Source organism: Serinicoccus sp. CNJ-927, from assembly GCF_001942435.1.
Lineage (GTDB): Bacteria > Actinomycetota > Actinomycetes > Actinomycetales > Dermatophilaceae > Ornithinicoccus > Ornithinicoccus marinus.
The window spans coordinates 1-113,902 of the sequence record NZ_MKKF01000033.1 but is presented as its reverse complement, the minus strand read 5'-3'; the positions used below and the strand labels follow the sequence as shown (position 1 = coordinate 113,902).

104 protein-coding genes, 3 tRNA genes, 1 other RNA gene and 7 pseudogenes are annotated in these 113,902 nt (G+C 72.9%); 70 read left to right on the top strand and 45 right to left on the bottom strand.

The genetic code is table 11. From position 1 onward, the window contains the following. Window positions 1-57 precede the first annotated feature (57 nt). The 5 genes from BJF86_RS10160 to trmB all read left to right on the top strand — a co-directional run bounded on the left by BJF86_RS10160 (window position 58) and on the right by trmB (window position 5,748). Window positions 58-501 carry a GNAT family N-acetyltransferase gene (locus BJF86_RS10160; RefSeq protein ID WP_022925643.1) on the top strand — a complete coding sequence of 148 codons (444 nt, stop codon included), beginning with the start codon at window positions 58-60 and terminating at the stop codon, window positions 499-501. Between the two features lie 40 nt (window positions 502-541). After that, on the top strand, window positions 542-2,065 hold the full coding sequence (locus tag BJF86_RS10155) for a molybdopterin-dependent oxidoreductase (RefSeq protein WP_075818688.1): 1,524 nt from the start codon (window positions 542-544) through the stop codon (window positions 2,063-2,065). A gap of 25 nt (window positions 2,066-2,090) precedes the next feature. After that, entirely contained in the window at window positions 2,091-2,813 is a 723-nt protein-coding gene (locus BJF86_RS10150; protein WP_414819943.1) for a fasciclin domain-containing protein, read from the top strand. A 203-nt stretch (window positions 2,814-3,016) separates the two neighbouring features. Continuing rightward, a complete protein-coding gene (gene lepA, locus BJF86_RS10145) occupies window positions 3,017-4,966 on the top strand; it encodes a translation elongation factor 4 (protein WP_075818902.1) in 1,950 nt (649 codons plus the stop codon). Then, entirely contained in the window at window positions 4,963-5,748 is a 786-nt protein-coding gene (gene trmB / locus BJF86_RS10140; protein ID WP_083652932.1) for a tRNA (guanosine(46)-N7)-methyltransferase TrmB, read from the top strand. The genes lepA and trmB overlap by 4 nt, the downstream gene beginning before the upstream one ends. A 94-nt stretch (window positions 5,749-5,842) precedes the next feature. Here the strand turns inward: trmB and ppk2 are convergent, their stop codons facing one another. Then, a complete protein-coding gene (ppk2, locus tag BJF86_RS10135; RefSeq protein ID WP_022925637.1) occupies window positions 5,843-6,733 on the bottom strand; it encodes a polyphosphate kinase 2 in 891 nt (296 codons plus the stop codon). Window positions 6,734-6,820: 87 nt separating this feature from the next. On the opposite strand from ppk2, the gene hemW reads away from it, so the two are divergent. Together hemW and BJF86_RS10125 are read left to right on the top strand one after the other, a co-directional pair. Next, entirely contained in the window at window positions 6,821-8,089 is a 1,269-nt protein-coding gene (gene hemW, locus BJF86_RS10130) for a radical SAM family heme chaperone HemW (RefSeq protein ID WP_075818684.1), read from the top strand. Between the two features lie 85 nt (window positions 8,090-8,174). Beyond that, the gene (locus tag BJF86_RS10125) at window positions 8,175-8,747 is read left to right on the top strand and encodes a hypothetical protein (protein ID WP_158068407.1); all 573 of its coding nucleotides are present in this window, start codon (window positions 8,175-8,177) and stop codon (window positions 8,745-8,747) included. Window positions 8,748-9,168: 421 nt separating this feature from the next. Here BJF86_RS10125 and BJF86_RS18935 read toward each other — a convergent pair whose 3' ends face one another. From BJF86_RS18935 to fumC, 3 genes and pseudogenes are all read right to left on the bottom strand, one after another. Further along, the gene (locus BJF86_RS18935) at window positions 9,169-9,696 is read right to left on the bottom strand and encodes a DUF4870 domain-containing protein (RefSeq protein ID WP_237768165.1); all 528 of its coding nucleotides are present in this window, start codon (window positions 9,694-9,696) and stop codon (window positions 9,169-9,171) included. 5 nt (window positions 9,697-9,701) lie between these two features. Beyond that, window positions 9,702-10,582, bottom strand: a pseudogene (locus BJF86_RS10115) (DUF3097 domain-containing protein). 79 nt (window positions 10,583-10,661) lie between these two features. Continuing rightward, window positions 10,662-12,068 carry a class II fumarate hydratase gene (gene fumC, locus BJF86_RS10110; RefSeq protein WP_075818680.1) on the bottom strand — a complete coding sequence of 469 codons (1,407 nt, stop codon included), beginning with the start codon at window positions 12,066-12,068 and terminating at the stop codon, window positions 10,662-10,664. 91 nt (window positions 12,069-12,159) lie between these two features. On the opposite strand from fumC, the gene hrcA reads away from it, so the two are divergent. From hrcA to era, 8 genes are all read left to right on the top strand, one after another. After that, window positions 12,160-13,179: a heat-inducible transcriptional repressor HrcA gene (gene hrcA, locus BJF86_RS10105; protein ID WP_075815167.1), complete on the top strand. Its 1,020-nt coding sequence runs from the start codon at window positions 12,160-12,162 to the stop codon at window positions 13,177-13,179. Window positions 13,180-13,263: 84 nt separating this feature from the next. Beyond that, on the top strand, window positions 13,264-14,391 hold the full coding sequence (gene dnaJ / locus BJF86_RS10100; protein ID WP_022925630.1) for a molecular chaperone DnaJ: 1,128 nt from the start codon (window positions 13,264-13,266) through the stop codon (window positions 14,389-14,391). Window positions 14,392-14,394: 3 nt separating this feature from the next. Continuing rightward, window positions 14,395-15,126, top strand: coding sequence for a 16S rRNA (uracil(1498)-N(3))-methyltransferase (locus tag BJF86_RS10095; RefSeq protein WP_075818678.1), 732 nt, complete (start codon window positions 14,395-14,397; stop codon window positions 15,124-15,126). Continuing rightward, window positions 15,123-16,523: an MFS transporter gene (locus tag BJF86_RS10090; protein ID WP_022925628.1), complete on the top strand. Its 1,401-nt coding sequence runs from the start codon at window positions 15,123-15,125 to the stop codon at window positions 16,521-16,523. The genes BJF86_RS10095 and BJF86_RS10090 overlap by 4 nt, the downstream gene beginning before the upstream one ends. A 13-nt stretch (window positions 16,524-16,536) precedes the next feature. Then, window positions 16,537-17,595, top strand: coding sequence for a PhoH family protein (locus BJF86_RS10085; RefSeq protein WP_075818676.1), 1,059 nt, complete (start codon window positions 16,537-16,539; stop codon window positions 17,593-17,595). Continuing rightward, on the top strand, window positions 17,592-18,113 hold the full coding sequence (gene ybeY / locus BJF86_RS10080) for an rRNA maturation RNase YbeY (protein ID WP_075818674.1): 522 nt from the start codon (window positions 17,592-17,594) through the stop codon (window positions 18,111-18,113). Before BJF86_RS10085 ends, ybeY begins: the two co-directional genes overlap by 4 nt. Then, entirely contained in the window at window positions 18,110-19,546 is a 1,437-nt protein-coding gene (locus tag BJF86_RS10075) for a hemolysin family protein (protein WP_237768164.1), read from the top strand. The genes ybeY and BJF86_RS10075 overlap by 4 nt, the downstream gene beginning before the upstream one ends. Further along, window positions 19,536-20,459, top strand: coding sequence for a GTPase Era (era, locus tag BJF86_RS10070; protein WP_075818673.1), 924 nt, complete (start codon window positions 19,536-19,538; stop codon window positions 20,457-20,459). The genes BJF86_RS10075 and era overlap by 11 nt, the downstream gene beginning before the upstream one ends. A 35-nt stretch (window positions 20,460-20,494) precedes the next feature. On the opposite strand, the gene BJF86_RS10065 is transcribed toward era, so the two are convergent. After that, a complete protein-coding gene (locus tag BJF86_RS10065) occupies window positions 20,495-20,698 on the bottom strand; it encodes a hypothetical protein (protein ID WP_075818671.1) in 204 nt (67 codons plus the stop codon). Window positions 20,699-20,914: 216 nt separating this feature from the next. On the opposite strand from BJF86_RS10065, the gene dhaK reads away from it, so the two are divergent. From dhaK to ptsP, 3 genes are read left to right on the top strand one after another with little or no spacing between them, the layout of a single operon-like run. After that, complete coding sequence (dhaK, locus tag BJF86_RS10060) at window positions 20,915-21,916, top strand: dihydroxyacetone kinase subunit DhaK (protein WP_075818669.1); 1,002 nt, start codon at window positions 20,915-20,917, stop codon at window positions 21,914-21,916. A 4-nt stretch (window positions 21,917-21,920) separates the two neighbouring features. Continuing rightward, a complete protein-coding gene (gene dhaL / locus BJF86_RS10055; RefSeq protein ID WP_075818667.1) occupies window positions 21,921-22,547 on the top strand; it encodes a dihydroxyacetone kinase subunit DhaL in 627 nt (208 codons plus the stop codon). 10 nt (window positions 22,548-22,557) lie between these two features. Beyond that, entirely contained in the window at window positions 22,558-25,047 is a 2,490-nt protein-coding gene (ptsP, locus tag BJF86_RS10050) for a phosphoenolpyruvate--protein phosphotransferase (RefSeq protein ID WP_075818665.1), read from the top strand. 6 nt (window positions 25,048-25,053) lie between these two features. On the opposite strand, the gene BJF86_RS10045 is transcribed toward ptsP, so the two are convergent. Beyond that, window positions 25,054-25,686 carry an alpha-ketoglutarate-dependent dioxygenase AlkB gene (locus tag BJF86_RS10045; protein ID WP_075818663.1) on the bottom strand — a complete coding sequence of 211 codons (633 nt, stop codon included), beginning with the start codon at window positions 25,684-25,686 and terminating at the stop codon, window positions 25,054-25,056. Window positions 25,687-25,778: 92 nt separating this feature from the next. On the opposite strand from BJF86_RS10045, the gene recO reads away from it, so the two are divergent. Together recO and BJF86_RS10035 are read left to right on the top strand one after the other, a co-directional pair. Then, window positions 25,779-26,510, top strand: a complete 732-nt coding sequence (gene recO, locus BJF86_RS10040) for a DNA repair protein RecO (RefSeq protein WP_022925618.1) — start codon at window positions 25,779-25,781, stop codon at window positions 26,508-26,510. Beyond that, a complete protein-coding gene (locus tag BJF86_RS10035) occupies window positions 26,507-27,301 on the top strand; it encodes an isoprenyl transferase (protein ID WP_075818661.1) in 795 nt (264 codons plus the stop codon). Before recO ends, BJF86_RS10035 begins: the two co-directional genes overlap by 4 nt. 75 nt (window positions 27,302-27,376) lie before the next feature. On the opposite strand, the gene BJF86_RS18355 is transcribed toward BJF86_RS10035, so the two are convergent. From BJF86_RS18355 to BJF86_RS10000, 6 genes are all read right to left on the bottom strand, one after another. Then, the gene (locus BJF86_RS18355) at window positions 27,377-28,756 is read right to left on the bottom strand and encodes a GNAT family N-acetyltransferase (RefSeq protein ID WP_202817335.1); all 1,380 of its coding nucleotides are present in this window, start codon (window positions 28,754-28,756) and stop codon (window positions 27,377-27,379) included. A 167-nt stretch (window positions 28,757-28,923) separates the two neighbouring features. Then, complete coding sequence (locus BJF86_RS10020; RefSeq protein WP_022925615.1) at window positions 28,924-29,310, bottom strand: Fur family transcriptional regulator; 387 nt, start codon at window positions 29,308-29,310, stop codon at window positions 28,924-28,926. After that, window positions 29,307-30,311 (bottom strand): metal ABC transporter permease, encoded by a 1,005-nt coding sequence (locus tag BJF86_RS10015; RefSeq protein ID WP_075818659.1) that lies wholly within the window; start codon window positions 30,309-30,311, stop codon window positions 29,307-29,309. Before BJF86_RS10015 ends, BJF86_RS10020 begins: the two co-directional genes overlap by 4 nt. Then, window positions 30,308-31,048, bottom strand: a complete 741-nt coding sequence (locus tag BJF86_RS10010; protein ID WP_075818657.1) for a metal ABC transporter ATP-binding protein — start codon at window positions 31,046-31,048, stop codon at window positions 30,308-30,310. Before BJF86_RS10010 ends, BJF86_RS10015 begins: the two co-directional genes overlap by 4 nt. Continuing rightward, window positions 31,045-32,064 (bottom strand): metal ABC transporter substrate-binding protein, encoded by a 1,020-nt coding sequence (locus BJF86_RS10005; RefSeq protein ID WP_075818656.1) that lies wholly within the window; start codon window positions 32,062-32,064, stop codon window positions 31,045-31,047. Before BJF86_RS10005 ends, BJF86_RS10010 begins: the two co-directional genes overlap by 4 nt. 107 nt (window positions 32,065-32,171) lie before the next feature. Beyond that, complete coding sequence (locus BJF86_RS10000; protein ID WP_083652930.1) at window positions 32,172-32,549, bottom strand: DUF6703 family protein; 378 nt, start codon at window positions 32,547-32,549, stop codon at window positions 32,172-32,174. 89 nt (window positions 32,550-32,638) lie between these two features. Between BJF86_RS10000 and BJF86_RS09995 the strand changes: the two genes are divergently transcribed. The 3 genes from BJF86_RS09995 (at window position 32,639) to BJF86_RS09985 (ending at window position 35,401) form a co-directional block, all read left to right on the top strand. Continuing rightward, complete coding sequence (locus BJF86_RS09995; RefSeq protein ID WP_075815199.1) at window positions 32,639-34,036, top strand: glycine--tRNA ligase; 1,398 nt, start codon at window positions 32,639-32,641, stop codon at window positions 34,034-34,036. 79 nt (window positions 34,037-34,115) lie between these two features. After that, window positions 34,116-34,664, top strand: a complete 549-nt coding sequence (locus tag BJF86_RS09990) for a SigE family RNA polymerase sigma factor (protein ID WP_075818654.1) — start codon at window positions 34,116-34,118, stop codon at window positions 34,662-34,664. Continuing rightward, window positions 34,664-35,401 (top strand): hypothetical protein, encoded by a 738-nt coding sequence (locus tag BJF86_RS09985; protein ID WP_075818652.1) that lies wholly within the window; start codon window positions 34,664-34,666, stop codon window positions 35,399-35,401. The genes BJF86_RS09990 and BJF86_RS09985 overlap by 1 nt, the downstream gene beginning before the upstream one ends. Before the next feature lie 24 nt (window positions 35,402-35,425). On the opposite strand, the gene BJF86_RS09980 is transcribed toward BJF86_RS09985, so the two are convergent. Continuing rightward, on the bottom strand, window positions 35,426-36,037 hold the full coding sequence (locus BJF86_RS09980; RefSeq protein WP_075818650.1) for a LysE/ArgO family amino acid transporter: 612 nt from the start codon (window positions 36,035-36,037) through the stop codon (window positions 35,426-35,428). 82 nt (window positions 36,038-36,119) lie between these two features. Between BJF86_RS09980 and BJF86_RS09975 the strand changes: the two genes are divergently transcribed. Beyond that, a complete protein-coding gene (locus BJF86_RS09975) occupies window positions 36,120-37,016 on the top strand; it encodes a LysR family transcriptional regulator ArgP (RefSeq protein WP_075818648.1) in 897 nt (298 codons plus the stop codon). Window positions 37,017-37,057: 41 nt separating this feature from the next. On the opposite strand, the gene BJF86_RS09970 is transcribed toward BJF86_RS09975, so the two are convergent. Continuing rightward, window positions 37,058-37,579 carry a Rieske (2Fe-2S) protein gene (locus tag BJF86_RS09970; protein ID WP_075818646.1) on the bottom strand — a complete coding sequence of 174 codons (522 nt, stop codon included), beginning with the start codon at window positions 37,577-37,579 and terminating at the stop codon, window positions 37,058-37,060. Between the two features lie 125 nt (window positions 37,580-37,704). Between BJF86_RS09970 and dusB the strand changes: the two genes are divergently transcribed. Together dusB and BJF86_RS09960 are read left to right on the top strand one after the other, a co-directional pair. Beyond that, window positions 37,705-38,919 carry a tRNA dihydrouridine synthase DusB gene (gene dusB, locus BJF86_RS09965; RefSeq protein WP_075818644.1) on the top strand — a complete coding sequence of 405 codons (1,215 nt, stop codon included), beginning with the start codon at window positions 37,705-37,707 and terminating at the stop codon, window positions 38,917-38,919. Between the two features lie 47 nt (window positions 38,920-38,966). After that, window positions 38,967-39,491 carry a type 1 glutamine amidotransferase domain-containing protein gene (locus tag BJF86_RS09960; protein WP_075818642.1) on the top strand — a complete coding sequence of 175 codons (525 nt, stop codon included), beginning with the start codon at window positions 38,967-38,969 and terminating at the stop codon, window positions 39,489-39,491. On the opposite strand, the gene BJF86_RS09955 is transcribed toward BJF86_RS09960, so the two are convergent. Both BJF86_RS09955 and BJF86_RS09950 read right to left on the bottom strand, forming a co-directional pair. After that, window positions 39,492-40,343 (bottom strand): sulfurtransferase, encoded by an 852-nt coding sequence (locus BJF86_RS09955; RefSeq protein ID WP_075818640.1) that lies wholly within the window; start codon window positions 40,341-40,343, stop codon window positions 39,492-39,494. Next, entirely contained in the window at window positions 40,340-41,587 is a 1,248-nt protein-coding gene (locus tag BJF86_RS09950) for an aspartate aminotransferase family protein (protein WP_075818638.1), read from the bottom strand. The genes BJF86_RS09955 and BJF86_RS09950 overlap by 4 nt, the downstream gene beginning before the upstream one ends. 60 nt (window positions 41,588-41,647) lie before the next feature. Here BJF86_RS09950 and BJF86_RS09945 point away from each other — a divergent pair, with 60 nt between their 5' ends. From BJF86_RS09945 to BJF86_RS09915, 7 genes are read left to right on the top strand one after another with little or no spacing between them, the layout of a single operon-like run. Further along, on the top strand, window positions 41,648-41,920 hold the full coding sequence (locus BJF86_RS09945; RefSeq protein WP_075818896.1) for a DUF2277 domain-containing protein: 273 nt from the start codon (window positions 41,648-41,650) through the stop codon (window positions 41,918-41,920). Then, the gene (locus tag BJF86_RS09940; RefSeq protein WP_075818637.1) at window positions 41,920-42,453 is read left to right on the top strand and encodes a hypothetical protein; all 534 of its coding nucleotides are present in this window, start codon (window positions 41,920-41,922) and stop codon (window positions 42,451-42,453) included. The genes BJF86_RS09945 and BJF86_RS09940 overlap by 1 nt, the downstream gene beginning before the upstream one ends. A gap of 23 nt (window positions 42,454-42,476) precedes the next feature. Further along, complete coding sequence (locus tag BJF86_RS09935; RefSeq protein WP_075818635.1) at window positions 42,477-43,754, top strand: deoxyguanosinetriphosphate triphosphohydrolase; 1,278 nt, start codon at window positions 42,477-42,479, stop codon at window positions 43,752-43,754. Continuing rightward, a complete protein-coding gene (locus BJF86_RS09930) occupies window positions 43,751-44,545 on the top strand; it encodes a nitronate monooxygenase (protein WP_075818633.1) in 795 nt (264 codons plus the stop codon). Before BJF86_RS09935 ends, BJF86_RS09930 begins: the two co-directional genes overlap by 4 nt. Then, a complete protein-coding gene (locus tag BJF86_RS09925) occupies window positions 44,542-45,672 on the top strand; it encodes a hypothetical protein (protein ID WP_075818631.1) in 1,131 nt (376 codons plus the stop codon). The genes BJF86_RS09930 and BJF86_RS09925 overlap by 4 nt, the downstream gene beginning before the upstream one ends. Window positions 45,673-45,726: 54 nt before the next feature. Next, window positions 45,727-46,236, top strand: a complete 510-nt coding sequence (locus BJF86_RS09920; RefSeq protein ID WP_022925598.1) for a SigE family RNA polymerase sigma factor — start codon at window positions 45,727-45,729, stop codon at window positions 46,234-46,236. Next, window positions 46,233-47,723 carry a hypothetical protein gene (locus BJF86_RS09915; protein WP_075818630.1) on the top strand — a complete coding sequence of 497 codons (1,491 nt, stop codon included), beginning with the start codon at window positions 46,233-46,235 and terminating at the stop codon, window positions 47,721-47,723. The genes BJF86_RS09920 and BJF86_RS09915 overlap by 4 nt, the downstream gene beginning before the upstream one ends. 49 nt (window positions 47,724-47,772) lie before the next feature. Here the strand turns inward: BJF86_RS09915 and ligD are convergent, their stop codons facing one another. Both ligD and BJF86_RS09905 read right to left on the bottom strand, forming a co-directional pair. Then, entirely contained in the window at window positions 47,773-48,735 is a 963-nt protein-coding gene (gene ligD, locus BJF86_RS09910) for a non-homologous end-joining DNA ligase (protein WP_075815217.1), read from the bottom strand. 4 nt (window positions 48,736-48,739) lie between these two features. After that, on the bottom strand, window positions 48,740-50,263 hold the full coding sequence (locus BJF86_RS09905) for an MDR family MFS transporter (RefSeq protein WP_143553794.1): 1,524 nt from the start codon (window positions 50,261-50,263) through the stop codon (window positions 48,740-48,742). A gap of 184 nt (window positions 50,264-50,447) precedes the next feature. Between BJF86_RS09905 and dnaG the strand changes: the two genes are divergently transcribed. The 3 genes from dnaG (at window position 50,448) to BJF86_RS09890 (ending at window position 53,068) form a co-directional block, all read left to right on the top strand. Continuing rightward, window positions 50,448-52,496, top strand: coding sequence for a DNA primase (dnaG, locus tag BJF86_RS09900; RefSeq protein ID WP_237768163.1), 2,049 nt, complete (start codon window positions 50,448-50,450; stop codon window positions 52,494-52,496). Beyond that, window positions 52,385-52,948, top strand: a complete 564-nt coding sequence (locus BJF86_RS09895; RefSeq protein WP_083652927.1) for a hypothetical protein — start codon at window positions 52,385-52,387, stop codon at window positions 52,946-52,948. The genes dnaG and BJF86_RS09895 overlap by 112 nt, the downstream gene beginning before the upstream one ends. Before the next feature lie 47 nt (window positions 52,949-52,995). Further along, window positions 52,996-53,068 (top strand) — tRNA-Asn (locus BJF86_RS09890). A 596-nt stretch (window positions 53,069-53,664) separates the two neighbouring features. On the opposite strand, the gene BJF86_RS09880 is transcribed toward BJF86_RS09890, so the two are convergent. The 11 genes and pseudogenes from BJF86_RS09880 to BJF86_RS09835 form a co-directional block, all read right to left on the bottom strand. Continuing rightward, window positions 53,665-54,789, bottom strand: coding sequence for an NAD(P)/FAD-dependent oxidoreductase (locus BJF86_RS09880; RefSeq protein ID WP_187345613.1), 1,125 nt, complete (start codon window positions 54,787-54,789; stop codon window positions 53,665-53,667). A gap of 141 nt (window positions 54,790-54,930) precedes the next feature. Further along, window positions 54,931-55,233, bottom strand: coding sequence for a putative quinol monooxygenase (locus tag BJF86_RS09875; protein WP_075818624.1), 303 nt, complete (start codon window positions 55,231-55,233; stop codon window positions 54,931-54,933). Continuing rightward, window positions 55,230-55,798 (bottom strand): annotated as a pseudogene (locus BJF86_RS09870) (type 1 glutamine amidotransferase domain-containing protein). The gene BJF86_RS09875 and the pseudogene BJF86_RS09870 overlap by 4 nt, the downstream one beginning before the upstream one ends. Before the next feature lies 1 nt (window position 55,799). After that, a complete protein-coding gene (locus BJF86_RS18930) occupies window positions 55,800-56,393 on the bottom strand; it encodes a zinc-binding dehydrogenase (RefSeq protein ID WP_237768180.1) in 594 nt (197 codons plus the stop codon). Beyond that, entirely contained in the window at window positions 56,393-56,965 is a 573-nt protein-coding gene (locus BJF86_RS18925) for an alcohol dehydrogenase catalytic domain-containing protein (protein WP_237768162.1), read from the bottom strand. The genes BJF86_RS18930 and BJF86_RS18925 overlap by 1 nt, the downstream gene beginning before the upstream one ends. Window positions 56,966-57,642: 677 nt before the next feature. Beyond that, window positions 57,643-58,584 (bottom strand): amino acid ABC transporter permease, encoded by a 942-nt coding sequence (locus BJF86_RS09860; RefSeq protein ID WP_075818622.1) that lies wholly within the window; start codon window positions 58,582-58,584, stop codon window positions 57,643-57,645. Beyond that, window positions 58,581-59,264 carry an amino acid ABC transporter permease gene (locus BJF86_RS09855; protein WP_075818620.1) on the bottom strand — a complete coding sequence of 228 codons (684 nt, stop codon included), beginning with the start codon at window positions 59,262-59,264 and terminating at the stop codon, window positions 58,581-58,583. The genes BJF86_RS09860 and BJF86_RS09855 overlap by 4 nt, the downstream gene beginning before the upstream one ends. 81 nt (window positions 59,265-59,345) lie before the next feature. After that, entirely contained in the window at window positions 59,346-60,230 is an 885-nt protein-coding gene (locus BJF86_RS09850; RefSeq protein WP_075818618.1) for a transporter substrate-binding domain-containing protein, read from the bottom strand. 25 nt (window positions 60,231-60,255) lie between these two features. After that, window positions 60,256-61,029, bottom strand: coding sequence for an amino acid ABC transporter ATP-binding protein (locus BJF86_RS09845; protein WP_075818616.1), 774 nt, complete (start codon window positions 61,027-61,029; stop codon window positions 60,256-60,258). A 162-nt stretch (window positions 61,030-61,191) separates the two neighbouring features. Continuing rightward, window positions 61,192-61,265, bottom strand: a tRNA-Ile gene (locus BJF86_RS09840). Between the two features lie 67 nt (window positions 61,266-61,332). Then, window positions 61,333-61,752, bottom strand: a complete 420-nt coding sequence (locus BJF86_RS09835) for a CBS domain-containing protein (RefSeq protein WP_075818614.1) — start codon at window positions 61,750-61,752, stop codon at window positions 61,333-61,335. Between the two features lie 227 nt (window positions 61,753-61,979). Here BJF86_RS09835 and BJF86_RS09830 point away from each other — a divergent pair, with 227 nt between their 5' ends. Further along, on the top strand, window positions 61,980-62,483 hold the full coding sequence (locus BJF86_RS09830) for a DUF3145 domain-containing protein (protein WP_028131125.1): 504 nt from the start codon (window positions 61,980-61,982) through the stop codon (window positions 62,481-62,483). A 41-nt stretch (window positions 62,484-62,524) separates the two neighbouring features. On the opposite strand, the gene BJF86_RS09825 is transcribed toward BJF86_RS09830, so the two are convergent. The 6 genes from BJF86_RS09825 to BJF86_RS09800 all read right to left on the bottom strand — a co-directional run bounded on the left by BJF86_RS09825 (window position 62,525) and on the right by BJF86_RS09800 (window position 68,696). Further along, on the bottom strand, window positions 62,525-63,646 hold the full coding sequence (locus BJF86_RS09825) for a glycosyltransferase (RefSeq protein WP_075818612.1): 1,122 nt from the start codon (window positions 63,644-63,646) through the stop codon (window positions 62,525-62,527). A gap of 29 nt (window positions 63,647-63,675) precedes the next feature. Then, window positions 63,676-64,935 (bottom strand): beta-ketoacyl-ACP synthase II, encoded by a 1,260-nt coding sequence (gene fabF / locus BJF86_RS09820; protein ID WP_075818610.1) that lies wholly within the window; start codon window positions 64,933-64,935, stop codon window positions 63,676-63,678. 127 nt (window positions 64,936-65,062) lie between these two features. Continuing rightward, on the bottom strand, window positions 65,063-65,311 hold the full coding sequence (locus BJF86_RS09815; protein ID WP_022925579.1) for an acyl carrier protein: 249 nt from the start codon (window positions 65,309-65,311) through the stop codon (window positions 65,063-65,065). Between the two features lie 80 nt (window positions 65,312-65,391). Next, on the bottom strand, window positions 65,392-66,420 hold the full coding sequence (locus BJF86_RS09810; protein WP_075818608.1) for a beta-ketoacyl-ACP synthase III: 1,029 nt from the start codon (window positions 66,418-66,420) through the stop codon (window positions 65,392-65,394). A 47-nt stretch (window positions 66,421-66,467) separates the two neighbouring features. Further along, entirely contained in the window at window positions 66,468-67,397 is a 930-nt protein-coding gene (locus BJF86_RS09805; protein ID WP_075818606.1) for an ACP S-malonyltransferase, read from the bottom strand. Window positions 67,398-67,532: 135 nt separating this feature from the next. Further along, window positions 67,533-68,696, bottom strand: a complete 1,164-nt coding sequence (locus BJF86_RS09800; protein ID WP_075818604.1) for a PucR family transcriptional regulator — start codon at window positions 68,694-68,696, stop codon at window positions 67,533-67,535. A 48-nt stretch (window positions 68,697-68,744) separates the two neighbouring features. Here BJF86_RS09800 and BJF86_RS09795 point away from each other — a divergent pair, with 48 nt between their 5' ends. Next, window positions 68,745-69,791 (top strand): glycerophosphodiester phosphodiesterase family protein, encoded by a 1,047-nt coding sequence (locus BJF86_RS09795; protein WP_075818602.1) that lies wholly within the window; start codon window positions 68,745-68,747, stop codon window positions 69,789-69,791. 8 nt (window positions 69,792-69,799) lie between these two features. Here the strand turns inward: BJF86_RS09795 and aceE are convergent, their stop codons facing one another. Further along, window positions 69,800-72,553: a pyruvate dehydrogenase (acetyl-transferring), homodimeric type gene (gene aceE / locus BJF86_RS09790; protein ID WP_075818599.1), complete on the bottom strand. Its 2,754-nt coding sequence runs from the start codon at window positions 72,551-72,553 to the stop codon at window positions 69,800-69,802. 123 nt (window positions 72,554-72,676) lie between these two features. Here aceE and BJF86_RS18920 point away from each other — a divergent pair. The 6 genes and pseudogenes from BJF86_RS18920 to BJF86_RS09760 form a co-directional block, all read left to right on the top strand. After that, a pseudogene (locus BJF86_RS18920) lies at window positions 72,677-72,958 on the top strand (DUF3052 family protein); the annotation flags it as partial. 166 nt (window positions 72,959-73,124) lie between these two features. Continuing rightward, on the top strand, window positions 73,125-73,601 hold the full coding sequence (locus BJF86_RS09780; RefSeq protein WP_414819942.1) for a peroxiredoxin: 477 nt from the start codon (window positions 73,125-73,127) through the stop codon (window positions 73,599-73,601). Window positions 73,602-73,627: 26 nt separating this feature from the next. Then, window positions 73,628-73,700 (top strand) — tRNA-Val (locus BJF86_RS09775). A 1-nt stretch (window position 73,701) separates the two neighbouring features. Continuing rightward, the gene (locus BJF86_RS09770) at window positions 73,702-74,607 is read left to right on the top strand and encodes a Nif3-like dinuclear metal center hexameric protein (RefSeq protein WP_075818597.1); all 906 of its coding nucleotides are present in this window, start codon (window positions 73,702-73,704) and stop codon (window positions 74,605-74,607) included. Then, a complete protein-coding gene (locus BJF86_RS09765; protein WP_075818594.1) occupies window positions 74,604-75,341 on the top strand; it encodes a zinc ribbon domain-containing protein in 738 nt (245 codons plus the stop codon). The genes BJF86_RS09770 and BJF86_RS09765 overlap by 4 nt, the downstream gene beginning before the upstream one ends. Beyond that, window positions 75,338-76,084 (top strand): histidine phosphatase family protein, encoded by a 747-nt coding sequence (locus BJF86_RS09760; protein ID WP_075818592.1) that lies wholly within the window; start codon window positions 75,338-75,340, stop codon window positions 76,082-76,084. The genes BJF86_RS09765 and BJF86_RS09760 overlap by 4 nt, the downstream gene beginning before the upstream one ends. Window positions 76,085-76,545: 461 nt before the next feature. Here BJF86_RS09760 and BJF86_RS09755 read toward each other — a convergent pair whose 3' ends face one another. Then, window positions 76,546-77,292, bottom strand: a complete 747-nt coding sequence (locus tag BJF86_RS09755) for a YaaA family protein (protein ID WP_075818590.1) — start codon at window positions 77,290-77,292, stop codon at window positions 76,546-76,548. Between the two features lie 48 nt (window positions 77,293-77,340). On the opposite strand from BJF86_RS09755, the gene BJF86_RS09750 reads away from it, so the two are divergent. Together BJF86_RS09750 and BJF86_RS09745 are read left to right on the top strand one after the other, a co-directional pair. Beyond that, the gene (locus BJF86_RS09750) at window positions 77,341-78,801 is read left to right on the top strand and encodes an RNB domain-containing ribonuclease (protein ID WP_075818588.1); all 1,461 of its coding nucleotides are present in this window, start codon (window positions 77,341-77,343) and stop codon (window positions 78,799-78,801) included. A 5-nt stretch (window positions 78,802-78,806) separates the two neighbouring features. After that, the gene (locus BJF86_RS09745; protein WP_075818890.1) at window positions 78,807-79,613 is read left to right on the top strand and encodes an HAD family hydrolase; all 807 of its coding nucleotides are present in this window, start codon (window positions 78,807-78,809) and stop codon (window positions 79,611-79,613) included. Here the strand turns inward: BJF86_RS09745 and rnpB are convergent. Then, an RNA gene (gene rnpB, locus BJF86_RS09740) (RNase P RNA component class A) lies at window positions 79,607-79,989 on the bottom strand. The two genes, BJF86_RS09745 and rnpB, sit on opposite strands and share 7 nt — an antisense overlap. A 70-nt stretch (window positions 79,990-80,059) precedes the next feature. On the opposite strand from rnpB, the gene BJF86_RS09735 reads away from it, so the two are divergent. Then, on the top strand, window positions 80,060-81,154 hold the full coding sequence (locus tag BJF86_RS09735) for a VIT1/CCC1 transporter family protein (RefSeq protein WP_083652965.1): 1,095 nt from the start codon (window positions 80,060-80,062) through the stop codon (window positions 81,152-81,154). 92 nt (window positions 81,155-81,246) lie between these two features. Here the strand turns inward: BJF86_RS09735 and BJF86_RS09730 are convergent, their stop codons facing one another. Then, window positions 81,247-81,912 (bottom strand): MBL fold metallo-hydrolase, encoded by a 666-nt coding sequence (locus tag BJF86_RS09730; RefSeq protein ID WP_075818583.1) that lies wholly within the window; start codon window positions 81,910-81,912, stop codon window positions 81,247-81,249. A gap of 38 nt (window positions 81,913-81,950) precedes the next feature. On the opposite strand from BJF86_RS09730, the gene BJF86_RS09725 reads away from it, so the two are divergent. Further along, entirely contained in the window at window positions 81,951-83,408 is a 1,458-nt protein-coding gene (locus tag BJF86_RS09725; protein WP_075818581.1) for a GuaB1 family IMP dehydrogenase-related protein, read from the top strand. A gap of 50 nt (window positions 83,409-83,458) precedes the next feature. Here BJF86_RS09725 and BJF86_RS18915 read toward each other — a convergent pair whose 3' ends face one another. The 3 genes and pseudogenes from BJF86_RS18915 to map form a co-directional block, all read right to left on the bottom strand. Beyond that, entirely contained in the window at window positions 83,459-83,881 is a 423-nt protein-coding gene (locus tag BJF86_RS18915) for a type IV toxin-antitoxin system AbiEi family antitoxin domain-containing protein (RefSeq protein ID WP_237768179.1), read from the bottom strand. Window positions 83,882-83,944: 63 nt separating this feature from the next. Further along, window positions 83,945-84,697: pseudogene (gene ppgK / locus BJF86_RS18910) on the bottom strand (polyphosphate--glucose phosphotransferase); the annotation flags it as partial. A gap of 70 nt (window positions 84,698-84,767) precedes the next feature. Further along, window positions 84,768-85,628: a type I methionyl aminopeptidase gene (gene map / locus BJF86_RS09710; protein WP_075818579.1), complete on the bottom strand. Its 861-nt coding sequence runs from the start codon at window positions 85,626-85,628 to the stop codon at window positions 84,768-84,770. Window positions 85,629-85,642: 14 nt separating this feature from the next. Between map and BJF86_RS09705 the strand changes: the two genes are divergently transcribed. Beyond that, window positions 85,643-85,906, top strand: a complete 264-nt coding sequence (locus BJF86_RS09705; RefSeq protein ID WP_237767675.1) for a hypothetical protein — start codon at window positions 85,643-85,645, stop codon at window positions 85,904-85,906. Between the two features lie 22 nt (window positions 85,907-85,928). Here the strand turns inward: BJF86_RS09705 and BJF86_RS09700 are convergent. Next, window positions 85,929-86,929 (bottom strand): annotated as a pseudogene (locus tag BJF86_RS09700) (TIGR03557 family F420-dependent LLM class oxidoreductase). A 62-nt stretch (window positions 86,930-86,991) separates the two neighbouring features. Here BJF86_RS09700 and BJF86_RS09695 point away from each other — a divergent pair. The 6 genes from BJF86_RS09695 (at window position 86,992) to BJF86_RS09670 (ending at window position 94,081) form a co-directional block, all read left to right on the top strand. Beyond that, window positions 86,992-87,339, top strand: a complete 348-nt coding sequence (locus BJF86_RS09695) for an MGMT family protein (protein WP_075815331.1) — start codon at window positions 86,992-86,994, stop codon at window positions 87,337-87,339. A 4-nt stretch (window positions 87,340-87,343) separates the two neighbouring features. Then, window positions 87,344-88,672, top strand: coding sequence for a glutamine synthetase family protein (locus tag BJF86_RS09690; RefSeq protein ID WP_075815333.1), 1,329 nt, complete (start codon window positions 87,344-87,346; stop codon window positions 88,670-88,672). An 80-nt stretch (window positions 88,673-88,752) separates the two neighbouring features. Continuing rightward, the gene (locus BJF86_RS09685; RefSeq protein WP_143553806.1) at window positions 88,753-91,959 is read left to right on the top strand and encodes a bifunctional [glutamine synthetase] adenylyltransferase/[glutamine synthetase]-adenylyl-L-tyrosine phosphorylase; all 3,207 of its coding nucleotides are present in this window, start codon (window positions 88,753-88,755) and stop codon (window positions 91,957-91,959) included. Between the two features lie 9 nt (window positions 91,960-91,968). Beyond that, entirely contained in the window at window positions 91,969-92,616 is a 648-nt protein-coding gene (locus BJF86_RS17960; RefSeq protein ID WP_075818577.1) for a hypothetical protein, read from the top strand. Further along, on the top strand, window positions 92,613-93,320 hold the full coding sequence (locus BJF86_RS09675; RefSeq protein WP_075818575.1) for a HisA/HisF-related TIM barrel protein: 708 nt from the start codon (window positions 92,613-92,615) through the stop codon (window positions 93,318-93,320). Before BJF86_RS17960 ends, BJF86_RS09675 begins: the two co-directional genes overlap by 4 nt. Then, window positions 93,317-94,081: an SseB family protein gene (locus BJF86_RS09670; protein WP_075818573.1), complete on the top strand. Its 765-nt coding sequence runs from the start codon at window positions 93,317-93,319 to the stop codon at window positions 94,079-94,081. The genes BJF86_RS09675 and BJF86_RS09670 overlap by 4 nt, the downstream gene beginning before the upstream one ends. Before the next feature lie 114 nt (window positions 94,082-94,195). On the opposite strand, the gene BJF86_RS09665 is transcribed toward BJF86_RS09670, so the two are convergent. After that, window positions 94,196-95,764, bottom strand: coding sequence for a catalase (locus BJF86_RS09665; RefSeq protein ID WP_083652915.1), 1,569 nt, complete (start codon window positions 95,762-95,764; stop codon window positions 94,196-94,198). A gap of 172 nt (window positions 95,765-95,936) precedes the next feature. Continuing rightward, window positions 95,937-96,227: pseudogene (locus BJF86_RS09660) on the bottom strand (Fur family transcriptional regulator); the annotation flags it as partial. 208 nt (window positions 96,228-96,435) lie between these two features. On the opposite strand from BJF86_RS09660, the gene BJF86_RS09655 reads away from it, so the two are divergent. From BJF86_RS09655 to tyrS, 15 genes and pseudogenes are all read left to right on the top strand, one after another. Beyond that, a complete protein-coding gene (locus BJF86_RS09655; RefSeq protein WP_143553792.1) occupies window positions 96,436-96,978 on the top strand; it encodes a winged helix-turn-helix domain-containing protein in 543 nt (180 codons plus the stop codon). A gap of 281 nt (window positions 96,979-97,259) precedes the next feature. Continuing rightward, window positions 97,260-101,549 (top strand): S8 family serine peptidase, encoded by a 4,290-nt coding sequence (locus BJF86_RS09650; protein WP_237768161.1) that lies wholly within the window; start codon window positions 97,260-97,262, stop codon window positions 101,547-101,549. Between the two features lie 263 nt (window positions 101,550-101,812). Further along, window positions 101,813-102,469 (top strand): translation initiation factor IF-3, encoded by a 657-nt coding sequence (infC, locus tag BJF86_RS09645; protein ID WP_075818567.1) that lies wholly within the window; start codon window positions 101,813-101,815, stop codon window positions 102,467-102,469. Between the two features lie 87 nt (window positions 102,470-102,556). After that, window positions 102,557-102,751, top strand: a complete 195-nt coding sequence (rpmI, locus tag BJF86_RS09640; RefSeq protein ID WP_022925542.1) for a 50S ribosomal protein L35 — start codon at window positions 102,557-102,559, stop codon at window positions 102,749-102,751. A 51-nt stretch (window positions 102,752-102,802) separates the two neighbouring features. Continuing rightward, window positions 102,803-103,189, top strand: a complete 387-nt coding sequence (gene rplT / locus BJF86_RS09635; RefSeq protein WP_022925541.1) for a 50S ribosomal protein L20 — start codon at window positions 102,803-102,805, stop codon at window positions 103,187-103,189. Between the two features lie 47 nt (window positions 103,190-103,236). Continuing rightward, on the top strand, window positions 103,237-104,058 hold the full coding sequence (locus tag BJF86_RS09630; protein ID WP_075818565.1) for a TrmH family RNA methyltransferase: 822 nt from the start codon (window positions 103,237-103,239) through the stop codon (window positions 104,056-104,058). 120 nt (window positions 104,059-104,178) lie between these two features. Beyond that, window positions 104,179-105,251 (top strand): annotated as a pseudogene (pheS, locus tag BJF86_RS09625) (phenylalanine--tRNA ligase subunit alpha). Next, entirely contained in the window at window positions 105,251-107,788 is a 2,538-nt protein-coding gene (gene pheT / locus BJF86_RS09620; RefSeq protein ID WP_075818563.1) for a phenylalanine--tRNA ligase subunit beta, read from the top strand. Before pheS ends, pheT begins: the two are co-directional and overlap by 1 nt. Continuing rightward, window positions 107,785-108,564: an SDR family oxidoreductase gene (locus BJF86_RS09615; protein WP_075818561.1), complete on the top strand. Its 780-nt coding sequence runs from the start codon at window positions 107,785-107,787 to the stop codon at window positions 108,562-108,564. The genes pheT and BJF86_RS09615 overlap by 4 nt, the downstream gene beginning before the upstream one ends. Further along, on the top strand, window positions 108,561-109,076 hold the full coding sequence (locus BJF86_RS18350; protein ID WP_202817334.1) for a phosphotransferase: 516 nt from the start codon (window positions 108,561-108,563) through the stop codon (window positions 109,074-109,076). The genes BJF86_RS09615 and BJF86_RS18350 overlap by 4 nt, the downstream gene beginning before the upstream one ends. Next, window positions 109,007-109,489 carry a phosphotransferase family protein gene (locus BJF86_RS18345; protein WP_202817340.1) on the top strand — a complete coding sequence of 161 codons (483 nt, stop codon included), beginning with the start codon at window positions 109,007-109,009 and terminating at the stop codon, window positions 109,487-109,489. Before BJF86_RS18350 ends, BJF86_RS18345 begins: the two co-directional genes overlap by 70 nt. 152 nt (window positions 109,490-109,641) lie before the next feature. Then, complete coding sequence (gene argR, locus BJF86_RS09605; protein ID WP_028131116.1) at window positions 109,642-110,133, top strand: arginine repressor; 492 nt, start codon at window positions 109,642-109,644, stop codon at window positions 110,131-110,133. Window positions 110,134-110,155: 22 nt separating this feature from the next. Beyond that, a complete protein-coding gene (gene argH, locus BJF86_RS09600; protein ID WP_075818559.1) occupies window positions 110,156-111,586 on the top strand; it encodes an argininosuccinate lyase in 1,431 nt (476 codons plus the stop codon). Window positions 111,587-111,590: 4 nt separating this feature from the next. Beyond that, complete coding sequence (locus tag BJF86_RS09595) at window positions 111,591-112,226, top strand: DNA-3-methyladenine glycosylase (protein ID WP_075818557.1); 636 nt, start codon at window positions 111,591-111,593, stop codon at window positions 112,224-112,226. A gap of 57 nt (window positions 112,227-112,283) precedes the next feature. Further along, window positions 112,284-113,543: a tyrosine--tRNA ligase gene (tyrS, locus tag BJF86_RS09590; protein WP_075818555.1), complete on the top strand. Its 1,260-nt coding sequence runs from the start codon at window positions 112,284-112,286 to the stop codon at window positions 113,541-113,543. Window positions 113,544-113,902: the final 359 nt, after the last annotated feature.

Here is a 113,902-nt window from a genome sequence, read left to right as displayed (position 1 = left end):
GACCGGTGGTGCCGCGCCCTGTGGCAGGCCCGCGCGTGCTCACCTAGTCTCGGTGCCGTGACCGGACACGAGATCGTCATCACCGCTGACGACCGACCGGCGCGAGAGGAGCTGCTGGGCCTCTACGACGCCGTCGGCTGGTCCGCCTACACGACCGACCCCGACGCCCTGGAGGCGGCCGTGGCCGGGTCCACCCGGGTCGTCACCGCCCGCTACGGCGGGGAGCTCCTGGGGCTGGCCCGGGTGATCTCCGACGGGGCCAGCATCGCCTACCTGCAGGACGTGCTGGTGCGCCCCGAGCTGCAGCGCGAGGGCGTGGGCCGGGCCCTCGTGGTCGCGGCGCTGGAGCCCTTCGAAGGGTGCCGGCAGAAGGTGCTCCTGACCGAGGACGAGCCGCGGCAGCGCGCGTTCTACGAGGCGCTGGGCTGGACTGAGATCCGTGACCACGCGGAGGGGCGGCTGCGGGCCTTCGTGCAGCTCAGCCAGCCCGGTGTGAGCTAGGTCACACATCCGGAGGAGTGCCCGGGGCCGAACCCTGGGCATGACGACGACACCCACCCGCCGGGCGGCCCGCGTGGCCGGAGCCGGCTCCGGCCTGCTCGCCGGCGCCGCGGGTGTCCTCGCCGGCGAGGGTCTCGCCGCGGTGACCGGCGTGACCGGACCCGTCGTGGCCGTCGGCAACCGGGTCGTCGACCTCACCCCGCGCCCCGTCAAGGAGTGGGCGATCGAGACCTTCGGCAGTGCCGACAAGGTCGTGCTGCTCTCCGGGGTGCTCGTCGTCCTCGCGGTCGCGCTCGCCGTCCTCGGCATGGTCGGGGTGCGCCGCCGCGCGGCGGCGCTCACCGGGCTGGCCGTCCTCATCGCGCTCGCCGCCGCCGCGATGCTCCTCGACCCGGCGCAGGGGGCCGGGTCGCTGGAGATCCTCGCGTGCGTCGCCGTGATGCTGGCGGTCGGCCTGGGGGGCCTGGCGTGGATGCTGTCCTCGCTCGATGCCCCGGCACGCGAGGACGGTCCACGCCGGCGCAGCGTGCTGGCCGCGGCCTCGGGGGTGGCCGCCGTCGGTGCGGTCGGCGCCGCCGCGCGGACGGCGGGGAGCCGCTCTGCCGGCCCGGCGGCGCTGGACCTGCCGCAACCGGCGACGGCGGCCGAGCCGGTGCCCTCCGGGGTGAGCTTCGACGTGGCGGGCCTCACCCCGCACGTCACGCCGACCGAGGACTTCTACCGTGTCGACACGGCGCTGCAGGTGCCGCAGGTCGAGGCCCGCGACCACGTCCTGCGCATCACCGGCATGGTCGACCGCCCGCTGGAGCTCACCGTCGGCGAGCTGCTGCAGCGTGACCTCGTCGAGCGACGCATCACCGTGACCTGCGTGAGCAACCCCGTCGGCGGCGAGCTGCTCGGCACGGCGACCTGGGTCGGCATACCGACGCGTGAGCTGCTCGCCGAGGCCGGGGTGCAGGACGGCGCCGACGCGGTGCGCTCGGTCAGCACCGATGGCTTCACGGCGGGGACGCCGCTGGACGTGCTCACCGACGACCGCGGGTCGATGATCGCGCTCGGGATGAACGGCGGGCCGCTGCCCGCCGAGCACGGCTACCCCGTCCGCATGGTCACGCCGGGCCTCTACGGCTACGTGTCGGCCACCAAGTGGCTGACCGAGCTCGAGGTGACCCGGTTCGCCGACTTCACGGCCTACTGGACCGACCGCGGGTATGCCGCGGAGGCGCCCATCAAGATGTCGTCCCGGATCGACGTCCCTGGGTCCTTCGCCCAGCTCGACGCGGGCGAGGTGACGGTCGCCGGGGTGGCGTGGGCGCAGACGGTGGGCGTCGAGCGCGTGCAGGTGCGTGTCGACGAGGGGGAGTGGCAGGACGCCGAGCTGGGCGTCGAGGACTCCGACCAGACCTGGCGCGCCTGGCGCTGGGGCTGGCCGGCCGAGCCGGGCTCGCACCGGCTCGAGGTGCGCGCGACCGATCGCGCGGGCCAGGTACAGACCTCCCGGCGGGAGCCCATCGCTCCTGACGGGTCGACCGGGTGGCACAGCGTGACGGTCTCCGTCGCCTGACCACCGACCCCTCAGAAAGGAATGCATGATGCGTATCTCCCAGGGAATGCTCGCGCTGTCGATGGCCTCCATGGTGGCGCTGTCCGCCTGCGCCACCGAGAGCGGCGAGGACATGGCCGACGAGGCCGGCAGCGCCGCCGAGAGTGCCAGCGAGGACATGGGCTCGGAGGAGGAGAGCTCTGAGGACATGGAGTCCGAGGAGGACATGGCCGACGACGAGATGGCCACCGGGGACGACATGGCCATGGACCCGGCCGCGGGCCTGGTCGGTCCCGGCTGCGAGGACTACGCCGCGCAGGTGCCGGACGGCGCCGGCTCGGTCGAGGGCATGGCCCAGGACCCGGTCGCCGTGGCCGCCTCCAACAACCCGCTGCTGACCCAGCTGACCGCTGCCGTCTCCGGCGAGGTCAACCCGGACGTCAACCTGGTCGACACCCTCAACGGCGACGAGTTCACCGTCTTCGCCCCGGTCGACGAGGCCTTCGAGGCCATCGACGACGAGACGATGGCGACCCTCGGCGAGGACGCGGAGCTGCTCCAGTCGATCCTCACCTACCACGTCGTCCCCGGTCAGATGACCCCGGACGAGGTCGCCGGCGAGCAGACCACCGCCCAGGGCGAGACCCTGGAGGTGACCGGCTCCGGCGACGAGCTCATGGTCAACGACGCCTCCGTCATCTGCGGTGGCGTCCAGACCGCCAACGCCACCGTCTACCTCATCGACGGTGTGCTGATGCCGCAGGGCTGACCACCCCCAGGCCGGCACCGCCGCGGGCCCGAGACCTCCTGCGGCGGTGCCCTCACCGGGCGCGCAGCCGGGTCGTCCCCGTTCTTCCGTGGGGGCGGCCCGGCTGCGCGTCGTTCCCGTGCGTGACCGGACCCGACCGGGTCTCGTGGGAGACTGGAGGCCACGCCCTGTCCGTGCGACCGCATACCTGTGAGGTGCCCGCCCTGTCTCCGCTCGCCCGCCCCGAGACCGTCCCGCAGCCGGCGGCCACCCCGCCGGAGGTGATCCGCAACTTCTGCATCATCGCGCACATCGACCACGGCAAGTCGACCCTGGCCGACCGGATGCTGCAGGTCACCGGTGTGGTGGACCAACGGCAGATGCGCGCGCAGTACCTCGACCGCATGGACATCGAGCGCGAGCGTGGCATCACCATCAAGAGCCAAGCCGTGCGGATGCCGTGGACCGCGACGCAGGAGCCTGGTCCACGGAGCAGCGAGGACGAGCGAGCGCAGCGAGCACCAGGCGGTGGGGGGCCTGCGGGGGGCGCAGCCCCCCGCACTTATGTGCTGAACATGATCGACACCCCGGGTCACGTCGACTTCACCTACGAGGTGAGCCGCAGCCTCGCGGCCTGCGAGGGGGCGGTGCTGCTCGTCGACGCGGCGCAGGGGATCGAGGCGCAGACGCTGGCGAACCTCTACCTCGCGATGGAGAACGACCTCGCCATCATCCCGGTGCTCAACAAGATCGACCTGCCCTCGGCCCAGCCGGAGAAGTATGCCGAGGAGATCGCCGGCCTCATCGGCTGCGACCCGCAGGACGTGCTCAAGGTGTCCGGCAAGACCGGCGAGGGCGTCCCGGAGCTGCTGGACCGCATCGTCGCCGAGATCCCGCCGCCGGTGGGTGACGCGGACGCCCCGGCGCGCGCCATGATCTTCGACTCGGTCTACGACACCTACCGCGGCGTCGTCACCTACGTGCGGGTCGTGGACGGCAGCCTGTCCCCGCGCGAGCGGATCGCGATGATGTCGACCAAGGCCACCCACGAGCTGCTGGAGATCGGGGCGATCAGCCCGGAGCCGGCGCCGACGAAGGGCCTGGGCGTGGGTGAGGTGGGCTACCTCATCACCGGGGTCAAGGACGTGCGCCAGTCCAAGGTCGGCGACACGGTGACGGGGGAGCGGCGGCAGGCCGACCAGCCGCTCGGCGGCTACAAGGACCCCAAGCCGATGGTCTTCTCGGGGCTCTACCCGATCGACGGCTCGGACTACCCGATCCTGCGCGACGCGCTGGACAAGCTGAAGCTCAACGACGCGGCGCTGGTCTACGAGCCGGAGACGTCCGGCGCCCTCGGCTTCGGCTTCCGCGTCGGCTTCCTCGGGATGCTGCACCTCGAGATCGTCCGGGAGCGGTTGGAGCGGGAGTTCAACCTCGACCTCATCTCGACCCTGCCCAACGTCTCCTACGACGTGCGGCTCGACGACGGCACTGAGCTCGAGGTGACCAACCCCAGCGAGTTCCCGGCCGGCAAGATCGCCTCCATCACCGAGCCGGTGGTCCGCGGGACCGTGCTCGCCCCGAGCGAGTTCATCGGGGCGATCATGGAGCTGTGCCAGGCGCGCCGCGGCACCTTGCTCGGGATGGACTACCTCTCGCCGGAGCGGGTCGAGCTGCGCTACACGTTGCCGCTGGCGGAGATCGTCTTCGACTTCTTCGACGCGCTGAAGTCCAGGACCCGGGGGTATGCCTCGCTCGACTACGAGCCCTCCGGCGACCAGGAGGCGGACCTGGTCAAGGTGGACATCCTGCTGCAGGGCGACACCGTCGACGCCTTCAGCGCCATCGTGCACCGGGACAAGGCCTACGCCTACGGCGTGCAGATGGCCGGCAAGCTCAAGGAGCTCATCCCTCGGCAGCAGTTCGAGGTGCCGGTGCAGGCGGCGATCGGCTCGCGCGTCATCGCCCGCGAGACCATCCGCGCCATCCGCAAGGACGTCCTGGCCAAGTGCTACGGCGGTGACATCAGCCGCAAGCGCAAGCTGCTGGAGAAGCAGAAGGAGGGCAAGAAGCGGATGAAGATGGTCGGCTCCGTCGAGGTGCCGCAGGAGGCCTTCATCGCCGCGCTCTCCCAGGACGGCAGCGGCGCCGAGCCCGCGAAGAGCAAGAAGTGACCCGACCGGACACCCCGTCCGTCCGCCCCGAGGCCCCGACGGGTCACCAGGCGCACGGCCACCCGGCCGTGGGGCCGCGCCCGTTGGCACGCACCCGGTCCTTCACCCGGCGCGGTGGCCGGATGCTCAAGGACTCCCACCAGGCCGCCTGGGACCGGTATGCCGACGCCCTCGTCCTCGACGTCCCCCGCCCGCACGGCGCGGACGGCTCGACCGGGGTGGACCCGGCCTACCGGATCGACCCGGAGGAAGTCTTCGGGCGGACGGCGCCGCTGGTGGTGGAGATCGGCTCCGGCTCGGGCGACGCCCTGGTGAACGCCGCGACCGAGCAGCCGGGCTGGGACTTCCTGGCCCTGGAGGTGTGGCGCCCGGGCATCGGGCACGCGATGGCCAAGATGGACAAGGGGGAGCCGCTCACCAACGTCCGCTTCATCGAGGCCGACGCCGCGCTGGCGCTGCAGACGCTGCTGCCGCCGGGCTGCGCCCACGAGGTGTGGACCTTCTTCCCCGACCCGTGGCCCAAGAACAAGCACCACAAGCGGCGGCTCGTCTCCGCGGAGTTCGCCTCGACCGTGGCCGACCTCGTGCGCCCCGGCAGCCTGTGGCGGCTCGCGACCGACTGGGCCGACTACGCCGACGCGATGCGCACGGTGCTGGACCGGCATACCGCCTGGGAGCTGGAGTCCACCGAGCGCGCCCCGCTGCGGCCGATGACCCGCTTCGAGCGGCGCGGGCTCGAGGCTGGCCGGGACATCACCGACCTGGCGTACCGGCGCGGCTGAGGCGCCCGTCGGTCGGGCGGCGCATCGCCCACCCCGGGTCGCCGGGCGGACGGCACTCACCCTATGACGGTCCCGCCGTCAGCTCAGCCGATGATCAGTCGCCGGCGCTGTCCCGGGCCCGCTTGACCAGCCGCGGGTCGGGCCGGAGGACGACGTCGTGGTCCTTGCCCTCGTATTCGAACTGGGACAGGAAGTGACGCATGGCGTTGATGCGGGCGCGCTTCTTGTCGTTGCTCTTGATCGTCACCCAGGGCGCCCAGTCGGTGTCCGTGCGCCGGAACATCTCCTCCTTGGCCTCGGTGTAGGCCTCCCACCGGTCCAGGCTCTCCAGGTCCATGGGCGACAGCTTCCACTGCCGCACCGGGTCCAGCTGCCGGATCGCGAAGCGGGTGCGCTGCTCGGTCTGGGTGACCGAGAACCAGAACTTCGTGATCGACACCCCGGCCTCGACGAGCATCTGCTCGAAGAGCGGAGCCTGGATCATGAACCGGTCGTACTCCGCGCTCGAGCAGAAGCCCATGACCCGCTCGACCCCGGCGCGGTTGTACCAGGACCGGTCGAAGAGCACCATCTCACCGGCGGTCGGCAGGTGCTGGATGTAGCGCTGGAAGTACCACTGCCCGGCTTCGACCTCGGTCGGCTTGTTGAGCGCGACCACCCGGGCGCCGCGCGGGTTGAGGTGCTCGGTGAAGCGCTTGATCGAGCCGCCCTTCCCGGCGGCGTCGCGTCCCTCGAAGATCAGGACGTGCCGGCTGCCGTGGTCCTTGGCCCAGTACTGGAACTTCAGCAGTTCCACCTGCAGCAGCCACTTCTCGACCTCGTAGTAGTCCCGGGTCATCCGCTCGCTGTAGGGGTAGTCCTCGCGCCAGGTGTCGACCGCACTGCCGTCGGGCGTGATGAGGTCCGGGTCCGACCCCTGGTCGTCCCGGACGGTGTACCCCTGCACCCGCAGGGTGTCGATGTACTCGCGGAGGCGCTGCTGCACCCTCTGACCCTAGCGCGCGCCGGTGACGTGCAGGTGGACGACCCGGGACCGGCGTCGACGAAGTTCACGGGTGGGAGAATCGCCGGTATGCCCTCCACCTTCCCCCCGGGCGAGACCGCGCCCGAGGACGGCTCGCTGCCGCCGTCCGCGCTGGAGGGTATGCCCGGCCGTCCCTTCTCGGTCTACCTGCACGTGCCGTTCTGCCGGGTCCGCTGCGGCTACTGCGACTTCAACACCTACACGCTTCCCGAGCTCGACGACGGTGCGGCGCCGGAGGGCTACCTGGCGGCGGCGCACGGCGAGCTCGACGTGGCGGCCCGGGTGCTGGCACCCGGTGGCCCCGGGCCGGTGCAGACGGTCTTCGTCGGGGGCGGCACGCCGACCATGCTGTCCCCGGTCGCCCTGGGCTCGCTGGTCACGGGGGTCCGGGACCGGTGGGGGTTGGCGCCCGACGCCGAGGTGACCACGGAGGCCAACCCGGACACGATCACCCCGCAGGTCGCCGAGCAGCTCGCGGCGCACGGCTACACACGGGTCAGCCTGGGGATGCAGTCGGCCGTCCCGCACGTGCTGCAGACCCTCGACCGGACCCACGACCCGGCCGGTGTGGCGCGGGCGGTCACCGCCGTCCGCGGGGCCGGGCTCCAGGTCAGCCTCGACCTCATCTACGGCACCCCGGGCGAGTCGCTCGGGGACTGGCGCACGAGCCTGGAGGAGGCGGTGGCCCTGGAGCCGGACCACGTCTCGGCCTACGCCCTGGTCGTGGAGCCGGGCACCCGGCTGCACGGACAGGTGCGTCGCGGCGAGGTCCCGGCGCCGGAGGACGACGACGAGGCGGACAAGTACGAGCTGGCCGACGAGCTGCTCGCGGCCGCGGGCTACGGGTGGTACGAGATCTCCAACTGGGCGCGCTCGCCCGAGCACCGGTGCCGGCACAACGTGGCCTACTGGAACGGCGCGGACTGGTGGGGGGTCGGGCCCGGTGCGCACAGCCATGTCGGCGGGGTCCGCTGGTGGAACGTCAAGCACCCGCGCGCCTACGCCGACCGGCTGGGTCGGGGTCTCAGCCCGGTGCACGAGCGCGAGGTCCTCGACGACGAGCAGCGGTATGCCGAGCGCGTCCTGCTGGGGGTCCGGCTGGCCGACGGGCTGCCGCTGGGCGCCCTCGAGCAGTCGGGTCGTGCCGCGGTGGCCGGGCTGGTCGCCGACGCGCTGGTCGACGGTCGGGCGGCGGTGCAGGGGAGGGTCGTGCTGACCCTGCGGGGGCGGCTGCTGGCCGACACCGTGGTCCACCGCCTCCTCCCGACGCCGCAGCCCAGCCCGTCGTCGTCCTCCCTGGGCAGCGCCGGTGAGTGAGTGCCCCGGCCCGCTGCGCGGGACGGACATGGGTCGGGTGCTGCGGACCTTCCGCTGCTGGCCCGGACCGATCTCGTCGGCAGTGATGACCCTGATCACGGTCGGGGTGGTGGCCTGGCAGTGGTGGGCCGTCCCGGACGACCCGCTCTGGTTCCGGTTCTTCGTGCTGTTCCTCATGCTGCTGCTCTGCTCAGCGCTGGCGCTGCCGGGGATCCTCGAACGGCACCGGGTGTGCGAGCACGGTCTGGTGCTGGGCTACGGTCCCACGCGCAGCGCGAGGTATGTCGTCCCCTGGTCGAGCGTCGACCCGGGGCGCGTGCGCCTGCTGCGCCGAGGGCAGCTGATCTCGCGGCACCGGGGGATGCCGCAGGTCAGCCCGCACTACCGGATCGGCACCGGCCCCTTGGCCTACCGCTCGCTGGCTGTGAACGGCCTGGATACGGCGAGCAACCCGTCGCCGCACGGCCGACGCGGTTCCGGCTACGCGTGGTGGCTCCTGGGCAGTCCCCAGCCGGAGAAGGTGGCGAGGGCCATCGAGGACGCGATGGTGGCGGACGGGCATACCCGGGCCAGGGGGCTGGCCGTCCGCGCCGTCGAGCAGGAGATCGTCGTGCCCTGGACCCCGGGGCCGCCCCCGCTCCGGCCACGCGCGAGATAGACCTCGCCCGTCCGGCGCAGTTCACCGACACGCCAACGGTGGTCCCCTGTCACGACACCTGCTGCCCCGACACTGGGGGCAGACCCTGCCGGGTATGAGCCTGCAGGGCCTGAACACCCCGGACGAGGTGTGGCCCGGTTCGCGAAGTATGAGTTCGCGAACCGGGCCACGGCCAGCCGTGATGCTGCTGGCGGTGCGCAAGGGGCCAGAGGCTCTGCTCCCGCATCACCGGGAGGTCCGCCCCGAGGGGCGGTCGAATCCTCGGCCGTCTCGCGACCCGCACTCCCCGAGGGGAGTGCGTGCAGACATGTCTACGCCTGGAGGCCCGCCCGCGCAAGAGGTCGCGACGGAGAATTCGTCGCCCCTCGGCGTGTCGCGGTGGACACGCCGAGCAGCGGTGAGGGGTGTGGCTGGTGGGGCCTCAGCTCAGCAGGCGCAGCTGGAACGGGTAGTCGTAGACCCGCCCGTCCGCGGCGCGCAACGCGCCCTTGATGTGGCACCAGAGCTGGATGACGACGAGGGCGATCCAGCCGGGGATCGCCCAGACGAGCCCGATGAAGAGCGTCAGGAAGACGCTGATCCACAGCCCGACGCTGATGATCGCCAGCGTGAGGTTGAAGTTGAAGGCACCGGCAGAGGCGGTCCGCACCGCAGCCGACTTGTCCTTGTAGAACAGCCAGATGAGCAACGGCCCGAGGAAGGGCACCCAGCCGACGCTGAGCAGCATCGACAGCGGGGCCGACAGGTGGGCGAGCAGCATCATGGTGCGCTCGTCGCCCTCGAGGGCGGGGCCTCGTGCTTCCCTGCCGTACCCGGTCGATCCGCCGTAGCTCTGCGGGCCCGGTGGCGGCCCCGAGGGTGTGCCCGGCTGCGGCTGGCTCTGCTGCCCGTCGCCCTGTCTGGGGTCCTGCCAAGGTTGGCTGCTCGGGGGAGGTGGTGTCTGGGTCATGCTGCTCACTCCTCGTGAGGTGGTGGAACCGTGACGAAGTCGATCAACTCTTCGACGCTGGCGAGCAGCGTCGGTTCCAGGTCGCGGTAGGAACGCACGGTGCCCAGGATCTTCTTCCACCCCTGGGCGACGTCCGCCTGCGACGCGTGCGGCCAGCCGAGCTCGGCGAGGATGCCGTGCTTCCACGAGCGACCACGCTCGATGACCGGCCAGGCGTCCAGCCCGAGCCGGGCCGGCTTCACCGACTGCCAGACGTCGACGTAGGGGTGACCGAGGATCCGCACCCAGGGGCTGACCCGTTGCGCCTCCTGGACGATGCGGGTCTCCTTGGTGCCGGGCACGAGGTGGTCGACGAGTATGCCGAGCCGGTGGTCCCGGGTCGGACCGAAGCCACGGATCTCCGCCGCCAGGTCGTCGACGCCGTTCAGCATCTCGACGACCACGCCCTCCACCCGCAGGTCGTCACCCCAGACCTTCTCCACCAGCTCGGCGTCGTGCCGTCCCTCGACCCAGAGACGCGAACCGGTGGCGACCCGGGCGGCTGGTCGGAGACGCGCACCGATCCGCTCGCGGTGCGGCGCGCGGTCTCACGACGGGCGGCCAGGTGGTCGTTCGCCCGCTGGTCGACGGGCGCGGTGAGCACGACGGGGCTGCCGTCGAGGAGGAAGCCTGGTCCGAGCGGGAAGCCCTTGCGCCGCCCGCGCCGGTCCTCCAGGTGGACCACCTGCATACCCCCGGCCTTCTCGACCCCGACGACGGCGCCGCACCATCCGGTGTCGACGTCCTCGACGACGAGGCCCGGATCGGCGCTCACCTCCTGGGCGCGGCCGCGCCGGGGGGCACGCCAGTCGGTCGACAGGACATCGGTGCCATAGCGGTCGTTCACAACGGACGACCGTAACGCGTGTGACTGATGAGGTCGGTGAGGCGCGCCCTCGACGCGGTCGGTCGCGGCGTCGGACGGGTCAGACCTGCCGAGGTCGGGTCATGTCCAGCGGCACGACCCAGGCGTCGAACTCCTCGGCGGTGAGGTGGCCGCTCTCCAGGGCCGCCTCGCGCAGCGTCTGCCCGGACTTGTGGGCCGACTTGGCGATCGCGGCCGCCTTGTCGTAGCCGATGTGCGGGTTGAGCGCCGTGACCTGCATGAGGTTGCTGGCCAGGTTGGCCTCGATCCGCTCGGTGTGCGGCTCGATGCCCTGGGCGCAGCCGGCGTCGAAGGCGAGGCAGGCGTCCGCGATGAGCCGGATGCTCTCGAGCACCGCGTGCACCATGACCGGCTTGAAGACGTTGAGCTGGAAGTTGCCCTGGCTGCCGGCGAAGCCGACGGTCGCGTCGTTGCCGAAGACCCGCGTCGCGACCATCGTCATGGCCTCGGACTGGGTGGGGTTCACCTTGCCCGGCATGATCGAGCTGCCCGGCTCGTTCTCCGGGATGAGCAGCTCGCCGATGCCGTTGCGCGGCCCGGAGGCCAGCCACCGCACGTCGTTGGCCATCTTCATGAGGGCCCCCGCGAGGGTCCGCAGCGAGGACGAGGTCTGCACCAGCGCGTCGTGCGCGGAGAGCGCCGCGAACTTGTCGTCCGCGCTGCGCAGCTCCAGGCCCGCCTCCTCGCCCATCTTCCGCGCGGCGAGCGCGCCGAAGTCGGGGTGGGCGTTGAGCCCGGTGCCGACCGCCGTGCCGCCGATCGCCAGCTCGCGCAGCCCCTCCCCGGCGTGCCGGACCTCGCCCAGGGCGTAGTCCAGCTGGGCGACCCAGCCGCCGATCTCCTGGCCGAGCGTGATGGGAGTGGCGTCCTGCAGGTGGGTGCGGCCGACCTTGACGACGTCGGCATACCGCTCCGCCTTGGCCGCCAGCGTGTCGCGCAGCGTCGTGACCCCCGGCTCGAGCCGGTCCCGCAGCTCCAGCAGCACCGCGATGTGCATGGCGGTGGGGAAGGTGTCGTTGCTGCTCTGCCCGCGGTTGACGTGATCGTTGGGGTGCACCGGGGTCTTGCTGCCCATCTCGCCGCCGGCCAGCTCGATGGCGCGGTTGGAGATGACCTCGTTGCTGTTCATGTTGCTCTGCGTGCCCGACCCTGTCTGGAAGACCACGAGCGGGAAGTGATCGTCCAGGTCCCCGGCGATGACCTCGTCGGCCGCCCGGACGACGAGGTCGGCGACGTCCTGCGGCAGCTCACCCAGCTCGGCGTTGGCCTGGGCGGCGCCCTTCTTGAGGATCCCCAGCGCCTGGATGATCGGCCGCCCCCAGACGAAGGTGTCCTGGCCGATGGGGAAGTTGCGGATGCTGCGCTGCGTCTGCGCCCCCCAGTAACGGTCGTTGGCGACCTCGACCTCGCCCATGCTGTCCGTCTCGATGCGCACTCCGCTGTCCATGGCGGACATGGTATGCCTCCCCTCGCCGCTCCCGTAGACTGGCACTCCTGTCCGACGAGTGCCAACGAGTGCCCAGGGAGGAGGCAGACCGGTGAGCGACGACCGACGGCTGGACGTGCTGCGCGCGATCGTGCAGGACTACGTGCGGACCTCGGAGCCGGTCGGCTCCAAGTCCCTGCTGGAGCGGCACCAGCTGGGCGTCTCGGCCGCCACGGTGCGCAACGACATGGCCGTGCTGGAGGAGGAGGGGCTCATCACCGCCCCGCACACCAGCGCGGGCCGGGTGCCCACCGATGCCGGCTACCGCCTCTTCGTCGACCGGCTGCAGCAGATCAAGCCGATGACCCGGGCCGAGCGCACCGCGATAGCCCGTTTCCTCGACGGCGCCGTCGACCTCGACGACGTCGTCTCCCGCACCACGCGCCTGCTCTCCAGCCTCACCCAGCAGGTCGCGGTGATGCAGTACCCCAGCCTGTCCCGCTCCACCGTCCGGCACGTCGAGCTGGTCCCGGTGGGTGGCACCCGCCTCATGATCGTCCTCATCGTCAACACCGGGCGGGTGGAGCAGCGGGTGGTCGACGTCGGGCGTGACCTCACCCTCGAGCCCGAGGTGGTCGCGCAGCTGCGGGCCGTCGTCAACGAGCTCACGGTGGGCGAGCGGCTCAGCACGGTCGCCGCCGGCACGGCCACGACCGGCACCCGGGTGGCCCCCGCCGACCGCGCGCTCGCCGAGGTCGTCCTCGACGCGCTGGCCGACGCCGCCGACGAGCAGACCGAGGAGCGCATCGCCATGGCGGGCACCGGCAACCTGGCGCGCGTCGGCAGCGACTTCCCCACGTCTCTCTCGCAGGTCCTCGAGGCGCTGGAGGAGCACGTCGTCCTGCTCAAGCTCATGGGGAGCATGGCGAGCCTCGACGACGCCAGCACCGTCGCCGTCTCCATCGGTGCCGAGAACCCCTACGAGCCGCTGCGCACGACCTCCGTCGTCGCGACCACCTACGGCACCGCCGGCGGGCTCGGGGTGGTCGGACCGACGCGGATGGACTACCCGCAGGCGATGGCCACCGTCCGCGCCGTCGCCCACTACGTCGCCGACATCCTGGACGGGTGAGCCACCTCACGGCATACCCCGACCGCGCCCATCGTTGAACCCGACCAGACCGCACACGCCACGACCGCAAGGACGTCCTACGCCGTGAACGACTACTACGCCGATCTCGGGGTGGCCCGCGAGGCCAGCGCCGAGGAAATCAAGAAGGCCTACCGCAAGAAGGCCCGCCAGCTGCACCCCGACGTCAACCCCGGCCCCGAGGCGGAGGCGGAGTTCAAGCGGGTGAGCCAGGCCTACGACGTGCTGGGCGACCAGGCCAAGCGCGCGTCCTACGACCGGGGGCAGGACCCCTACGGCGGCGCGACCGGTGGCTTCGGCCAGGGCTTCACCTTCAGCGACATCATGGATGCCTTCTTCGGGGGCACCGCGGCCGGCGCCCGCGGACCGCGCTCGCGCACCCAGCGCGGGCACGACGCGCTGATCCGGCTCGACGTCGACCTGCAGACCGCCGTCTTCGGTGGCGAGCAGACCCTGCAGATCGACACCGCGGTGGTGTGCAGCACGTGCAGCGGCGCCGGCGCCCAGCCCGGCACCGGCACCCGCAGCTGCGACGTGTGCAGCGGACGCGGTGAGGTCCAGCAGGTGCAGCGCTCCTTCCTCGGCCAGGTGATGACCTCGCGGCCGTGCCAGGCATGCCGCGGCTTCGGCGACGTCATCGAGCACCCCTGCTTCGACTGCTCCGGCGAGGGCCGGGTCCGCACCCGGCGCGACCTCACCCTCAAGGTGCCCGGCGGCGTCGACTCCGGGACCCGGATCGCGCTCGCCGGCGAGGGCGAGGTGGGTCCCTTCGGCGGTGAGCCCGGCGACCTCTACGTCGAGATCGCGGTCGAGCCGCACGACGTCTTCACCCGGCGCGGCGACGACCTGCACTGCACGCTCGAGGTGCCGATGACGGCGGCCGCGCTGGGCGCGACCCTGCCGGTGGAGACCTTGGACGGCCCGGTCGAGGTGGACCTGCGGCCGGGCACGCAGCCGGGGCACACCCTCTCCCTGGACGGCAAGGGTGTCACCCACCTGCGCGGCCAGGGGCGGGGCGAGCTGGTCGTCCACCTGGACGTCAAGGTGCCCACCAAGCTGGACGACCGGCAGCGCGAGCTGCTCGCGCAGCTCGCCGAGAGCCGCGGTGAGTCGAGCCCGACCGGCCGGATGGGCAGCTCCGGCGGTGGCGCCGGTCGCAAGCACAGCCTCTGGGACGCCCTGCGGGGCCGGTGAGGCGTGAGCGACCCGCTCTTCCTCGTCGACCCTGAGGAGCTCGGGACCGACCGACCGCGGCTGCAGGGCACCGAGGGCCGGCACGCCGCGACGGTGCAGCGCATCACCGCCGGGGAGACGGTGCTGCTGTCCGACGGCCGGGGTCGGGGCGCCCGCTGCCTGGTGCTGGGCGCGGAGCGGTCCGAGCTGCAGCTCGAGGTCGTGGAGCGGCTGGAGGAGCCCGAGCCGGCCCTGCGCGTGGTGCTCGCCCAGGCGCTCGCCAAGGGCGACCGCGACCTGCAGGCGATCGAGGCCGCGACCGAGCTCGACGTCGACGAGGTGGTGCCGTGGCAGGCCGACCGCAGCGTCGTCCGGTGGCGCGGGGAGCGCGTCGCCAAGTCGTTGCGCCGCTGGGACCAGGCACTCGTGAGCGCGACCAAGCAGTCGCGACGGCTGCGCCGGCCCGCGCTCGGCCAGCCTGTCGGGCGCACCGGTCTGCTCGACCGGGTCGCGGGGAGCGCACTGACCCTGGTGCTCCACGAGGAGGCGATCGAGCCGCTGGCCTCGGTCGACCTGCCGGACTCCGGGGACCTGCTGCTCGTCGTCGGGCCCGAGGGCGGGATCTCTCCCGAGGAGCTCGACGACCTGGTCGACGCCGGTGCCCGACCGGTCCGTCTGGGGCGGACCGTCCTGCGGACCTCCACCGCCGGCCCGGCGGCGCTCGCCGTGCTCGGCGCCTCGGGCAGGTGGCGGTGAGCAGCAGCGCAAGGACGACGCGGGAGGCGGCTCCCCGCAGCGGGGCGGTCTTCGCCCCGGGCATCCGCAGCGCCTCGGTCGGCGCCACCGTGCTCATCGCGATGTTCGCGCTGGAGTACATCGCCGTCGGCGCCGCCATGCCGACGGTCGCGGAGGCGCTCGACGGCTACCACCTCTACAACATGGCCTTCGGCGCCACCGTCGCCCTCAGCGTGGTCGGGATGATCCTCGCGGGCTGGTGGTCCGACCGCTCCGGGCCCCGGCCGGTGGTCGTCGCCGGCGCCGCGGTCTTCTCCGCCGGGCTGCTCGTGGCCGGGCTCGCGCCGACGATGGAGGTCCTCATCGTCGGGCGGGCGCTGCAGGGCCTGGGCAGTGGGCTGGCCTCGGTGGCGATCTACGTCGTCATCGCCCAGCGGGTGCCGGACGGCCTGCGCCCCGCGGTCTTCTCCCTGCTCGCCGCGGCCTGGGTCCTGCCCGGTCTCGCCGGTCCGCTGCTGACCGGGACCCTGGTCGAGCACCTGTCCTGGCGGTGGGTCTTCCTCGGCGTGGTGCCCGTGGTCCTGCTGTCGGTCTGGGTCCTCCGCCCGGCGCTGCGCGCCACCTACCCCGGTGACGACGCGGGCTACCTGCGCGGCTCCGTCATCGGCTGGGCGGTGGTCGCCGCGCTCGGCGTGGGTCTGCTCAACCTCGCCGGCGACCGGCTGAGTCGCTGGGAGTATGCCGTCGGCGCGGTCGTCCTGGTCCTGCTGGTCCTGGCGGCCCGCCGCCTGCTGCCGCGGGGCACGCTCTCGCTGCGGCGGGGGCTGCCCTCGGTGGTCGGTGTGCGCGCGGCCCTGGGCGGGTCGTTCATCGCGGCCGAGGCCTACCTGCCGCTCATGCTGCGCGACGAGCACGGCTACAGCCCGGCGCAGGCGGGTGCCGTGCTCGCCGTCGCGTCGTGCACCTGGGCACTCGGGTCGTGGGGCCAGGCGCGCGTCGGCCCGGGCCGCGACCGCTACCGGCTCATGGTCGCGGGCACGCTGCTGTATGCCGTCCTCATGGTGCTCCTGGCCGTGTCCGTGTCGGCCTCGTGGCCCGGGTGGGCGGTCATCGCGCTCTACGGTCTCGCCACGCTCGGGGTGGGGATCGCCTACCCGACCACCTCGCTGCTGACGATGCGGCTGTCGCCGGAGGCCGAGATCGGGCGCAACTCCTCCTCGTTGCAGGTGGGAGAAGCGCTGACCAGTGCCTTCGTCCTGGCGGTCACCGGTGTCGTCTTCGGCGTCTCCTACGCCACCGCCCCCCACACCGCCTTCGTCGGCACCCTGGTCGTCGCGGTAGCCGTCGGGCTGCTCTCGGTGGGCAGCGCGCTGCGGGCCCGTCCCGCGGACCCGGCGCCTGTCCGTGCCGCCGTCTAGACTGGGATCCCTCATGACGCAGACCGATCCGACCGCCGCACCGCAGCCCACGCATACCGTCGTCATCCCCGACGAGGTCCCGATGGTGACCCTCCTCGGTCCCCGCGACGAGCTCCTGCGCACCGTCGAGCGCGCCTTCCCCAAGGTCGACGTGCACGTGCGCGGCAACGAGTTCCGGCTCACCGGCGACTCCGCCGAGCTGGCGCTGGTCGAGCGCCTCGTCGACGAGCTGCTCGCGATCGTGGGTCGCGGGCAGCCGCTCAACCGGGACGCCGTCGAGCGCAGCATCGGCATGCTGCGGACGGCGACCTCGGACCGGCCGGCCGACGTGCTGACGATGAACATCGTGTCCAACCGGGGCAAGACCATCCGGCCCAAGACGCTCAACCAGAAGCACTACGTCGAGGCGATCGACGCGCACACCATCGTCTTCGGGCTCGGTCCGGCCGGCACCGGCAAGACCTACCTCGCGATGGCCAAGGCCGTGGCGGCGCTGCAGGCCAAGGAGGTCAACCGAATCATCCTCACCCGCCCCGCGGTCGAGGCGGGGGAGCGGCTGGGCTTCCTGCCCGGCACCCTCACCGACAAGATCGACCCCTACCTGCGGCCGCTCTACGACGCGCTGCACGACATGGTCGACAGCGACTCGATGTCGAAGCTCATGGCGGCCGGCACCATCGAGGTCGCGCCGCTCGCCTACATGCGGGGGCGCTCGCTCAACGACGCCTTCATCATCCTCGACGAGGCGCAGAACACCTCGCCCGAGCAGATGAAGATGTTCCTCACCCGGCTGGGCTTCGGCTCCAAGATGGTCGTCACCGGTGACACCACCCAGGTCGACCTGCCGGGCGGCACCCGGTCCGGGTTGCGGGTGGTCCAGGACATCCTGGCCGACGTCGACGACATCCACTTCTCGCACCTGACCAGCCAGGACGTCGTGCGGCACCGGCTGGTCAGCGACATCGTCGATGCCTACGGCCGCTTCGACGACCAGGCGCGCCGCGCCGGCTCCCGGCGCGAGGCACGGGCTACGCCCCGTCCTGGACCCGCGCCGGAAGAGGGCAGCGGATGATCGAGGTCCTCAACGAGTCCGGGGAGATCCCCTCACCGGTCCCGGAGAGCGAGCTGGCCGACCTCGGACGTCACGTCCTGGACCAGCTGCGGGTCAACCCTCGCGTGGAGCTGACCATCACGCTCGTCGACGAGGACACGATGGCCAACCTGCACGAGCGGTGGATGGACCTGCCCGGCCCGACCGACGTCATGAGCTTCCCCATGGACGAGCTGCGTCCGGGAGGTCGCGGGTCGACCCACGGCGACGGCGAGGGTGAGCCTGGCGGGGTGCTGGGGGACGTGGTGCTCTGCCCGTCGGTCGCCCGGAAGCAGGCGACGCAGGCCGGGCACGCCGTGGGTGACGAGATGCTGCTGCTGACCACGCACGGCATCCTGCACCTGCTCGGCTTCGACCACGCCGAGGAGGCGGAGCGGCGCGAGATGTTCGACCTGCAGCGCACCCTGCTGCTCACCTTCCTGGCCCACCGGGGTCGCACCACCCGGGCGGCGGACGACGACGTGGTGGGCCAGGCGTGACCACGCTGGCCCTGGTGGCACTGGTGACCACCGTGATCGCCTTCCTGCTCACGGCGGGGGAGACAGCCCTGCAGCGCGTGACCCTCCGCCGAGTGGAGCAGCTCGTGGACGAGGGGCGCTCGGGGGCGCGGGCGCTGCTGCGGATCAGCGCCGACCCGGCCCCCTACCTCGCCGTCGCGGCCTTCGTGCGGGTGGCCGCCGAGGCGGCGACCGCCGTCATGGTGACGGTGGCGGTCGACGTGCTCACCGACTCCCACCTGCAGACCGCGCTCGTCGCGATCGCGATCATGTCGGTGCTCACCTTCGTCGTGGTGGGCGTCTCGCCGCGCACCCTCGGCCGGCAGCACACCGAGTCGGTGGCCCTGGTCGCCGCGCCGGTGGTCCGGCTGCTGCGCCTCTTCCTCGGCCCGGTCGCCAAGCTGCTCGTCGTCTTCGGCAACGCCGTGACGCCGGGACGCGGGTATACCGAGGGGCCGTTCGCGACCGAGACCGAGCTGCGCGAGCTCGTCGACCTGGCGGGGGAGTCCTCGGTCATCGAGGACGACGAGCGGGAGATGATCCACTCGATCTTCGAGCTGGGCGACACCGTCGCCCGCGAGGTGATGGTGCCGCGCCCGGACCTCGTGACCATCAAGGCCGAGAAGGTGCTGCGGCAGGCGATGTCGCTGCTGCTGCGCTCCGGGTTCTCCCGGGTGCCCGTGGTCGGCGAGGACACCGACGACGTGCTCGGGATGCTCTACTTCAAGGACGTGGCGCGGGCGGTCAACAGCCGAGCCGCGTCCGCAGACGCCGTGCCGGTCACCGAGGTGATGCGGCCGGTGCAGCGGATCCCGGAGATGAAGCGGGTCGACGACCTGCTCAAGGAGATGCAGCAGGGCCGGCAGCACGTCGCCGTGGTCATCGACGAGTACGGCGGCACGGCAGGGCTGATCACCATCGAGGACATCGTCGAGGAGATCGTGGGGGAGATCACCGACGAGTACGACCGCGACAGCGTCGAGGTGGAGGAGGTCGTCGACGAGGACGGGACGACCCGCACCCGCGTCCCGGCGAACCTGCCGGTGGACGACCTCGCCGAGATGTTCGACGTCGAGATCGAGACCGAGGACGTCGACTCGGTGGGTGGGCTGCTCGCGACCGCCATCGGGATGGTGCCCATCCAGGGTGCGGTCGGTGAGGTCGCCGGTCTGGAGCTGACCGCGGAGCGCATGGCCGGTCGCCGGCGGCGGGTGGCGACGGTCCTGGTCCGCCGGGTTCCCGAGCCGGAGGCCATCGACGACGGAGACGACGATGAGGCCGACGAGGACGACGGGAGGGACCGCGCGGCTGCGACCGGGCGTGGCGAGGGTCACGAGGCAGAGGCCGTCCGTCCTCGACACCGTGATCGCGACAGAGACCGCCACGACGACGAGGTGAGCACCCGTGTCCGCTGAGCAGACGGCATACCGCGCGGGCTTCGCCTCGCTCGTCGGCCGACCCAACGCCGGGAAGTCGACGCTGACCAACGCGCTCGTCGGGAGCAAGGTCGCGATCACCTCCTCCAAGCCGCAGACCACGCGGCACGCGATCCGCGGCATCCGCACCACCGACAGCTCGCAGCTGATCCTCGTCGACACCCCGGGCCTGCACCGCCCGCGCTCGCTGCTGGGGCAGCGGCTCAACGACCTGGTGCGCGAGACCCTGCTGTCGGTGGATGTCATCGGGTTCTGCCTGCCCAGCGACCAGCGGGTCGGACCCGGCGACACCTTCATCGCGCGCGACCTCGCCGACCTGCACCGGGTCCGGAAGGTGCCCGTGATCGCCATCGCGACCAAGGCCGACACGGTGAGCCGGGACCGGCTGGCCGAGCACCTCGTCGCGATCGACGCTCTCGGCGACTGGGACGCGATCATCCCGTGCTCGGCCACCGGCGGCGACCAGGTCGAGGAGGTCGCCGACCTGCTCGCGGCCCACCTGCCGGTCTCGCCCCCGCTCTACCCCGCCGACCAGATCACCGACGAGACGACCGTGGTGCAGATCGCCGAGCTGGTCCGGGAGGCCGCGCTCGAGGGGGTGCGCGACGAGCTCCCGCACAGCCTGGCCGTGCAGGTCGAGGAGATCGTGCCGCGCGAGGACCGCCCGGCGGACTCCCCGCTGTCGGACGTGCGCGTCAACGTCTTCGTCGAGCGGTCCAGCCAGAAGGCGATCATCATCGGCCGTGGCGGCTCACGGCTGCGCGAGGTCGGCACCGAGGCCCGGCGCGGCATCGAGGACCTGCTCGGCCACCGGGTGCACCTCGACCTGCACGTCAAGGTGGCCAAGGACTGGCAGCGCGACCCCAAGGCCCTGGACCGGCTCGGCTTCTGAGCCGGGGTGGGCTCGCACCGGGGTGGGCCGTGCGCTCAGCCCCGCGTGGGGTAGGGCTCGTCCCGGCCCGGAGGGATGAGCCGGGTCTGCTCGCCGCACGCGGTGCAGCGGTAGGTGAACCGGACGGTCATGCCGTGCCACTGTTCCTCCACGACAGGGCCCTCGCCGGGGTCGTCGGCGAGGCGCTCGAAGTCGAGGCTGTTGCATCGCGCGCAGCGTGCCCGGTGTGAGGTGGCCACCGATCAGCACCGGTCCGTCGGGTCGGCCCCGCGGGCGAGGGTGGCCCGCGGCGGGCGCGCCGCACGGACGGCGTCACCCTGCTGCTCGCTGCTCACGCCGTCATCGTGCCCCAGGTCGGCATCCGCCGCGCGGTGCGGCGTCTACCTCGGCCGACCCCGGGACGCGACATCGGCATACCTGCGCCCCTGGTCACGATCCGTGGCAGAGTGACGCCTGTGAAGAAGCTCCTGAACGACCCCGACGACGTGGTCGTCGAGGCGCTGGCGGGGATGGCGGCCGCCCACCCCGACCAGCTGCGCGTCGACCTCGACCACAAGCTCGTGCTCCGGGCCGACGCGCCGGTCTCCGGCAAGGTCGCCCTCGTCTCCGGCGGCGGCTCCGGTCACGAGCCGCTACACGGCGGCTTCGTCGGTCGCGGCATGCTCTCCGCCGCCTGCGCCGGGGAGGTGTTCACGTCCCCGGTCCCCGACCAGATCCTCGCCGCCACGACCGCCGTCGACGGCGGCGCCGGGGTGCTGCACGTCGTCAAGAACTACACCGGCGACGTCATGAACTTCGAGATGGCCGCCGAGCTGGCCGGCGAGTCCGGCATCCAGGTGGAGGCTGTCGTCACCGACGACGACGTCGCCGTGCAGGACAGCCTCTACACCGCCGGGCGGCGCGGCGTCGGCGTGACGGTGCTGCTGGAGAAGATCGTCGGGGCCGCTGCCGAGGAGGGGCAGGATCTGGCGTCCTGCGCCTCCCTGGCCCGTCGGGTCAACGAGCAGGGACGCTCCATGGGGATCGCGCTGACCTCCTGCACCGTGCCCGCGGCGGGGAAGCCGACCTTCGAGCTCGCCGACGACGAGATGGAGATCGGGATCGGGATCCACGGCGAGCCGGGCCGGTCCACGGAGAAGCTCGCGCCCGCCCGGGACATCGCCGCACGACTGGTCGAGCCGGTGGTCTCGGACCTGTCGCTGGAGCGTGGCGAGCAGGTGATCGCCTTCGTCAACGGCATGGGCGGCACCCCGCTGCTCGAGCTCTACCTCATGTACGGCGAGGTGCAGCGCCTCCTGGACGACGCGGGGATCGAGGTGGCCCGGTCGCTCGTCGGCAACTACATCACCTCGCTGGAGATGGCGGGGTGCTCGGTCACGCTGCTGCGCGCCGACGAGGAGATGACGCGCCTGTGGGACGCTCCTGTGGACACTCCCGGCCTGCGATGGGGAGGATGAGCACATGGCTGACCTGAACGCATTCCAGGCGTGGATCGCCGCCTGCTCCGCAGGCATCGACGAGCGCGCCGACGACCTGACCGAGCTCGACCGCGCGATCGGTGACGCCGACCACGGCAGCAACATGAGGCGCGGCTTCGGCGCCTGTGCCCAGCTCGCCGAGCAGGAGGACTTCACGAGCGTGGACGCCTACCTGAAGAAGGTCGGCATGACGCTCGTGAGCACCGTCGGCGGCGCCTCCGGCCCGCTCTACGGCACCTTCTTCCTGCGTCTCGCCGGGCCGTTGGCCTCCAGCGAGGACATCGGTCCCCGTGAGTTCGGACAGGCCCTGCGGGCGGGGGTCGAGGGCATCGTGGCGCGCGGCAAGGCCGAGGCGGGCGACAAGACCATGTATGACGCGCTGGCACCCGCGCTGGAGGCCTTCGACGAGACCTCAGCCACCGGTGCCGGGCTGGGGGAGTCGCTGCAGGCGGCCGCCCTTGCCGCCGCAGCGGGCCGGGACGCGACCGAGCCGATGATCGCGCGCAAGGGTCGCGCCTCCTATCTCGGCGAGCGCAGCGCCGGACACCAGGACCCCGGCGCCACCAGCGCCACCGTGCTCATCGAGGCCGCCGCGCAGACCCTGTCGTGAGCGCCTCCCGATGATCTCGCTGGTCGTCGTCTCGCACAGCCGCCCCCTGGCACGGGCGGCGGCGGCGCTCGCCGCCGAGATGAGCTCCGCCGAGGGGCCCGCCGTCGAGGTCGCCGCCGGGCTGGACGAGGACACGACCGGCACCGACGCCCTCGCCATCTCCGAGGCAGTCACCCGTGCCGACGCCGCGAGCGGCGGCGAGGGCGTGCTCGTCCTGCTCGACCTCGGCAGCGCGGTGCTGTCCGGCGAGATGGCCCTGGAGATGCTCGAGCCCGAGGTGGCCGAGCGGGTGCGGCTCAGCGCCGCGCCGCTCGTCGAGGGGCTCATCGCCGCCGTGGTCGCCGCCGGCACCGGGGCGGACCTCGACGCCTGCGCCGCCGAGGCGGTCCGAGGTCTGGACGCGAAGCGCACCCACCTCGGCGAGCCCGGCGCGGCGGATCAGACGCCGGGCGACGCCCAGGGCGAGGCCGCGGACGACCCCTGCGAGTGGGACTGCATCGAGGTGTCGGTGACCGGTGAGCACGGGCTCCACGCCCGCCCGGCCGCACGGCTCGTCACGACGGCCGGAACCGTGTCGCCGGGGACCCGGGTGCGGGTGCGCAACCAGACCATCGGCACCGGGCCGGTCGACGCGCTCAGCCTGAGCGGGGTGGCGACGCTCGGGGCCCAGCAAGGACACGTGCTGCGGGTGGAGGCCACCGGCGAAGAGGCCGAGCAGGTCCTCGCGCGGATCGCCGAGCTCGCCCGCACCGCCTTCGGGGACGAGCCCGGACCCGCCGAGCCGATGGCCGATGTGGAGACGCCGGCCCCGGCGGTCTCCGAGGAGCCGGGGGTGGCCGGGTCCGGGCTGGAGGCGGCCATGGGGCCGGCCGTGCTCGACCAGACCGTGCCGGAGCCGCGGGACCTGGAGACGGGATCTCCCGCGGAGGAGCGGGGGCGGCTGGGCGAGTCCGTGGACGAGGCACTCGAGCGGCTGCGCGAGCTGGCGGCCCACGCCAGGCGCCACCTGGGCCAGGGACAGGCGGAAGTCTTCGACGCGCACGCGACCCTGCTGCGCGACCCCGAGCTGAGCGCGGACGCCGACCGGCGCATCGGGGAGGGCCGTCCGGCAGCGCTGGCCTGGCAAAACGCGGTCGACGCCGTGGCGAAGAGGTTCGAGCGGCTGCCGGACGCCTACCTGCAGGAGCGGGCGCAGGACGTGCGGAGCATCGGGGAGCGCGTGATGCGTCTCCTGCTGGGGGTCACCGAGCCCGAGTCGCTGGGCGAGGGGATCCTCGTCGTCGACGAGCTGGATCCCGCACTCGCCATCTCGCTGGACGCGGGCCAGATCCAGGGGGTGGTGACCCGACGTGGGGGCGGGCTGGGTCACGGGGTGCTCATCGCGCGGGCCCGTGGCGTCCCGGTGCTCACCGGGGTGGGGGACCGGGCGGACGTGACAGCGGGCACGATGATCGCCTTCGACGTGCGCTCCGGGCGGCTCGAGCTCGACCCGCCGGCCGAGGTCCAGGCGGCCTTCGGCGACATGCTGGACCGGCGCCGCCGCGAGCGCGAGCGCGCCCTGGCCGACGCCCACCTGCCGGCCCTGACCAGGGACGGGGCCAGGGTGGCGGTGAAGGCCAACGTCTCCTCGGTGGCCACCGCCCGCCTCGGAGCGGGGCTCGGCGCGCAGGGGTCGGGGCTGGTGCGGACCGAGGCCGTCTTCGCGCAGTGGCACCGGGCGCCGACCGTCGAGCAGCAGGTGGAGGTCTACACCGCCATGGCGGAGGCCTTCGCACCGCACCCGGTGACCGTGCGCACGTGGGACGTCGGCGGCGACAAGCCGCTGGACTTCATCCCCATCGCCGAGGAGGCCAACCCCTTCCTCGGGGTCCGGGGCATCCGCGCCTTCCGTGACGACCCAGGTCTGCTGCTGGACCAGCTCGAGGCGCTGTGCCGGGTGGCGCGGACCCACCGGATCAACGTGCTCTTCCCCATGGTCACCTCGCTCGACGATGTCGACTGGTCCCGGGCCCGCCTCCAGGAGGCCGCGCGTCGCGTCGGTCTGTCCGCCCCGCCGCACCAGCTCGGGGTCGGCATCATGGTCGAGGTCCCGGCGGTCGCGGTGCGGCTCACGCGGCTCGCCCGGGGGCTGGACTTCGTCTCGATCGGCACCAACGACCTCAGCCAGTACACCCTCGCCGCGGAGCGCGGCAACCCTGCGGTGAACACATGGTCGGACGCGCTGGACCCCGCGCTGCTCCAGCTCGTGCGCTACATCTGCGACCGTGCGCCCCAGGGCGTCGTCGTCAGCGTCTGCGGAGAGCTCGCCAGCGACCCGGACGTCGCCGGGTTGCTCGTCGGCCTCGGGGTGCGCGAGCTCAGCGCCTCGCCGAGCGCGGTGCCCACCGTGAAGGCCCGGCTGCGGACCGTGTCACTGCGGGAGCTGCAGGACCTCGCCGCCGGTGCCGTCGCGGCCCGCGACGCCGCCGCGGTGCGTGAGCTCCTGCTCACCCCTCCCTGAGACCTCTCAGCGGACCCCGCGGGGGCGGAACTGGATGCTGATGCGAGGGCCCACCGGGGTGGTCGTCTTCGGCACACAGTGGTCCCAGGTGCGCTGGCACGACCCGCCCATGACGAGCAGGTCGCCGTGGCCGAGGACGTGCCGGATGCTGGCGCCGCCGCCACGCGGCCGCAGGAGCAGCGCCCGGGGTGCGCCGAGCGAGACGATCGCGACCATCGTGTCCTGGTCCTTGCTGCGCCCGATCCGGTCCCCGTGCCAGGCCACGCTGTCGCGGCCGTCGCGGTAGAGGCACATCCCGGCCGAGACGAAGGGCTCGCCGAGCTCGTCGGCATACCTCGTGCTGAGGTCGACTCGGGCCCGCTCCAGCACCGGGTCCGGGAGCCGCTCGCCCTCGCGGTAGAAGCGCAGCAGCCGTGGCGTGGTCACCTGCTTGTCCCACATCTGGCGCTCCTCCCCGTGCCACTCCACGCCCGCGGGACCGCCGAGCGTGAGCCGGGTGAAGAGCTCGTCCGCGCCGGTCAGCCACCCCGGCCGGACGTCGACCCAGGCGCCGTGGTCGAGCCGGGTGCGCCGCAGCGCCTCCAGCGGGCGGAGACCGACCTCGTCGACCTGGTCCAGCAGCGAACCCTGCAGCATCATCCCCTCAGTATAGAACACGTGTTCGATCTGCGCCAGGGATCAGGCGGTGTGCCGCGCCGCCGGCCGCCGGGGCCGTGGTGGGACACTGGGGTATGCCCACCTACCGTGACGCCGCGATCGTGCTGCGCACCTACAAGCTGGGCGAGGCCGACCGGATCGTCATCCTGCTCGGACGCACCCGGGGCCGCATCCGTGCCGTCGCCAAGGGCGTCCGGCGCACGTCGAGCAAGTTCGGCGCGCGGCTCGAGCCGGGGATGGTCGTCGACGTGCAGTGCTACGAGGGCCGCAGCCTGGACACCATCACCCAGGCCGACGGGCTGGCGCCCTACGGCGACACGATCTCCCGCGACTACCCCTCCTGGACCGCGGCCAGCGTCATGCTGGAGACCTGCGAGCAGCTGACCGAGGAGGGCACGCCCGCGCTGCAGCACTTCCGGCTGCTCGCCGGTGGGCTCGCCGCGCTCGCGGGGGGCGAGCACGACCCACGCCTCGTGCTCGACTCCTACCTGCTGCGTGCGCTGGCGATCGCCGGGTGGCGCGCCAGCTTCGCCGACTGCGCCCGCTGCGGCATGACCGGTCCGCACCGCGCCTTCCACGTGCCCTCGGGCGGGGTCGTGTGCCCGGTCTGCCGGCCACCGGGGTCCACCGCCCCGGCTCCGGAGACCCTCGCCCTGCTGGGGGCACTGTTCACCAGCGACTGGACCGTCGCCGACGCCAGCCAGAGCAGGCACCGGGGCGAGGCGAGCGGGCTGGTCGCGGCATACCTGCAGTGGCACCTGGAGCGCGGCGTGCGCTCGCTGCGCCACCTGGAGCGGACCCCGTGAGCACGCGGGAGCCGCGGCGGCCCTTCCCGCACCCGTCGGGCGCGACACCGCCCCCCGTCCCGCGCGACCTGGTGCCCCGGCACGTGGCGGTCGTCATGGACGGCAACGGGAGGTGGGCCAACCAGCGCGGCCTCAAGCGCACCCAGGGGCACGAGGCCGGGGAGGCCGCGCTGCTCGACGTCATCGCCGGGGCCATCGAGATCGGCGTCACCTGCATCAGCGCCTACGCCTTCTCCACCGAGAACTGGCGCCGCAGCCCCGACGAGGTGCGCTTCCTCATGGGCTTCAACCGCGCCGTCATCCACCGGCGCCGCGAGGAGCTCGACTCCTGGGGGGTGCGCGTCCTCTGGTCCGGTCGACGGCCGCGGCTGTGGCGCTCGGTCATCTCCGAGCTGGAGTCGGCGGAGCGGCAGACGCGCGACAACGACGTCATCACGCTCAACTTCTGCGTCAACTACGGCGGGCGGGCCGAGCTCGGCGACGCGGTCCGCAGGATCGGCGAGGACGTCAAGGCCGGCAGGCTCTCGCCGCGCGGCATCGACGAGCGCACGATCGGCCGCTACCTCTACCACCCCGAGGTCCCCGACGTGGACCTCTTCCTGCGCAGCTCCGGCGAGCAGCGCACCTCCAACTTCCTGCTGTGGCAGAGCGCCTACGCCGAGATGGTCTTCCAGGACGTGCTCTGGCCGGACTACGACCGGCGCGACCTCTGGGGCGCGATCGAGCAGTATGCCTCGCGCGACCGGCGTTACGGCGGCGCGGTGGACGCCCCCGGCGACTCGGGGTCCTGATCCGCGCGGCCCGGGGAGATGCGGGGAGGTCGGAGGGCCGGAGGTGGACCGGGGATCCCTCGGCGGGAAGAGGTTTCAGGTCCTCCGGGCGAGGACCAGGTGCTCGGGGGAGTCGGGCGCCGCGGGGGAGCCGTCCCAGTCACCGGTGACCTCGACCACCTCGAAGCCGGCCCGGGTGAGCGACGCCTCCAGCTCGCCGCGGGTGCGGAAGCGCAGGCTCTCGGGATAGGCGAGGTGGGCCGTCGGCAGGACCGTGTGCCCGGTGTGCGTGACGACCGGACCCCGCGGCTCGCCGCCGACCTCGCCGGGCACCTCATCCACCCGCTCGACCTGCACCCACGCCGTCACCTCGCCACCGTCCGGATGCTGGTATGTCGTCCGCGTCGCCTCAGGGGTCCACCGCTCCCAGGCGCGTGCCGCCGGGTTCCGGGAGTCGAAGGCGATGTGACCTCCGGGCACGAGGTGCCGGTGCAGGTGCCCGAGCACCTCGTCCCAGCCCTCGTCCGTGGTGAAGTACTGCGCGACGTGGGCCGTCATGACGACGAGGTCGGCAGCCCCGTCCAGGAGAGCGTCGGCATACCCGTGGATCCAGAAGACCGCCTCGGCGCCGGGCTTGGCCCGCGCGACGTCCAGGCTGGCCCGCGCGGGCTCCAGCCCGGTGACCTCGTGCCCGTCCCGCGCCAGCGCGATCGTCAGCGTCCCCGTGCCGCACCCCACGTCGGTGACGCGGCGGGCACCGACGCGTGCCGCGAGGGCGCGGAACCAGTCGTGGTCCCACCTGCCGGAGTTCTCCAGGTCGTAGAGCGCGGCGAGCCGCGGGTCCTCCGGCCACGCGGTCACGTCGAGGCGGCGCAGGTAGCGGCGGCACTGGTGCACCCGGGCGAAGCGCTCCCGCCAGGGCTGCGGGTCCTCGTCCGGCCCGTGGAAGAAGCCCTTGACCGGCGCGCCGAGGTCGAAGGGCGCCTCGAAGCCCTCCTCGCCGTGCGCGTCCGCGTGCTGCTCGTCGCCGCCGCGGTAGATGTGCAGGTAGGTCTCGTCGGCGACGAAGCCGTGCGCGGCATACCAGGAGGTGGCCTCCGGGTCCTCGCGCGTCCAGGCGTCGATCCAGGCGAGGTCGCGCCCCCGCAGCCGGTCCAGCGCCTCGTCCAGGAGCGCCCCGGCGACGCCCTCGCGCTGGTGGTCGGGGTGGACGGCGACGGTGTCGATGGTGGCGACCGATGAGCCCTCGTCCTCCCACAGCTCGACGTCGAGGATGCCGACGACCTCCTCGGGGCCGGGGGTCGTCATCCCCGCCGGCTTGGGTGACACCGCGACCAGCTGCAGGGACTCGCCCTCGAAGACCGTCCGGTGCGTCTTGACGTCGTCGAAGTAGGACGAGCCGAGGAAGGACAGGGCGCGGCAGCGGAGCCAGGACGGCTCGTCGAGGTCGGCGTAGTCACGGAGGGTGAAGCCCATGGTGTCGGTGAGGCTAGGTGCCGCCGCGCGAGAGGGCAACGAGTTTCTCTCGTCCGACTGGACGCCGGTGGGTCAACGTACCGCCGGTTCGTCATCTGAGAGCCTCCTCGAACAGGCTCCGATGTGACGAACCGGCGCAGAGCTGACGAAGCGGCTTTCATTCACGGTCAGGAGCAGTCGCGGCAGGTGCCGAAGATCTCCAGCGTGTGCGCGACGTCGGTGAAGCCGTGCTCGGCGGCCACGCTGTCGGTCCACCGCTCGACGGCCGGACCCTCGACCTCGACGGTCCGCCCGCACGCGCGGCAGACGAGGTGGTGGTGGTGGCCGGTGGAGCACTTGCGGTAGACCGCCTCCCCGTCCCCGGTGCGCAGGACGTCGACGTCGCCGGCATCGGCCAGGGTGGACAGCGTGCGGTAGACCGTGGCCAGCCCGACCTTGTCGCCAGAGGCCCGCAGCGTGGCGTGCAGGTCCTGCGCGCTGGTGAAGTCCTGGGTCGAGCCCAGGGCGTCGATGACGGCGCTCTGCTGGCGGGTGGGTCGTCGTGGGCTGCTCATCGGTGCACCTCCTCCGGGTCGTCCAGGGTATGCGCGTGGTCCGCGTGCTCGTCGTAGTGGCCCTCGTGCGCCGCGTGCCGGTGGCCGTCGTGGAGGTAGTCGACGTGGTCGCCGTGGGCCACCGCCTCGTGGCCGCAGCCCGGGCCGTGCTCGTGCGGGTGCCGTTCGGCGTGCCGGTGACGGGCGGCGGCGAGGGCGCGTCGCGCCGCTCCCGCCGCGACAGCGAGGGCGAAGAGCGCGATGGCGAGCAACACGATCGTGCCGCCGGTGGCGGTGTCCGCGTAGTAGCTCGTGACCACCCCGCCGACCGACGACACCATCCCGAGCACGACACCCCACCAGGTCGCGGCCCGGAAGCTGCCGGAGACCTGCTGCGCGGCGGCGTTGGGGATGATCATGAGCGCGCTGATGAGCAGCAGCCCGATCACCCGCATGGCCACGACGATCGTGACGGCGGTGAGGACCGACAGCGTGATGTTGAGGGCGAGGACGCGCAGCCCGGCGGCGCGGGCATACTCCTCGTCGCCGGCGACCGCGAAGAGCCGCTGCCGCAGGACGGTCACGACCACGACGACGGCGGCGCAGAGCACTGCGAAGAGGCCGAGGTCGGTCCGCGTGGTCGTGGTGATGGCCCCGAAGAGGTAGCCGGTGAGGTTGGCGGTCTGGGTGCCGTCGACGCGGTTGATGATGACCACGCCGGCGGCGATGCCGCCGTAGAACATCAGCGCCAGCGCGATGTCGCCCGACGTGCGGCCGCGCGCACGGACCAGCTCGACGGCGACCCCGGCGAGGACCGCGGCCGCCAGGCCGGTCCAGACGGGTGCGCTGTCGGTGATGACGCCGATCGCGACGCCGGCGAGGGCCACGTGCCCCAGCCCGTCACCGATGAGCGACAGCCGACGCTGCACGAGGAAGATCCCCACCATCGGCGCCGCGAGCCCGACCAGGAACGCGGCGAGCAGCGCGTTGCGCATGAAGTCCAGGGCCAGCATGTCGCTCATGCCGCCCCCCGCCCCGCCGCGCGGGCCCGCCGTGCCTGGTGCTCGGCATACTCCTGCGGCGTGCCGTCGAAGGTGAGGTGACCGGTGTCGATCTCGACGATGCGGTCGACGACGCCGTGCAGGGCGGCGAGCTCGTGCGTGACGACGAGCATCGTGGTGCCGTCGCGGCCGAGGCGCTGCAGCACCCCGGCGAGCACGGTCTGGCTGGCGCGGTCGACGCCCGCGGTGGGCTCGTCCAGGACGACGACCTCGGGGCGCGCCACGAGGGCGCGGGCGATGAGGACCCGCCGCTGCTGCCCGCCGGAGAGGGTCGCCACGTCGAAGCGTGCCCGGTCCGCGAGCCCGACGGCCTCGAGCGCGCGCTCCACCGCGTCACGGTCGGCGCGGCCGGCCGCTCGCCACCAGGGCCGGGAGGCCAGCAGTCCGGTCGCGACGACCTCGGTCACGGTGGCGCGCACCCCGCCGGTGAGGGTATGCCGCTGCGGCACGTAGCCGGGCCGGGTCCGCTCGGAGAGGTGAGACAGCGGTGCGCCGAGGATCTCGACCTGCCCGCCGAGGTGCCGGGAGAGCCCCAGCAGGCCGGTGATGAGGGTGGTCTTGCCGGAGCCGTTGGGCCCGAGGACGGCGACGACCTCGCCGCGGCGGACGGTCAGGTCCACCCCGGAGACGACCGGTGTGCCGTCGTGGCCGAAGGCAGCGCCGGTCAGGGCGAGGACCGGCTCCCTCTCCCCGTTCACGAGCAGTCCAGCCCGTCGGACAACGCCTGCAGGTTGGCGCGCATGACCGCGAGGTAGTCCTGCCCGGCGGACTCCTCGGTGATGCCCTCCAGCGGGTCGAGGGTCAGCACCTGGGTGCCGGTCTCCTGCGCCACGGTGCGGGCGACCGCATCGGTGAGGATCGGCTCGGCGTAGATGGTCCGCACGTCGAGCTCCTCGACCTGCGCGGTGATCTGAGCCAGCCGGGCGGCGGACGGCTCGGCCTCGGGGGAGAGGCCGGTGATGCCGAGCTGGTGCAGGTCGTAGCGCTGGGCCAGGTAGCCGAAGGCCTCGTGCGTCGTCACGACGTCCCTGCTGGCGCAGTCCACCAGCCCGTCCGCGAACTCCTCGTCGAGGGCCGTCAGCTCGCTGACGAGGGCGGCGGCGTTGGCCTGGTAGTCCTCGGCGTGCGCCGGGTCGACCTCGGCGAACCGGTCGGCGACCGTCTCTGCCACGCGCCCGTAGCGCTCCGGGTCGAGCCAGAAGTGCGGGTCCTCCCCGCCGTGGTCGTGGCCCTCGTGCTCTTCCGCGCCGTGCTCGTCGGCCGCGTGCTCCTCGGAGTCCTCGTGCTCGTCCTCCCCGCCGCCGGCGTGCTCCGCGTGCTCCTCCTCGGTCTCGTCGAGCGCGAGCAGGTCGGCTGCCGGGGCCACGTCGAGGGCGATGTCCCCGGCCTGGCTGTCCACGGCCTCGTCGACCGCCGCCTGCAGCCCGGCGGAGTAGACCACGAGGTCGGCGCTGCCGAGCGAACCCACGTCGCGCGGGGAGAGCTCGAGGCTGTGCGGATCGACGCCGGGCGGCGTGAGCGACGTCACCGTGGCGTGGTCCGCGGCCACCCGCTCCACGAGGAACTCCACCGGGTAGACGCTCGCGACGACCTGCAGCTCACCGCTCGCGTCATCACCGCTGCTCCCGTCGGTAGCGGTCTCGGTCGCCCCGCAGCCGGACAGCACGAGGGCGAGGGTCGCGGTGAGGGCGAGTGCGGGGGTGGGACGCGGCATACCGACAGTCTCACGAGACTGAGAATGATTGTCAAAACGCCAGCGAGCCTGCGCCTCCGGGCGGAGGGCGACCGAACCACCGCGGGCCACCGGCCGCGTCCGGGTGGTCAGCGGGGGACGAGCTGGACCAAGGTGATGGCGAGGAAGAGGAGCAGGACGGCGACCCGCATGAGGCGCTCGACACGGGTCATCCGCGGCCAGGAGAGGTAGAGCAGCCAGCAGACGAAGGCCAGGGCCGAGCCGACCATGACCCACCCCAGGGGACCGCCGAGGATGCCGCCGCCGAGGATGAGCAGCAGCAGCGCGAGGAAGGGCAGCCACACCGGCAGCCGCCCCAGCACCTCCAGCGCCGGCCGGCTGGCCCGCTCGACGTGGAGCCGCACCGGCCCCGGGCCGCGGTCGTCGACCGCGGCCCCCTCGCCGTGCCTGGCCTGGCCACCCTCGCCGGGGCCGGGCGTCGGGTGCGGCTGATCGGGAGTGCTCACCGGACCAGCGTAGTCCGCGGTCGACCCACCGCGGACGGCTCGGGTGGCGTGGGCCGGACGGTCGCCCGCGGCTGCTTAGACTTGGCGGTATGGCTCCCTCCACCGTCGATACCGTCGTGTCCCTGTGCAAGCGTCGAGGCTTCGTCTTCCCCTCGGGGGACATCTACGGCGGCACACGCTCGGCCTGGGACTACGGCCCCCTCGGTGTGGCGCTGAAGGAGAACATCAAGCGCCAGTGGTGGCGCTCCATGGTCCAGACCCGCGACGACGTGGTCGGCCTAGACTCCTCGATCATCCTGCCCCGCCAGACCTGGGTGGCCTCGGGGCACGTCGGGGAGTTCTCCGACCCGCTCACCGAGTGCCAGTCCTGCCACAAGCGGTTCCGCGTCGACCACATGCAGGAGGCGGTGGCGGAGAAGGCGGCGAAGAAGGGGAAGGACGTGGACCCCGACGACGTCCCGCTGGACGACATCAGCTGCCCCAACTGCGGCAACAAGGCGTGGACCACGCCGCGCGAGTTCAACATGATGCTCAAGACCTACCTCGGGGTCATCGAGGACGAGTCGGGGCTGCACTACCTGCGACCGGAGACCGCGCAGGGCATCTTCGTCAACTTCGCCAACGTGCTCGGCACCTCGCGCAAGAAGCCGCCCTTCGGCATCGCCCAGACCGGCAAGTCCTTCCGCAACGAGATCACGCCGGGCAACTTCATCTTCCGCACCCGCGAGTTCGAGCAGATGGAGATGGAGTTCTTCGTCAAGCCCGGCGAGGACGAGGAGTGGCACCAGTACTGGATCGACGAGCGCACCCGGTGGTACACCGACCTCGGGATCGACAGCGACAACCTGCGCCACTTCGAGCACCCCGCCGAGAAGCTCTCGCACTACTCCAAGCGCACCGTCGACATCGAGTACCGCTTCAACTTCGCCGGCAGCGAGTGGGGCGAGCTCGAGGGCATCGCCAACCGCACCGACTTCGACCTGTCCACGCACGCCGAGCACTCGGGCCAGGAGCTGTCCTACTTCGACCAGGCCAGCGGCGAGCGCTACGTCCCCTACGTCATCGAGCCGGCAGCCGGCCTGTCCCGCTCGCTCATGACCTTCCTCGTGGACGCGTATGCCGAGGACGAGGCCCCGAACACCAAGGGCGGGGTCGACAAGCGCACCGTCCTGCGCCTCGACCCGCGGCTCGCGCCGGTCAAGGTGGCGGTGCTGCCGCTGTCGCGCAACGCCGACCTGACCCCCAAGGCCAAGGACCTCGCGTCGCGGCTGCGGCAGCACTGGATGGTCGACGTCGACGACGCCGGCGCGATCGGCAAGCGCTACCGCCGCCAGGACGAGATCGGCACCCCCTACTGCGTCACCGTCGACTTCGACACCCTCGAGGACCAGGCGGTCACCATCCGCGACCGGGACTCGATGGGCCAGGAGCGTGTCTCCCTGGACCAGGTCGAGTCCTACCTCGCGCAGCGGCTGATCGGCTGCTGAGCCACGGTGCCCGTGGCGTCCGCGCGAGGAGTTCACGCGCGGAGGCAACCTGCGGGCATACCTGCTGCGTCATGACCCCATGACACCGGCAGCTGGGGACACGGACCGCGAGTTCGCGGACTTCGTGCGGGCGAGGCAGCACCAGCTGGTGCGCGCGGCGCGGCTGTTCTGCGGCGACCACCACGCCGCCGAGGACCTGGTCCAGGACGCCCTGGTCAAGCTCGGCTCCCGCTGGGAGTCCGTGCGGCACGGGTCGCCGGACGCCTACGTGCGCCGCATCCTTTACCGCGACGCCGTGTCGCGCTGGCGCAAGTGGGGGCGCGAGGTGCCGTATGCCGCGCAGCCGGGGGAGCGCGACCTGCTCGACTCAACCTCGGACCGGGGCGTCGTGGACGGGTGGGTCGCCGGGGCTGACGTGCGCGAGGCGCTGGGACGGTTGCCCGCCCGGCAGCGCGCGGTCGTCGTGCTGCGCTACTTCGAGGACCTCTCGGAGGTCCAGATCGCCGAGGCGCTGGGGTGCAGCCCCGGCACGGTGAAGAGTCAGGCCAGCAAGGCGCTGGCGACGTTGCGGCAGGTGATGCCGACGCTCGGCGAGGTCGAGGTCGGCGGGGCGAGAGGAGGCCGGTGATGAACGAGGATCTCAGGCACGCCCTGGACCAGGCGGCGGGTGCGGAACCCGACCGGGACCTCACGGACGAGGCGTGGCGGCAGGGCCGGGGCGTCCGGCGTCGACGGCACGTGGCGCAGGGTGTCGGTGGGCTTGCGGCGGTCGCGGTGGTCACCGGGGTCTTCGCGCTCGGCGGCGGGTTCACCCCACCCGAGGCCGGCGTCGGCCCGGCGCTGCCCACCGTCGAGGACGACGCGGCGGCGAGCGCCCCGGTGCAGACCGACGCGCTGCCCACCGGGGAGCCGACGGCCACGAGCACCACGACGGCACCCGCACCGAGCCCACCGCCGTCCTCCGCGCCACCGCCCAGCGACCCGCCGGAGGTCACGTGCTCGGCGACCGGCCTGAGTGGCACAGTGGTGGCGGGTGATGCACCGGCGGCTGTCGTGCAACGCGCGCAGGCTCTGCTCGACGCGGCGGTGGCCTGCGACCGCGACGTCCTCGTGCAGGCCGCGACCGCGGACGAGACCATGCTGAGCTTCGGCCTGGTCACGCCGCAGGAAGTCTTCGTCCTGCCGGAGCCCGGGGGCTGGAGCAGGTATGCCCTGCTCGTCCAGACCCTGACGGCGCGAGCGCCCGTCGTCCAGGAGGGCGGTGGTGGGACCTGGTACGAGTGGTACCTGACCGACGAACCCACGGGGTGGCGTGTCGGCATCAGCACGGACGGGTCGTGGGACTGGTTCCTCGCCGGTGACTGATCGCGTCCTCGGCCTGTGGGCTGCTCAGCCGGTGATGAGCGCCACGCCGATGGCCAGCATGACGAGCGCGATGAGCCCGTCGAGGACCTGCCAGGAGCGGGGCCGGGACAGCAGCGGGGCGAGGACGCGCGAGCCGAAGCCGAGCAGGCCGAACCACAGGCCGCTCGCGGCGACCAGACCGGCGTAGTACCACCACCGCCCGTCCGGGCCGTGGGTGTTGGCGATCGAGCCCAGGACGATGACGTCGAGGTAGAGGTGCGGGTTGAGCCAGGTCAGGGCGGCCATCGTCGTGAGCGCCCGGCGCAGCGAGAGCTGGCCACCGCCCGCGCCCGCGACCAGCCCGGCCCCGGGCCGCAGGGCGCGCCACCCGACGTGGAGGCCGTAGCCGATGACGAAGATCCCGCCGCCCCATCGGGCGATGTCGAGGAAGGCCGGCCACTCCTGCACGGCCGCACCGACACCGAGGACCGCCAGGCCGATGAGGACGACGTCCGATGCGGCGCAGAGCACGACCAACGGGCCGACGTGCTGGCGGCGCAGGCCCTGCCGGAGCAGGTAGGCGTTCTGCGCGCCGACCGCGGCGATCAGACCGATGCCGGTGAGCAGGCCGGTGGCGATGAGCGTGACGGTGTCCATGTCTCCACGCTAGGCCCGCCAGGGCCGTGCTCGTGACCAGATCACAGCAAAAGATTCTGCACAACCATTAGTCTTGCTTCACATGGACATCGATCCCGTCGGGCTGCGGACGTTGGCCTCCGTGGTGCGTGAGGGCACCTTCGACCGGGCGGCTCAGCAGCTGCACATTACTCCCTCGGCGGTCTCGCAGCGGATCCGCGCGCTGGAGTCCTCGCTGGGGCAGATCGTGCTCACCCGCACCAAGCCGGCGCGGGCCACGCCGGCCGGGGAGGTGCTCCTCAAGCTGGCCGGTCAGTGGGACCTCCTCGTCGACGAGGCGCTGGGTGAGCTCGTGCCGGAGGCGCGGGAGGCGGTATACCCGCAGGTCGCGGTCGTGGTCAACGCCGACTCGCTCGCCACCTGGCTGCTGCCGGCGCTGGCGCGGGCGCAGCGGGAGCTCGGGGTCGTGCTGGAGCTGGTGCGCGAGGACGAGGAGCACGCCTCGGAGCGGGTCCGGGCGGGCAGCGCGCTGGCGGCGGTGACCGCCGACCCGCGCCCGGTCACCGGCTGCAGGCTGGAGCGGCTCGGTGCGATGCGCTACGTCGCGGCCTGCAGCCCGGACTTCCACGCCCGCTGGTTCGCCGACGGGCCGCGGGCCTCCGCGCTCGACGCCGCGCCGATCGTGCGCTTCGACCACAAGGACACGATGCAGCACCGGGTCGCCCGGCGGTGGGCCCGCCGCGGCATCGACCCGCCGGCCCACGTCATCGCGTCGAGCCGGGAGTTCGCCGAGGCGGTGCGCCTCGGGATGGGGTGGGGGCTGATCCCCATGGAGTGGGCCCGGGACTGGCTCGAGGACGGCGACCTGGTGCCGCTCGGATCTCGGGCCGAGCACGACGTGCCGCTGCACTGGCTGAGCTCACGGTTGCCCTCACGCACCCTGGACGTGCTGACCCGGTGCGTGACGGCGCGGGCCGCGGCCACCCTGGTCCAGCGCTGACCGTCCGACGCCGCGATTCCCGGTGGCCGCCCGGCGGGCTCTCAGCCGGTGATCGAACCGTCCTCGCCGACGCTCACCGTGACCTCCGGGAGCGCCGCCGCGGCCGGGCCGGCGAGCGGCGCGCCGCTGCTCAGGTCGAAGGTGGAGCCGTGGCAGGGGCAGCTCAGCTCGCCCTCGCCGGGCTCGACGGTGCAGCCCTGGTGGGTGCACACGGTCGAGAAGGCGTGGATCTCGCCCTCGGTCGGCTGCGTGAGGAGCACCGCTTCTCCGGCAGCGGTCGTCGCCGCCAGGGCACCGCCGACCGGCACGTCGGAGACGTTCGCGATCGCCTCGGCAGCCGCCTCGGAGGTCTCCCCGGCCTCCGCCGAGGTGGTCCCGGAGGGCGTGTCCTCACCGGTGCCGTCGGCTCCCGGCGTCCCCGAGCCGGTGGACCCGGTCTCCGGCCCCGAGCAGGCCGCGAGCGTGGCGACGCCGGCCGCACCCCCGACCGCCAGCACGGCGCGCCGGGTGAGGCACGGGTGGTCGTGACCGCACCGCGGCCCGGTCGGCTGCCTCGTGGTCATGCCGACACTCAACCGGGCGAACCTGTTGAAGCGCTGTGCGCAGGCCCCGTGGTGACGGTGGTCGTGCTGGCGGAGGCGATGACGCGTGCCCGCCGTCGGTCGGGCGATGGGACAATGGGCTCGCCATGACGATCACCGCCCCTGCCCTCCCGCCGCTGCAGATCGGCCCGCACACCATCGACTCGCCCGTGGTGCTGGCACCGATGGCCGGCATCACCAACCGGGCGTTCCGTCAGCTCTGCCGGGAGTACGGCGACCAGGGGCTCGCCGCTGCCGGGTCACCCGACCGGCCCACCCTGTCCGGCTCCGGGTGCCTCTACGTCAGCGAGATGATCACCTCCCGCGCCCTGGTCGAGCGCACCCCGATCTCGATGAAGCTGATCGAGCACGGCGAGGCGGAGACGCCCCGCTCGATCCAGCTCTACGGCGTCGACCCCGGCACCGTCGGGGCCGCGGTGCGGATGCTCGCGGAGGAGGACCGGGCCGACCACGTCGACCTCAACTTCGGGTGTCCGGTGCCCAAGGTGACCCGCAAGGGCGGGGGAGCGGCGCTGCCGTGGAAGGCCGACCTTTTCCGCGGGATCGTCCGCGCCGCAGTGCGCGAGGCGGCGCCGGCGGGCATACCGGTCACCGTCAAGATGCGCGTCGGCATCGACGCCGACCACGAGACCTTCCTCGACGCCGGACGCACCGCCGAGCAGGAGGGCGCGGCCGCGGTGGCGCTCCACGCCCGCACCGCCGCGCAGGCCTACTCCGGGCAGGCGGACTGGTCCCGGATCGCCGAGCTCAAGCAGGCCGTCACCTCGATCCCGGTGCTCGGCAACGGCGACATCTGGTCGGCTGACGACGCCCTGGCGATGGTCGAGCAGACCGGCTGCGACGGCGTGGTCGTCGGGCGCGGCTGCCTGGGTCGGCCGTGGCTGTTCACCGACCTCGCGGCCGCCTTCGCCGGCTCGCGGGTGCGGGTGGAGCCCACGCTCCGGGAGGTATGCCGGGTGCTGCGCCGGCACGCCGAGCTGCTCGCGGACTTCCACGAGGACGAGGGGCGTGGCTGCCGCGAGATCCGCAAGCACATCGCGTGGTACACCAAGGGCTTCCGGGTCGGGGGCGAGCTGCGGCACCGGCTCGGGCTCGTCGACTCGCTCGCCGGCCTCGACGAGCTCATCGCCACCCTGGACCTCGACCAGCCCTGGCCGGGGGAGGCCGCCGACGGCCAGCGGGGGCGCGCCGGGTCGCCGCGCGTCGTGGCGCTGCCCGACCGGTGGCTCGAGAGCCGTGAGCTCGACGGGCTCCAGCGGGCCGAGGTCGCGCAGGCCGAGCTGTCGGTCAGCGGGGGCTGAGCGCTTCCACCCTGCGGCACGGCCGGACGGCTCCTACCGTGGGGGACATGGGACAACTTGACGGCAAGAAGGTGGCCTTCCTGGCCACGGACGGATTCGAGGACAGCGAGCTCACCAGCCCGTGGAACACCGTCGTGGAGGCGGGCGGGACCGCCCACATGCTCGCGCCGGAGGGCGGGTCGATCACCGGGAAGAACGGGCATTCTCAGGACGTGGACGCCGTCGTCGGCGACGCCGACCCCGCGGACTACGACGCGCTCGTGCTGCCCGGCGGCACCGGCAACGCCGACCACCTGCGGATGGAAACCGACGCCGTCGCCTTCGCCCGGCACTTCGGCCAGCAGGCGAAGCCCGTCGCGGTGATCTGCCACGGGGCGTGGATCCTCACCGACGCCGACGTCCTCGACGGGCGTCGGATGACGTCCTTCCCCTCGCTGCAGACCGACCTGCGCAACGCCGGGGCCACGTGGGTGGACGAAGAGGTCGTGGTCGACAGCTGGCTGGTCTCCAGCCGCACCCCGGCCGACCTGGCAGCCTTCAACCGCGAGCTGGTCCAGGCCTTCGGCTCCTGATCAGCGCTCGACCGGGCGCGAGGGGTCGCTGATCCAGTCGCTCCACGAGCCGACGTAGACCGCCGGCCGCGGGCCGACCCCGCGTGCCTCCAGGGCCAGGGCGAGGTGCGCGGCTTGCACCCCCGACCCGCAGTAGACCGCGGTGGGACGGTCGGTGCGCCCGCCTGCCCCGGTCAGTGCGGTGACGACGTGCTCGGCGTCGACGAAGCCCTGCTCACCGACCAGCGAGAGCGCCGGCAGGCTCAGCGCGCCAGGGACGTGGCCGGCGACCGGGTCGATCGTCTCATTCTCACCGCGGTAGCGGTCGGCGGGCCGGGCATCCAGCAGCTGGCCGCCCGCGGCGAGGTGCCCCTGGACCGCGTCGGCGTCGAGCAGCTCACGGCCGCCGGGTTCCACGACGACGTCGCCCGGCTCGGGCTGGACCGCGCCCCCCTCGACCGGCAGCCCGGCGGCGGTCCACGCGGCGAGCCCACCGTCGAGCACCGCCGCCCGCTCGAGGCCGTAGTAGGCCGCGACCCACCACGCCCGCGCCGCGCCCAGCCCCGGGCCGGCGTCGTAGAACACGACCGGACGGTCGGCGCGGACGCCGACGGCACGCAGCCCCTCCTGCACCCGCTCCGCCGAGGGCATCGGATGGCGGCCGCCGTGACCGTCGCCGGCGAGCGGGTCGGACAGGACGCCCTCCAGGTCGAGGAAGGCGGCCCCCGGCAGGTGCAGCTCGAGATGGGCCGCCCGGTTGGTCGCGACGCCCGCGCCGAGGCTCCAGCGCACGTCCACGAGCACCGGGCGGTCCGTCTGCGGCCCGACCCGCATGCCCTGCAGCTGCGTGGTCGTGACCAGCGGGCCGGTCATGCCGCCGCCGGCATCGCGTCCAGGGCCGCGCGCAGCGCACCGGCCAGCTCCTGCACCTGCTCGTCGGTCATGACGAAGGCGGGCGAGACCTGGATGGCACCGGCGCCGCACGCGCGGGTCGCCACCCCGTGCCCGCGCACGTCGACGGCGAAGCGCATCGCCGTCGCCGGGTCGGCGAGCTGGATCGCGGCCACGGCACCCAGGCCGGAGCGGACCTCGACGACGTGGTGGTGCCCGGCCAGCGGGGCCAGCTCACGGTGCAGGGTCTGCGCGAGCCGGTCGGCCTCGTCCAGCAGGCCTTCCCGCTCGATGAGGTCGAGGTTGGCCAGGGCCACGGCTGCCGAGGCCGCGTGCCCGGAGTAGGTGTAGCCGTGCCGGAACCAGACCCCGGCCCCCGGCCGGAAGAACGGCTCCCACACGCGGGGTGCGACGAGGACGGCGCCCATCGGGGCATACCCGCTGGTCAGCCCCTTGGCCGTGGCGACCATGTCCGGCTCCAGCCCGAGCGCAGCGCTGGCGAACCACGAGCCGCCGAAGCGGCCGTAGCCGGTGATGACCTCGTCGGCGACGAAGAGGATGTCGTGCTCGGTGCAGATCTTGCGGACCTCCGCGAGGTAGCCCTCGGGCGGGAGGTAGACCCCGCCGGCGCCGATGATCGGCTCGCAGAAGAAGGCCGCGACCCGGTCGGCGCCCACGCCCTCGATCGTCGACCGCAGGCTCTCCGCGGAGTCCCACTCGACCTGCGCGGTGTCGGGCACCAGCTCGCCGTAGCCCTCGCGGTTGCCCGGGATCCCCGCCAGTGCGGTGCCGGCGTAGTGCATCCCGTGGTAGGCCTTGGAGCGGGAGAGCAAGACCGTCTTGTCCGGCCGTCCCTGCTCGACCCAGTAGCGGCGGGCCATCTTGGCGGCCGTGTCGATGGAGTCCGAGCCGCCGGAGGTGAAGAAGATCTTGCTCCCGGCGACCGGCGCGATGCCCTCCAACCGGTCGGCGAGGGCCACCGTCGTGTCCGGGGCGTAGTCGCCGAAGGTGGAGTATGCCGCGAGGCGGCGCATCTGCTCGGCGGCGGCGTCGGCCAGCTCGCCGCGGCCGTGGCCGACGTTGGTGAACCACAGCCCCGCCGTCGCGTCGAGGTAGCGCCGGTCGTCCCGGTCGTAGACGTGGACCCCCTCGCCGCGGGTGAGGATCAGCTCGCCGGTCTGCTCGACCGCGCCCATGTCGGAGAACGGATGCCACAAGGTGCCCATGGTCCCGACCCTAGCGGCAGCACCGGACGGGGCCGCTGTGGGCGTGGCAGAGTGGGCGGCATGTGCCGCAACATCCGCCCGCTCAACAACTTCGAGCCGCCCGCCACCCGCTCCGAGGTGCAGGCCGCCGCGCTGCAGTACGTCCGCAAGGTCGGCGGCGCGAGCAAGCCCTCGCAGGCCAACGAGCAGGCCTATGCCACGGCGGTCGCCACGATCGCCGCGGCGACGCAGGACCTGCTCGACTCCCTGGTCACGTCGGCGCCGCCGAAGGACCGGGACGAGGAGGCGACCAAGGCACGGGCCCGCGCGGCCAAGCGCTACGCCTCGGCCTGATGGCCTCGCGGGCGGATCGGCTCCGGCACCTGCTCAACTGGGTCAACCTCTCGACGCCGCTCGGTCTCGGCGTCGCCGCCGCGGGTGGTGCCCGGGTCCGTCGTGGTCCCTCCCGGTGCTACCTCGCCGACCACTACCGCTGGTCCTTCCCGGTGGCCGGCGCGTTCACCGTCGGTGACGTCGTCATCAGCCGGCACGACCTCGACGCGCTGCGGGCGCTGCGGCCGGGGCTGCTCGACCACGAGCTGGCGCACAGCCGACAGTGGGCCGCCTGCCTCGGACTGCCCTTCCTGCCGCTCTACCTCGCCTCGATGGGGTGGTCCTGGCTGCGCACCGGCGACCGCGCGGCTCGCAGCGTCTTCGAGCGCCGGGCGGGGCTGGAGCGGGGCGGCTACGTCGACGTGCCCACGCGGCCGGTCGGCCCGGTGCTGGCGCAGGGCCTGCGCTCGCTGCGGGCGGCGGTCACCGGGCGCCGCGGGCTCGACGCCGGTGCCACGGTCGGCGGCGGCGGGCAGCCACGCCGCGGCGGGTGAGGCCCGCGGCATACGCTGCGGGGGTGAGCAGCGAGGGCCAGGGCGGGTATGCCGCGTCCGACCGGGAGCGGTGGCTGGCCGAGGACCCGGCGCAGAAGCGGTCCGACCGGCAGGACTTCGCCCGGGACCGGGCGCGGGTGCTGCACTCGGCGGCGTTGCGCCGGCTGGCGGCGACCACGCAGGTGGTCTCGCCGACCAGCGACGACTTCGTCCGCAACCGCCTCACCCACTCGCTGGAGGTGGCGCAGATCGGGCGGGAGTTCGGCGCGGCCCTCGGGTGCGACGCCGATGTCGTCGACACCGCGTGCCTCGCGCACGACATCGGGCACCCGCCCTTCGGCCACAACGGGGAGGCCGCGCTGGACCGGATCGCCGCGGCTGCCGGGGGCTTCGAGGGGAACGCCCAGTCGTTGCGGGTGCTCACCCGGCTGGAGGCCAAACGCAGCCACGACGACGGTCGTCCCGCCGGGCTCAACCTGACCCGGGCCAGCCTCGACGCCGCGACGAAGTACCCCTGGTCCCGTGGTGCCGGTCCCGAGGGCACGCCGCCCGGCAAGTTCGGCGTCTACCCCGACGACGCGCCCGTCTTCGCCTGGGTGCGGTCGGGGGCGCCCACGGGTGAGCCCCACCGCCGGTGCCTCGAGGCGCAGGTCATGGACTGGTCCGACGACGTCGCCTACTGCGTCCACGACGTCGAGGACGCGATCGCCTCGCGCCGCATCGACCCGCGCGCGTTGCGCTCCGCCGACGTGCAGCGGGCGGTGGCCGCGCTCGCGCACGACTGGTATGCACCCGACCTCGCCGAGGGTGCGCTCGGCGAGGCGCTGGGGGAGATCCTCGGAACCGGGTGGGTGCCGACCAGCCACACGGGCACCCGCGCCGACCTGGCGGCGCTCAAGGACATGACCTCGCGGCTCATCGGTCACTTCGTGCATACCGTCGAGCTGGCGACGCGCGAGCGCCACGGGCCCGGACCGCTCACCCGGTATGCCGCGGACCTCGTCGTCCCCGACCGGGTGCGCGCCCAGGCGGCCGCGCTCAAGGGTGTGGCGGCCCACTTCGTCATGCTCAGCGAGGAGCGGCGCAGCACCATGGAGCACCAGCAGCAGGTCGTCGCCGAGCTCGTGGAGCACTACGCGACGGACCCGGGGCGGCTGGACCCGTTGCACGCGGAGGCGGTGCGTGCCGCCGAGCAGGCGGGCGAGGACCGGGCGCGGCTGCGGGCCGTCGTCGACCAGGTGGCGAGCCTGTCCGACGCGCGGGCGCTGGCCGTCCACGCACGGATGCGGGAGGTCGCATGAGCCTCGTCGAGACCTGGGAGCGACCGGTCGTCGGCGCCCCGATGGCCGGCGGCGTGTCCAGCCCGCTGCTCGCCGCCGCGGTGAGCGACGCCGGCGGGCTCGGGATGCTCGCCGCGGGCTACCGCACGCCCGAGCAGGTGGCGGCCGACCTCGTGCACGTCCGCGACCTCACCGACCGGCCCTTCGGCGTCAACCTGTTCGTGCCGCGACCGCTGGACCGGGCCGCGCTCGAGCCGCGGGTGGACGACTTCGCCGGGCGCATCGCCGGGGAGGCGGCTGCGCTGGGGACCGAGGTGGGCCTCCCGAGCTGGCACGACACCGACCACTGGGAGGCCAAGGTGCACCTGGTGGAGACCCTGGCGCCCCCGGTCGTGTCCTGCACCTTCGGGCTGCCCGGCGCCTCGGTGGTGCAGCGGACGACGCCCGGTGACGTGCGGCGTGCCCTGGCCGCGGGCGCGGCCGGCGTGCAGGTCGGCACCGCGATCCTGCTGGCGCACGAGTCCGGGGCGTCGAGGACCTACCGGGCGGCGCTGCGGAGTCAGCATCACACCGAGCGGGTGCTCACCCGGGCCTTCACCGGCCGCGTCGCCGGTGCCGTGGCCAACGGCTGGACCCGTGAGTATGCCGATGCCCCCGCCGCCTTCCCGGTCGTGGATCAGCTGACCAAGCCGCTGCGCCGCGCGGCGGCCGAGCAGGGCGACCTCGAGCGCCTCCACGTCTGGGCCGGCTCCGGGTGGCGGGCAGCGCAGGAGCGGCCGGCCGGCGAGATCGTCCGCGAGCTGGCCGGATGACGGACCTGACGGGTCTGCTCCCGGACAGGGTGCGGCTGGGGGATCCGTCGCCGCTGGGCGGGTCGACCCGCTCCGAGGTCACCCGGCGCGAGGTGGTGCGGGGACCTGCCGCCTGGGGATCCTCGGTCGTGGTCAAGCGCTTCCTCCCGCAGCCCGAGGGCCGGTCCGCCGCGATGGGCTGGCGCCGGGAGATGGTCGGTCTCCGGCACCTGCGCGGCACCCCCGAGCTGCTCCTCGCCGACGAGGGGGCCCAGGTGCTGGTCATGGAGGACCTCGGGGCAGGGGCCACGCTCGCCGACGCGCTGCTCGGGGCGGACCCCGGGGCGGCCTGGGGGCATACCGTCGCCTGGGCGGGCACGCTCGGCGGCTCCCTGGCGGCCGGGCCGGAGTCGCTGGCCCGCGCGCGCGACGACCTCGGGGGCGCCCTGCTCGCCGAGGACCGCCGGTGGCAGGAGGACTACCCGCGGCGCGGGGTGGAGCACCTGGTCGACGTCGCCGGCCTGCGGTCCGGGCGCGCGGCGGTGGCGCAGGCATTGGACGTCGTCGACGAGCTGCGGCACGACACCGACCGGCACGTGCTGGGGCCCGGGGACGCCTGCCCGGACAACGCGGTGCTCACGCCGTCCGGGGTCCGGCTGCTGGACGTCGAGGGCGCCGGGGTGCGCCACGTGGCCTACGAGGCGGCCTACGCGGCCGAGCCCTTCAGCACCTGCTGGTGCGTCTTCACGCCGCCCGCCGGCCTGACCGAGGCCACCCTGACCGCCTTCACCCGGGAGGCGGAGCGCAGCCTGCCCGGTCTGGCCGCCGACCCCCGCTGGCCGCGGCAGGTGCGTGCGGCGGTGGCGCTCTGGGTGCTCTCCGGCACCTTGTGGCTCCTCGACGGCGCGGTCGCCGACCGCACGATGGCGCCGGAGGGCAGGACCGGCCCGGCCTTCCGGGCGCTGCTGCTGCACCGGTGGGGCTGGGTGGCGCGCGCCTGTGCCGAGGAGCTGCCGGACGTCGCGGCGCTCTGCGAGGAGGCGACGGTGTGGGCGAGGAGGTCGTGGGCGCCGGCGCGCGGCAGGCTGGAGCTGCCCGGCTACCCCGCCTTCGGCGCCGCTCGGTCGCAGCGAGATCCCGCGAACTGAACCATTCGCGGCCCTGGTGCGACATCCTGGTGTGGAGCACGAGAGGAGGCCGCGGTGCTGACGGCGGATCCAGCCTACGGCGAGTTCGTGGCGGCCCGAGGGCCGCGGCTGCGCCGTGCCGCCTACCTGCTCTGCGGTGACGTCGACCTCGCCGAGGACCTGCTGCAGGAGGCCCTCATCGCCCTCGCGGAGAAGTGGGAGAGCGTGGACAACCCGGACGGCTTCGTGCGCCGCGTCATCTACCGCAAGCGGGTCTCGTGGTGGCGCCGGACCCGTCGGGAGGTGGCGGTGGAGCGCCTGCCAGAGCGCGGTATACCTGATGGCGCCGAGGCCCGGGCGCGCGACGACGAGGTGCACGCGGCGCTGCGGACCCTGCCGCCCCGCCAGCGGGCGGCGCTCGTGCTGCGCTATTTCGAGGACCTCACCGAGGCGCAGACGGCGCAGGTCATGGGGGTGCGACCAGGCACGGTGAAGAGCCTGTCGCACCACGCCATCGCCCGGCTGCGCGAGGAGCTGGGCGCGCAGGGGCTCGGGGCGATGCAGGAGAAGGAGAGTCTGGGATGACCGACGAGGTGGACGTCCGGGGCCTGCTCGAGGGTGCGTCGAGGATCGACGGCGATGAGCGGGTCGTCCCGGACGCGCCCTGGGGCGCAGGCCGACGGCGCCGCACCCGCAAGCGCGTGGGCGGCGGGGTCGCGAGCGCGCTGGCGACCGTGGCTGCCGGTGCCCTGGTGTGGCAGACGGGCGTCCTCGGCGGCGGTGACGGGCTCGACGGGGTGGCGGCGAAGTTCCCTCCCGGCGGCACCACCTTCGTCTTCGCCGACGCCGCGACGCCGTCCGCGCAGACCCCCGACCCCGCCGCCCTGTCCGCGGTGACCCCCGTGGACGCCGGCGAGCTGACCGGCACCCGGTGGACCCTGCAGGAGGACCTGTGGCGCGGCGGGGACAGCGCCGAGGTGGTCGGGGCGGACGCCGCGACCGAGCTCGCCTTCCCGGCGGTCGGCGGTGGCTGGGGCGTCTCGGTGGAGCGCTGCGGCCAGGCCATGGCCACGGGTGCCCTGCAGCTCGAGCCGGACGGCGCCTTCGCACCGCAGGAGCTCATGACCACCGACCTCGGCTGCCCGGCGCAGGTGCAGGCGGCGGAGGACTTCTGGATGGAGGCGCTCGCCGGCGGTGGTTCGCTGCACCGGCTCGGCGGCGAGCAGGCGGGACTGCTGCTGCTCACGGTGGTCGCGCCCACGACCGACGAGCCGGTGGCCGCCACGACGCCCGAGCCGACCGGCCCCGACCCCGTGCGTACGGACTCCACCAGCCCTGACCCCGACCCGACCGGTGCGGAGCCCGACCCCACCGGCGCAGCGCAGGAGCCGGACCCGCCCGGGCCCAGCTCGGTGGAGCCGACGGAGGACCCCGAGGACCCAGCGGACCCCGTCCAGGAGCCGGAGCCGTCGGCGCAGGAACCGTCGCCGCAGGAGACCGAGCCCGTCGCCCCGGTCCCCGTCCCCGGGCCGAAGCCTCCCGTCGTCGACCCGGGCACCGGGGTCGACCCGGGCGGCGGGGCAGGGCCCGAGCTCCCGTGGACCGACCCCGTCGTGCGGACCGAGGGCGGGGGAGGCGTGGCCGCCGGCGGCGCGCTCTACGCCCCGTCGGTGCGGGCCGGTCGCCACGACGGCTTCGACCGCGTCGTCGTGGACCTCACCGGGGCGGGCCCGACGACCGGTCCGGGCTGGGTGGCGTCCTACGAGGCCTCGCCGACCCGCGGCGGGTCAGGTCTGCCGGCGGGGGTGGCGGGGGACAGCGTGATACAGCTCGTGATCGCGGGCATGGCCTACCCGGCCGAGGGAGACCCGGTCTACGACGGCGGTGACTACGGTCTCGACACCCACTCCCTGGGTGCCGTGGTCGAGGTCATCCGCACCACACCCTTCGAGGGGCAGCTCCAGGTGTTCGTCGGCATGCACGGTGAGCCCCGGCCCTACCGGGTCTTCACCCTCGGCGACCCGTTGCGCCTCGTCGTCGATGTCGACACCGGGGCGGCGGCGACCCCCTGACTGCTCCGAGCCTCGTCGCCAGGCGGGTATGCCGAGGCCCGGGGGCGGCTCAGGAGTCCGGCGCGTCGGGGGTCTGCTCGCCGGCGGCCTCGTCCCGCTGCGCCCACTTCAGCAGCGGCGCGAGGTCGAAGACCGCGTCGTCGATGCCGGCGTGCAGGTCGCCGAGCGCGGCATACCGCTCCGGCATCGTGCGGACCGTGAAGTCGCCTGGCTCGCAGTCGGCGACCTCGTCCCACCGCAGCGGCGCCGAGACCCGCGCGTCGGCTGTCGCCCGCACGGAGTAGGCCGCCGCGATGGTGTGGTCTCGGGCGTTCTGGTTGAAGTCGACGAAGACCTGACGTGGGTCCCGGTCCTTGCGCCACCAGGTCGTCGTCGCGTCGTCGGTGCGCCGCTCCACCTCGCGGGCGAAGGCGAGCGCCGCCCGGCGGACGTCGGCGAAGCCGTGCTCGGGCGGGATCCGCACATACACGTGCAGACCCTTGGAGCCGGTCGTCTTGGGCCATCCGGTCGCGCCCAGCTCGTCCAGCACGTCGTGGGCGACGCCCGCGACCCGGCGCACGGTCGCGAAGTCGCACTCGTCGCCGGGGTCGAGGTCGATCCGCCACTCGTCCGGCTGCTCGACGTGCCCGCGGCGGCTGTTCCAGGGGTGGAACTCCACGCAGCTCATCTGCACCGACCAGACGACCTGCGCCAGCTCGGTGACGCACAGCTCGTCCGCGGTGCGGTTCCAGCGCGGGAAGGTGACGTGCACGGTCTCCATCCACTCCGGGGCGCCGCGTGGCAGCCGCTTCTGGTGCACCCGCTCGCCGCCGATGCCGTCCGGGAAGCGGTGCATCATGCACGGCCGCTCCCGCAGCGCGGTGACGATGCCGTCGCCGACCGCGAGGTAGTAGTGCGCCAGGTCGAGCTTGGTCAGCCCGAGGCCGGGGAAGTAGACCCGGTCGGGGTTGGAGATCCGGACGGTGCGACCGCCCACCTCGACCTCGGTCGCGGGGCTGGTCGCCTTGGGCATGGGCTCAGGCTACGGGCTCGGGGTATGCCGTGCCCGCACCTCCAGGGGTGTCGTGCCCCTGGTCCCTGCGCTCGTCAGGATCGTCCGCCCGCTCCGGCAGCGGAGCGCGCACGAAGAGCGCGAGGACGAGCACGCCGACGGTGATGGCGGTCGCGACCACGAGGCCCGCGCCGATGCCGCCGGAGAGCGCCTCGACCTCGCCCAGGCCGCCGACGCCGAGCTGGTGCGCGCGGGTCTCCATGACGGTCACCACGAGCGCCGTCCCGGCGGCCGCGGCGACCTGCTGCCCGGTGCCGAGCATCGCGCTGCCGTGGCTGTAGAGCCGGTTCGGCAGCGCCCCGAGGCCGGCGGTGAAGCAGGGCGTGAAGATGAAGGCGAGGGACAGGCTGACCAGCACGTGCAGGCCCACCAGGCCCCACCAGGGCACCTGCGTGGCGAGCAGCGCCATCCCCGTCATGCCCGTCGCCAGCCCGATGCCACCGGGGACCACGAGCGGCCGGGGGCCGAACCGGTCGTAGAGCCGGCCGACGGTAGGGCCCAGCAGCCCCATCGCGAGACCGCCTGGCATGAGCATGAGGCCGGAGGCGAGGGTGCTGAAGCCGCGCACCTCCTGGAGCAGGATCGGCAGGAGCAGCATCGCCCCGATGAGCGCCATGAAGGCGAGGCACATGAGGGCGAGCGGCACCGCATAGCGGGTCACCTGGAGCGCGCGCAGGTCGAGGAAGACCAGGGCCTCGTCGCGGCGGGCGAGCCGCAGCTGCCGCCAGGCGAAGACGGCGAGCGCGATGACGCCGACGGTCAGCGAGGTGCCGGGCCCCACCGGACCGGGAGCGCCCTCGCCGAGCGCGCTGAGGCCGTAGACGAGTCCCCCGAAGCCGATCGCGGTGAGCAGTGCGCTCGGCACATCCAGCCGGGCCTCCCGCCCCGGCTCGCTGCCGCGCAGGAGCCGTCCGCCGCCGACGAGCATCGCCGCCGCGATCGGCAGCACGAGGAGGAAGAGCCAGCGCCAGCCGGCGAGCTGCAGGATCAGCCCGGAGACGGGCGGGCCCATCGCCGGGGCCACCGAGATGGCCAGGGTCAGGTTGCCCATGACGCTGCCGCGGCGCTCCGGCGGCACCATCGTCATGATCGTCGTCATGAGCAGCGGCATCATCACCGCGGTGCCGCTGGCCTGGATGACCCGGCCCACGAGCAGGACCGAGAAGGTGGGCGCGAAGGCCGCGGTCGCCGTGCCGAGGATGAAGACGCTCATCGCGAGCAGGAAGGCCGAGCGGATCGACAGCCGCTTCAGCAGCCACCCGGTCATGGGGATGACCACGGCCATCGTCAGCATGAAGCCGGTGGTGAGCCACTGGCCCGCCCCGGCGTCGACGCCGAAGGCCGCCATGAGCGGCGGCAGCGCGTTGATCATCAGCGTCTCGTTGAGGATCACCACGAAGGCGGCCGCCGTGAGCACCCGCAGCACGAGGCGCACCCGCGCGTCGTCCGGCGACGGCGCCTGGGTGGTGGCCTGGACGGACGCGGACATGGAGGTCTCCTGGCGGATCATGGGGGTGGGACAGCCGTGGTCGGGTCAACTCATCGGCGGACGGGGGCATTCCATCCTAGCCGGGCACGGCCCACGTCGTCCCCAGGTTTTCGACCGGCGACGGGGTCGGGGGGCCGGCCGACCTAGACTCGGCAGGACGACGACGGTGAAGGGAGGTGCGCGCGTGCCCCGCATCAAGGACGAGGACGTCAAGGCGGTCAAGGAGCGCGCCTCCATCGAGGAGGTCGTGCGCGAGCACGTGACCCTCCGGACCGCGGGCGTCGGCGCGATGAAGGGGCTGTGCCCCTTCCACGACGAGAAGACCCCGTCGTTCCAGATCCGCACCGCGGTCGGCAGCTACCACTGCTTCGGGTGCGGGGTCGGCGGCGACGTCATCTCCTTCCTCATGGAGATCGACCACCTCACCTTCTCCGAGGCCGTGGAGCGGCTCGCGGACAAGCTGGGGATCACGCTGCGCTACGAGGAGAGCGGACCGGGCGGGCGCGGCCGCGGGGAGCAGGCGCCGGTCGGGCAGCGCACCCGGCTCATGGAGGCGCACCGGGTGGCCGAGGAGTTCTACCACGAGGCGCTGCTGCGCTCGGGCGAGGGACGCAAGGGGCGGGACTTCCTGCGCGACAAGGGTTTCACCGGCGAGCACGCCACCCGCTTCATGGTCGGGTATGCCCCCCGCGAGAGCACCTCCCTGGTCACCCACCTGCGCAGCCGCGGCTTCACCGAGGAGGAGCTGGTCCTCGGGGGACTGGCGAACCGTCGTGGCCGCGGGCTCTCCGACCGGTTCCAGGGCCGGGTGCTCTGGCCGATCCGGGCCATCACCGGCGACACCGTCGGCTTCGGCGCCCGTCGGCTCTACGACGACGACTGGAGCCCGGCGAAGTACTTCAACACCTCCGAGACACCGATCTACAAGAAGACCGGCGTGCTCTACGGCCTCGACCTGGCCAAGAAGCCGATCGCGACCGAGCGGACCGCGGTGGTGGTGGAGGGGTATACCGACGTCATGGCCGCGCACCTGTCCGGTGTGGAGACAGCGGTGGCGACCTGCGGCACGGCTTTCGGCGGTGACCACATCTCCATCCTGCGGCGCATCCTGCGCGACGAGGCCGGGCGGGCGCCGGCCAAGGTGATCTTCACCTTCGACGGCGACGCCGCCGGGCAGAAGGCGGCGATGAAGGCCTTCGAGCAGGACCAGCGTTGGGCGGCCCAGTCCTACGTCGCGGTGGCGGCGGACGGGCAGGACCCCAACGACCTCTGGATCGCGACGAAGGATGCCGAGGGGCAGGAGCAGGGCCGGGCGGTGCGGGACCTGGTGGAGAGCGCCACCCCGCTCTTCGAGTTCGCGGTCCGCACCACCCTCGCGCCCTACGACCTGTCCGAGGCGGCCCAGCGGGTCCAGGCCATGCGTGCCGTCGCCCCGATCCTGGCGCAGATCCGCGACCGCACCCTCCGGCCCGAGGTCGTGCGCGACGTCTCCGGCTGGATGGGGGTCGACCCTGACGTCCTCGCGACCGAGGTGCACCGCGCCCAGAGCCGGCCGGCGCAGGCCACGCCGCGCACCCCCGCCCCCGAGGAGGCCACCCGGGAGGGACCGGAGCAGCCCTCGCTCCCGCAGCCCGACCTGCGCGACCCGGTCCAGGTGGCCGAGCGGCAGCTGGTGCAGGTGGCGCTGCAGTATCCCCTCGCCATCGTCGCCGAGGACATGGACGAGCTCGAGCCCGAGGCGCTGCGCGCGCCGATGCACCGGGCGGTCTGGCACGCGATGCGCGAGGCCGGGGGAGTGCAGGGCGCAGCTCAGCGCAGCGCGCGGTCCTGGGTCGAGGCGGTGCTCGCCGGCACCCCGCCGCCCGTGCACCCGCTGGTGCACGAGCTGTCGGTCGCCATGCTGCCGGACCGGCTGGACCCGGAGACGGGGATGCCGCGCGAGGCCTTCGTCGACTGGCTGGTACTCCGGGTGCGGCTGGCCGGGGTCGAGCAGGAGGTGGCCGATCTGCTCGGCCAGCAGTCGCGGGCGCCGACGGCAGCACCGACAAGCGCAGGTTGGACGAGCGGCTCATGGAGCTGCACCGCGAGCGGGCCCGGCTGCGGGCCAGGATGGAGTGAGACGTGCGGTTCTGGCGCACCAGGCGCATCGGTGAGACGCCGCGACCCGAGCGCGCGCCGGGCGACCTTCCCGCGCAGGTCCGGCCCGACCTCGCGCCGCGCGAGCAGGTCCTAGCCAGCGCGCAGGAGGACGCGGGAGGCGCCTGGCTGGTGCTCACGACCTTCCGGCTGCTGGAGGTCGGTGAGGACGGTGGCGTGCTGCTGGAGCGGCCGTGGCACGAGGTCGACACCGGGTCGTGGGACCCGGACCTCTGGGCGCTGAGCGTCGCCTTCGTCGACCGGCTGGACGGGCGTCAGTGGGTGCTGCAGCGGCGCACGGGTCCGGGGGCCGTGCCGCAGGTCTTCCGCGAGCGCACCTCGGCCAGCGTCGTCCTGCTGCGCTCGGTCGACCTGGGCCCCCGGCGCGGCGCCCGGGTGACGATCCGCAAGGTCTTGCCGACCCGAGAGCTGGTGGAGCAGGTGCTCTGGGGCCGAGGTGCGGACCAGGAGGACCCCGAGCTGGCGGCGGCGGTCCGGTCGGCCCGCGTCGAGCTGCGCGACCAGGTGGGCCTGCCGCCGGTGCCCTGAGGATTTCGGCGCCCGGGGTGGCTCTTGCTACAGTTTCGGCTGCACGATCCCCTGTAGCTCAATTGGCAGAGCAGCCGGCTGTTAACCGGCAGGTTACTGGTTCGAGTCCAGTCGGGGGAGCGCACTCAAACCCCCTCTGACCAGCAAAAATCGGACGGAGGGGGTTTCGCGTGGGGGCTACCTGGGACATGGCCAGCCCCCGCGAGACGACGAGGCCGGTCTTGTCAGCCTCCCGTTGGAGGCTGCCTGCGATGCCCGCGGGCCCGCTGCGGCACGCCGAGGGGCCCCTGGCTGTTGCGGACGGCGCCATGGCCTCGGGCGGCGACCTCGGCGCCTTCACGCTCCGACCGTCTGGTTGAGCGAGGGGAGGGCGCGGTCACTGGCGGCGGATAGACGCACGTGTTCGTTCCACATGGGCATCCCGCACTGGTCAAGCTCTCCGTGACGATCGGCTGCCGGGCACCGACTCGGGCGGTGCGCCCTCCTGCCGGCGGTGGTCATCGACGCCGGGCCCGGACCCATCGGGGCTGACTCAGTGGCCGGGTACGACGTCGCGGACGCGGCGGTGCTGCTGCGCACCGGATGGGACCGGTACTGGGCCACGGCGCAGTAAGGCGACGTCTGGCACCCCCCCCACCTGACGCAGGACGGCGCGGCACCTCACCGAGGCGGGAGCCCGACGTGTCGGCATCGACTCGGTCAACATCGACAGCTCACTACTGCGGTTCCCCCAAGCGCGCTTCGGACTTGAGTTCGGCGGCGAGACCGCCGCCGGTCGCAGCCTGGGCGAGGGCGCGCCCTAGGGCTGGTGCCTGCTTGAACAGATTGTGACCGGCGACGAAGAAGATGCTGCCTGCCTCCCAGACGGCCACGCCGTCCTCACTCCACGGGAGTTCGGTCACCCAGCAGTGAACGAACTCACGCGGCTCCGGGTCGAGGCCGGGCAGTGCTCGCGCTACGTAGTCGTGCGCGCGTTGGTCCAATGACCGAATGGCCGCCGGGTCGATGAACGTGCCGTCGTCGCGGACGCCGACGGTCTGGCTGAGTCCGACCGCATACCGGCTGTTGCCCGGCTGGGGGGCGGCGTAGACGCCGACCTCTCCGAACTCACCACTACTGTCCTGCAGGCAGGCGACCTGCGCCGGCGGGGCGCTTCTCACGTCGAAGGTCAGCCGCACGTGTGCGGCAAGGCGGACCGGCAACGAGAGGCCGATGCTGCGCGCCAGGCGCGCGGTCTCACGTCCGGCACACACGACCACCTTCGAATGGATGGCAGAGTCGGTGACGCTGCGCACCTCAACCGTCCCATCGGCGCGGTGGTCGATCGAGATCACCTCACCGGTGACGACGGCATCCCCCAGCGCATCCGTGAGTGCCGTGATCGCGGCGCGCGTGCGGATCGCTCCACCTGCCTCGTCGAACATCGCCGGCCCGGAGTACCCCGCGAGCAGCGGCATCCGCTCCGCGAGCTCGTCCGCGTCGATCTCACGTGCCGCCACGCCGACCTTGTCGAGCACTCGCAGCCGTTCGAGCGCGCCGTCGCCGATCGCCACGACGCCGTCTGATGAGACCAGCTCGACGTCGAAGTGCTCGGCCCACTCATCCCATACGGCACGGCTCTCGCGCGCGAAAGTGACGAGTCGCGGGTCGTCGTGGGCATGCCGGAAGATCCGCGACTCGCCTGCGGACTGACCCATCCCGGGCAGACCAGCCTCGTACAACCGCACCGGCACGCCCTGCTCTCGCAGCGCGTACGCCGTCGACAGACCGACGATCCCGCCCCCGATCACTGCTACCTCGGGTGCACGCGTCGTGGCAACGCCGTCGTCAGTTCTTGTCATCGCGGTTCCTCGATCTGTTGGTGATGTGCGATAAGCCGCCAGAGAAGGGGCCGCTGCCACGACGTCAGCGGGCTGTGTCAGCCCGAAGTCACCGCGCGCAGCGACCCCTCCTGTCTGGGCCAGTACTCCCGGTCTGTGGTGTCAGGCGGGGAGTTTGGAGCCCAGTACGTCCAGCTTCTCGATCGTGGGTTCGGAGAACAGCGTGCCGGTCTGCTCGCCGAGAGCTACCGCAACAGGACCGGACAGGTGGGCGTCACGTCCGGCGTCATCGGGGAACACGTCGAAGATCCCGAACGAGGTCGGCCCGAGGCGGATCGCGAACCACGCGGTGGTCGCCTGCTCGTCCTCGACAAGCGCACGGCCGCTGTCGAGGAACTCCTTCACGTCGTCCTCCTTGCCGGGCAACGCGTCAAACCTGACCAGCAGTCCCTTGGTTACACTCATGACTTCTCCTCTTCCTGTGTCGTGGTGCCCGCGAGTTGCGACACGATCGCCTCGGAGAACGCCGGCAGGTCCTCCGGCGAGCGGCTGGTGATGAGATTCTTGTCGATCACCACGTCCTGGTCGACGACGTCGGCGCCGGCGTTGCGCAGGTCGGTGCGGATGCTCGGGTACGACGTCAGGGTGCGACCCGCGGCCACGCCGGCCTCGATCAACGTCCACGGGCCGTGACAGATCGCCGCCACTGGCTTGCCGCTCTCGACGAAGTCGCGGACGAAGGAAACGGCGTCCTCGTCGACCCGGAGCTGGTCGGGGTTCACCGTGCCGCCCGGAAGCACCAAGCGTCGTAGTCGCCCATCGAGGCGTCGGCGACCAGCCCGTCGACGGTGAACGTGCCCGCTTCATCCAGGTCGTTCTCGCGGGCCTTGATCTCGCCGTCGTGGACCGAGAGGACCTCGGTCTGAGCGCCCGCGCGGTCCAGTACTTCGCGGGGTTGCTCGAGCTCAACGCGTTCGACGCCGTCGGCGGCGAGGATCGCGACCCTCTTGCCCTGAAGATCTGCTGCCATATCAGTTTGCCTTCTTTCCGTTTGACATGCCGGGCTTGATGACGACCTTGGTCCAACCCTCGGACCTGGAGTCGAAATTCCTGTAGGCGTCGGCAGCCTGATCCAGCGAGATCTCGTGGGAGACGATCCAGGACGGCTTCGCCTTGTCAGCCGCGATCAGGTCTCGCAGCCGGCGGTTGTACCTCTTGACCGGGCACTGACCGTTGCCCATGGTCTGTCCCTTGAACCAGTGGGTGCCGAAGTCGATGGCCGCCTTGCCCTGCTGGGCCAATTCGCCCTTGGCCCCCGGGTCCTGGGGGACGAACACGCCGACGGTGCCGATCCCGCCGGTGAACCGGACCGAGTTGATGAGCATGTTCAAGGTGGCGGCCGGGTCTTCGTTGCCCCCAGGGTCGTGGGCCTGGTAGCCGACACACTCGCAGCCACGGTCGGCTCCGAGCCCCATGGTCTGGTCCAGCACAGCCTGCACGGGGTCGACCTTGGAGTCGTCGATGGCGATCGCTCCGATCTGCTCGGCCAGCGCGAGCCGGTCGGGGTGGCGATCGACCACCATCACCTTCGCGGCGCCCTTGATCGTCGCGGACAGGGCGGCCATCAGTCCCACGGGCCGGCCCCGGCGATCACGACGCTGTCGCCCGGGATCACGCCGGCCATCTCGGTGGCGTGGTAGCCGGTGGGGAAGATGTCGGAGAGCATGACGTAGTCGTTCTCCTTGTCCTGCGCGTCTTCACCCAGGCGCAGCGCGTTGTGGTCGCCGAAGGGCACCCGGAGCAGTTCTGCCTGCCCGCCGCCGTACGGGCCCATTTCGGCGAAGCCGTAGGCCGCACCGGCGGCCGACGGGTCAGGCTGGGTGGTCAGGCAGTAGTTCGTGAGCCCGCGCTCGCAGTTCTTGCAGAACCCGCACGAGATATTGAAGGGCAGCACGACCCGGTCGCCCACCTTGACCTTCTCCACGCCCTGGCCGACCTCCACCACCTCCCCCATGTTCTCGTGACCGAACGTCCGGCCCTTCTCGAAGGAGGTCCGCCCCTCGTACATGTGCAGGTCAGAGCCGCAGATGTTGGTCGTTGTGATCTTGACCAGCACATCGGTGGGCCGCTCGATCTCCGCGTCCGGAACGTCCGTGACCGCGACATCCTTGGGTCCCTGATAGACGACAGCCTTCATGGCGAATCTCCTATGGTTGGGTGTGGTGACTTTTCGACATCCCTTGCTTTCGGAACGTACCACGAGGAAGTCAAGGGCACGGTAGGCCGAAGCCACCGGGGGGCTTGGGTCGAGTGCGCAACTCCCCACGCTTGCTCCGCCGGTGGGCACAAGGCTGCCCCCGAGAGTGAGGACCGATGAGTTTCCATGGACTCGAAGTCGATCCCGGGACGCATCTGTGCTGCATGGACCGAGGCGCCGCTCAGGCGACGAACTGCGAGGTCCCTACGGCGCAGAGGGGCTCCAGGCGGGGCACACGTGCTTGTCGCCGTGAGCGACCACAACCCTGATCGGGTCCAGTCCCTGGCGCGTGGGGACTGGCCCAGCCAGCTGATGGTGCTAAGGGCGGGGGATCAGGAGTTCACGAAGGACAACGTCGACATCGACGAGATTCTCACCTGCTGGGAAAGGACTGTCCGTACGGCTCTGGACGATCACGGCGCGCCCTTCGTCCGCCACAGCGCGGAAGCCACCTGGTGGCTCACACAGCTACCGTCCATCGCGGACCTGGAGGAGCTGGCCGAGTCAGGGTGCCGGTACGGGCTACGGGCGTCCGGGTATGTGCAGCGCGCGTCCGGTACATTCCGACCGCACGTCTGGTGTGTTCTGTCCGCGCCCTGTGCGGGCGGGGCCGTGGGTCAGCCGCCGGCTCTGGCCTGGGCGCCGAGCCCGGCACCGGCCGCGCGCTGGCCGGCCTGTTCCTCGTTCTGGGTCTGGGCGTCGCCGCCGGGGGTGGCGCGGCGCTTGCGCCGCTGGCGGCCCTCGATCCACTCGGCGAGCTTGGTGATCGCGTAGTTGATGAGGATGAAGATGACCGCGGCGACGAGGTAGGCGGCCAGGGTGTTGGCGTTGGCCGAGCCCAGCTGTCGCGTCCGGCTCAGCAGCTCGGGGTAGGTGATGATGTAGCCGAGCGCGGAGTCCTTGGTGATGACCACGATCTGGCTCACCAGCGCGGGGAGCATGGCGGTCAGCGCCTGCGGCACCAGGATGGAGCGGCGCACCTGCGCGGGAGACAGCCCGACCGAGAGGCCGGCTTCGCGCTGGCCCCCGGGCAGGGACCCCACCCCGTTGCGCACGACCTCGCAGATGACTGAGCCGTTGTAGAGCACCAGCCCGACGACGACCGCGATGAAGGTGGCGTTGGACCCGCTGAGGCCCAGGGAGTCCATGAGGCTGACGATGGTGGGGTTCTTGACCAACATCTGCCAGGTGAAGATCATCATGATGAGCACGGGCACGGCGCGGAAGAACTCCACGAAGACGCCGCTGGCCCAGCGCACCACCCTGATGTCGGACATCCGCAGCATGGCGAGCCCGATTCCGACGACCATCGACAGCACCACCGCGACAGCGGCGGCCTGGAGCGTCGCGATGAGCCCCGGCAGGAGATAGAAGGTCCAGGTGTTGCTCTCCAGGAAGGGCGTCCACTTGGCCGCTTCGAACTGTCCCTTCTCGACCATCCGCAGAGCCGCGATCGTCAGGAGCCCGAGGATGACCAGCGAGCCGACGATGCCGTAGACGAGGTGGCGGGCCCGTGCCTTCGGGCCCGGGATGTCGAAGAGGACCTGCTGCGCGCTCATCGCTTCACCGCCAGCTTGGAGGACAACCAACTGGTCCCGAGCCCGACAGGCAGGGTGAGGATGACGAAGCCGATGGCGACGACGAGGAAGATGAGGATGCCGGCGTCCGGCCGGAACTCCATCATGTTGCGCATCTGGTAGGCGATCTCCCGGTTGCCGATGGCGACGGCCACGGTGGTGTTCTTGATGAGCGCGATGAGGACGTTGCCGATGGGAGTGATGGCTCCCCGGAAGGCCTGGGGGAGGATCACCTCGCGCAGGCTCTGGCCGAAGCCGAGGCCGATCGACCGTGCCGCCTCGCTCTGGCCGACCGGGATGGTGTTGACACCGCTGCGGATGGCCTCGCAGATGAAGGCCGCGTGATAGACCGTGAGGCCGAGGACCGCGAGCCAGAAGTTGTTCTCGAGCAGGAAGTTGGGGTTGTCCTCGCGCCGGGCGAACTCGATGTTGAGCTGCAGCCACAGCCCGAGGTTGGCGAAGATGATGATGAGGGTGAGTGGCGTGTTGCGCAGGATGGTGACGTAGCTCGCGCCGAACCAGTTCAGCACTCCCACCGGCGCCAGCCGCAGGATCGCGATCACCGTGCCGAGCAGCAGCGCGAGCACGAACGACACGGCGGCGAGCCTGATGTTGAGCCAGAACGCCCCGACGACGTTGAATTGCTCGATCAGCTCAAGCACAGGGGGCTACTCCCTCCACGGGTGAGGGACGTGCCGGGGCCCCGGGAAGGGCCCCGGCACGTCGAGACAGGTCGACCTGGGTCAGGCGCAGTGCCCGCCGACCTCCGGCGGGTTGAGGTCGGCGTTGGGGGTGTAGTCGGCGGCACCCAGGTTGTCCTGGATGATCTGGTCCATGGTGCCGTCCTCCCACAGGCCCGTGAGGATCTCGTTGATCTCCTCGCACTGGTCGGAGTCCTGGTTGAGGCCGACGCCGTAGTTCTCCTCGGAGAAGGTGTTGCCGACGACCTTGAACTGGCCGGCGTACTGCTCCTGGGCGGCGAAGCCGGCGAGGATGGTGTCATCCGTGGTCAGCGCCCCGATGGTGCCGGAGGACATCGCCTCCATGCACTCGGAGTAGCTGCCGTACTCCTGCAGGCTGGCGCCGTAATCGTCACGGACTCGCTCGGCCGAGGTCGAGCCGGTGACCGAGCACAGCAGCGCGTCGCCGAGGGAGTCGGGTCCCTCGACGTCGCTGTCCACGGGCACGAGCAGGTCCTGGCCGGCGACGAAGTACGGGCCGGCGAACTGCACCCGCTCCTTGCGCTCGTCGGTGATGGAGTAGGTGGCGAAGATCATGTCGACCTGATTGGACTCCAGCAGGTCCTCACGGGCGCTGGAGATGGCCTCGGCCCACTCGATCTGGTCCTCGGTGTAGCCCATCGCCTCGGCCACGGCCTTGGCGACGTCCACGTCCATACCGCTCGGGTCGCCGCCCTCGTTGAGGCCGAGGCCCGGCTGGTCGTACTTGATGCCGATGGTGAGGCCGTCGCCGGAGCCCTCACCGCCGCCCTCCTCGGCGCTCTCCTCGCTGTTCTCGCCCTCGCCTCCGGCGTCGGCGTCGGTCTCGCCGCTGTCGTCACCGCAGGCGGAGAGGGTCAGGGCGGTGGCCGCCGCGAGCGCGGCGATCCTGAAGGTGGTGGAACGCATGTGGTTCTCCTCTAATCGGTGGTTCTCAGTGAGTCAGGATTTTGCCGAGGAAGTCCTGGGCACGGTCGGACTGGGGGTTGGTGAAGAACTCCTCGGGGGTGTTCTCCTCGACGATCGCGCCGTCGGCCATGAAGACGACGCGGTCGGCGGCCTTGCGGGCGAAGCCCATCTCGTGGGTGACCACGATCATCGTCATGCCGCTCTTGGCGAGCTGGGTCATGACGTCCAGGACCTCGTTGATCATCTCCGGGTCCAGCGCCGAGGTCGGCTCGTCGAAGAGCATGACCGTCGGCTCCATCGCCAGGGAGCGGGCGATGGCGACGCGCTGCTGCTGGCCGCCGGAGAGCTGGGCGGGATACTTCTCCGCCTGGTGGTCGACGCCGACCCGCTTGAGCAGCTCCATGGCCCGCGATTTGGCCTCGCTGCTCTTCTTCTTGCGCACCTTGATAGGGCCCATGGTGACGTTCTCGAGGATCGTCTTGTGGCTGAAGAGGTTGAAACTCTGGAAGACCATGCCGACGTCGGCGCGCAGCGTGGCCAGGGCCTTGCCCTCGCTGGGCAGCTCGTCGCCGTGGATGGTGATCCTGCCTGACTCGTAGGACTCCAGCCGGTTGATGGTGCGGCACAGCGTCGACTTGCCCGAGCCCGAGGGCCCGATGACGACGACCACCTCACCTTCGTGCACGGTCAGGTTGATGTCCTGGAGCACGTGCAGGTCGCCGAAGTGCTTGTTGACGTCCTTGAGCACGACCAAGGGTGCGCCCAGGCCGGAGCCGGGCGACTCACGGGAGTCGGTCATGTCGCGCACCCTAGACGGGCCTGCCCCTGAAGATGGGCAACTCGCGGTGGTTGTCACCGCATTGTGACCTTCGGCCGTCCCCGACCTGGACGAGGTTGTGCACCGGAAACCGGGTCGACAGGGCTGCGTGACGTGCACATCCTTGCCCAGGTCGGCCGCCGGTGGGCCAGGTGGGGCTTGAACCCACGACCGACGGATTATGAGTCCGCTGCTCTGACCGGCTGAGCTACTGGCCCTTCGGCGGGTCAGTCTAGGTGGGCGGGGGAGCGGGCCGGCACGCGCGGTGGCCCTCACCCGCCCGGCTCACTGCCGCAGGTAGGACTCCAGGTGGTCGCGCTCGGCCTCGAGCGCGTCGAGCCGGGCCTTGACGACGTCGCCGATCGAGACGATCCCCTCGAGCCGGCCGTCCTGGACGACGGGCAGGTGCCGGAAGCGGCCCTGCGTCATCGTGGTGGCCAGGTGGGTGAGGTCGTCGTCCATGGTGCAGGTCTGCACCGAGGTCGTCATGAGCTCGCTGAGCGCGGCCCCGCTGCCGGCGCCGCCGCGCAGGTGGTGGACGACGTCGCGCTCGGAGACGATGCCGGCCACGTCCTCGCCGTCCAGCACCACGACGGCACCGATCTTCTGGTCGTCGAGCACCTCGAGCAGCTCGGCGAGCGTGGCCGTGGCGGGCAGGGTGGCGACCGTGCTGCCCTTCTTCTTGATGAGGTCCGCGACGCGCATGGCGTGAAACTAGCAGACGGCTGACGTCGCGTCACCCGTTCTGACGCGGTGCTCCTGTGACGGGTGGGACGACACGAATCTGCCGATGCACTTGCTCCTGCGGTGACGAGAGAGCATGATGGGGCTCAGCACGCGGTCCACGTGCGTATGTTGCTGGTCGCCGCCGGTGGTCGAGGTCGTTGGGGAAGACGTCCCTCACCACACAGGAGGCCAGGATGTCCGCTGTCATGCCACGAGTCATGACTCGCGGGGTGGTGTTTATTCACTCCACCCCGACCGCGTTGTGCCCGCACATCGCCTGGGCGATCGAGGGTGTCCTCGACACCCGGGTCTCGCTGGACTGGGTCACCCAGCCTGCCGAGCCGGGCACCATGCGCACCGAGTTCGCCTGGACCGGCGAGGCCGGCACCGGTGCCACCATCGCCAGCGCCATGCGCGGCTGGGACGGCCTGCGTTACGAGGTCGTCGAGGAAGCCAGCCGCGGGAGCGACGGCGTGCGGTGGACGCACACCCCGGGCCTGGGGCTGCACACCGCCCGGTTGTCCGCCAACGGCGACGTCGTCGTCAACGAGGACCGTCTCCGGACCATCATGGAGTCCGCCGCCGGGTCGGCCGCCACGCTGACCGCGGAGCTGGACCGGGCGCTCGGGGCGGCGTGGGACGCCGAGCTCGAGACCTACCGGCACGCCGGCGAGGGAGCACCCGCCACCTGGCTGCACAAGGTCGGCTGACGACGGACCGGCGCGGCCGCCTGTGAGGCAGCGCCGTCCCCTCAGTCGCGCGGTCCAGCCCGCCCCGCCGCCACCGCCGTGTGGACGTCGAGCATCCGACCTGCGCTCACCGGCCAGCTGAACCGCTCCGCCGCCGCCCGGGCCCGCGCCCGCGCGTGCCGCCGCCGCAGCAGCTCCTCGACGCCGTCCGCGAAGGCCGCGGGCGTCGAGGGCTTCACCACGCCCCCGTCGCCCACGACCTCGTGCAGCGCACCCTCGTCGCAGCACACGACCGGTATGCCGCAGGCCAGGATCTCCAGCGCCGCGAGCCCGAAGGTCTCCAGCGGCCCCGGCGAGATCGCCAGGTCGGCGCGACCCAGCTCGGCCGCCAGCTCACGGCGGTCGGTGATGTAGGAGTGGAAGGTCACCGGCAGGTTCTGCGCCCGCGCGACGAGCTCGTCCAGCATCGGCCCGGCGCCGAAGACGGTGAGCTCCACCTCGTGCCCGCGGCGCACCAGCTCGCGGACCGTCTCGATGGACAGCGCCGGGTTCTTCTCCCGGGAGAGTCGGCTGCAGTGGGCGAGCCGGATCGCGCCGTCCTGTCCCGGCACCGGCCCGTCGGTGAGCTCGCGCACCGGGGTGAAGACGTCGACGTCGACCCCCAGCGGCACCACCTCCGCGGCCAGCCCGTTGCGGTGGAACTCCTCGGCGGCGAAGCGGCTCGGGCACACGATGGCGTCGTAGTCGTGCGCGCTGAGCCGGTTGATGACGTCGGCCGCCCAGTGCGAGGGCCGCTCGGGCAGCGGGGTGCGGCGCACCATGATGCCCGTCATGTTCTCGTGGCTGATCATCACCGAGCCGATGCCCCGGCGCCGGGCCCAGCGGCCCATCCACCGGGTCGTCGACCGGTCGGACACCTCGAGGGCGTCCGGGGCGATCGCGTCCATGAGCCGCGCCAGTCCAAGCCGGCTCCACATGAGGGAATAACCGGTGCCCGGCACCGGTCGCGCCGGCACGCGGTAGACCAGCCCCTGCTCCTCCTCGGAGATCTCCGGGCCCGGCCCCGGGATGATGAGCGAGGCCCGGTGCCCGGCCTGCTGGTAGAGCTGGCCCCAGTGCCGCAGCGCGGTCTTGATGCCGCCGGAGGTGGGGCTGACGAAGTTGGCGACGCGCAGGATGTGCATGACGCGGGCCGCCTATGCCGCCAGGGCGCTCAGGACGCCGAGGTGAAGGTCAGCGCGACGTTGACACCGCCGAAGCCGAAGGCGTTGTTGAGGGCCGCGACCTGACCCTCCGGCAGCGCCCGCGGCCCGCCGGTGACCACGTCGAGGTCGATCTCCGGGTCCTGCTCGTCGAGGTTGATCGTCGCCGGCACCTGTCGGTGGTGCAGCGACATCACCGTCAGGACCGCCTCCAGCGCTCCGGCCGCGCCGAGCAGGTGGCCGGTCATCGACTTGGTCGCGGTCACCGCGATGTCGGAGGTATGCCCGCCGAAGGCCCGGTGGATCGCCTTGGTCTCGGCGACGTCGCCGACCGGGGTCGAGGTGGCGTGCGCGTTGATGTGGGCGATGTCGTCGGTGGCCAGACCCGCGTCGGCGACGGCCTCCTCCATGGCCCGCGCGGCACCGGCGCCGTCGGGCTCGCCCGCGGTGATGTGGTAGGCGTCGGAGGACATGCCGACGCCGTCGAGGTAGGCGTAGATCCGCGCCCCACGGGCCCGGGCGTGCTCCTCGGCCTCGAGCACCATGACGCCAGCACCCTCGCCCATGACGAAGCCGTCGCGGCCCACGTCGTAGGGGCGCGAGGCCGCCCGCGGGTCGTCGTTGCGCCCCGAGAGGGCGGTCATCGCGGCGAAGGCGGCGATGCAGACCGGGTGGATCGCCGCCTCGGTGCCCCCGGCGACCATCATGTCGGCGCGGCCGGTGCGGATCATGTTGAGGGCCAGGCCCATCCCCTCGGCGCCCGAGGCGCACGCGCTCACCGGGCAGTGCGCGCCGGCGCGGGCGGACAGGTCGAGCGAGACCGCGGCCGCCGGGCCGTTGGGCATGAGCATGGGGACGGTGAGCGGGAAGACCCGGCGCGGGCCCTTCTCCTTGAGCACGTCCCACTGGCTGAGCAGCGTGTGCACGCCGCCGATGCCGGAGCCGATGGCGACGCCGAGTCGCTCCGGCTCCACCTCCGGGGCGCCGGCGTCGGCCCACGCCTCCCGCGCCGCGATGAGCGCATACTGCCCAGAGGGGTCGTTGCGCCGCACCTGGACCTTGGCCAGCGTCTCCAGCGGGTCGGTGTGGATGGCCCCGGCGAAGGTCACCGGCAGCTCGTGCTCGGCGACCCAGTCCTGGGTCAGCGTGTCGATGCCCGAGCGCCCGGCGGTGATGGCCTCCCAGGTCTGCGGTGCGGTGCCGCCGACGGGCGTGGTCGCGCCGAGGCCGGTCACGACGACGCGGCGCGAGGTCTGGGTGGTGTCGGTCATGGGCGGCGGCCTCCTGGGTTGCTCGGCGGTCGAGAAGGATGGTGGCGGCTACCTCGAGGGTATGCCGCGGGCTGGCCGACCCGGCGGCGCCGTCCTGGGCGACGCCGGGTCGGGCGGGTCGGTCCGGTCAGCCCTGGTTGTTGGCGATGTAGGACACCGCGTCCTTGACGTGCGTGAGGTTCTTGACCTCGTCGTCGGGGATGCGGACGCCGAACTTGTCCTCGGCGTTGACGACGATCGTCATCATCGAGAGGGAGTCGATGTCGAGGTCCTCGGTGAAGGACTTGTCCATCTGGACCTCCTCGGCCTCCAGCCCGGTCTCCTCGTTGACGATCTCGGCCAGACCCTCGAGGATCTCCTGCTCGCTGCGTGCCATGTGCTTCCTCCTAGCGTTGGGACCATTGCCGACCCGGATCGTTGCTCACCCGCCGGGCCACGGGAGTCAGTGTGCCGCGCTCAGGGCATCTCCACGACCTGGGCGGCGTAGACCAGCCCGGCGCCGAAGCCGATCTGCAGCGCCAGGCCGCCGTGCGGCGCCTCGCCCTCGTCGAGCATGCGGCTCATCGCCAGCGGGATGGACGCGGCCGAGGTGTTGCCGGTCTGGGCGATGTCCCGGGCGACCGGGACGTGCGGCGGCAGGTCGAGCGCCTTGACCATCGCGTCGGTGATCCGCATGTTGGCCTGGTGCGGGACGAAGGCGGCGAGGTCCGCCGGCGTGATGCCCGCGGCCTCGACCGCCTGCTGCGCCACCGGGGCCATCGAGAAGACGGCCCAGCGGAAGACGGTCTGCCCCTGCATGACGAAGGCCGGCCAGGCGATCCCGGCCTCGCGGCCCTCCGCCTCCATCTCCGAGCGCAGGTCGGTCCACGACTCGCGCTGGGTGATCGCGTCGGCGCGGTCGCCGAGGCTGCCCCAGACCGTGGGCCCGATGCCGGGGCGGTCCGAGACGCCCACGACCGCCGCGCCCGCGCCGTCGCCGAAGATGAAAGCCGACCCGCGGTCGTGCTTGTCGGTGAAGTCGGAGAGCTTCTCGACCCCGACGACCAGGACGGTGTCGGCGGTCCCCGCCCGGACCATGTCGTTGGCCAGGCTGATGGCGTAGCAGTAGCCCGCGCAGGCGGCGGAGAGGTCCATCGCCGCCGGGTCCTCGATGCCCAGCCGGTGCGCCAGGATCGGGGCGGCCGCGGGCGTCTGCAGCGGGTGGGTGACGGTCGCCATGAGCACCGCGTCCACCTGGCCCGGCTCGAGCCCGGCCCGGTCCAGCGCCTGACGCGAGGCGGCCTCGGCCATGTCGACGACACTCTCGTCGTCCCGCGCGAAGCGCCGGGTGACGATGCCCGAGCGCTGCCGGATCCACTCGTCGCTGGACTCGATGAACTGCAGGATCTCCTCGTTGGTGACCACCCGCTCGGGGCGGTAGCCGCCCAGGCCGAGGATGCGGGCGTGGCGCAGCGTGGTCGGGGCCGACAGGGTGGGGGTGCTCACGGTCGGATCCTCCTGGGTATGCGTGGTGGGGCGGGCGGTCGTGGTGCTCAGGCGGTGCCGTGCTCGCGGACCATGCGGGCCGCGGCCTCGAGGTCGTCGGGGGTCCTGAGCGCCAGGGTCTCGACCCCGCGCATACCCCGCTTGGCGAGACCGACCAGCGTGCCCGCCGGCGGCAGCTCGATCAGCCCGGTGACCCCCATGTCGATCAAGGCCTCCATGGTGAGGTCCCAGCGGACCGGCCCGGCGACCTGAGCGATGAGGCGGCGCAGCACCTCGGTGCCGTCGGTGACGACCCGGCCGTCGGCGTTGGACAGCAGCGGGATGCGCGGGTCCTGCGGGCGCAGCGTCTCCGCGTGCCGGGTGAGGCGGTCGGCGGCGGGCTGCATGTGGTGGGTGTGGAAGGCGCCGGCGACCTGCAGCGGGATCACCCGGGCACGGTGCGGGGCGTCCTGCTCCAGGGCGGCGAGCTGGTCGGTCGTGCCGGCGGCGACCACCTGGCCGGCGCCGTTCATGTTGGCGGGGGTCAGGCCGTGACGCTCCACGGCCTCGGCGACCTCGTCGGGGTCGCCGCCGACCACGGCCGCCATGCCGGTGGGGGTGAGGGCGGCCGCCTCGGCCATGCCCAGCCCGCGCTCGCGGACGAAGCCGACGGCGTCGTCGGGGGTGAGGACCCCGGCGATCGCCGCGGCGGTGATCTCCCCGACGGAGTGGCCTGCGGTGGCCGAGACGTGCCGGGGGAGGTCCTCGCCCTCCAGCACGAGCGGCAGCGTGGCCAGGCCGGCGCTGACGATGAGCGGCTGGGCGACCGCGGTGTCCTTGATGGTCTCCGCGTCCGAGGTGGTGCCGTGGGTGACGAGGTCGAGCGAGGCCGCGGCGGCCAGCGCGTCGACCCGCCCCCGCACGGAGGGCTCCTCGAGCCAGGGGGCGAGGAAGCCGGGGGTCTGAGAGCCCTGTCCGGGCGCGACGATGACGAGCACGCCCCTACTCTGCCGGTGAGACCCTCCATCGGGCGACACCGAGACGCACGATGATCGGGGTCCTTCGTTGTGCACATCCTCCAAAGCCCCACCGACCGACACACGGGGTGTCGGGTCGGCACTCGGCGGGGGAGGTCAGCGGCCGCCGCGCCACAGGCGCGGGCCGCTGCCCATGCGTCCGAGGGCCAGGCCGACCTGCAGGACCCAGGCGTCGCGCGCGGTGTGCGGGTCGAGCCCGACGACCTCGCCGACCCGGCGCAGCCGGTAGCGCACGGTGTTGGGGTGCAGGAAGAGCAGCCGGGCGGTGGCCTCGAGCACCATCCCCTGGTCGAGGTAGGCCTGGACCGTGTCGAGCAGCGCCGAGGGGTGGTCTCGGAGCGGAACGTAGACCCGGTCCACGAGGACGCGTCGCGCCGGCCCCTCGCCGAGCAGCGCCCGCTCCGGGAGCAGCTCGTCCGCCGCCACCGGCCGGGGCGCGCCGGTCCACGCCGGTGCGGCGTCGACCCCGGAGAGCGCGGCCCGGGCGCTGCGCCCGGCGGCGAAGAGGTGCGGCACGCGGGGCCCGACCACGACCGGGCCCTCGCCGAAGGAGTCCACGAGCCGCAGCGCGTCGGCCGCGGGGTCGGCCGTCCCCCCGAGGACGCAGACCAGGCGCCGGTCGTGACCGGCCGCCAGGCACCGCAGGCCGAGCGCCCCGGCCGCCGCCCGCAGCTCCGCGACGACCGGCGTGGGGTCGCCGGCGGGCAGGACCCCCGCGACGACCGCCACGTCGCTCACGCCCTCCCACCCCAGCTCGGCGGCCCGCGAGGCCATCGCGTCGTTGGCCTCGCCACGCACCACCGCGTGCACCACCAGGGTCTCCAGCCGGGTGTCCCAGCCGCCGCGGTGGTCGGCGGAGCGGGCATACAGCTCGGCGGCGGCGAAGGCGATGTCCCGCGCGTAGCGCAGCACCGCCTCGCGCAGCGCCGGCGCCTCCTGCGCCGTCACCAGCTCGGGCACCGCGTCCTCCACGGTCGCGATGGCGGTGCGCGCGAGGTCGAGCGTCTGCGCCAGGGTGATCGTGCCCGCCAGGCTGGGCGGCGCGGCGGCGAAGACCTGCCCCGGCGGGTCGGTGCGGGCGCCGTCGGCATACCAGTCCAGCAGCGCCGAGATCCCCGCCTGGGCGACGAGCCCGACCCAGGACCGGTCCGCGGCGCCGAGCTCGCGGAACCACTGGTGCTCGGCCTCCATCCGCCCGGTGGCACGGGTGGCGAGCTCGCCCGCGCGGCGGGGCAGGCTCTCTCGTGTGGACGGGGGCACCGCGCGAGCCTAGCGCCGCGTGCTCGCCCGATGGGACAGGATCGGGGTATGCCGACCACCGCACCCCTCGTCCTCGGTCACCGCGGCGCCAGCGGCTACCTCCCCGAGCACACCCTCGCGGCCTACGAGCTCGCGGCCCGGCAGGGTGCCGACCACCTGGAGCTGGACCTCGTGCCGACCCGGGACGGCGTGCTGGTGGCCCGGCACGAGAACGACATCTGGGGCACCACCGACGTCGCCGACCACCCCGAGCTCGCCGCCCGCCGACGCCGGGCGGTGGTCGACGGCAAGGAGGTCGACGGGGTCTTCACCGAGGACCTCACCCTGGAGGAGCTGCGCACGGTCCGTGCCCGCGAGCGACTGCCCGCGCTGCGCGGCACCGAGCACGACGGTGAGTGGCCGGTGCCGACCTTCGCCGAGATCATCGAGCTGCGCGCGCGGCTGAGCGACGAGCTCGGCCGGCGGATCGGGCTCTACGTCGAGCTCAAGCACCCCACCCACCTCGCGGCGGCCGGCCTGCCGCTGGAGGAGCGGATGCTGGCCGACCTGGAGGCCGGCGGTCTGCTGGGGGAGGAGGGCCGTGAGGCGGTGTGGGTGCAGTGCTTCGAGCCGGGGAGCCTGCGCACCCTGCGGGAGCGGCTGGGGTCACCGCTGCGGCAGGTGCTCCTGGCCACCGCCTTCGACGACGTGCCGGCCGACCTCGTGGCGGCCGGCGAGCGGCGCACGTATGCGGAGCTGCTGTCGCCGGAGGGGTTGCGCGGTCTCGAGGGCGTCCTCACCGGCGTGGGCCCGAGCAGGACGATGGTGCTGCCCCGGACGCCGGAGGGCGCGCTGGGGGAGCCGACCTCGCTCGTCGCGGACGCGCATACGGCTGGGCTGGTCGTCCACGCGTGGACCTTCCGCGCGGAGAACCGCTTCCTGCCGACGCCGCTGCGCAGCACCGGACCGGACGGCGCACCGGGGCCGGACCGCCAGCACGGCGACCTGGCCGCGGAGGTGCGGGCGCACCTGGCGGCCGGGGTGGACGGCATCTTCACCGACCATCCCGACCTCGTGGTGCAGGCGGTGCGCGACCCCAGGGCCTTCGGGGGCTGAGCGCAGCCTCAGGCGTCGCCGCCGACGTTGCCGGACGTGCCGGCCGTCACGTCGAGCAGGCGGTACTTCTCCGCCGCGTCCTTGGCGACCTGCGGGTCGATCTCGCCGCGGTCGGCGAGCATCTGCAGCGCCTTGACCGCCATCGACGGGCCGTCGATGTGGAAGAACCGGCGGGCCGCGGCCCGGGTGTCGGCGAAGCCGAAGCCGTCGGCACCGAGGGAGTGGTAGTCCTCCGGCACCCACGGGGCGATCTGGTCCTGCACCGCCCGCATGTAGTCGCTCGTCGCGATGACCGGCCCGGTGCCCTCGGACAGGCGACGGGTGACGTAGGGGACCCGGCGCTCGGCGTCGGGGTCCAGGAAGGCGTCCTCGTCGCAGGACATCGCCTCGCGCCGCAGCTGCGACCACGAGGTGACCGACCACACGTCGGAGGTCACGCCCCAGTCCTCGCGGAGCAGCTCGGCTGCCTCCAGCGCCCACGGCACCCCGACGCCCGAGGCGAGCAGCCGCACGTGCTTGCCCTCCTGCGGCTCGTCCGCGGCGATCCGGTGCATCCCGGCGACGATGCCCTCGGCGTCGACGTCCTCGGGCTGGGCCGGCTGCTGCATCGGCTCGTTGTAGACGGTGAGGTAGTAGATGAGCTCCTCGGGGTTCTCGCCGTACATCCGCTCCAGCGCGTCGGGGAGGATGTGCGCCAGCTCGTAGGCGTAGGCCGGGTCGTAGGAGACCACCGCCGGGTTGGTCGAGGCGAGCAGCGGGGAGTGGCCGTCGGCGTGCTGCAGCCCCTCTCCGGTGAGCGTCGTCCGGCCCGCGGTCGCGCCGATCATGAAGCCCTTGGCGAGCTGGTCGGCCGCGGCCCAGATGCCGTCGCCGGTGCGCTGGAAGCCGAACATCGAGTAGAAGATGTAGAACGGCACCATCGGCACCTGGTGGGTGTCGTAGGACGTGCCGGCCGCGCTGAAGGCGGCCACCGACCCGGCCTCGTTGATCCCGACGTGCAGGATCTGGCCCTGCTCGGACTCCTTGTAGGCGAGCATGAGGTCGGCGTCGACCGAGGTGTAGTTCTGCCCGTGGACGTTGTAGATCTTGGCCGTCGGGAAGAAGCTGTCCATCCCGAAGGTGCGGGCCTCGTCGGGGATGATCGGCACGATGTGCTTGCCGAACTCCTTGTCGCGCATCCACTCCTTGAAGATGCGGACCAGGGCCATGGTCGTGGCGACCTCCTGCTTGCCCGACCCCTTCTTGGCCACGTCGTAGACCTTCTCCGCCGGCAGCGGGAGCGCCGTGCGGGCGGGTTCCCGCTTGGGCAGGTAGCCGCCGAGGACGCGGCGCCGCTCCTGGAGGTACTGGATCGCCTCGTCGTCCTGACCCGGGTGGTAGTAGGGCGGGGCGTAGGGGTCTGCCTCGAGCTGCTCGTCGGTGATCGGGATCTTGAGGCTGTCGCGGAAGGCCTTGAGGTCGTCCAGGCTGAGCTTCTTCATCTGGTGGGTGGCGTTGCGACCGGCGAAGCGGGTGCCCAGCGAGTAGCCCTTGATGGTGTGCGCCAAGATGACCGTCGGCTGGCCGGTGTGGTTCATCGCGGCCTGGTAGGCGGCGAAGACCTTGTGGTAGTCGTGGCCGCCGCGCTTGAGCCGCCACCAGATGTCCTCGTCGCTCCAGTCCTTGACCAGCTCCTTGGTGCGCGGGTCGCGCCCGAAGAAGTGGTCTCGGATCCAGGCGCCGTCGTTGGCGCGGAAGGTCTGGAAGTCACCGTCCGGCGTGGTGTTCATGAGGTTGACGAGGGCGCCGGAGGTGTCGTTCTCGATGAGGTCGTCCCAGCCGCGGCCCCACAGCACCTTGATGACGTTCCACCCGGCGCCGCGGAAGAAGCTCTCCAGCTCCTGCACGATCTTGCCGTTGCCGCGCACCGGGCCGTCCAGCCGCTGCAGGTTGCAGTTGACCACGAAGGTGAGGTTGTCCAGCTCGTCGTTGGCGGCCACCTGCAGCAGGCCGCGCGACTCCGGCTCGTCCATCTCGCCGTCGCCGAGGAAGGCCCAGACGTGCTGCTGGCTGGTGTCCTTGAGGCCGCGGTTGTGGAGGTACTTGTTGAACGACGCCTGGTAGATCGCGTTCATCGGCCCGATGCCCATCGAGACCGTCGGGAACTGCCAGAAGTCGGGCATCGAGCGCGGGTGCGGGTAGGAGGGGATGGTCCGGACGTCGTCGCGCAGGCCCTTGCTCTTCTCCTGCCGGAAGCCGTCCAGGTCGGTCTCGGTGAGCCGACCCTCCATGAAGGCCCGGGCGTAGATGCCGGGGGAGGCGTGGCCCTGGAAGAAGACCTGGTCGCCGCCGCCCTCGTGGTCGCGGCCGCGCCAGAAGTGGTTGAAGCCGACCTCGGTCAGGGTGGCCTGCGAGGCATACGTCGAGATGTGCCCGCCGACGGAGATGTCCGGGTGTTGGGCGCGGTGCACCATGACCGCGGCGTTCCAGCGGATCCAGGCGCGGTAGCGCCGCTCCATGTCCTCATCGCCCGGGAAGGTCGCCTCCTGCTCCGGGGTGATGGTGTTGATGTAGTCCGTGGTCGTGAGGGAGGGGATCCCCACCTGCGAGTCGCGCGCGCGCTCCAGCATCCGGAGCATGAGGTAGCGAGCACGCTGCCGGCCGCCGCTGTCGATCGCCGCGTCCAGCGAGTCCAGCCACTCCTGCGTCTCCTCGGGGTCCGAGTCCGGGACCTGGGTCGGGAGGCCGTTCAAGATAGGGCCAGTGGAGCGCTCCTGCGTCATCAGGGTTGATCCTTCCTCAAGGGGTGACCGCTCCAGTCTGTCACGACCACTGACGTGGCGTCCGCCACCCGGGTGCGGGCTGCCTTTGCCTCACGCCGGGCCGCGTGCTTGTCTTGTCACACCATGGACGAGCAGACCAGGACGGAGCAGCAGGCCGACGGCGAGGACCAGGGGACCGACCCCCTGGTGGGACTCATGCGCAAGCTGGGGCTGCGCGAGGAGCAGATCGTCGTGGAGTACGGCGACGACGAGGACACCGAGCCCGGGGTCCGCGACGCGGCGGCCCAGGTGGTGGGCAACCCGGTCGAGGGCGAGTCCTACGACGGGGTGGTCGACGTCGTGCTGCTGTGGTGGCGCGACGGCGAGGGCGACCTGGCCGACGAGCTCATGGACACCCTGACGACGCTGGAGGAGGGCGGCTCGATCGTCCTGCTCACCCCGGGCGCGGGCGCGAGGACCGGGTGCCGGCCGCCGACGTCCAGGACGCCTGCACGACCTGCTCCATGGTCGCCTCGGGTGCGGTCAACCTCGGTGGCTGGATCGGCCAGCGGCTGGTGGGCCGCAAGTGAGCGTGAGCGTGACGGGGTCGGCATACCCGCAGGTCGGCGAGCGCGCCCCGGAGCTGAGCCTGGTCGACCAGGAGGGCGCCACCCGGACCCTTTCCGAGGTCGTGCGCGACCGGCACGCGCTGCTGGTCTTCTACCCCTTCGCCTTCTCCTCGATCTGCACCGGCGAACTGCTGGAGATCCAGCTCAACGTCGACGAGTTCGTCAACGACCGGGTGCAGGTCTACGGCATCTCCTGCGACCCGATGCACGCGCTGCGGGCCTGGGCGGCGCGCGAGGGCTACCGCTTCCCGCTGCTGTCCGACTTCTGGCCGCACGGCGAGGCGGCGCGGGCCTACGGCGTCTTCGACGAGGAGTCCGGTATGTCGGTGCGCGGCACCTTCCTCGTCGACCCGACGATGACGGTGCGCTGGAACCTCGTGCACCCGGCCGGCGAGGCGCGCGAGATCGGCGCGCTCCACCGGGCCGTGCGCGACCTGTAAGAATGACGCACACTCCCTCGGGAGAGGGGCCTGTAGCTCAGTTGGTAGAGCGCCGCGTTTACACCGCGTAGGTCGTCGGTTCGAGCCCGGCCGGGCCCACGTGAACGCCACCGCACCCGGAGCCGACGTGCGGCTCGCCGACGTCGTGTTCGTCCTGGAGCAGCTCTACCCACCGGCGACCGCGCAGTCCTGGGACCAGGTCGGCCTCGTCGCCGGTGACCCCGAGCAGCCGGTGCGGCGCGTGCTGCTCGCGGTGGACCCCACGCTCGACGTCGTCGCGGAGGCCGTCGCGGTGGGCGCCGACCTGGTGATCACCCACCACCCGCTGCTGCTGCGCGGCATCCACTCGGTGGCGACGACCAGCGCCAAGGGGGCCACCGTCACCGAGCTCCTCGTGAACGACGTCGCCCTCTACTGCGCCCACACCAACGCCGACGTGGCCGACCCGGGGGTCGGGCAGGCCCTCGCGAGCGCCTGCGGGCTCGCGGCCACCGAGCCGCTGACGGTGAGCGAGGACCAGGAGCTCGGACGGGTGGGCGAGCTGGCCGAGCCGGTGACCCTGCGCGCCTTCGCCGAGCGGCTGGCCGCGGCCCTGCCCGCCAGCGCCGGGGGCGTGCGGGTGAGCGGCGACCCCGACGGTCAGGTCTCGCGGGTGGCGCTGCTCGGCGGGGCGGGTGACGGCGAGTTCGCTGCGGTCCGGCGGGCGCGGGCCGACGTCTACGTCACCGCCGACCTGCGGCACCACCCCGCGCTGGAGGCGCGGGAGGAGGCGCGCGCGGCGCAGCGCGCCGGTGGTGCGGGCACGCCCTACCTCGTCGACGCGGGTCACTGGGCCAGCGAGTGGCTCTGGCTGCCGGGGCTGCGCGAGCTGCTGCGCAGCCGGCTCGACGTCCAGGTCGACCTGTCCACGGTGCGCACCGACCCCTGGGACTTCGTCGTCGGGTGCGATGATCGCCTCCTGCGACCCGACGCCCCCGATCGACCCGAGCGAGGAGCACTGACGTGAAGGCCTCCCCCCAGATGCAGTCGCGCCTGCTGGAGCTGCAGGAGCTCGACACCACCCTGGCCCAGCTGGACCACCGGATGCGCAGCCTGCCCGAGCAGGTCGACATCACCCGGATGGAGGGCGAGGCGCCCGGGCTGGAGGCGGACGTCGTGCGCACGGGGACCGAGGTCGGCGACCTCGAGCGCGAGGTCGCCAAGGCCGAGGCCGCCGTGCAGCAGGTGCGCGACCGCGCCGCCCGGGACCAGCAGCGGCTGGACGCCGGCACCGGGAGCGCGAAGGACCTGCAGGGGCTGCAGCACGAGCTGGAGTCGCTCGCCCGCCGTCAGGGCGTGCTGGAGGACGAGGAGCTCGAGGTCATGGAGCGGGTCGAGCAGGCCCAGGCGGCCGAGCGAAGCGCCACCACGGCCCGTGACGAGCACGCTGCACGCCTGACCGAGCTGCGCGCGGTGCGTGACGAGAAGGCGGCGGGTATCGCCGCCGAGCGGGAGCAGGTCGCCGCGGGGCGTGAGGCCATCGTGGCCGACCTGTCCGACGAGCTGGTCGCGCTCTACGAGCGGATGCGGGCGCAGACCGGGTCGGGCGCGGCGCCGCTGCAGCAGCGCCGGTGCGGGGGCTGCCGGCTGGAGCTCAACGCGGTCGACCTGGGACGGATCGCGGCGGCTGCCGAGGACGAGGTCGTCCGCTGCGAGGAGTGCGGCCGGATCCTGGTGCGGACGGCGGAGTCCGGCCTGTGACGGCGCGCGTCCCCTTCGGGCCACCGGACGGCGGGGGCGAGGGGGACGGCGGGACGGCTGCCGAGGTCGAGACCTATCTGTCGGACGAGACCGTCCCGGTGCTGGACGGGCCGACCCGGCTGGTCCTCGTGCGGCACGGGGTGACCGACTTCACGGTGCAGCACCGGATGGACGGGCGCGGGGGAGCCGACCCGGGCCTCAACGCGCAGGGACGGCGTCAGGCCGAGGCGGCCGCCGGTGCCGTCGCGACGCTCCTGGGTCGCGCCGAGCACGGCCCGCCCCGCGTGGTGACCTCGTCGCTGGCGCGGGCCCGCGAGACGGGGGACCTGGTCGCCCGCGCGCTCGGCGTGGATCCGGAGGTGGACCGCGACTGGGACGAGCAGGGCTTCGGCGACTGGGACGGTCGGGCCATGCCCGCCCTGGCGGCGCAGGCCCCCCAGGATCTCGCGCGGCTGCGTAGCGACCGTGACTTCTCCCGGCCGGGTGGGGAGTCCCGTCGCGAGCTGGACCAGCGGGTGGCCGGGGCGCTCGACCGTGCCGTGGCCGGGGGCGGGACCGTCGTCGTCGCCACGCACCGGGTGGTGATCATGTCCGTCCTCTGCCGGCTCCTGGGCGTCGACCACGAGCGCGGCTGGAGCATCGCGACCGGACCTGCCTCGCTCAGCGCGGTCGAGCTCTGGCCGGACGGCGGGATGCAGGTGGCCTTCGTCAACGACACGCACCACCTGCACGACCTGACCTGATCTCCTCGCGACCGGCCTGGCCTGCCCGGACCCGGCCTGCCCACCTCTGGTCTGCACCTGTCTGCCCTGGCCGGGCCGAGCCGCGTCTGGAAGCCGGTTTGCTCCTCGACAGCCTCCTCGAGGAGGCTGTCGAGGCGTATGCCGCGAACCGGGACAACTGGGACGGCCGGGCCCAGGTGCACGCGGCGAGCGCGGCCTACGACCTGGAGGGCCTGGTGGCCGACCCGGAGCGGGTGAGCAGCGTCGTGCGTCGGGACCTGCAGATCCTGGCGCCCCACCTGCCCGACACCGACCGGCGGGCGGGGGCCGACGGCATACCCCGTCTGGACGGGCTCGACCTCGTGCACCTGCAGTGCCACATCGGCACCGACACCCTCGGGCTGTCGCGGCGCGGGGCGCGGTGCACCGGCGTGAGATCGCCGCGCTGCTGCGGCCGGGTGGTGCGGGCGGGCCGCGGCTGCTCAGGCGGGCTGGACGTCGAGCGTCCACGGCGCGCCGGTGCGCGACGGTTCGTGCAGCGCGACCTCGAAGGCCGGCATCAGCAGGTCGAGGAGCGCGGCCGGCCGTCGCGGGTCGGCCGAGTTCTGGCACAGCGCCCGCGCCACGAGGCCGCGGGTGTGCTTGGCCATGTGCGTGGCGCCCGGCACGCGCACCTGGACCCAGCGCTCGGCCAGGCGCCCGGAGGGTGCCCAGGCGGCGGCATACGTGCTGGAGCGGCAGTCCACGACGAGCCCGCGCCCCGCCTCGGCCGACAGCACCGGGTCCAGCAGCGGGCGCCAGAACGACGCGAGCGGGCCGGTGCCCGGGAGGTTGACGGCCATCGACAGGCGGTAGGGCGCGAGCCGGTCGGTCATGCGGACCGAGCCGTAGAGCGCGGAGACGACCCGGAGCCGGGAGCCGGCGCGACGCGAGGAGGCGGCGTCGAGCGAGCCGAGGTCGAGCGCGTCGTAGAGCACCCCGGTGTAGAGGTCGCGGGCCGGCAGCGTGGGGGCGTCGTGCAACCGGGTGTTGCGCCCGATCTCGTCGGTGAGGTTGGGGCTCACGCCCAGGCGCGCGGGGGCGTCCGCAGCCGCGCTCACGTCGCGCAGCGCGTCCGCCACCTGCTGCCGTGCCCTGGTGAGCCCAGCGGCGCTGAGCCGCTCCCAGCGCAACGGCGCGCCCCGCGTCCGGGTCGCCTTGGTCTCGGACGGGGGGAGCAGGATCAGCACCGCGCCAGGGTAGGTCAGGTGTCGGTGGCGACACGTAGGGTGTCGGCCATGGTCGAACGCGCAACCACCCTCGCCTGCGACCCGTCCGCGTCGGACACGGGGCGGCTGCTCACGCAGGCCTTCGAGCAGATCCGCACCGACCTCGAGGTGCGGCAGACCTTCCCGGACGCAGCGCTGGCCGAGGTCGAGCAGGGCGTCGCCGCGCCCGAGCTCCCGGAGCGTGACGAGACCGCCCTGGAGCTCATCACCATCGACCCGCCGGGCTCCATGGACCTGGACCAGGCGATGCACATCACCCGGGACGGAGAGGGCTACCGGGTGCGGTATGCCATCGCCGACGTCCCCGCGTTCCTCGCCGAGGGCGGTGCGCTGGACGCGGAGACGCGGCTGCGCGGGCAGACGATCTACTGCCCGGACACGCGGGTGCCGCTGCACCCGCCGGCCCTGAGCGAGGAGGCGGCGAGCCTGCTCCCGGACGCCGTGCGACCGGCATACCTGTGGGACATGCGGCTCACGGCGCAGGGGGAGCGCAGCAGCGCCGAGCTCTACCGCGCGATGGTGCGCTCGCGCCGGCGCTACACCTACGACGAGGTGCAGGGGCTGGTCGACGGCGGCGAGGCGGAGGAGACGCTGCTGCTGCTCAAGGAGGTCGGTGAGCTGCGGATCGCCCGCGAGATCGACCGGGGCGGAGCCAGCCTTCCGATGCCCGAGCAGGTGGTCGGGGTGGGCGAGCAGTGCGAGTACGACCTCACGCTGCGCCCGCTGCTGCCCGCCGAGGACTGGAACGCCCAGATCTCGCTGCTCACCGGCATGGTCGCCGCCCGCATCATGCTCGACGGCGGCGTGGGCATCCTGCGCACCATGCCTGAGCCGACCGACGGCGCGGTCGCCCGCTTCCGCCGGGAGGTCGAGGCGCTCGGCGCCCGCTGGCCGGAGGGTATGCCGTACGGCGAGTTCCTCCGCACGCTGGACAAGCGCGACACCCGTCACCTCGCCATCGTCAACGCCGCGACCTTCCTCTTCCGTGGCGCGGGCTACACCGCCTTCGACGGCGAGCTGCCACCGGAGGACGAGCAGGTGCAGTCGGCCATCGCCTCCCCCTACGCCCACGTGACCGCGCCGCTGCGCCGGCTCGTGGACCGCTTCGGGCTCGCGGTGTGCGCGGCCCTGAGCGGGGGCCGCGACGTCCCGACCTGGGCGCGCGCGTCGTTGCCCGACCTGCCCGACGTCATGGAGGAGACCGGTCGCCGCGCCAAGGCCGTCGACCGGGCGTGCGTGACCGCTGTCGAGGCGGCCGTGCTGAGCGACCGCGTCGGCGAGGACTTCGAGGCGGTCGTCGTCGACGGGGTCGACGGCGGCCGCGTCCGGGTGCAGCTGCTCGACCCGCCGGTCAGCGATGTCGCCACCGGCAGCGCCCGGCTCGGCAGCGCGGTGACGGTCCGGGTCGAGCGGGCCGACATCCTGGCCGGCGAGGTGGACCTGCGGATCGTGGGCCGGGACGACGGGTGAGCCGCGTGCCGCAGGCCCCCCGGGTCGTCGCGACCGACTGCGACGGCACGCTGCTGCGCTCCGACGGCACCGTCTCGCCCTATACCCGTGACGTCCTCGACCGGTGCTCCGAGGCAGGAGTGCTGGTCGTGCTCGTGACGGCCCGTCCGCCCCGGTGGATGCACGAGCTGGGTGACCTGGGCGTCACCGGCCTGGCCCTATGCGGCAACGGCGCCTTCACCTATGACGTCGCCCGCCGCGAGGTGGTCGGCCACCGGCTGATCGGTGCCGACCTCACCGGCCGGCTGCTCCAGGACATCAAGGAGGGTGTGCCGGGTGCGCAGCTCGCGACCGAGTCGCTGCGCGGCTTCGCGCGGGAGCCCGACTTCGAGCGGGCCAGCGGACGGATCGACGGCGAGTGGCTGCGGGGGAGCCTGGGTGAGCTGGCGGCCGAGCCGGCCGGCAAGATCCTCGTCCGGCACGACGGCTGGGAGACCGAGGAGCTGAGCGCGCGGGTGGCGCAGGTCGTCGGCGACCGGGCGGAGGTGGCCCACTCCGGCGCGGTGCGGATGGCCGAGGTCACCGCCAGCGGCGTCACCAAGGCCCTGGCCATCTCGACCTGGTGCGCCGAGCAGCGCCGGCCGGTCGACGCCACCGAGGTCTGGGCGTTCGGCGACATGCCCAACGACATCCCGATGCTGGAGTGGGCCGGACGCGCGCACGCCGTGGCGAACGCGCATACCGACGTGCTCGCCGTCTGCGACGAGGTGGTCGCGAGCAACGACGAGGACGGCGTCGCCCGCGCCCTGGATGCGCTGCTGCGGGGTGGATGAGTCGGCCGGTACGCCGGGTTCTGTCCCCTCGCGCCGTCGCCGGCACTGCGAGGGTGGCGACCATCCATCTCGGACGTGCGTCACCGCACGCCTCCAGCGGCCTACCCGTGCGCTCGGGCGGGCAGCCCTCGGACGCGCACTGTCTGGCCTTGCTCCAGGTGGGGTTTACCGAGCCACGCCAGTCACCTGGCGTGCTGGTGGTCTCTTACACCACCCTTTCACCCTGACCCGCCACGAGGGCGGGCGGTCTGCTTTCTGTGGCACTGTCCCGCGGGTCGCCCCGGGTGGCCGTTAGCCACCACCTTGCCCTGTGGAGCCCGGACGTTCCTCGACGGGTCACCACGAGGGTGCCCGCCGCGGCCGCCTGGCCGACTCATCCACGGCGAGGATCATACCGGTGCCGGGAGGGCCGGACGCCCCGTCGACCAGACGTAGACTCAGTGCGCGTGACGACCCGCCAGCCCGCGCCCGCCGACCTGCGTCGCTGGCGCCGCCACCTCGCCGACGAACGCGCCAACATCCAGGTCTTCCGCGACGTCGCCGCGCGCCGGCAGGGGGAGGAGCGCGACATCCTGCTGTCGCTCGCGCGGGCCGAGGAGCGGCACGCCGGGCACTGGATCGAGCTGCTGGGGGACCACGCGGAGCCCCCGCCGCGGGCCAACCTCAGCCACCGGGTGCAGGCCTGGCTGGCCCGACGCTTCGGCATGGTCTTCGTGCTCGCGCTGCTGCAGCGGTCGAAGTCGGACAACCAGTATGCCCAGGAGCAGGACGCGGCGACCTCGATGGCCGCGGACGAGCAGGTCCACGAGGAGGTGCTGCGCGGCCTCGCCGCCCGAGGTCGGCTGCAGCTGTCCGGCAACTTCCGTGCCGCCGTCTTCGGTGCCAACGACGGTCTGGTCTCCAACCTGGCGCTCATCATGGGCATGGCCGGCACGGGCGTGTCAGGGGCGGTCGTCCTGGCGGCCGGCATGGCCGGGCTCCTGGCGGGGGCGCTGTCGATGGGGGCGGGGGAGTACATCTCGGTCCGCTCGGCGCGGGAGCTGCTCTCCGCTTCGCAGCCCGCCACCGGGACCCACCGGGCGCTGGGGGAGCTGGACCTGCAGACCAATGAGCTCGAGCTGGTCTACCGCGCCCGGGGCATGGACCGGGACCACGCCCGCGCCCGGGCCGCCGACGTGCTGGGGCAGGTCGCCCGGGCCGGGCACGCGCCGGAGGACGCCGTGCCGGCGGCGGCGACGGACGCCGAGGACCAGGACGCCGTCCTCAACCCCTGGGGCGCGGCGCTGGCCAGCTTCGGCTTCTTCGCCTCCGGCGCCCTGATCCCGGTGCTGCCCTACCTGCTCGGCGCGTCCGGGCTGGTCGCTGCAGGGATCGCGATGCTCCTGGTCGGGCTGGCGCTGCTCGTCACCGGCGCCGTGGTCGGCGTCCTCTCCGGGGCCTCGCCCCTGGCCCGGGGGGTGCGCCAGCTGCTCATCGGGTATGCCGCCGCCGTCGCCACCTACCTGCTCGGCCTGGCCTTCGGCGCCGCCGGCATCGGCTGACCGCCCGCGACCGGCCGCGCACTGTGCGTCGGCCGGCCGCACGCTCTGTGTCGTTGGCCGCAAGCTGTGCGCCGACGGGCCGCACGGCCTGCTCAGAAGCGCGTCGCCCCGGCCCCACGCAGGTCCAGCACATCGACCCCACCGTCGGCGCCGAAGTCACCGAGGTGCTTCAGGTACATCGCGCGGCCCCGATCGTTGAGCAGCCCGTCGTGGATCGGGACGATCCCTCGCGCCGGCGCGAGGCGTCGCACGAAGGCGATGCTCTCGGCGACCTTGCCCCAGGGCGCGCTGACCGGCACGCACAGCAGGTCCACCTGACCCGGCTCTCCGTCGAGGGCGTCGCCCGGGTGGTAGAGCACCGGCTCGCCCTCGGCGCGGATGACGACGCCGGTGTTGCCGACGCGCGGCACGTAGGGGTGGTTGTCGGCGTGCCGCTCGCCCACGCCGGTGAGCATCACCCCGGACCCGGCGAGCTGGACCGACCGGCCCGCGCCGAGGACCTCGACCCGGTCGGCATACCCCGCCTCGACGACCTTCCCAGCGGTCTCGGCCTCCATGAGCACCCGGGCGCCGGGGTTGGCGCCGAGCAGGTCGTCAGCCCGCTCGGGGTCGAGGTGGTCGGCGTGCTGGTGGGTGACGACCACCGCGGTGAGGTCGCGCAGCCCGTCGAGGTCGGAGAAGGCGCCCGGGTCGACGAGGATGCGCTCCCCGGCGACCTCGACGAGCAGGCAGGCATGTCCGAGGTGCGTGATCTGCATACCTCACTGTAGGCACCCAGGGCCTACCCTTGGGGCCCGTGGAGTTCCTCAACGGCACCGAGCCGGTGCACGACCTGACCTACAACGACGTCTTCATGGTGCCGTCCCGCTCGTCGGTGACCTCGCGTCTCGACGTCGACCTGACCACCGCCGACGGCACCGGGACCACGCTGCCGCTCGTCGTGGCCAACATGACGGCCGTCGCCGGGCGCCGGATGGCCGAGACCGTCGCCCGTCGCGGTGGCATCGCCGTCCTCCCGCAGGACATCCCGCTGCCGCAGGTGCGGGCGACGATCGAGCAGGTCAAGGCCAGCCACCCGCTCTACGAGACCCCGATCACCGTCGACCCCGCCGCGCCGGTGGCGCAGATGCTCTCGGTGATGTTTAAGCGGGCCCACCGCGCCGCGGTCGTCGTCGAGGACGGTGCCCCGGTCGGCATCGTCACCGAGGACGACACCGAGGGGGTGGACCGCTTCGCCTCGGTCCGGGACGTCATGGAGCCACCGCGGGTGGTCCTCGAGGACGGGGTCGACCCTCGGACCGCCTTCGACCAGCTCGAGCAGACCCGGGCGGGGATGGCGCCGGTCGTCGTCGACGGCCGGCTGCTCGGCGTCCTCACCCGGACCGGCATCGTCCGCTCGGGGATCTACACCCCTGCGCTGGACGGCGAGGGACACCTGCGCGTGGGCGCCGCCGTGGGGATCAACGGGGACGTGCGGGCGAAGGCCGCCGACCTGCTGGCCGCCGGTGCCGACGTCCTCGTCGTCGACACCGCCCACGGGCACCAGGACAAGATGATCGACGCGCTGCCGCTCGTGGTCGCGGCCCGTGACGCGCACGAGGAGCGCACCGGGGTCCGGGTGGCCGTCGCCGCCGGCAACGTCGTCTCCCGCGCCGGCACCGAGGACCTCGTCGCGGCCGGTGCCGACATCGTCAAGGTGGGCGTGGGCCCCGGGGCGATGTGCACCACCCGGATGATGACGGGCGTGGGACGCCCGCAGTTCTCCGCCGTCCTCGAGTGCGCGGACGCCGCGCGGGAGCTCGGTGCGCAGGTGTGGGCGGACGGTGGCGTGAAGTACCCCCGCGACGTGGCCCTCGCGCTGGCCGCCGGCGCCGCCTCGGTCATGGTCGGCTCGTGGTTCGCCGGCACGCTGGAGTCGCCGGGCGACCTCATCCGGGATACCGACGGGCGGCACTACAAGGAGTCCTTCGGTATGGCCTCGGCCCGGGCGGTCCGCCACCGCACCCGGGAGATGTCGGCCTTCGACCGCGCCCGCGCGGCGCTCTTCGAGGAGGGCATCTCCTCCGGGCGGATGTTCGTCGACCCGGCCCGGCCGGGCGTCGAGGACCTCATCGACCAGATCGTCTCCGGGGTCCGTTCGGCCTTCACCTACGCCGGGGCGCGAACGATCGGGGAGTTCCACACCACCGCGGTGGTCGGCATCCAGGGTGCCGCGGGCTACGACGAGGGGCGCCCCCGGCATACCTCCTGGTGAGGGGGCGGGCGCCCAACTGTGCGCCGGTATGTCGTCTCCGAGCCCGCTCGTCAGCTGAGAGCCTCCCCGAGCAGGCTCACGAGTGACGTCGAGGCGCGCGGACGACCCGCCCGTCGTCCACGATGCGGTACTGCGGGACGACCACGAGACCGAGGTCGGCGAGGACCGTCGTCGAGGAGCGGCAGGTCCCACAGCAGCGTGGCCTCGTGTGGCTCGCCGCCCCCCGTCCCGGTGCCAGCGGAGCAGGGCGCGGGCGCGCAGGACGTGCGGTCCGCGAGGTGCCGATGACCGAGGAGGACCGAGGTCTGGACGTAGGCCCCCCGCGCCACGCGGGTCAGGACCTTGCGCTGCACCAGGCGCCGCAGCACCTCGCGGTTGAAGCCGAGGGCCGCCGCCTCCCGGGTGGTGACGACGTGGTGGTGCGTGGTGAGGAAGGCCTGGAGCTCGGGGTGCGTGGGTCCACGCTGTCGCACCGGCGTCCAGACGAGGGGGGACGCACGGAGGCGCTGGACCGGACCGACCCCGCGGCCCTCAGCCAGGTGCTGCGCCTGCCAGGCGGCGCCGATGATGCCGGCGTCGTTCTTCAGCTGGGCCGGCACGATGGGCGCGCGCGTGTGCAGCAGCGGGAGGTACTTGTCCGCCTTCTTGGAGATGCCGCCGCCGACGATGATGAGGTCGGGCCAGAGCAGGTCCTCCACGTGGGAGTAGTAGCGCTGCAGCCGGTCGGCCCAGTCCTCCCAGGACAGGTCCTCGTTCTCCCGGGCCGAGCTGGCGGCGCGGGTCTCGGCGTCGTGCCCGTCCAGCTCCAGGTGGCCGAGCTCGGTGTTGGGCAGCAGCTCGCCGTTCATGAACAGCGCGGTGCCGATCCCGGTGCCGAGCGTGGTCAGCAGGACGACGCCGTCGTTGCCCCGCCCCGCGCCGTAGTGCATCTCCGCGACGCCCGCGGCGTCCGCGTCGTTGACGACGTGCACCTGCCGCCCGACCCGCTCGGTGAAGAGCGCGTCGGCATCGGTGCCGATCCAGGACTGGTCGATGTTGGCCGCGGTCCGCACCGTGCCGTGGTGCACGACGGCCGGGACCGTGATGCCCACCGGCTGCTTCTTGCCGATCTCGTCCTCGAAGTGCTCGACGATCTCGGCGACGACCTCGGCCACCGCCTCGGGCGTCGACTCCTCCGGCGTCGGGATGCGTTGCCGTTCGGTCGCGAACTCGCCCTCCTTGAGGTCGACCGGTGCCCCTTTGATGCCGCTGCCACCGATGTCGATGCCCAGACCGTGCTTCTTTGCCATGGTGTCCTCCCTCGTCACAGACCTTCCGGGAGTATGCCGCAACGTCAGCCCACGCGACACCGGGACCCGCTCAGGGCAGCGTGAGGATCTTCGCGCCGTCGTCGGTGATGAGCAGCGTGTGCTCGAACTGCGCGGAAGGTCGGCCGTCCGCGGTGAGCACCGTCCACCCGTCCGCCCACTCGGTCCAGTCCGGGGTGCCGAGGTTGAGCATCGGCTCGATCGTGAAGGTCATCCCGGGTTCGATGATCGTCGCGTAGTCCGGCGCCGCGTCGTAGTGCGGGATGACCAACCCGGAGTGGAACGCCTCGCCCACCCCGTGCCCGGTGTAGTGCCGCACCACGCCATACCCGAAGCGGCCGGCGTAACTCTCGATGACGCGACCGATGACGTTGATCTCGCGCCCCGGCCGCGCCGCCCTGATGGCCCGGGCGAGCGCCTCCTCGGTCCGCTCGACGAGCAACCGCGTCTCCTCGGCGACCTCCCCGCAGAGGAAGGTCGCGTTGTTGTCGCCGTGGACCCCGCCGAGGTATGCCGTGATGTCGATGTTGCAGATGTCGCCCTCGCGCAGCTCCCGGTCGTCCGGGATGCCGTGGCAGATGACCTCGTTGACCGAGGTGCACAGCGACTTGGGGAACCCCCGGTAGCCCAGCGTGGAGGGGTAGGCGCCGTGGTCCAGCAGGAACTCGTGACCGACCCGGTCGATCTCGTCGGTGGTGACCCCGGGCCGGACCAGCTCGCCGCAGGCCTGGAGCGCCTGCGCCGCGAGCCGCCCGGCCACGCGCATCGCCTCGATGGTCTCGGCGTCCTTGACCTCGGACCCGCGGAAGGGGGCGGGGGCGGGGCGGTCGACATACTCCGGGCGGACGATCGAGCCCGGCACCGGGCGGCGCGGGCTGACCTGTCCGGGGGCGATCGGGGTGAGGGTGGGCATAGGGTCGAGTCTAGGTGCCGCCGGAGCCCCGGCGGCACGCAGTCGGCATCGCCTTCGGAGGTCAGCAGATGGAGTACTGGTTCAACACCAAGTCCGGTCAGGTGCAACGCGGCGACGACCCGGACCTCCCCCGCAGCGGCGACCTCATGGGTCCCTACGACAGCGAGCAGGAGGCCTCCCGGGCCTACGAGATCGCGGCGGCGAAGACCGAGAAGTGGGACGAGGAGGACCGCGAGGACGACGACTGGGACAGCAACCCGCTGAACGACCAGAGCTGAGGCGCCCCGGGCGTGCCCGCCCTCAGCGGTGCAGCTTCGGCAGCACCTCGGCGCCGAAGACCTCCAGCCACTGCTGCTGGTTGCGCCCGACGTTGTGCAGGTAGACCCGGTCGAAGCCGAGGTCGAGCAGGCCCTGGATGTGCGCGCGGTGCACGTCCGGGTCGCTGGAGATGACCATCCGTCCCTCGAAGTCCTCGGGGCGCACCAGCTGGGCCATCGCGGCGAAGTCGTGCGGGGAGCGGATGTCGGCCTTGCCGAACTTCATCCCGCCGTTGGGCCACTGCGTCATCGCGTTGTCCAGCGCCTGGTCGTCGGTCTCCGCCCACGAGAGGTGAAGCTGCAGCACCTTGGGCATCGACTCCGGGTCCTTGCCGGCCTCCCGTGCCCCGTCGGCGAAGCGCCCCAGGAGCATCTCGATCTTCTCCCGCGGCGCGCCGACGGTGATGATGCCGTCCGCGTGCCGCCCGGTCTTCTTCGCGTTGACCGGCCCCGCGGTCGCCACGAGGATCGGCGGCGCGCCTCCGGCATCGTCCACAGCCGGGTGGTCTCCATCCGGAAGAACTCCCCGGCGAACTTCGTGTCCTTGTCGGCCAGCGAGGCGTCGAAGAGCTGGCGGATCAGCTCGACCGCCTCGAACATCCTGCGGGACCGCTCACCGGCCTCGGGCCAGTAGCCACCCAGGACGTGCTCGTTGAGCGCCTCGCCGGCGCCCACCCCGAGCCAGCTGCGCCCGGGGTACATCGCCTCCAGCGTCGCGGCCGCCTGCGCCACCACCGCCGGGTGCCAGCGGAAGCTCGGGCAGACGACCCCCGGCCCCAGGTCCCCGGTCGTGCGCTCGCCCACCGCGGTGAGGACGTTCCACACGAAGGCGGACTGCCCCTGGCTCGGCACCCACGGGGCGAAGTGGTCCGCCGCCATGCACCCGGAGAAGCCGTGCTCCTCCGCCGCCGCGGTGAGCGCCACGGCCTCGGAGGGGTGGAACTGCTCCAGCATCGCGGCATACCCGACGGTGAGATCGCTCATGCCGCCCAGGGTATGCCGACGTCCCGACACCCGGCAGCCGAGCGGGGCGTAGCCTGCCCGGGGTGGACGAGGTGCTGGTCGAGCGGGTCCTGCGCGCGGTGGAGCAGGTGCCGCGCGGGCGCGTGGTCTGCTACGGCGACCTCGCCGCGCTCGTCGGCATCGGCCCGCGCCAGGTCGGGTCGGTCATGCGGCACTGGGGCGGCAACGTCACCTGGTGGCGGGTGACCAACGTCGCCGGGGACCTCCCGGCCGAGCTCCTGGCCCGGGCCCTGCCGCACTGGCGGGAGGAGGGCATCGCCCTCAAGCCCGCCGGCTCGGGCTGCCGGTTCGTCGAGCACCGGGCCGATCTGGGGCGGCTGGGGGAGGACTACGCCCGGGCGGCGGCCGACCTCGACGATGCGGCAGGATGAGGCCATGAACCGCCAGCAGGAGTATGTCCTCCGCACCATCGAGGAGAGGGACATCCGGTTCGTCCGGCTGTGGTTCACCGACCTCATGGGCACCCTGAAGTCGGTCGCCGTGGCCCCGGCCGAGCTCGAGCAGGCGTTCACCGAGGGCATCGGGATCGACGGCAGCGTCATCGAGGGCTTCACCCGGGTCTACGAGGCGGACATGATCGTCCAGCCGGACGCGGACACCTTCCAGGTGCTGCCGTGGCGGGACCGCACCGCCCGGATGTTCTGCGACATCAACATGCCCGACGGCACCCCCGCGGCGACCGACTCGCGCAACATCCTGCGCCGCACCCTGGACCGCGCCGGGCAGCAGGGGTTCACCTTCTACACCCATCCCGAGATCGAGTTCTACCTGTTCAAGGAGCCCTACGACCGCACCCTCGGGCCGGCGCCGGTGGACCAGGCCGGCTACTTCGACCACGTCGCCCGCGGCGACGGCCACGACTTCCGGCGCGCCGCGATCGAGATGCTGGAGCAGATGGGCATCTCGGTCGAGTTCAGCCACCACGAGGGCGGCCCGGGGCAGCAGGAGATCGACCTGCGCTACGCCGACGCGCTGTCGATGGCGGACAACATCATGACCTTCCGCACCGTGGTCCGGGAGGTGGCGCTGCACGAGCAGGCCTTCGCCACCTTCATGCCCAAGCCCCTGGCGCAGCAGCCAGGCTCGGGCATGCATACCCACGTCTCGCTGTTCGAGGGCGACAGCAACGCCTTCTACGAGCCGGGAGCCAGCTACGAGCTGTCCCAGACCGGCCGCCGGTTCATGGCTGGTGTCCTCGCGCACAGCCGGGAGATCTGCGCGGTCACCAACCAGTGGGTCAACTCCTACAAGCGGCTCTGGGGCGGCGGGGAGGCCCCGGCCCACGTGTGCTGGGGGCACAACAACCGCTCCGCGCTGGCGCGGGTGCCGATGTACTCCATCGGCAAGGGCCACTCCCGCCGGGTCGAGGTGCGCTCCATCGACGCGGCCTGCAACCCCTACCTCACCTACGCCCTCGTCCTGGCCTCGGGGCTGCGCGGCATCCAGGAGGCCTACGACCTGCCGCCCGAGGCCGAGGACGACGTGTGGGTGCTCACCGACGCCGAGCGGCGGGCCATGGGCATCGACCCGCTCCCGCAGAGCCTCGGCGAGGCGGTGGCGGTGATGGAGGAGTCCGAGCTGGTCGCCGACGTCCTCGGCGAGCAGGTCTTCGACTTCTACCTGCGCAACAAGTGGCAGGAGTGGGGCGACTACCGCTCCCAGGTCACGCAGTTCGAGCTGGACCGCTACCTGCTCCACCTGTGAGCGAGGGGTATGCCGTGTCCTCCGCCGAGCGCGATCCTCGCCCCCGCACAGACGCGGCTGCCCCCGCGGAGCCGGGCGCGGTGGGCGCCACCGCGCTCGCGCGGGGCGGGTTCCAGGACCTGCGCCGGGCCGGCAGGCTGCTGGAGGAGGTGCTGGGGCGGCTGCGCGACGGCGGGTCCGACGACGTCGAGGACGTCGACGTGGCCTCGCTGGTCGCCGATCTCGGCGCGACCGCCGAGCCGGACGTCGCGCTGCTCCTGCTCGTCCGGCTGCTGGACCCCCGCTCGACCGGGGCCGACGGCAGCCGCACCGACGAGACGACCCTGCCGGTCGTCCGCGCCGGCGGGGAGCCGCGGCAGCGGCTGCTGACCCTGCTCGGTGGCTCCCAGGCCCTCGGGGAGTCGCTGCTGCGGCACCCCGAGCACGTGCGCGACGTGGCCGAGGGCGAGCTGCCCGAGGCCGGGCAGATCGTGGCGGCCGTCCGTGGGCGCGCCGGCCGGGAGGGAGCCGACGCGCTGCGGGTGGCCTACCGGCGCCAGCTGCTCCGCGTCGCGACCGCCGACCTCGTCTCGGCGGACCCGGTCGCGCTGCTGCCCGCCGTGGGTGGGGCGCTGGCCGACCTGGCCTCGGCGGCCCTGGAGGCTGCGCTGCTGCTCGCCCGGGAGGAGGTGGACGGGGAGCAGACCTGCGACGTCTGCATCATCGGGATGGGCAAGACCGGCGGCCGCGAGCTCAACTACCTCTCCGACGTCGACGTCATCGTCCTCGCGGCGCCGCGGGGTGACGCGCCGGAGCGCGAGGCGCTGGAGGTCGGGGGTCGCCTGGCCAGCGCGGTGATGCGCATCTGCGGCGAGTCCACCGCCGAGGGCTCGCTGTGGCAGGTCGACGCGGCGCTGCGGCCGGAGGGCAAGCACGGGCCGCTGGTCCGGTCGCTGGACTCGCACCGGGAGTACTACCAGCGCTGGGCCAAGACCTGGGAGTTCCAGGCACTGCTCAAGGCGAGGGTGGTGGCGGGGGACGGCGAGCTGGGCCAGCGGTGGCTGGACATCGTCGAGCCGATGGTCTGGGACGCCGCGGGCCGGGACAACTTCGTCGACGAGGTGCAGTCGATGCGCCGCCGGGTGGAGCAGCACGTCAAGCGCGACGAGGTGGAGCGGCAGATCAAGCTCGGCCCCGGTGGGCTGCGCGACATCGAGTTCAGCGTCCAGCTGCTCCAGCTCGTGCACGGCCGGGCGGACCCGAGCCTGCGCTCGCGCACCACGCTGGAGGCGCTCGCGGCGCTGCGCGACGGGGGCTACGTCGGCCGCGTGGACGCGCGCAGCCTGGACGAGGCATACCGGCTGCTGCGCTGCCTGGAGCACCGGGTGCAGCTGCACCGGATGAAGCGCACCCACCTCATGCCGACCGGTGAGGCCGAGCTGCGTCGCCTCGGACGGCTGCTGGGGGAGCGGGGCGAGGCGGACCGTGCCGTCACGCAGCGGTGGAAGGCGGTGCGGCGGGAGGTGCGCCGCCTGCACGAGCGGCTGTTCTACCGGCCCCTGCTCTCGGCCGTCGCCCGGCTCTCCAGCGATGAGGCGCGGCTCTCGACCGAGGCCGCCCGGGAGCGTCTGGCCGCGCTCGGGTTCCGCGACCCGGCCGGCGCGATGCGGCACCTGGAGGCGCTCACCGAGGGCGTCAGCCGCAGGGCCACCATCCAGCGGCACCTCCTGCCGGTCATGCTCTCCTGGTTCGCCGACGGCGCCGACCCGGACGCCGGACTGCTCGCCTTCCGCCGCATCAGCGACGCCCTCGGCACGACGCACTGGTACCTCGGGATGCTGCGCGACGAGGGCAGCGCCGCGCAGCGTCTGGCGCGCGTCCTCTCCTCCAGCCGGTATGCCGTCGACCTGCTCATCCGCAGCCCCGAGACGGTCTCCCTCCTCGGTGACGAGACCGAGCTGGTGGCGCCGGACAAGGACGCCCTCGTGGCCCGGATGAGCGCCGCGGCGCAGCGGCAGGCCAGCGCCGAGGAGGCCTTCGCCTCGGTGCGGAAGGTGCGGGCGCGCGAGCTGGTCCGGATCGTCCTCGGCGACCTCGCTGCCGGCTGGGAGGGGCCGCAGGTGCGCCAGGCGCTGAGCGACCTCACCGACGCCTACCTCGAGGGGGCGCTCGGCGTCGCCACGCGCCGGGTGCTGGCACGGCGCGAGGAGGAGGCCGCGATGGTCATGCTGCTCGTCGGTATGGGCCGGCTCGGCGGTCGCGAGGTGGGGTATGCCAGCGACGCCGACGTGATGTACGTCTACGACGTCGTCGGCGACGACCCCGAGCTGGCGGCCCAGCAGGCCGGTGACGTCATCGCCGAGCTGCGCCGGGGGTTGTCCGGCCCGGGACCGGACCCGGTGCTCGAGCTGGATGCCGACCTGCGTCCCGAGGGCAAGGGCGGGCCGCTGGTCCGCAGCCTCGAGGGATACCGCACCTACTACGAGCGATGGTCGGCCGGCTGGGAGTCGCAGGCGCTGCTGCGTGCCCGACCGGTGGCGGGGGACCGCGGACTGGGTGAGGCCTTCACCGAGATGGTGCGACCGCTGCGCTGGCCCGAAGGGGGGATCGGGGACGCCGCGGTCCGCGAGATCCGCAAGCTCAAGGCCCGGATGGAGGCCGAGCGGTTGCCCCGGGGTGCCGACCCACGGACCCACCTCAAGCTGGGGCTGGGCGGGCTGTCGGACGTGGAGTGGGTGGCCCAGCTGCTGCAGCTCCAGCACGCGCACGAGCACGCCGGTCTGCGCACGACCAGCACCATCGACGCCCTGCGGGCCGCGGGCGCGGCCGGGCTGCTGACCGAGCGCGACCTGCACCTGCTGCTGGTGGCCTGGGCCACCGCCTCTCAACTGCGCGACGCCGGCATCGTCTGGCGGGGGCGCGCCGTGGACAGCGTGCCCAGCGACCTGCGCGACGCCGAGGGGATGTCCCGGGTCATGCGCCGGGAGCCGGGTCAGGGTGCCGCCCTGGCCCAGGACTGGCGCCGGATCGCCCGACACTCCCGCGAGGTGGTGGAACGGCTGCTCTACGGCAACCGACCGCCGCGGCACGAGGAGGCGGAGTCCGGGGACGCGCCCACGCGGCCCCGTTTCGGCGGGGGCGCCCGACGCGGCCCACCGCGCGACCGCCGCACCGACGGCTTCGGTCGCCCACGGGTGTCCTCCCCGCCGCGGTCGGCGGGGCACTTCCCGACCCCGCGCCAGGACCCGTTCGGCCGGTCGCGGGGCACCCGCCGTGGCGAGGGCGGGAGCGGCCCCACCGATCCGTAGGATGACTGCGTGACCCCTCCGCCCACGACCGCCAGCGACGCCGCGCGATCGGCCGGGCTGCTGCTGTCGGCCGGGCCGCGCGCCGAGGTCGACACCTGGGTGGGGGCGAGCGTCGTGCCCGTCACCGTCGTGCCGCTGGAGGGGTGGACGGCGGTGGTGACCCGAGGCGGCTCGCAGGCCGGACCGCCCTACGAGGACGGTGGCCTCGTCAGTGCCTGCCGCGCGCTGCCCGCCAGGGCGGCACCCGGGCTGGGCTTCTTCGAGGTCGACGGTCGCGCCCTGGTCACCGTCCACGGCGGGGGTCGGCGCCGACGCGTGCGGTGGGTCGTCTGGGAGCCGGAGCAGGGGCTGCTGCGCCCGCCGGGTCTCGACCTGGCCGGTCCGGCCGAGCTGGTGCGGCTGGCCGGTGCGGACCCGGGCACCCGGGACGAGCTGGTGGAGCTGCTGCACGAGACGAGGGTGCGCCCCGCCCGCATGCTCCAGGCGGTCATGGCCACGCTCGGGCTCCCTGGCACCCGGCTCGTCGAGGAGCCCGCCCGCGCCGACGACCTGCCCGGCGCGGTCCGGGTCGTCCCCGACCGCCGGCAGGTCGAGTGGTTCGAGGACGCCGTGCGCGACTCGGTGCGGCTCCGGCAGGAGCTGGGCGTCCTGTCGTGACGGGGACGCTGAGCCTGCTCCCGGCCGTGGACGTCGCCGGTGGCCGGGCCACCCAGGTGCGTGCCGGCCATGCGGACGCCCCCGCGGCCGTCGCCGCGGCGATGGTGGACCAGGGCGCGACGATGCTGCACCTCGTCGACCTCGACCGGGCCTTCGGCCGCGGGGGGGACCCGGACCTCATGACCGAGCTGCTCGATTGCCTACCCGTGCCGGTGCAGCTGTCCGGAGGCATCGCCACCGAGGCCGACGTCAGGTGGGCGGCCGGCACCCGGGCCCGGCGCGTCGTCCTCGCCAGCTCGGCGCTGGCCGACCCCGCCCTCGTCGAGTCCGCCGCAGCGGCACTGGGGGAGCGGCTGGTCGTCGCGGTCGACGTCCGGGACGGGCAGGTGGTCGCCCGCGGCACCCCGCTGGTCCTCGGGCCGCCGGAGCACCTCCTCGCCGACCACCCGGTGCTGCGGGACGGCGGGGTGCGCGTGCTCGTCGCCGACGCCTCCCGGGACGGCCGACGCACCGGCGCCGACCTCGACCTCTTCGCCTCCGTCGCCGCGCTGGTCGGGTCGCCGGTGACCGCCTCCGGTGGTGTGGCCGACCTCGAGGACGTCGTCCGGCTGCGCGAGTCGCCCGCGGTCGACGAGCTCGTGCTGGGCGCCGCGCTGCACGAGGGCGCCTTCACCCTGACCGACGCCCTGGAGGTCTGCTCGTGAGCCACCGCTTCGCCGACCACCGGCCGCAGGACGGCGCCGACACCGCCGGGACCCCGTGGTCCGGACGCACCCTCACCGGCACCGGCTTCGACGGTGACACCGGGGCCGCCGACGAGCGCCTCTCCCGGCTGCTCGGCGGGGACGACCCCGAGCCGGCTGCCGAGGAGGTCGTCGCCGCGGTGGCCCGGGCGCGGCTGATCGTCCCGGTCGTCGCGGTCGCCGGCGAGGTCGACACCTCCTCGGGCATCCCCGCCGACGCGAGCAGCGACATGGCCTCGGTGACCCTCGTCGCGCCGGACGGGCAGCGGGCGCTGCCGGCCTTCACGAGCACCGCGGCGCTCGGGGCGTGGGACCCCCAGGCCCGCCCCGTCCCGGTCACCGCCCAGCGCGCGGCGCTGGCCGCCGTCCAGGAGGGCTGCACCGTGATCCCCCTCGACCTGGCCCCCGCACCCGGTCCACCGGCCTACACGCTGAGCGGGTCGATGGTGTGGGCCCTCGCGATGGCCCGCGACTGGGTGCCCGCGCACCGGGACGAACAGGTGGCCGCTGCCGTGGCGGCCACGGTCCAGCAGGAGGAGGACGTCGTGGCGCACCGGCTCGCCGGGTCCGGCGGGGAGCTCGTGGTCGAGCTCGGTCTGCGCCCCGGCCTCTCCGGGCCGCAGGTGCAGGCACTCGTCACCCGGGTCGGGGAGGGTCTCGCGGTGGACGCCGAGACCCGCGCGCGCATCGACGCCGTCACCTTCCGGCTCGCCACCGCCTGAGCCTGCGACGACCGACGCACCACGTGGAGGGATCCCGGCACACGGGAGCGCCCCACCGGCCGCGGTGCGGCGGTGGGCGCTCCGGTCGATCTGCGGCGTCGGCGCGCCGCCGGGTCAGCGGTGGCTGCCGACCAGGTCCGACCGGGACTCGCCCAGGGACTCGACCTGCGGCGTGCCGCCGTCGCTCTCCCGGACCTCGGCCTCGGCGGCGATCTGCTCGATCCGCTCACCCACGCCCTGGTGAATGTTCCGCCAGTACTCGTAGACCCGCTCGCGGATCATCGGGTCGCAGGCGCCCATCATGCCGCCGACCGTCTGGGCGAGGCGCTCACGCTGGGCGTCGTCGTAGACCTCGCCCACCAGGAGGGCGGCCTGCCCGGTGTCGCTGTCGTCCTCACGCAGGTCGTAGGCCTGGCGGACCAGCTCGCCGTCCGCCTCCCAGCCGTTCTCCACCGGGCCGGTCCGGTCCGACCAGGGGCGACCGTAGGAGTTGGTGACGTAGGTGGGCTGGCTCCCCGAGTGCAGGTAGGCCATCGGCCCGTCGAACTGGTAGGCGTTGACCTGCACCTTGGGCTGGTTGACCGGCAGGTGGGTGAAGTTGGCACCGATGCGGTGACGCTGGGCGTCCGGGTAGGAGAACACCCGGGCCAGCAGCATCTTGTCGGGGGAGACGCCGGTGCCGACCACCTGGTTGGACGGCGAGAACGCCACCTGCTCGATCTGGGCGAACCAGTTCTCCGGGTTGCGGTTCAGCGTCATCCGGCCCACCTTGACGAGCGGGTAGTCCGCGTGCGGCCACACCTTGGTGAGGTCGAACGGGTTGTAGCGGTAGGTCTTGGCCTCGTCGTACGGCATGACCTGCACGAACAGGGTCCAGCTCGGGTGGTCCCCACGGTCGATCGCCTCGAAGAGGTCACGCCGGTGGTAGTCGGCGTCCGAACCGGCGAGGCGGTCCGCCTCCTCGTTGCTGATGTTGTGGACGCCCTGGTCGCTGTGCCAGTGGTACTTCACCCAGAAGCGATCACCCTGCTCGTTGACCCACATGTAGGTATGCGAGGAGTAGCCGTTCATCTCGCGCCACGTCCTGGGCAGCCCGCGGTCGCCCATGAGGTAGCTCACCTGGTGCGAGGACTCGGGGTTGGCGGTCCAGAAGTCCCACTGCATGTTGGGGTCGCGCAGCCCGCTGTCCGGCGTGCGGCGCTGGGAGCGGATGAAGTTCGGGAACTTCAGCGGGTCGCGGACGAAGAAGATCGGGGTGTTGTTGCCGACGATGTCCAGGTTGCCCTCGTCGGTGTAGAAGCGGACCGAGAAGCCACGCACGTCGCGCCAGGTGTCCGGGGAGCCCTGCTCGCCGGCCACGGTGGAGAAGCGGCTGATGACCTCGCTGCTGGCGCCGGGCTGGAAGATCCCGGCCTTGGTGTATGCCGTGACGTCTTCGGTCGTCTCGAAGGTGCCGAAGGCGCCGGAGCCCTTGGCATGGGGCAGCCGCTCCGGGACCTTCTCGCGGTCGAAGTGCGCCAGCGCCTCGACGAGGCTGACGTCGTGCAGCATGAGCGGGCCGTTCGGCCCGACCGAGAGGCTGTTGCGGTCGGAGTCGTGCGGCGCGCCGTTGGTGGTGGTGCCTCCGGTGGGCTCGGGGCCCTCGCCGGAGTGCTCGGCGTTGATGTATCCGGGGTAGGTCATACCTTCTCCTTGGTGGTGGTGGACATGCGGGCAGCTGAGGGGTCGGGTCGCAGTCCGGGCACAGGCCCCAGTAGATGACCTCGGCCTCGTCGACGTCGAAGCCGACCGAGAGGGCGGGGGCGGGGTCGAGGCAGGGGGCCGAGCCGACGGCGCAGGGGACGTCGACGAGGACGTCGCAGGAGCGGCAGACGACGTGGTGGTGGTTGTCCCCGAGGTCGAGCTCGTAGCGGGCGACGGCGTGGGCCGGCTGGATGCGGCGCACCAGGCCCGCCCCGCACAGGACGGACAGCACGTCGTAGACCCCCTGGACGGAGATCCCCTCGGCGCGCCGGCGCGCGAGCGAGACCACCTGGGCGGCGTCCGCGTGCGGGTTCTCCTGCAGCAGGCCGAGGACCGCCAGCCGGGGGCGGGTCACCCGCAGCCCGGCACCACGCAGGGATGGGGCGAGGTCGGTCGTGCTCATGCACTGATCCGACCACCACAACTTGAACCACTCAAGTTAGGGGAGACTGACCGGTCGCCTCCGCCGGTGATCGGGGCGCGCATCCCAAAGGCCGGGCAAAACCTGGGTATGGAGTTGGTCAAGGGCCTTGTGATGCACCTCACCCCCTCCTAGCGTGAATCGCACGAGTGGCGCCGGGGGAGGCGCACAGAGGGTAGAGAGGTGACGGGTGACGGTGACGGACGGCATACCTTCGCGGGTGCCCGCTGCGCCGGTGCCTGAGGGGCACACCGAGACCGAAACCGTCATGGTGGTCGTGCTCTCCGAGGCGACCGCCGGTCACCTCGCCAGCCTGGCCGGGGCGGGCTGGCCCGGCACCGTCCTCGTCGTGGGCTCGGTGGCCGAGGCCCGCGAGGCGCTCGCCGGCGACGTCCCGGAACGACTCTCGCAGCCCGGCGGCCTCCGGCTGGACGCCGACAGCCGCAGCGTGGTGCACGCCCCGGAGAGCGAGCAGCTCACCCCCCTGGAGTACGGCCTGCTCGAGGCCCTGCTTGCCGACCCCGGCCGCGTGCTCAGCTTCGCCGACCTCACCAGCACGGTGTGGGGGACGACGTACACCGGCGACTGCTCCCACCTCCACGCCGTCGTGCGGCGGCTGCGGGTCAAGCTCGAGGCCGTCTCCGCCCCGGTCCACCTCGCCGCCGTGCGCGGCGTCGGCTTCCGGCTCGCGCCCCTGGCGCCGCTGCGCGGAGGTGCCCTCAGGAGCCTGTGACCGGGAGGGAGATCGGCGTCCGGCAGGGGCGTCGATCCAGTGCTGTCCGGCCGGATCCGGGGACCCGCCAACTACCCACTTTGTGCACGTGTTGCCCACGTCCTGTCGTTGTTCTGCGCACAGCCGCTCCCTAGGTTCGACCAGTCAGGGTGACGTAGGTCACCCGACATACACCTCAACCGAGAGGACAGTTGATGCATTCGAATCACCGACGACGCTGGTGCGCAGGTCTTGCCGCCGGCGCCCTCGTTGCCTCAGGGCTGGCGGCCACGGTGCCGGCCGTGGCGGCACCAGGGGGGCTCGAGCCGAGCCTGGACGACAAGATCGACGCCCAGGTCGACGAGCAGGTGGCGAGCGGGGGGCGGGCCGATGTCTGGGTGCGCTTCGCCGCGCGTCCCGACCTGAGTCAGTTCTCCACGATCCAGGACTGGGACAAGCGCGGTCAGGCCGTCGTCGATGCTCTGCAGGCATCGGCCGACGCCAGCCAGGCCGACCTCAAGGAACAGCTGGACACGCAGGACGTGGACTACCAGGCGTTCTGGGCCACCAACTCCATCCGGGTCGGCGGCGCGGACCTGGACCTCGTGACCTCGATGGCCTCGGCCGGCGGGGTGGAGGGGATCTACCCGACCCTGACGATCGAGGTGCCGGACCTCAAGGAGGAGGACCAGCAGATGGCCCCGGCGGCCGTCGAGTGGGGGGTCGACGACATCAACGCCCCGGCGGTGTGGGAGGGCCTCGGCATCCGGGGCGAGGGGGTCGTCGTCGCCTCGATCGACACCGGCGCCCAGTTCGACCACCCCGCCCTGGTCAACGCCTACCGCGGCAACAACGGTGACGGCACGTTCGACCACAACTACAACTGGTTCGACGCCGCGGGCACCTCGCCCGACGCGCCCGCCGACAACGACGGGCACGGCACGCACGTGACCGGGACGATGGTCGGCGACGACGGCGGGGACAACCAGGTGGGGGTGGCGCCCGGGGCGAAGTGGATCGCGGCCAACGGCTGCTGCCCCACCGACGCCGCGCTCATCGCCTCGGGCCAGTGGATGCTCGAGCCGCGCGACCTCGAGGGTGAGAACCCGGACGTCTCGAAGCGCCCCCACGTCATCAACAACAGCTGGGGCACGCAGGGCCCCTCGACGGCCCCCTTCATGGAGGACGTCATCGAGGCCTGGGCGGCGAGCGGCCAGTTCGGCGTCTTCGCCAACGGCAACAGCGGCCCGGCCTGCGAGAGCGCCGGTTCGCCCGGCAGCCGCATCGTGGCCTACTCCGTGGGCAACTACAACAGCGGTCACACCATCTCCGGGTCCTCCGGACGCGGTGCGGGTCAGGACGGCGAGATCAAGCCGAACATCTCCGCACCCGGCAGCGCGGTCCGGTCTTCGGTCCCCGGCAACGGGTATGCCGTCTACTCGGGCACCTCGATGGCCTCGCCGCACGTGGCGGGCGCGGTGGCGCTCGCCTGGTCCGGGGCGCCCGCCCTGGTGGGCGACGTGGACGGCACCCGAGGGCTGCTCGACGGCACGGCCGTCAACACCGAGGACCTGCAGTGCGGTGGCACGGCCGAGGACAACAACGTCTTCGGCGAGGGACGGCTGGACGCCCTCGAGCTGGTGAACTCGGCGCCGATCGGCGACGCGGGCACCCTGGAGGGCACCGTCACCGACGCCGCCAGCGGGGACCCGCTGCCGGACACCTCGGTGGACATCGTCGGCCCGATCGAGCGCAGCACGCTCACCGACGAGGAGGGCACCTACGAGGCCCAGCTCTCGGCGGGTGACTACGACCTCACGATGAGCAAGTTCGGCTACGCCACCGCCACGGCGAGCGCCACGGTCACGGCGGGCGAGACCACCACGGTGGACGCCGCGCTGGACCCGGTCGCGAGCGGTGCGGTCACCGGCACGGTCACGGACGGCTCGGGATACGGCTTCCCGCTGTATGCCCGCGTCAGCGCCGAGGGCACGCCGGCGGCGACCTTCACCGACCCGGAGACGGGTGAGTTCTCGCTGGACCTTCCCGAGGGGGAGACCTTCGACCTCACGGTGCAGGTCCAGTACCCGGGCTACACGGCGCCGACCGTCGAGGCCACCTCCGGTGACTCCCTCGACGTCTCGGTCCCGGTCGACTCGGCCACCTGCATCGCGCCGGGGTACGACTTCGTCGTCGACGGTGTCACCGAGAGCTTCGACGGGACCACCGCGCCCGAGGGCTGGGAGGTCGTGGACAACGCCGGCACCGGCGAGGTCTGGGCCTTCGACAACCCGGGCGGTCGGGACAACCTCACCGGCGGCGAGGGCAACTTCGCCGTCCTCGACTCCGACTTCTACGGCTCGGGCGGATCGCAGGACAGCCTGCTGATCAGCCCCAGCGTCGACATGTCGGACCTGTCCGAGCCGGTGGTCGGCTTCCGCCAGGACTGGCGTGCCCTCGGTGACGACCTCGCCGACGTCGAGGTCAGCCTCGACGGTGGAGAGACGTGGACCACGGTGCTGTCCCAGGACGCCTCGGTGCGTGGGCCGGACGCGCAGGTCATCCCGCTGCCCGACGCGGCGGGCGAGAGCGACGTCCGGGTCGCCTTCCACATGTCCCAGGCGGAGTACGACTGGTGGTGGGAGGTGGACGACGTCTTCCTCGGCAACCGCCTCTGCTCGCCCACGGGCGAGGGCGGCTACGTGGTCGGCAACGTCTCCGCCGAGGAGGACGGCACCGGCGTCGTGGGCGCCACGGTGACCAACCTCGACGTGCCGGAGGAGACCGCGCTCACCACGGCGACGCCGGCGGACGAGAACCTCGACGACGGCTTCTACTGGTTGTTCTCGGGCACCCCGGGGACCCACCCGTTCGAGGCCAGCGCCCGCGGCTACTCCTCGGTCACGCAGGACGTCACGGTGGAGGTCTCCGCCGCCGTCCGGGCCGACTTCAGCCTGGGGTCCGGCTTCATCGAGGTGGACACCGACGAGATCGAGGTCTATCAGCCGCTGGGCTCGGAGCGTCGCCACCGGGTGACGTTCACCAACACCGGGTCCGGCTCGGCCGAGGTCACGCTGACCGAGCAGGCCGGCGGGGTGGAGATCCTCCGCGTCGACGGCAGCCGGGACACGATGGGTCCCGCCGCCGAGGGCGAGGGTGGTGAGGTGGTCTCGCTGGACGTGGAGACCTCGCTCGGCGCCGCAGCCTCCGGCATGGGCAAGGCCGGTGCGGCCGACCCGCTGCGGGTCGCCGCCGATCCCTGGACGCCGCTGGGCAACTACCCGCGCGTGGCCATGGACAACCGCGTCGTCAACCTCGACGGCACCTGGTACACCCTCGGCGGGACGACCGGCACGGCCGCCTTCGCGGACGTGAACCGGTACGACGCCGAGGGCATGGCCTGGACCGCGGTCGCGCCTCTGCCCGAGGCCGCCTCGGCGGTCACGGCAGGATCCGTCAACGGGCAGATCGTGTCCAGCGGCGGCTGGGTCGACGGTGGCGTGTCCACCGCCACCCACGTCTACGACGCGGGCGCGGACGCCTGGACCGGCGGGGCCGACGCCCCGGTCGCGGTCTCGGCTGCCGGGACCGCCGTGGTGGACGGGCTGCTGTACTCCGTCGGTGGGTGCACCACCGCGGACTGCCTGCCGGCGACCGACGCGGTGATGGCCTACGACGCGGGAGCGGACAGCTGGACCCAGCTGGCCGACTACCCCGTGGCGGTCGCCTTCGCCTCGTGCGGTGGCGTCGACGGCCAGGTGATCTGCGCCGGAGGCAACGACGGAGCCGGCGGCATCGCCGACAGCTACGCCTACGACCCGGGTGACGACTCCTGGACCGCGCTGCCGGACGCCCCGGTGGACGTGTGGGCCGGGCAGTCGGCCGGCGCCAACGGTCAGATGATCGTCAACGGCGGTGTCCAGGGCGGCGCGGTCACGAACGCGAGCTTCGCGTTCGACGGTGCCAGCGGCGACTGGGTCGAGATGCCGGCCAGCAGTGCGGCCGTCTACCGCGGAGGTGCCGCCTGCGGCATCGCCAAGGTCGGCGGGTCCACCGGTGGTTTCACCCCGATCGACGTGGCCGAGCAGCTGCCCGGTTACGACGACTGCGGCGCCACCGGCGCCGACGTCGACTGGCTGACGGTGGACCCGATGGAGTTCACCATCGAGCCGGGCGACCGGGTGCGGGTGCGGGTGACCACGGACGCCAACGTGGCGCAGCCGGGTGACTACACCGCGGGCATCGGCATCCGGACCAGCACCCCGCAGGACCTGGACCCGATCGACGTGACGATGCATGTCAATCCGCCGCGCAACTGGGGCAAGCTCCAGGGCAGCGTGGAGGGTGTCGAGTGCGACTCCTCACGGGTCGGGCTGGGCGGTGCCGTCGTGGACCTCACGCCGCGACGGGGCGACCACGCCGGCTACAGCCTCCTCACCGAGGAGGACGGCTCGTACGCCTACTGGGTGCTCACCAACAGGTACCAGGCGATCGTCGCCAAGGACGGCTACCGACCGACCGTGGACGAGATCCGCGTGCCCCGCGGGCGGATCGTGACGGAGGACTACGCCCTCCGCAAGATCGGCTGCTGAGCAGGCGCTGACACCGGCGTATGCCGGTGGTGGGCCCGCCTCGACCACGGTCGGGGCGGGCCTGCCGTCTGCTAGAATGATGAATCGACCAGTCGGGCGCCACGGCGTCCGACGTGCAAGAGGGGCTCAGCCCCCACCCGCGCCGACCTCCGGGTCGCCGGGTCCGACACGGTCCGCCACCGCCTCCGAGCGGCGGCTGCAGCGCATACCTGCGGGTGTGCGTGCTGCGCCGGACCGTGGGGGACAGGCCTCTTGCGCACCAGGTGCCAGGAGGCCTTTCTGGTGCCCGGGGTCGTCAGACACGACGACGAAGGAGCAGGCACATCAGCGAGCCTCGCATCAACGACCGCATCCGGGTCCCGGAAGTGCGGTTGGTGGGTCCCAACGGGGAACAGGTCGGCATCGTGCGCGTCGAGGACGCGCTGCGGCTGGCGGCCGAGGCCGACCTCGACCTGGTCGAGGTCGCCCCGATGGCGCGCCCCCCGGTCGCCAAGCTCATGGACTACGGCAAGTACAAGTACGAAGCCGCCATGAAGGCCCGGGAAGCCCGCAAGAACCAGGTCAACACGGTCATCAAGGAGATCAAGCTCCGACCGAAGATCGACGACCACGACTACGGCACCAAGAAGGGCCACGTCGTGCGCTTCCTCAAGGCCGGCGACAAGGTCAAGGTCACCATCATGTTCCGTGGCCGCGAGCAGTCCCGGCCCGAGCTCGGCTTCCGGCTGCTGCAGCGCCTGGCCGAGGACGTGGCCGAGCTCGGCCACGTGGAGAGCGCCCCGAAGCAGGACGGCCGCAACATGGTGATGGTGCTCGGGCCGACCGCCAAGAAGGCACAGGTCCGGCAGGCCAAGCGGCGCGACGCCGAGCGCACCCAGGCCGCGTCGGACGAGGCCACGCTCGCCACCGACCCGCAGTGAGGTGCGGGGCCCAGCGGCCCCGGACCCACGGCATACCCCAGGACCACGCCCGGCACCCCGGGCGGAGACGACGAAGGAGATCGGCTCATGCCGAAGATGAAGACCCACAGCGGTGCCAAGAAGCGCTTCCGCGTCACTGGCTCCGGCAAGATCATGCACCAGCGTGCACGCCACGTGCACAAGTTCCAGGAGCGCACCAGCCAGGCGGCGCGCCGGCTCGTGAACGACAAGGAGGTCGCCCCCAGCGACGTCCGCAAGGTCAAGAAGATGCTCGGCCTCTGAGCCGGCACCCCTGAAACTTCCCACCCCCAGCACTAGTCAAGGAGTACTCACGTGGCACGCGTGAAGCGGGCGGTCAACGCCCACAAGAAGCGTCGGGTCGTCCTGGAGCGCGCCAGCGGTTACCGCGGGCAGCGCAGCCGGCTCTACCGCAAGGCCAAGGAGCAGGTCACCCACAGCCTGGTCTACAGCTACAACGACCGTCGCGCCCGCAAGGGTGACTTCCGTCGCCTCTGGATCCAGCGGATCAACGCCGGTGCGCGCGCCAACGGCATGACCTACAACCGGTTCATCCAGGGCCTCAAGGCCGCCGGTGTCGAGGTCGACCGCCGGATGCTGGCCGAGCTCGCCGTGCACGACGAGGCGGCCTTCACCACCCTCGTCGAGCTCGCCAAGGCCAACGTGCCGGCCGCGGGCGAGAAGGCCGAGTCCGCCGCCTGAGCCACGGCGCACGACGCCTGACCCCGGCACCACCGACGCCCCGGCGCATGAGCGACCCCGACCAGCCGCTGCTGAGCAACCCTCGCAGCGAGCGGGTCCGGGCGGTCGCCGCGCTGGGGCGTCGTGCTGCCCGGGAGCGCTCCGGCACCTTCCTGGTGGAGGGGCCGCAGGCCGTCCGGGAGCTGCTGCGGCACGCCGCGGGGCGGGCCCGGGCGGTCTACCTCACCGATGAGGCGGCACAGCGGCACCGCGAGCTGGTCGACACCGCCGTGGCCGCCGGGCGGCCGGTCCACCGCGGCACCGAGCCGGTGCTGGCGGCGATGGCCGACACCGGCTCGCCCCAGGGTGTCCTGGCGGTCGCCGAGCGGGTCGACGTCCCCCTGGCGCGGGCGCTGGACGCGGTGGGGGAGGACGGCTTCGCGGTGGTGCTGACCCACGTGCGCGACCCCGGCAACGCGGGCACCGTGCTGCGTGGGGCCAGTGCCTTCGGGGCCGACGCGGTGCTGGTCAGCGACGCCTCGGTCGACGTCCACAACCCCAAGGTCGTGCGCTCCACGGTCGGTGCCCTCTTCCACCTGCCGGTGAGCGTGGGCACGCCCGTCGGGGAGCTGCTCGGCGCCTGCCGGGAGCGGGGCATCCGGCTGCTCGCTGCGGACGGCTCCGGCGAGACCGTGCTGCCGGATGCCGGGCTCACCGGCCGGCACGCGTGGGTCATGGGCAACGAGGCCTGGGGGCTGCCGCCGGAGGTGAGCTCCGGCTGCGACGCGCGGGTGCGCATACCCATCACCCGCGCCGAGTCGCTCAACCTGGCCATGGCGGCCACCGTGTGCCTGCACGCCTCCGCCGCCGCGCGATCCCGCCTCCCGTGATCCCGTCCCGACCGGGCGACGCCGGTGGGGTGTCGGACGAAACCCGGTCGAGGGTCGGACCGGTCCGCACCTAGACTGGCCGCCGTGTCTGCAGCCGATGCCCCCGACCCGACCGACGGTATGCCTGCTCCCCATGTCCCCGATCTCGCGCCCGAGACGGTCGACGGTCACCTCATGGGGGCGCTGATCGCCATCGAGCGGGCCGCCGACCTGGACCAGCTCAAGGACGTCCGTCTGGCGCATGCGGGTGACCGGTCACCGCTCGCCCTGGCCAACCGCACCATCGGCTCGCTGCCGGGCTCGGAGAAGGCCGCGGCGGGCAAGCTTGTCGGCCAGGCCCGGGGCCGGGTCAACCAGGCCCTCGCCGCCCGGCAGGTCGAGCTGGAGGCCGAGCGCGACGAGCGGATCCTCGTCGAGGAGGCGATGGACCTGACGGTCGCCCCGGGTCGTCGGCCGCTCGGCCGACGGCACGTGATCACCGTCACCGCCGAGCGGATGGCCGACGCGATGGTCGGCCTGGGCTGGGAGATCGCCGAGGGGCCGCAGGTCGAGGCGGAGTGGTTCAACTTCGACGCGCTCAACTTCGACAAGGACCACCCGGCGCGGCAGATGCAGGACACCTTCTTCGTCGACCCGGCCAAGGCCGGGCTGGTGCTGCGCACGCACACCTCGCCCACCCAGGCGCGGTCGCTGCTGGACCGCGGCGTCCCGCTCTACGTCGCCGTCCCCGGCAAGACGTTCCGCACCGACGAGTTGGACGCCACGCATACCCCCGTCTTCCACCAGCTCGAGGGCATCGCGATCGACGAGGGCCTGACCATGGCCCACCTCAGGGGCACGCTGGACCGGCTCGCCGAGGCGATGTTCGGCCCCGGGATCGTCAGCCGGTTGCGCCCCGCCTTCTTCCCCTTCACCGAGCCGAGCGCGGAGATGGACTTCCGCTGCTTCGTCTGCCGCGGTGAAGACCCAGGTTGTCGGACCTGCGGCGGGACCGGCTGGATCGAGTGGGGCGGCTGCGGGATGGTCAACCACAACGTGCTGCGCGCGGCCGGGGTCGACCCGGAGCGCTACCAGGCTTCGCCTTCGGGATGGGCGTGGAGCGGACCGCGATGTTCCGCCACGGCATCGCCGACATGCGGGAGCTGATCGAGGGAGACGTGCGCTTCAACGCGCAGTTCGGGATGGAGATCTGATGCGGGTTCCGGTCGACTGGCTCGGCGACTACGTCACGCTGCCCGAGGGCGTCACCGGCGAGCAGATCGCCGCCGACCTCGTGGCCGTCGGTCTCGAGGAGGAAGGCGTGCACACCAGCGGTGTCGGCGGCCCGCTCGTCGTCGGCCGGGTCCTCGAGATGACCCCCGAGGAGCAGAAGAACGGCAAGACGATCAACTGGTGCCAGGTCGACGTCGGAGCCGCGAACGGCACCGGCGAGCCGCAGGGCATCGTCTGCGGGGCCCACAACTTCGGCGTCGGCGACCTCGTCGCCGTCATCCTGCCCGGCGGGACGCTCCCGACCCCGCAGGGTCCGCTGACCATCAGTGCCCGCAAGACCTACGGCCACGTCTCGGCGGGCATGATCTGCTCGGTCCGCGAGCTGGGGATCGGGGATGACCACGACGGCATCCTCGTGCTGCCCCGGCTCCTGCCCGAGGGCGTCGTCGCCGGGCTCGCGCCGGGCGACGACCTCATCGGCGTCCTCGGGCTGGACCGCGAGACCGTCGAGGTCAACGTCACGCCAGACCGCGGCTACTGTTTCTCGGTCCGCGGCATCGCGCGGGAGTACTCCCACTCCACCGGTGCGGCCTTCACCGACCCCGCCTCGCTCGCCGTGGACGCCGGAAGCGGCGAGGGGTATGCCGTCCGCCTCGCCGACGAGACGCCGCTCGAGGGGGTCGCCGGGTGCGACCGCTACCTGGCGCGGGTCGTGCGGGACATCGACCTGACCCGCACCACGCCGGAGTGGATGGCCCGCCGTCTCACCGAGGCCGGCATGCGGCCCATCGGGCTCGCCGTGGACGTCACCAACTACGTCATGCTCGCCCTCGGGCAGCCCCTGCACGCCTTCGACCTGGCCACGCTCACCGGTCCGGTCGTGGTGCGACGGGCCCGTCCGGGGGAGCGGCTGACGACCCTGGACGACGTGGACCGCGCGCTCGACCCTGAGGACCTGCTCATCACCGACGGCGGCGAGCGGGTGCTCGCGCTGGCCGGGGTCATGGGCGGCGAGGACGGCGAGGTGACGCCCGGCGTCACCACCGACGTCCTCATCGAGGCGGCCCACTTCGACCCGCGGACCGTCGCACGCACGTCGCGCCGGCACAAGCTGTCCAGCGAGGCGGCGAAGCGCTTCGAGCGCGGTGTCGACCCGGACGTGACGGCTGCCGCGGCCCAGCTCGCGGTCGACCTGCTGGTCGAGCACGGCGGGGGCACCGCCGACCCGGCGATCACCGACGTCGACCAGCGTGCCGAGCGGGCCGCGATCGAGCTCGACCTGACCATGCCCACCGCCTACGTGGGCGTCAACTACTCCTTCGACCGGGTGCGCGAGGTGCTCGCGATGATCGGCTGCGAGGTCTCCGACACCGACGACCCGCGCCGGGTGTCGGTGGTCGCCCCGAGCTGGCGCCCGGACCTCACCGACGCCGCCACGCTCGTCGAGGAGGTGGCGCGGATCGACGGCTACGACAAGATCCCCTCGGTCGTGCCGCGTGCCGTCGGCGGGCGCGGTCTCACCCACGGGCAGCGTGCCCGCCGCGCCGTCGCGACGGCCCTCGCCGGGCAGGGCCTGCAGGAGGTGCTGACCTACCCCTTCGTCGGCGCCGACCGTTTCGACGAGCTGGGGCTCGCCGAGGACGACCCGCACCGGCAGGCGGTCCGGCTGGCGAACCCGTTGTCCGACGAGGCGCCCCTCATGCGGACCGCGCTGCTGCAGACCTTGCCGGAGGCGGTGCTGCGCAACGTCTCCCGCGGCAACCGCGACGTGGCGCTCTTCGAGATCGACACCGTCACCCACCCCGAGCCGGACGCGATGGCCCCGGTCCCCGGGGTCGGTGAGGTCCCCGCCGACGACGTCCTGGCGCAGATCCGCGGTGCGGTCCCGGCGCAGCCCTGGCACGTCGCCGTGATGGCGGCCGGGCAGGCCGACCGCGCCGGATGGTGGGGCCGGGGCCGCCCGGTCGACGTGGTCGACGTGGTCGGCTGGGCGCACGCGGTCGCGGACGCCCTCGGGGTCGAGCTCCGCCGGCAGCAGAGCACCCGCGCGCCCTTCCACCCGGGCCGCTGCGTCGACCTGACGCTCCCCGACGGCACCCGCGTGGGCTGGGCCGGCGAGCTCCACCCGAAGGTGGTGCAGCGGCTGGGCCTGCCGGACCGGACCAGCGCCGCCGAGCTCGACCTCGACGTCCTCGTGCGCGCCAGCGACCACCGCACGCAGGTCGCCCCGCTGTCCACCCATCCCGTGGCGACCTCCGACGTCGCGCTCGAGGTCCCCCGTGGGGTCCGCTTCAGCGAGGTCGAGCGGTCGTTGCGGGAGGGGGCGGGCACGCTCCTGGAGAGCCTGGAGCTCTTCGACGTCTACGCGGGGGACCAGGTGGCGCAGGACAAGCACTCGCTGGCCTGGCGGATGCACTTCCGCGCCCCGGACCGGACGCTGACGACCCAGGAGGTCAACGCCGCCCGCGACGCAGCGGTGGGCCGCGCGGTCGCCGACCACGAGGCGGTGCAGCGGTGACGCAGCAGCGGGTCGCCCTGGTCACCGGCGCCTCGCGGGGCATCGGTGACCTGCTCGTCCGCGCCCTGCTCGCCGACGGCTGGGTTGTCGTGGGCCTGTCCCGCTCCGGGGCGGTCGCCGACGGCGCGGAAGGTATGCCGTGCGACGTCACCGACGCCGACCAGGTCGAGCGGGCCGTCGCGCAGGTGGTCGACCGCCATGGCCGGATCGACCTGCTCGTCAACAACGCCGGTCTCATCGAGACCGAGGTGCCGCTGTGGGAGTCCGACGTGGACGAGTGGTGGCAGGTGATGGTCACCAACGTCCGCGGCCCCTACCTGCTCACCCGCGCGGTCGTGCCGCACATGATCGCCGCCGGCGGCGGCCGCGTCGTGAACCTCAACTCCGGCGCCGGCACCCGCGAGCGGGCCGACCTCACGGCATACTGCGCGTCCAAGTCGGCGCTCGCCCGGATCACCGGCGGGGTGGCGCAGGCCGGCGCGGAGCACGGCGTGCACGCCTTCGACCTGGCGCCCGGCGTGGTCGAGACCGACATGACGCACGCCATGCGGATGCACGAGGGCCGCACCGAGTGGACCGCTCCCGAGGACGTCACCGCCCTGCTCCTGGCCTTCGCCGAGGGGGAGCTGGACGGCTTCTCCGGGCGGATGGTCCGGGCCGGCGCCGACGACCTCGACACCCTCCGCGAGTGGTCCCGCCGTGGCCTGGGGGAGGGGGCGCGCATGCTGCGGCTGCGGCCGTGGGGAGAGGACGACCCGCTGGCCGCGCCCCGGTGAGCGAGTTCGGCGTCCGGCTCGGGTGGGCGGACCTGCCGGAGGGGGTGCACGACTGGGCAGAGCAGGTGCTGGGCGCGCGGGTGGTCCGGGCCGACTCGCAGCCGACCGGCTTCTCGCCGGGATCGGCGGACCGGGTGGAGACCGCGGACGGGCGGCGCGCCTTCGTCAAGGCCGTGAGCAGCGAGCAGAACCCGGACTCCCCGGGGCTGCACCGCCGGGAGGTCGCGGTGCTGCGCAGCCTGGGCCAGGCCGGCCTCGCTGTCGCCCCGGCACTGCTGGGCGCCTACGACGACGGCACCTGGGTCGCGCTGCTCACCGAGGAGGTGGACGGCGGGCACCCGCACGCCCCGTGGAGCACCCCTGAGCTGGCGGCCACGCTCGACGCCCTGGGCGAGATCGCCGGACACCGGGCGCCGAGGCCTGGCCCGACCTCGCCGCCGAGCTGGCGGGCGAGTTCGGCTGCTGGGCACGCCTCGACGCGGACCCGCCGGAGCACCTCGACCCCTGGGTGACGGCGCGGCTGGACCGGCTGCACGAGCTGTCGCGGCGCACGGTGGACCGGCTGCGTGGCGACGCGGTGGCCCACACCGACGTGCGGGCGGACAACCTGCTGGTCCAGCCCGACGGACGGGTCCGCGTCATCGACTGGCCCTGGGCCAGCCGAGGAGCCCCGTGGTTCGACGCGGCGTCGCTGCTCATCGATGTCCGCGCCGTCGGCGAGGTGGACCTGGCTGCGCAGCTGCCCCGCATCGAGGCGCTCGGCGCGACCCGCGAGGACGTCCTCGCGGTGGTCGCCGGGCTGGGCGGATTCCTGCTCGACGCGGCCCGTCGCCCGCCCGTGCCCGGCCTGCCGACGCTGCGCGCCTTCCAGCGGTCCCGCGGCGAGGCGGCGGTCGCTCTCCTGCGCGAGCTCTGGCCGGACTGAGGTCCACGACCGCGTCTGGACGCCCCGAGGTCACTCGCGAGCCTGTTCGAGGAGGCTCCCGGAGGACGAACCGGCGGCCAGAGCGGCCCAGCCGACACGACCGCATACTCATGCAGTGGGCTGTATAGTCGTGCAGCGTGACCTCCATCCCCATGACCCGCGCCGCGCGGCACCAGCGCATCTCCGACCTGCTGGAGCGGCACGCCGTCGGGTCCCAGGGACAGCTCCTGGACCTGCTCGGGGAGGACGGCATCTCGGTCACGCAGGCGACGCTGTCGCGGGACCTCGTCGACCTGGAGGCGGTCAAGGTCCGCCGCGGCCGCCAGCTGGTGTATGCCGTGCCGGGGGAGGGCGGCGACGCGACGCCGCGCCCGGCCCAGGACGCGGGGGAGGTCAGCCACCGGCTGGCGCGGCTGTGCCAGGAGCTGCTCGTGAGCGCACGCTCGGTGGGCAACCAGGTCGTGCTGCGCACGCCCCCGGGGGCGGCGCAGTTCCTCGCCTCGGCGATCGACCGCAGCGACGCCCCGGACATCCTCGGGACCATCGCCGGCGACGACACGATCCTGGTCATCACCACCGACCTCGACGGCGGCCCGGCGACCGCCGAGCGGCTGCTCGGACTCGCCGCGGAGCCCGAGCACTGAGACCGCGGGCCGGTCAGGGACAATGGTCGACATGACCGTGAGCCTGTGGGGAGGCCGCTTCACCGGCGGCCCCAGCGACGCCTTGGCAGCCCTGAGCAAGAGCACGCACTTCGACTGGCGGCTGGCGCCGTACGACCTGGCCGGCTCGCGTGCCCACGCGCGGGTCCTGCACCGCGCGGGCCTGCTGTCGGACGAGCACCTGGAGGCGATGCTCGCCGCGCTCGGGCGGCTCCGGGCCGACGTGGACGCGGGCACCTTCGTGCCGCTGCCGGAGGACGAGGACGTGCACACGGCCCTGGAGCGGGGCCTCATCGAGCGTGCCGGCGCCGACGTCGGGGGTCGGCTGCGCGCCGGCCGCTCCCGCAACGACCAGGTCGCGGCGCAGTTCCGCATGTACCTGCGTGACCAGGCCCGCCTGCTCGGCGCGAAGGTCCTGGACGTCGTGCAGGCCCTGGTCGACCAGGCCGCGGCCCACCCGGACGTCGCGATGCCGGGGCGCACCCACCTCCAGCACGCGCAGCCGGTCCTGCTGGCCCACCACCTGCAGGCGCACGCCTGGGCGCTGCTGCGCGACGTCGAGCGGCTCGTCGACTGGGACGCGCGGGCGGCGGTCTCGCCCTACGGGTCCGGCGCGCTCGCAGGCTCCTCGCTCGGACTCGACCCGGTCTCCGTCGCGCACGACCTCGGGATGCCGCGGGCCGCCGAGAACTCCATCGACGGGACCGCCTCGCGCGACTTCGCCGCCGAGATGTCCTTCGTGCTGGCCATGGTGGGGGTGGACCTGTCCCGGCTCAGCGAGGAGGTCATCCTCTGGGCGACCGCCGAGTTCGGCTTCGTCACGCTGGACGACGCCTTCTCGACCGGGTCCAGCATCATGCCGCAGAAGAAGAACCCCGACGTCGCCGAGCTCGCCCGGGGCAAGGCCGGCCGGCTCATCGGTGACCTGGCCGGGCTGCTGGCGACCCTCAAGGGGCTGCCGCTGGCCTACAACCGTGACCTGCAGGAGGACAAGGAGCCGGTCTTCGACGCGGTCGACACGCTGGAGGTGCTGCTGCCGGCCGTGTCCGGGATGGTCGCGACCCTCCAGGTCCACGAGGAGCGGCTGGAGGAGCTCGCGCCGCAGGGCTTCTCCCTCGCCACGGATGTCGCGGAGTGGCTGGTCCGCCAGGGCGTGGCCTTCCGGGTCGCCCACGAGGTCGCCGGCGCCTGCGTCCGCGCGTGCGAGGAGCGGGGGATCGGCCTGGCGGACCTGGACGACGACGACCTCGCGGCCATCAGCGAGCACCTGACGCCCGGGGTCCGCTCCGTGCTGTCCGTGCCCGGGTCGCTGGCCTCGCGCAACGCCCACGGCGGCACGGCACCGGTCCGGGTGACCGAGCAGCGCGCCCACCTGCTCAAGCAGGTGGCCCGGTTGCGGCACTGGGTCGGCGAGCTGCCCGTCGTCCGCGACTGAGCCGGTGGCCGGTCACCGTCGGTGGACCCGAGCGGAGCTGGCCGGTCCGGTGCTGGACGTTGCGCCGCTGCTCCTCGGGAGCCTGCTGGTCCACGGTCCGGTGGCGCTCCGGATCACCGAGGTCGAGGCGTATGCCGGCACCGACGACCCGGGGTCGCACGCCTTCCGCGGCCCGACCCCGCGCACCCAGGTGATGTTCGGCCGGGCCGGTCACCTCTACTGCTACTTCAGCTACGGCATGCACTGGGCCGCCAACGTCGTCACGGGCGAGGCGGGCCGGGCCTCGGCGGTCCTGCTCCGCGCCGGGGAGGTGGTCCGCGGCGACGAGGTCGCTCGCGAGCGGCGGCAGCGTGCCCGCCGGTCCGCCTCGGTGGTCACGGACCGGGAGCTGGCGCGCGGACCGGGCAACCTGGCGCGCGCGGTCGGCCTGGGCCGGGAGCAGGACGGCCTGGACCTCTGCGCGGCCGGGGCACCGGCATACCTCACGCATCCGGAGCCGGCGAGCCGGGCACCCGTGGTGCGGCGTGGTCCCCGGGTGGGCGTCAGCGGCGAGGGTGGGTCCGGGCGCCGCTACCCGTGGCGGTTCTGGCTGGACGACGAGCCGACGGTCTCGAGCTACCGGGCCGCCGTGCGCCGCTAGGCTGTGCGGGCGGCGTGGCCGGACGGCCTCGCCCCGCCGACGAAAGGACCGGGAACGGTGACCAACATCCTCGACGAGCTGCAGTGGCGTGGCCTGGTGGCGCAGACCACCGACGAGGCCGCGTTGCGCGAGGCACTCGAGGAGCCCGTCACGGTCTACTGCGGGTTCGACCCGACGGCGCCCTCGCTGCACTTCGGCAACCTGGTGCAGCTGGTCGTGCTGCGCCACCTGCAGCGGGCCGGGCACCGCGTCATCTGCCTGGTGGGTGGCTCGACCGGGCTCATCGGCGACCCCAAGGCCACCGCCGAACGCACCCTCAAGACCAAGGAGGAGGCGGCGGCCAACGTCGCCCGCATCCAGGAGCTGGTCGGGCCGTTCCTGGAGTTCGGCGGCGACAACCCGGCGCTCATGGTCAACAACCTGGACTGGACCGCCCCCCTGAGCGCGCTGGACTTCCTGCGCGACATCGGGCAGCACTTCCGGGTCAACCAGATGATCCGCAAGGACGCCATCGCGGCTCGGCTGGAGAGCCAGGAGGGGATCTCCTACACCGAGTTCAGCTACCAGCTGCTGCAGGGTCTGGACTACCTGCACCTCTACCGGGAGTACGGCTGCACGCTGCAGACCGGCGGCCAGGACCAGTGGGGCAACCTCACCGCAGGGGTGGACCTCATCCACCGGGTGGAGGGAGCCGCGGTGCAGGTGCTCACGACTCCGCTCCTGACCGACGAGAACGGCATGAAGTACGGCAAGTCGGAGGGCAACGCGGTCTGGCTCTCGGCCGACATGACCTCGCCCTGGGCCTTCTACCAGTACTGGATCAACGTCGCCGACTCCGAGACGCCCAAGCTGCTGCGCGTCTTCACCGACCGCACCCAGGAGGAGATCGCCGGTCTGGAGGAGTCAGCACGCGAGCGGCCGCACCTGCGCGACGCGCAGCGGGCGCTGGCCGCCGACGTCACCACCCTGGTCCACGGGAGGGAGGCGACGCGTCAGGTCGAGATGGCCAGCCAGGTCCTCTTCGGGCGCGGAGACCCGCACGCGCTGGACGAGCAGACGTTGCGGGACGCGACTGCCGAGCTCCCGGGTGCCGAGGCACCGGCGGGCTCCCCGCTCGTCGACGCCCTGGTGGCGACGGGCCTGGCCGACAGCAAGGGCGCGGCCCGCCGGCTCCTCGCGGACGGGGGAGTCAGCGTCAACAACCGCAAGACCGGCGACGCAGAGCTCTTGCTGGCCGAGGACGACTTCCTGCACGGCCAGGTGGTGCTGCTCCGCCGTGGCCGCAAGAGCCTGGCAGCGCTCCGAAAGGCCGCCTGACCTGCGGATTTGTCTGCACGGGGAGACCTGACCTAGAGTTGCTCCTCGCCGCACCGACAGGGAGGCACGGACACCGCACAGGTGGCCGGTCCCGGGTCCGGCAGCACGCCTCTCGACCTCTGGCAGACGCCAGGGAGCGAGTTTGACTCGCCGGAGTCGAGATGCGTAACCTTGAAGCAAGAAAGCCCCGGACATCACGGCGCCACAAACGCCGGATCATGGTGTGTGTCCGATTCTTGAGAACTCAACAGCGTGTTTGTTTTTTGATGCCATGTTTGTTTGGCCATGGCACTGGTCACCCCCGTGGTTGGTGTTGTGGTTGTTTTTGCCGGGTTTGTCTGGCTTTCCGGATGCTCATG

Coding starts and splice junctions, on each gene's coding strand:
- BJF86_RS10155 (WP_075818688.1), top strand. CDS start 542: ATGACGACGACACCCACCCGCCGGGCGGCCCGCGTGGCCGGAGCCGGC.
- BJF86_RS10150 (WP_414819943.1), top strand. CDS start 2,091: ATGATGCGTATCTCCCAGGGAATGCTCGCGCTGTCGATGGCCTCCATG.
- hemW (WP_075818684.1), top strand. CDS start 6,821: ATGCCCTCCACCTTCCCCCCGGGCGAGACCGCGCCCGAGGACGGCTCG.
- BJF86_RS10125 (WP_158068407.1), top strand. CDS start 8,175: ATGACCCTGATCACGGTCGGGGTGGTGGCCTGGCAGTGGTGGGCCGTC.
- BJF86_RS18935 (WP_237768165.1), bottom strand. CDS start 9,696: ATGACCCAGACACCACCTCCCCCGAGCAGCCAACCTTGGCAGGACCCC.
- fumC (WP_075818680.1), bottom strand. CDS start 12,068: ATGGACAGCGGAGTGCGCATCGAGACGGACAGCATGGGCGAGGTCGAG.
- BJF86_RS10085 (WP_075818676.1), top strand. CDS start 16,537: ATGACGCAGACCGATCCGACCGCCGCACCGCAGCCCACGCATACCGTC.
- ybeY (WP_075818674.1), top strand. CDS start 17,592: ATGATCGAGGTCCTCAACGAGTCCGGGGAGATCCCCTCACCGGTCCCG.
- dhaL (WP_075818667.1), top strand. CDS start 21,921: ATGGCTGACCTGAACGCATTCCAGGCGTGGATCGCCGCCTGCTCCGCA.
- ptsP (WP_075818665.1), top strand. CDS start 22,558: ATGATCTCGCTGGTCGTCGTCTCGCACAGCCGCCCCCTGGCACGGGCG.
- BJF86_RS10045 (WP_075818663.1), bottom strand. CDS start 25,686: ATGATGCTGCAGGGTTCGCTGCTGGACCAGGTCGACGAGGTCGGTCTC.
- recO (WP_022925618.1), top strand. CDS start 25,779: ATGCCCACCTACCGTGACGCCGCGATCGTGCTGCGCACCTACAAGCTG.
- BJF86_RS18355 (WP_202817335.1), bottom strand. CDS start 28,756: ATGGGCTTCACCCTCCGTGACTACGCCGACCTCGACGAGCCGTCCTGG.
- BJF86_RS10020 (WP_022925615.1), bottom strand. CDS start 29,310: ATGAGCAGCCCACGACGACCCACCCGCCAGCAGAGCGCCGTCATCGAC.
- BJF86_RS10015 (WP_075818659.1), bottom strand. CDS start 30,311: ATGAGCGACATGCTGGCCCTGGACTTCATGCGCAACGCGCTGCTCGCC.
- BJF86_RS10005 (WP_075818656.1), bottom strand. CDS start 32,064: ATGCCGCGTCCCACCCCCGCACTCGCCCTCACCGCGACCCTCGCCCTC.
- BJF86_RS09995 (WP_075815199.1), top strand. CDS start 32,639: ATGGCTCCCTCCACCGTCGATACCGTCGTGTCCCTGTGCAAGCGTCGA.
- BJF86_RS09990 (WP_075818654.1), top strand. CDS start 34,116: ATGACACCGGCAGCTGGGGACACGGACCGCGAGTTCGCGGACTTCGTG.
- BJF86_RS09985 (WP_075818652.1), top strand. CDS start 34,664: ATGAACGAGGATCTCAGGCACGCCCTGGACCAGGCGGCGGGTGCGGAA.
- BJF86_RS09980 (WP_075818650.1), bottom strand. CDS start 36,037: ATGGACACCGTCACGCTCATCGCCACCGGCCTGCTCACCGGCATCGGT.
- BJF86_RS09975 (WP_075818648.1), top strand. CDS start 36,120: ATGGACATCGATCCCGTCGGGCTGCGGACGTTGGCCTCCGTGGTGCGT.
- BJF86_RS09970 (WP_075818646.1), bottom strand. CDS start 37,579: ATGACCACGAGGCAGCCGACCGGGCCGCGGTGCGGTCACGACCACCCG.
- dusB (WP_075818644.1), top strand. CDS start 37,705: ATGACGATCACCGCCCCTGCCCTCCCGCCGCTGCAGATCGGCCCGCAC.
- BJF86_RS09960 (WP_075818642.1), top strand. CDS start 38,967: ATGGGACAACTTGACGGCAAGAAGGTGGCCTTCCTGGCCACGGACGGA.
- BJF86_RS09955 (WP_075818640.1), bottom strand. CDS start 40,343: ATGACCGGCCCGCTGGTCACGACCACGCAGCTGCAGGGCATGCGGGTC.
- BJF86_RS09950 (WP_075818638.1), bottom strand. CDS start 41,587: ATGGGCACCTTGTGGCATCCGTTCTCCGACATGGGCGCGGTCGAGCAG.
- BJF86_RS09945 (WP_075818896.1), top strand. CDS start 41,648: ATGTGCCGCAACATCCGCCCGCTCAACAACTTCGAGCCGCCCGCCACC.
- BJF86_RS09940 (WP_075818637.1), top strand. CDS start 41,920: ATGGCCTCGCGGGCGGATCGGCTCCGGCACCTGCTCAACTGGGTCAAC.
- BJF86_RS09930 (WP_075818633.1), top strand. CDS start 43,751: ATGAGCCTCGTCGAGACCTGGGAGCGACCGGTCGTCGGCGCCCCGATG.
- BJF86_RS09925 (WP_075818631.1), top strand. CDS start 44,542: ATGACGGACCTGACGGGTCTGCTCCCGGACAGGGTGCGGCTGGGGGAT.
- BJF86_RS09915 (WP_075818630.1), top strand. CDS start 46,233: ATGACCGACGAGGTGGACGTCCGGGGCCTGCTCGAGGGTGCGTCGAGG.
- ligD (WP_075815217.1), bottom strand. CDS start 48,735: ATGCCCAAGGCGACCAGCCCCGCGACCGAGGTCGAGGTGGGCGGTCGC.
- BJF86_RS09905 (WP_143553794.1), bottom strand. CDS start 50,263: ATGTCCGCGTCCGTCCAGGCCACCACCCAGGCGCCGTCGCCGGACGAC.
- BJF86_RS09880 (WP_187345613.1), bottom strand. CDS start 54,789: ATGACAAGAACTGACGACGGCGTTGCCACGACGCGTGCACCCGAGGTA.
- BJF86_RS09875 (WP_075818624.1), bottom strand. CDS start 55,233: ATGAGTGTAACCAAGGGACTGCTGGTCAGGTTTGACGCGTTGCCCGGC.
- BJF86_RS18930 (WP_237768180.1), bottom strand. CDS start 56,393: ATGGCCGCCCTGTCCGCGACGATCAAGGGCGCCGCGAAGGTGATGGTG.
- BJF86_RS18925 (WP_237768162.1), bottom strand. CDS start 56,965: ATGAAGGCTGTCGTCTATCAGGGACCCAAGGATGTCGCGGTCACGGAC.
- BJF86_RS09860 (WP_075818622.1), bottom strand. CDS start 58,584: ATGAGCGCGCAGCAGGTCCTCTTCGACATCCCGGGCCCGAAGGCACGG.
- BJF86_RS09850 (WP_075818618.1), bottom strand. CDS start 60,230: ATGCGTTCCACCACCTTCAGGATCGCCGCGCTCGCGGCGGCCACCGCC.
- BJF86_RS09845 (WP_075818616.1), bottom strand. CDS start 61,029: ATGACCGACTCCCGTGAGTCGCCCGGCTCCGGCCTGGGCGCACCCTTG.
- BJF86_RS09835 (WP_075818614.1), bottom strand. CDS start 61,752: ATGCGCGTCGCGGACCTCATCAAGAAGAAGGGCAGCACGGTCGCCACC.
- BJF86_RS09830 (WP_028131125.1), top strand. CDS start 61,980: ATGCCACGAGTCATGACTCGCGGGGTGGTGTTTATTCACTCCACCCCG.
- BJF86_RS09825 (WP_075818612.1), bottom strand. CDS start 63,646: ATGCACATCCTGCGCGTCGCCAACTTCGTCAGCCCCACCTCCGGCGGC.
- fabF (WP_075818610.1), bottom strand. CDS start 64,935: ATGACCGACACCACCCAGACCTCGCGCCGCGTCGTCGTGACCGGCCTC.
- BJF86_RS09815 (WP_022925579.1), bottom strand. CDS start 65,311: ATGGCACGCAGCGAGCAGGAGATCCTCGAGGGTCTGGCCGAGATCGTC.
- BJF86_RS09795 (WP_075818602.1), top strand. CDS start 68,745: ATGCCGACCACCGCACCCCTCGTCCTCGGTCACCGCGGCGCCAGCGGC.
- aceE (WP_075818599.1), bottom strand. CDS start 72,553: ATGACGCAGGAGCGCTCCACTGGCCCTATCTTGAACGGCCTCCCGACC.
- BJF86_RS09750 (WP_075818588.1), top strand. CDS start 77,341: ATGGTCGAACGCGCAACCACCCTCGCCTGCGACCCGTCCGCGTCGGAC.
- BJF86_RS09730 (WP_075818583.1), bottom strand. CDS start 81,912: ATGCAGATCACGCACCTCGGACATGCCTGCCTGCTCGTCGAGGTCGCC.
- map (WP_075818579.1), bottom strand. CDS start 85,628: ATGCCCACCCTCACCCCGATCGCCCCCGGACAGGTCAGCCCGCGCCGC.
- BJF86_RS09690 (WP_075815333.1), top strand. CDS start 87,344: ATGAACCGCCAGCAGGAGTATGTCCTCCGCACCATCGAGGAGAGGGAC.
- BJF86_RS09665 (WP_083652915.1), bottom strand. CDS start 95,764: ATGACCTACCCCGGATACATCAACGCCGAGCACTCCGGCGAGGGCCCC.
- rpmI (WP_022925542.1), top strand. CDS start 102,557: ATGCCGAAGATGAAGACCCACAGCGGTGCCAAGAAGCGCTTCCGCGTC.
- BJF86_RS09630 (WP_075818565.1), top strand. CDS start 103,237: ATGAGCGACCCCGACCAGCCGCTGCTGAGCAACCCTCGCAGCGAGCGG.
- pheT (WP_075818563.1), top strand. CDS start 105,251: ATGCGGGTTCCGGTCGACTGGCTCGGCGACTACGTCACGCTGCCCGAG.
- argR (WP_028131116.1), top strand. CDS start 109,642: ATGACCCGCGCCGCGCGGCACCAGCGCATCTCCGACCTGCTGGAGCGG.
- argH (WP_075818559.1), top strand. CDS start 110,156: ATGGTCGACATGACCGTGAGCCTGTGGGGAGGCCGCTTCACCGGCGGC.